The sequence below is a fragment of the Thalassotalea euphylliae genome (genome assembly GCF_003390335.1).
Classification (GTDB): Bacteria; Pseudomonadota; Gammaproteobacteria; order Enterobacterales; family Alteromonadaceae; genus Thalassotalea_F; species Thalassotalea_F euphylliae_B.
The window spans coordinates 3,632,443-3,747,785 of sequence record NZ_QUOU01000001.1 but is presented as its reverse complement, the minus strand read 5'-3'; the positions used below and the strand labels follow the sequence as shown (position 1 = coordinate 3,747,785).

At 45.3% G+C, this 115,343-nt stretch carries 87 protein-coding genes (2 of these 87 only partly in view); 48 read left to right on the top strand and 39 right to left on the bottom strand.

Annotated features, from left to right (window positions below; translation table 11 throughout):
• The 7 genes from ovoA to DXX93_RS16395 all read left to right on the top strand — a co-directional run.
• Positions 1-307: the final stretch of a 5-histidylcysteine sulfoxide synthase gene (ovoA, locus tag DXX93_RS16425; RefSeq protein ID WP_116010011.1), read on the top strand. It extends 1,829 nt beyond the left edge of the window; only the last 307 of its 2,136 coding nucleotides appear in the window; the start codon falls outside the window, past its left edge; it ends in the stop codon at positions 305-307.
• Positions 308-513: 206 nt separating this feature from the next.
• Positions 514-1,695, top strand: a complete 1,182-nt coding sequence (locus tag DXX93_RS16420; RefSeq protein WP_116009053.1) for a pyridoxal phosphate-dependent aminotransferase — start codon at positions 514-516, stop codon at positions 1,693-1,695.
• A gap of 212 nt (positions 1,696-1,907) precedes the next feature.
• Positions 1,908-2,489: a hypothetical protein gene (locus DXX93_RS16415; RefSeq protein WP_147302706.1), complete on the top strand. Its 582-nt coding sequence runs from the start codon at positions 1,908-1,910 to the stop codon at positions 2,487-2,489.
• Positions 2,486-3,553: a hypothetical protein gene (locus DXX93_RS16410; RefSeq protein ID WP_116009051.1), complete on the top strand. Its 1,068-nt coding sequence runs from the start codon at positions 2,486-2,488 to the stop codon at positions 3,551-3,553. The genes DXX93_RS16415 and DXX93_RS16410 overlap by 4 nt, the downstream gene beginning before the upstream one ends.
• 225 nt (positions 3,554-3,778) lie before the next feature.
• Positions 3,779-6,022 carry a carbohydrate binding family 9 domain-containing protein gene (locus DXX93_RS16405; RefSeq protein WP_116009050.1) on the top strand — a complete coding sequence of 748 codons (2,244 nt, stop codon included), beginning with the start codon at positions 3,779-3,781 and terminating at the stop codon, positions 6,020-6,022.
• Between the two features lie 224 nt (positions 6,023-6,246).
• A complete protein-coding gene (locus DXX93_RS16400; protein ID WP_116009049.1) occupies positions 6,247-8,268 on the top strand; it encodes a TonB-dependent receptor in 2,022 nt (673 codons plus the stop codon).
• A gap of 250 nt (positions 8,269-8,518) precedes the next feature.
• Positions 8,519-9,145: a hypothetical protein gene (locus DXX93_RS16395; RefSeq protein WP_116009048.1), complete on the top strand. Its 627-nt coding sequence runs from the start codon at positions 8,519-8,521 to the stop codon at positions 9,143-9,145.
• Between the two features lie 117 nt (positions 9,146-9,262).
• Here the strand turns inward: DXX93_RS16395 and DXX93_RS16390 are convergent, their stop codons facing one another.
• Positions 9,263-11,206 carry a glycoside hydrolase family 13 protein gene (locus DXX93_RS16390; protein ID WP_116009047.1) on the bottom strand — a complete coding sequence of 648 codons (1,944 nt, stop codon included), beginning with the start codon at positions 11,204-11,206 and terminating at the stop codon, positions 9,263-9,265.
• 12 nt (positions 11,207-11,218) lie between these two features.
• On the bottom strand, positions 11,219-14,128 hold the full coding sequence (gene pulA, locus DXX93_RS16385) for a pullulanase-type alpha-1,6-glucosidase (protein WP_116009046.1): 2,910 nt from the start codon (positions 14,126-14,128) through the stop codon (positions 11,219-11,221).
• Between the two features lie 543 nt (positions 14,129-14,671).
• Here pulA and DXX93_RS16375 point away from each other — a divergent pair.
• The 6 genes from DXX93_RS16375 to DXX93_RS16350 all read left to right on the top strand — a co-directional run bounded on the left by DXX93_RS16375 (position 14,672) and on the right by DXX93_RS16350 (position 25,551).
• A complete protein-coding gene (locus tag DXX93_RS16375; RefSeq protein ID WP_116009044.1) occupies positions 14,672-17,110 on the top strand; it encodes a TIM-barrel domain-containing protein in 2,439 nt (812 codons plus the stop codon).
• A 607-nt stretch (positions 17,111-17,717) separates the two neighbouring features.
• Positions 17,718-20,501: a TonB-dependent receptor gene (locus tag DXX93_RS16370; RefSeq protein WP_116009043.1), complete on the top strand. Its 2,784-nt coding sequence runs from the start codon at positions 17,718-17,720 to the stop codon at positions 20,499-20,501.
• A 225-nt stretch (positions 20,502-20,726) separates the two neighbouring features.
• Positions 20,727-22,280, top strand: a complete 1,554-nt coding sequence (locus DXX93_RS16365) for a tryptophan halogenase family protein (RefSeq protein WP_116009042.1) — start codon at positions 20,727-20,729, stop codon at positions 22,278-22,280.
• Positions 22,281-22,354: 74 nt separating this feature from the next.
• Positions 22,355-23,860, top strand: coding sequence for a tryptophan halogenase family protein (locus DXX93_RS16360; RefSeq protein WP_116009041.1), 1,506 nt, complete (start codon positions 22,355-22,357; stop codon positions 23,858-23,860).
• A gap of 188 nt (positions 23,861-24,048) precedes the next feature.
• Positions 24,049-25,017, top strand: a complete 969-nt coding sequence (locus DXX93_RS16355; RefSeq protein WP_116006822.1) for an IS30 family transposase — start codon at positions 24,049-24,051, stop codon at positions 25,015-25,017.
• A gap of 27 nt (positions 25,018-25,044) precedes the next feature.
• Positions 25,045-25,551, top strand: a complete 507-nt coding sequence (locus tag DXX93_RS16350; protein WP_181902239.1) for an outer membrane beta-barrel protein — start codon at positions 25,045-25,047, stop codon at positions 25,549-25,551.
• Positions 25,552-25,623: 72 nt separating this feature from the next.
• Here the strand turns inward: DXX93_RS16350 and DXX93_RS16345 are convergent, their stop codons facing one another.
• Positions 25,624-27,417, bottom strand: coding sequence for an alpha-amylase family glycosyl hydrolase (locus DXX93_RS16345; RefSeq protein WP_258872694.1), 1,794 nt, complete (start codon positions 27,415-27,417; stop codon positions 25,624-25,626).
• A gap of 259 nt (positions 27,418-27,676) precedes the next feature.
• Here DXX93_RS16345 and DXX93_RS16340 point away from each other — a divergent pair, with 259 nt between their 5' ends.
• From DXX93_RS16340 to DXX93_RS16325, 3 genes are all read left to right on the top strand, one after another.
• Complete coding sequence (locus tag DXX93_RS16340) at positions 27,677-29,311, top strand: alpha-glucosidase family protein (protein WP_116009039.1); 1,635 nt, start codon at positions 27,677-27,679, stop codon at positions 29,309-29,311.
• 894 nt (positions 29,312-30,205) lie between these two features.
• Entirely contained in the window at positions 30,206-32,815 is a 2,610-nt protein-coding gene (locus tag DXX93_RS16330) for a TonB-dependent receptor plug domain-containing protein (protein ID WP_116009037.1), read from the top strand.
• A gap of 355 nt (positions 32,816-33,170) precedes the next feature.
• Positions 33,171-34,139: an alpha/beta hydrolase gene (locus DXX93_RS16325; protein WP_116009036.1), complete on the top strand. Its 969-nt coding sequence runs from the start codon at positions 33,171-33,173 to the stop codon at positions 34,137-34,139.
• Between the two features lie 109 nt (positions 34,140-34,248).
• Here the strand turns inward: DXX93_RS16325 and DXX93_RS16320 are convergent, their stop codons facing one another.
• Positions 34,249-35,505: a multifunctional CCA addition/repair protein gene (locus DXX93_RS16320; protein WP_116009035.1), complete on the bottom strand. Its 1,257-nt coding sequence runs from the start codon at positions 35,503-35,505 to the stop codon at positions 34,249-34,251.
• 136 nt (positions 35,506-35,641) lie between these two features.
• Here DXX93_RS16320 and DXX93_RS16315 point away from each other — a divergent pair, with 136 nt between their 5' ends.
• Complete coding sequence (locus DXX93_RS16315; protein ID WP_116009034.1) at positions 35,642-37,399, top strand: AAA family ATPase; 1,758 nt, start codon at positions 35,642-35,644, stop codon at positions 37,397-37,399.
• 10 nt (positions 37,400-37,409) lie between these two features.
• Here DXX93_RS16315 and DXX93_RS16310 read toward each other — a convergent pair whose 3' ends face one another.
• Genes DXX93_RS16310 through leuA form a run of 5 tightly spaced genes read right to left on the bottom strand, consistent with a single transcriptional unit; the run spans position 37,410 to position 43,447 of the window.
• A complete protein-coding gene (locus DXX93_RS16310) occupies positions 37,410-38,654 on the bottom strand; it encodes an HD-GYP domain-containing protein (RefSeq protein ID WP_116009033.1) in 1,245 nt (414 codons plus the stop codon).
• A 41-nt stretch (positions 38,655-38,695) separates the two neighbouring features.
• Positions 38,696-39,292, bottom strand: a complete 597-nt coding sequence (gene leuD / locus DXX93_RS16305; RefSeq protein WP_116009032.1) for a 3-isopropylmalate dehydratase small subunit — start codon at positions 39,290-39,292, stop codon at positions 38,696-38,698.
• Between the two features lie 10 nt (positions 39,293-39,302).
• Positions 39,303-40,742, bottom strand: coding sequence for a 3-isopropylmalate dehydratase large subunit (gene leuC, locus DXX93_RS16300; RefSeq protein ID WP_220347577.1), 1,440 nt, complete (start codon positions 40,740-40,742; stop codon positions 39,303-39,305).
• Between the two features lie 10 nt (positions 40,743-40,752).
• Positions 40,753-41,844 carry a 3-isopropylmalate dehydrogenase gene (gene leuB, locus DXX93_RS16295; RefSeq protein ID WP_116009031.1) on the bottom strand — a complete coding sequence of 364 codons (1,092 nt, stop codon included), beginning with the start codon at positions 41,842-41,844 and terminating at the stop codon, positions 40,753-40,755.
• Between the two features lie 31 nt (positions 41,845-41,875).
• Positions 41,876-43,447, bottom strand: a complete 1,572-nt coding sequence (gene leuA, locus DXX93_RS16290; protein WP_116009030.1) for a 2-isopropylmalate synthase — start codon at positions 43,445-43,447, stop codon at positions 41,876-41,878.
• Positions 43,448-44,007: 560 nt separating this feature from the next.
• Here leuA and DXX93_RS16285 point away from each other — a divergent pair.
• Positions 44,008-45,048 (top strand): CDP-glycerol glycerophosphotransferase family protein, encoded by a 1,041-nt coding sequence (locus DXX93_RS16285; protein ID WP_116010008.1) that lies wholly within the window; start codon positions 44,008-44,010, stop codon positions 45,046-45,048.
• 18 nt (positions 45,049-45,066) lie between these two features.
• Here the strand turns inward: DXX93_RS16285 and DXX93_RS16280 are convergent, their stop codons facing one another.
• The 4 genes from DXX93_RS16280 to DXX93_RS16265 form a co-directional block, all read right to left on the bottom strand.
• On the bottom strand, positions 45,067-46,602 hold the full coding sequence (locus tag DXX93_RS16280; RefSeq protein ID WP_116009029.1) for a capsule assembly Wzi family protein: 1,536 nt from the start codon (positions 46,600-46,602) through the stop codon (positions 45,067-45,069).
• A 6-nt stretch (positions 46,603-46,608) separates the two neighbouring features.
• Positions 46,609-47,028: an adenylyltransferase/cytidyltransferase family protein gene (locus tag DXX93_RS16275; protein ID WP_116009028.1), complete on the bottom strand. Its 420-nt coding sequence runs from the start codon at positions 47,026-47,028 to the stop codon at positions 46,609-46,611.
• A gap of 55 nt (positions 47,029-47,083) precedes the next feature.
• On the bottom strand, positions 47,084-48,145 hold the full coding sequence (locus tag DXX93_RS16270; protein ID WP_116009027.1) for a CDP-glycerol glycerophosphotransferase family protein: 1,062 nt from the start codon (positions 48,143-48,145) through the stop codon (positions 47,084-47,086).
• A gap of 273 nt (positions 48,146-48,418) precedes the next feature.
• Positions 48,419-49,018 (bottom strand): TIGR04211 family SH3 domain-containing protein, encoded by a 600-nt coding sequence (locus DXX93_RS16265; RefSeq protein WP_116009026.1) that lies wholly within the window; start codon positions 49,016-49,018, stop codon positions 48,419-48,421.
• Positions 49,019-49,283: 265 nt separating this feature from the next.
• On the opposite strand from DXX93_RS16265, the gene DXX93_RS16260 reads away from it, so the two are divergent.
• Positions 49,284-50,807 carry a CYTH domain-containing protein gene (locus tag DXX93_RS16260; RefSeq protein ID WP_116009025.1) on the top strand — a complete coding sequence of 508 codons (1,524 nt, stop codon included), beginning with the start codon at positions 49,284-49,286 and terminating at the stop codon, positions 50,805-50,807.
• A 234-nt stretch (positions 50,808-51,041) separates the two neighbouring features.
• Positions 51,042-52,076, top strand: coding sequence for a L,D-transpeptidase family protein (locus tag DXX93_RS16255; protein WP_116009024.1), 1,035 nt, complete (start codon positions 51,042-51,044; stop codon positions 52,074-52,076).
• 345 nt (positions 52,077-52,421) lie between these two features.
• Here the strand turns inward: DXX93_RS16255 and DXX93_RS16250 are convergent, their stop codons facing one another.
• The 8 genes from DXX93_RS16250 to DXX93_RS16215 form a co-directional block, all read right to left on the bottom strand.
• Complete coding sequence (locus DXX93_RS16250) at positions 52,422-52,892, bottom strand: ion channel (RefSeq protein WP_116009023.1); 471 nt, start codon at positions 52,890-52,892, stop codon at positions 52,422-52,424.
• 12 nt (positions 52,893-52,904) lie between these two features.
• Positions 52,905-53,231 carry a hypothetical protein gene (locus DXX93_RS16245; protein ID WP_116009022.1) on the bottom strand — a complete coding sequence of 109 codons (327 nt, stop codon included), beginning with the start codon at positions 53,229-53,231 and terminating at the stop codon, positions 52,905-52,907.
• A 2-nt stretch (positions 53,232-53,233) separates the two neighbouring features.
• Positions 53,234-53,872 carry an immune inhibitor A domain-containing protein gene (locus DXX93_RS16240; RefSeq protein ID WP_116009021.1) on the bottom strand — a complete coding sequence of 213 codons (639 nt, stop codon included), beginning with the start codon at positions 53,870-53,872 and terminating at the stop codon, positions 53,234-53,236.
• Positions 53,873-53,975: 103 nt separating this feature from the next.
• Positions 53,976-54,671, bottom strand: coding sequence for a PspA/IM30 family protein (locus DXX93_RS16235; RefSeq protein ID WP_116009020.1), 696 nt, complete (start codon positions 54,669-54,671; stop codon positions 53,976-53,978).
• Positions 54,672-54,696: 25 nt separating this feature from the next.
• Positions 54,697-55,110: a YjfI family protein gene (locus DXX93_RS16230; protein ID WP_116009019.1), complete on the bottom strand. Its 414-nt coding sequence runs from the start codon at positions 55,108-55,110 to the stop codon at positions 54,697-54,699.
• A 211-nt stretch (positions 55,111-55,321) separates the two neighbouring features.
• Positions 55,322-57,016 (bottom strand): polyamine aminopropyltransferase, encoded by a 1,695-nt coding sequence (locus DXX93_RS16225; protein WP_116009018.1) that lies wholly within the window; start codon positions 57,014-57,016, stop codon positions 55,322-55,324.
• Positions 57,017-57,094: 78 nt separating this feature from the next.
• Complete coding sequence (locus DXX93_RS16220) at positions 57,095-58,000, bottom strand: DUF350 domain-containing protein (protein WP_116009017.1); 906 nt, start codon at positions 57,998-58,000, stop codon at positions 57,095-57,097.
• A 17-nt stretch (positions 58,001-58,017) separates the two neighbouring features.
• Entirely contained in the window at positions 58,018-59,073 is a 1,056-nt protein-coding gene (locus DXX93_RS16215) for a hypothetical protein (RefSeq protein WP_258872692.1), read from the bottom strand.
• Between the two features lie 185 nt (positions 59,074-59,258).
• Between DXX93_RS16215 and glnE the strand changes: the two genes are divergently transcribed.
• Positions 59,259-62,144, top strand: a complete 2,886-nt coding sequence (glnE, locus tag DXX93_RS16210; protein WP_116009016.1) for a bifunctional [glutamate--ammonia ligase]-adenylyl-L-tyrosine phosphorylase/[glutamate--ammonia-ligase] adenylyltransferase — start codon at positions 59,259-59,261, stop codon at positions 62,142-62,144.
• A 109-nt stretch (positions 62,145-62,253) separates the two neighbouring features.
• On the opposite strand, the gene DXX93_RS16205 is transcribed toward glnE, so the two are convergent.
• On the bottom strand, positions 62,254-62,991 hold the full coding sequence (locus DXX93_RS16205) for a TcpQ domain-containing protein (protein WP_116009015.1): 738 nt from the start codon (positions 62,989-62,991) through the stop codon (positions 62,254-62,256).
• Positions 62,992-63,076: 85 nt separating this feature from the next.
• A complete protein-coding gene (lpxL, locus tag DXX93_RS16200) occupies positions 63,077-64,021 on the bottom strand; it encodes an LpxL/LpxP family Kdo(2)-lipid IV(A) lauroyl/palmitoleoyl acyltransferase (RefSeq protein ID WP_116009014.1) in 945 nt (314 codons plus the stop codon).
• A 47-nt stretch (positions 64,022-64,068) separates the two neighbouring features.
• Here lpxL and hldE point away from each other — a divergent pair, with 47 nt between their 5' ends.
• Complete coding sequence (hldE, locus tag DXX93_RS16195) at positions 64,069-65,496, top strand: bifunctional D-glycero-beta-D-manno-heptose-7-phosphate kinase/D-glycero-beta-D-manno-heptose 1-phosphate adenylyltransferase HldE (protein WP_116009013.1); 1,428 nt, start codon at positions 64,069-64,071, stop codon at positions 65,494-65,496.
• A 74-nt stretch (positions 65,497-65,570) separates the two neighbouring features.
• On the opposite strand, the gene tolC is transcribed toward hldE, so the two are convergent.
• A complete protein-coding gene (tolC, locus tag DXX93_RS16190; protein ID WP_116009012.1) occupies positions 65,571-66,947 on the bottom strand; it encodes an outer membrane channel protein TolC in 1,377 nt (458 codons plus the stop codon).
• A gap of 155 nt (positions 66,948-67,102) precedes the next feature.
• Between tolC and DXX93_RS16185 the strand changes: the two genes are divergently transcribed.
• The 9 genes from DXX93_RS16185 to DXX93_RS16145 all read left to right on the top strand — a co-directional run bounded on the left by DXX93_RS16185 (position 67,103) and on the right by DXX93_RS16145 (position 77,212).
• Positions 67,103-67,750: an NUDIX domain-containing protein gene (locus DXX93_RS16185; RefSeq protein ID WP_258872691.1), complete on the top strand. Its 648-nt coding sequence runs from the start codon at positions 67,103-67,105 to the stop codon at positions 67,748-67,750.
• A complete protein-coding gene (locus DXX93_RS16180) occupies positions 67,737-68,219 on the top strand; it encodes a DUF1249 domain-containing protein (protein WP_116009011.1) in 483 nt (160 codons plus the stop codon). Before DXX93_RS16185 ends, DXX93_RS16180 begins: the two co-directional genes overlap by 14 nt.
• A gap of 79 nt (positions 68,220-68,298) precedes the next feature.
• Positions 68,299-69,084, top strand: a complete 786-nt coding sequence (locus DXX93_RS16175) for a metallophosphoesterase (RefSeq protein WP_116009010.1) — start codon at positions 68,299-68,301, stop codon at positions 69,082-69,084.
• Positions 69,085-69,138: 54 nt separating this feature from the next.
• Positions 69,139-69,735, top strand: coding sequence for a YqiA/YcfP family alpha/beta fold hydrolase (locus tag DXX93_RS16170; protein ID WP_258872690.1), 597 nt, complete (start codon positions 69,139-69,141; stop codon positions 69,733-69,735).
• 39 nt (positions 69,736-69,774) lie between these two features.
• On the top strand, positions 69,775-71,661 hold the full coding sequence (gene parE / locus DXX93_RS16165) for a DNA topoisomerase IV subunit B (RefSeq protein ID WP_116009009.1): 1,887 nt from the start codon (positions 69,775-69,777) through the stop codon (positions 71,659-71,661).
• Positions 71,662-72,232: 571 nt separating this feature from the next.
• Positions 72,233-72,796 (top strand): cytochrome b, encoded by a 564-nt coding sequence (locus DXX93_RS16160; RefSeq protein ID WP_309545401.1) that lies wholly within the window; start codon positions 72,233-72,235, stop codon positions 72,794-72,796.
• Between the two features lie 179 nt (positions 72,797-72,975).
• Positions 72,976-74,487, top strand: coding sequence for a glutamate synthase-related protein (locus DXX93_RS16155; RefSeq protein WP_116009007.1), 1,512 nt, complete (start codon positions 72,976-72,978; stop codon positions 74,485-74,487).
• Between the two features lie 229 nt (positions 74,488-74,716).
• Positions 74,717-75,928 carry a hypothetical protein gene (locus DXX93_RS16150; protein WP_116009006.1) on the top strand — a complete coding sequence of 404 codons (1,212 nt, stop codon included), beginning with the start codon at positions 74,717-74,719 and terminating at the stop codon, positions 75,926-75,928.
• Positions 75,929-76,030: 102 nt separating this feature from the next.
• Positions 76,031-77,212 (top strand): hypothetical protein, encoded by a 1,182-nt coding sequence (locus DXX93_RS16145; RefSeq protein ID WP_116009005.1) that lies wholly within the window; start codon positions 76,031-76,033, stop codon positions 77,210-77,212.
• A gap of 106 nt (positions 77,213-77,318) precedes the next feature.
• Here the strand turns inward: DXX93_RS16145 and DXX93_RS16140 are convergent, their stop codons facing one another.
• The 5 genes from DXX93_RS16140 to DXX93_RS16115 all read right to left on the bottom strand — a co-directional run bounded on the left by DXX93_RS16140 (position 77,319) and on the right by DXX93_RS16115 (position 82,926).
• Positions 77,319-78,224, bottom strand: a complete 906-nt coding sequence (locus DXX93_RS16140; protein ID WP_258872689.1) for a LysR family transcriptional regulator — start codon at positions 78,222-78,224, stop codon at positions 77,319-77,321.
• 296 nt (positions 78,225-78,520) lie between these two features.
• Positions 78,521-79,237, bottom strand: coding sequence for a ZIP family metal transporter (locus tag DXX93_RS16130; RefSeq protein WP_116009002.1), 717 nt, complete (start codon positions 79,235-79,237; stop codon positions 78,521-78,523).
• A gap of 393 nt (positions 79,238-79,630) precedes the next feature.
• The gene (locus DXX93_RS16125; RefSeq protein WP_116009001.1) at positions 79,631-80,035 is read right to left on the bottom strand and encodes a phosphate ABC transporter substrate-binding protein; all 405 of its coding nucleotides are present in this window, start codon (positions 80,033-80,035) and stop codon (positions 79,631-79,633) included.
• 9 nt (positions 80,036-80,044) lie between these two features.
• Positions 80,045-81,235, bottom strand: a complete 1,191-nt coding sequence (locus DXX93_RS16120; RefSeq protein WP_116009000.1) for a porin — start codon at positions 81,233-81,235, stop codon at positions 80,045-80,047.
• Positions 81,236-81,306: 71 nt separating this feature from the next.
• Positions 81,307-82,926 (bottom strand): methyl-accepting chemotaxis protein, encoded by a 1,620-nt coding sequence (locus DXX93_RS16115; protein WP_116008999.1) that lies wholly within the window; start codon positions 82,924-82,926, stop codon positions 81,307-81,309.
• A 478-nt stretch (positions 82,927-83,404) separates the two neighbouring features.
• On the opposite strand from DXX93_RS16115, the gene acs reads away from it, so the two are divergent.
• From acs to DXX93_RS16080, 7 genes are all read left to right on the top strand, one after another.
• A complete protein-coding gene (gene acs, locus DXX93_RS16110; RefSeq protein WP_116008998.1) occupies positions 83,405-85,360 on the top strand; it encodes an acetate--CoA ligase in 1,956 nt (651 codons plus the stop codon).
• Between the two features lie 217 nt (positions 85,361-85,577).
• Entirely contained in the window at positions 85,578-86,033 is a 456-nt protein-coding gene (gene nrdR, locus DXX93_RS16105; RefSeq protein WP_116008997.1) for a transcriptional regulator NrdR, read from the top strand.
• A gap of 39 nt (positions 86,034-86,072) precedes the next feature.
• Positions 86,073-86,456, top strand: a complete 384-nt coding sequence (locus DXX93_RS16100) for a hypothetical protein (RefSeq protein WP_116008996.1) — start codon at positions 86,073-86,075, stop codon at positions 86,454-86,456.
• Between the two features lie 45 nt (positions 86,457-86,501).
• The gene (gene ribD, locus DXX93_RS16095; protein ID WP_116010004.1) at positions 86,502-87,608 is read left to right on the top strand and encodes a bifunctional diaminohydroxyphosphoribosylaminopyrimidine deaminase/5-amino-6-(5-phosphoribosylamino)uracil reductase RibD; all 1,107 of its coding nucleotides are present in this window, start codon (positions 86,502-86,504) and stop codon (positions 87,606-87,608) included.
• A 52-nt stretch (positions 87,609-87,660) separates the two neighbouring features.
• Positions 87,661-88,317, top strand: coding sequence for a riboflavin synthase (locus DXX93_RS16090; protein WP_116008995.1), 657 nt, complete (start codon positions 87,661-87,663; stop codon positions 88,315-88,317).
• Positions 88,318-88,344: 27 nt separating this feature from the next.
• The gene (ribBA, locus tag DXX93_RS16085; protein WP_116008994.1) at positions 88,345-89,454 is read left to right on the top strand and encodes a bifunctional 3,4-dihydroxy-2-butanone-4-phosphate synthase/GTP cyclohydrolase II; all 1,110 of its coding nucleotides are present in this window, start codon (positions 88,345-88,347) and stop codon (positions 89,452-89,454) included.
• A 280-nt stretch (positions 89,455-89,734) separates the two neighbouring features.
• Positions 89,735-91,768, top strand: coding sequence for a methyl-accepting chemotaxis protein (locus DXX93_RS16080; RefSeq protein WP_116008993.1), 2,034 nt, complete (start codon positions 89,735-89,737; stop codon positions 91,766-91,768).
• A gap of 179 nt (positions 91,769-91,947) precedes the next feature.
• On the opposite strand, the gene dxs is transcribed toward DXX93_RS16080, so the two are convergent.
• The 3 genes from dxs to DXX93_RS16065 are packed head-to-tail and all read right to left on the bottom strand — an operon-like array spanning position 91,948 to position 94,970.
• Positions 91,948-93,810, bottom strand: coding sequence for a 1-deoxy-D-xylulose-5-phosphate synthase (gene dxs, locus DXX93_RS16075; protein WP_116008992.1), 1,863 nt, complete (start codon positions 93,808-93,810; stop codon positions 91,948-91,950).
• Positions 93,811-93,824: 14 nt separating this feature from the next.
• Positions 93,825-94,721 (bottom strand): (2E,6E)-farnesyl diphosphate synthase, encoded by an 897-nt coding sequence (gene ispA, locus DXX93_RS16070; RefSeq protein WP_116008991.1) that lies wholly within the window; start codon positions 94,719-94,721, stop codon positions 93,825-93,827.
• A 9-nt stretch (positions 94,722-94,730) separates the two neighbouring features.
• The gene (locus tag DXX93_RS16065) at positions 94,731-94,970 is read right to left on the bottom strand and encodes an exodeoxyribonuclease VII small subunit (RefSeq protein WP_116008990.1); all 240 of its coding nucleotides are present in this window, start codon (positions 94,968-94,970) and stop codon (positions 94,731-94,733) included.
• 377 nt (positions 94,971-95,347) lie between these two features.
• Between DXX93_RS16065 and pomA the strand changes: the two genes are divergently transcribed.
• From pomA to thiI, 4 genes are all read left to right on the top strand, one after another.
• Positions 95,348-96,112 carry a flagellar motor protein PomA gene (gene pomA, locus DXX93_RS16060; RefSeq protein ID WP_116008989.1) on the top strand — a complete coding sequence of 255 codons (765 nt, stop codon included), beginning with the start codon at positions 95,348-95,350 and terminating at the stop codon, positions 96,110-96,112.
• 11 nt (positions 96,113-96,123) lie between these two features.
• Positions 96,124-97,083, top strand: a complete 960-nt coding sequence (locus DXX93_RS16055; RefSeq protein ID WP_116008988.1) for a flagellar motor protein MotB — start codon at positions 96,124-96,126, stop codon at positions 97,081-97,083.
• Positions 97,084-97,295: 212 nt separating this feature from the next.
• Positions 97,296-97,886 (top strand): cytochrome b, encoded by a 591-nt coding sequence (locus tag DXX93_RS16050; RefSeq protein WP_116008987.1) that lies wholly within the window; start codon positions 97,296-97,298, stop codon positions 97,884-97,886.
• 148 nt (positions 97,887-98,034) lie between these two features.
• Positions 98,035-99,489 (top strand): tRNA uracil 4-sulfurtransferase ThiI, encoded by a 1,455-nt coding sequence (gene thiI / locus DXX93_RS16045; RefSeq protein WP_116008986.1) that lies wholly within the window; start codon positions 98,035-98,037, stop codon positions 99,487-99,489.
• A 162-nt stretch (positions 99,490-99,651) separates the two neighbouring features.
• Here thiI and DXX93_RS16040 read toward each other — a convergent pair whose 3' ends face one another.
• A complete protein-coding gene (locus tag DXX93_RS16040) occupies positions 99,652-100,590 on the bottom strand; it encodes a ketopantoate reductase family protein (protein ID WP_116008985.1) in 939 nt (312 codons plus the stop codon).
• The gene (locus DXX93_RS16035) at positions 100,587-100,967 is read right to left on the bottom strand and encodes a VanZ family protein (RefSeq protein WP_116008984.1); all 381 of its coding nucleotides are present in this window, start codon (positions 100,965-100,967) and stop codon (positions 100,587-100,589) included. The genes DXX93_RS16040 and DXX93_RS16035 overlap by 4 nt, the downstream gene beginning before the upstream one ends.
• A gap of 153 nt (positions 100,968-101,120) precedes the next feature.
• On the opposite strand from DXX93_RS16035, the gene DXX93_RS16030 reads away from it, so the two are divergent.
• Complete coding sequence (locus DXX93_RS16030; protein WP_116008983.1) at positions 101,121-101,603, top strand: YajQ family cyclic di-GMP-binding protein; 483 nt, start codon at positions 101,121-101,123, stop codon at positions 101,601-101,603.
• 414 nt (positions 101,604-102,017) lie between these two features.
• On the top strand, positions 102,018-103,367 hold the full coding sequence (locus tag DXX93_RS16025) for a sodium-dependent transporter (protein WP_116008982.1): 1,350 nt from the start codon (positions 102,018-102,020) through the stop codon (positions 103,365-103,367).
• 152 nt (positions 103,368-103,519) lie between these two features.
• On the opposite strand, the gene DXX93_RS16020 is transcribed toward DXX93_RS16025, so the two are convergent.
• A complete protein-coding gene (locus DXX93_RS16020; RefSeq protein ID WP_258872687.1) occupies positions 103,520-104,266 on the bottom strand; it encodes a TIGR01621 family pseudouridine synthase in 747 nt (248 codons plus the stop codon).
• Positions 104,266-105,624: a Na+/H+ antiporter NhaC family protein gene (locus DXX93_RS16015; protein ID WP_116008981.1), complete on the bottom strand. Its 1,359-nt coding sequence runs from the start codon at positions 105,622-105,624 to the stop codon at positions 104,266-104,268. Before DXX93_RS16015 ends, DXX93_RS16020 begins: the two co-directional genes overlap by 1 nt.
• A gap of 190 nt (positions 105,625-105,814) precedes the next feature.
• Between DXX93_RS16015 and gshA the strand changes: the two genes are divergently transcribed.
• The 3 genes from gshA (at position 105,815) to DXX93_RS16000 (ending at position 110,856) form a co-directional block, all read left to right on the top strand.
• Positions 105,815-107,392 (top strand): glutamate--cysteine ligase, encoded by a 1,578-nt coding sequence (gene gshA, locus DXX93_RS16010; protein WP_116008980.1) that lies wholly within the window; start codon positions 105,815-105,817, stop codon positions 107,390-107,392.
• A 1,051-nt stretch (positions 107,393-108,443) separates the two neighbouring features.
• Complete coding sequence (locus DXX93_RS16005) at positions 108,444-109,064, top strand: transglycosylase SLT domain-containing protein (protein WP_116008979.1); 621 nt, start codon at positions 108,444-108,446, stop codon at positions 109,062-109,064.
• 157 nt (positions 109,065-109,221) lie between these two features.
• The gene (locus DXX93_RS16000; protein WP_116008978.1) at positions 109,222-110,856 is read left to right on the top strand and encodes a DEAD/DEAH box helicase; all 1,635 of its coding nucleotides are present in this window, start codon (positions 109,222-109,224) and stop codon (positions 110,854-110,856) included.
• Positions 110,857-110,994: 138 nt separating this feature from the next.
• On the opposite strand, the gene cobA is transcribed toward DXX93_RS16000, so the two are convergent.
• Positions 110,995-111,801, bottom strand: coding sequence for a uroporphyrinogen-III C-methyltransferase (cobA, locus tag DXX93_RS15995; RefSeq protein ID WP_116008977.1), 807 nt, complete (start codon positions 111,799-111,801; stop codon positions 110,995-110,997).
• Between the two features lie 350 nt (positions 111,802-112,151).
• Between cobA and DXX93_RS15990 the strand changes: the two genes are divergently transcribed.
• A complete protein-coding gene (locus DXX93_RS15990; protein WP_116008976.1) occupies positions 112,152-113,582 on the top strand; it encodes a M20/M25/M40 family metallo-hydrolase in 1,431 nt (476 codons plus the stop codon).
• 132 nt (positions 113,583-113,714) lie between these two features.
• Here the strand turns inward: DXX93_RS15990 and suhB are convergent, their stop codons facing one another.
• Both suhB and DXX93_RS15980 read right to left on the bottom strand, forming a co-directional pair.
• Positions 113,715-114,518: an inositol-1-monophosphatase gene (gene suhB / locus DXX93_RS15985; RefSeq protein WP_116008975.1), complete on the bottom strand. Its 804-nt coding sequence runs from the start codon at positions 114,516-114,518 to the stop codon at positions 113,715-113,717.
• Between the two features lie 163 nt (positions 114,519-114,681).
• Positions 114,682-115,343, bottom strand: partial view of an HDOD domain-containing protein gene (locus DXX93_RS15980; protein WP_116008974.1) — the 3' portion only. It continues 181 nt past the right edge of the window; 662 of the gene's 843 nt are visible here — the last part of the coding sequence; the start codon falls outside the window, past its right edge; the stop codon is at positions 114,682-114,684.

Here is a 115,343-nt window from a genome sequence, read left to right as displayed (position 1 = left end):
GGTACTGGAGCAGTGCTATGATCCTAAGCAGTTTTTAAAGCAAGTGGCTAATCGCTTAAATCAAGGTGCCTTACTGATTATTGCCTCTGACTATCAATTTAATAGTGACGTTGCCGCGAAAGAAAAGTGGCTAGGGGGGATCAAAGTCAACGGCGAAAACTTGGTGGGCTTTGAAGGCGTGCAGCAAACCTTAGGCGAGCGTTTTGAGTTACTTGATCAAACCGATTTACATCAAGTGATCAAAATTGCACAACGCATAAGTGCGGTTAGCCAAAAGCACATCACCTTATGGCGCTATAACGGCTAAGCTTGCGAAAAGGTATTGAGTGATGGAGGCGTATCCCTCCATCATTCTTTGCTTAACATGATTATTAGCTTTTCGCTCAGAGTCTTTAGCATTTACTTTTTACCACTGTTTTAAGTTAAAAGTAGTACTACAAGCAAGGTTAAAAATAAGGCTAACAGTGAGCTATGCTCTTTTCGCTTTCTTGACACCCTTTTCGGATTTTTACTATGCCAAGTGCCTCCTCGTTACCTCCTCACATCGCTTACACTCGCGCATTAGCTGGTGATATTCGATTTAATCTTAGCCACTCTTGCGGACAGGCTTGCTCGCTCGCAGAATTAACCGCGATGGATAAACATGGTTATCTCAAATCATTTGCTGACCAACCACTAGATTATGCCAGTGTGCAAGGGCTGCCGCTGTTACGTGCGAAAATTGCGAGTTTTCATCAATCCATCAATGAGAGTGCACAGCCGTCTTCTACAAAACAGCTGAATACGCTATCAAAAGAGAGTGTTGTTACCTTTTCGGGGGCACAAGAGGCGTTGATGGGTATTTATCAAAGCTTGATTCGCCCGGGTGACGAAGTCGTTGTTTTTACGCCTAATTATCCTTCTTTAACGGCTATGGTAGCGCCACTGGGGGGCAAGCTAATTGAAATACCTATCACCTCAGACAAGCAAATCGGTGGTTGGCAGTTTGATATTGAGCAGCTCGCAGCGAACGTTAACGAACGCACTCGGCTGGTGGTGATCAATGCGCCACACAACCCAACGGGGGCAACACTATCCCAAGCACAGCGCCGTGAAGTGCTAGCAATTGTCAAAGCTTGTGGCTGCTATCTACTGAGCGACGATGTTACGCAGCCATTGATTTATGACTCTGCCCTTGCACATCAGTATCTGGACTACGACAAAGCGATATCAGTATCTGTAATGTCAAAAAGTTTTGGCCTGGGTGGGGTTCGAATTGGTTGGGCAGTAACGCGCAATCACCAATTGTTAGAACGACTAATGGCTTTTAAAGCCAGCCATAGTATTTGTACGTCTCGGTTTGATGAACAACTGGCTATAATCGCGCTAGAAAATCATCAGCTAATTGTTGAAAACACAATAGCCATTGCCAAACAAAACATTACTCGCTTTGCGCAGTGCGTTGACATGTTTCCTGACTTATTTGAATGGCATCCACCAAGCGCAGGTTTGTTAACGCTTGTTAAAGTTAATACGAGTCAACCAATAGCACAGTGGTGCAAAAATATTGCCGAACACACTGGCATCTTGTTGCTACCTAGCGAATTATTTGGGTTAAATGGGCCTTATTTTCGCTTGGGGTTGGGTCAGGAAAATTTTGGTGCAGCCCTTAGTACATTAGAAAGTTTTTTAGCCAGTAGCTGTAAAGTAAAATAGAAATAAACTCGGCAGTCACTCGTATTGCTTGCGACATACTCGCCAGCATAATTTACAACGTTAGGTATGGCGAATTTTGCTTAGTGAATAAATCGCTGAGCAAAAAGTAGTTTTTAAAGCGGTATTTTTTATGCTTGAAGCTTTACCTCAAAGGACTAGCAGGGAAGTGGGAAGCTGTTGCTAGCCGCTTAACTTGGCGAAGGAGTGTCGTCATGTCTTGGAAACTAACGTTCAATATATGCTCAGTGTGTTTGATGTTAAGTCATCAACTGAGCGCAGCTATTATCCCTTCTGGAGATTTTTCATTAGATCCTTTACTGATTGGCGTCAACGGCAACAATGGCAGTGTTACCCTTGATGGTGGCAGCATTATATCGTCAGGTTTTGACGGTGCTATAGGAGAGGGCCTTGGCGGCAATGGGCAAGCATTCATTACTGGTACTGGAACGCAAGTGAATATTGGCGGCTCGCCTGGCTCTGTGCTGCGAATTGGCGCTAATCAAGCAACAGGTGTGGTTGACCTACAAGATAATGCTCAATTAAATGTGCGCGCATTTGTCGGTGCTGGCTTTAGTAGCGGCCGGGTAGGAATTGGGAATGGTGGTGATGGCTCAGTCACAATTGCTAGTGGTGCTTCGTTATTGGTGGAAGACAGTGTTAATACCGATGAAAGTAACAAATTTGGTTTTGACCCAACCACCAATAGCGCAATTGGTGCAGAAGGCATAGCGGTTGGAGCTGCTGGTGCAAGTGCTAATGGCGTCGGTCAGTTGACCGTACTGGTAGCAAGGTGACGGTAAGCGGTAATGGTGCGTTTATTAATGTTGGTGAATCCGCCACATTTTTTACCGACCAAGTTAACACGGCGAGTGGCCAGTTAGATATTTTTAATGGTGCAAGTGTTGAAGTTAATGGCAATAATTTAACGGGATCGCTAGGCATAGGAAAGGGAACCGGAAATGGCATTTTAAACCTAGATGGCGCAGGCTCTAGATTAACTGTGCTTGGTGATGCCGGTGCGGCCTTGTGGTTGGGAGATGATAGCTTTGCCAATTCGGGTGGTGGCAGCGCAACTATGTTTGCTAGCAATAATGCAGTTATTGATGTGACTAATGGCAGCGGTTTAGGGATCTTTTCAGTGGGCTCTCGTTTTGTCGACGCTGAGGCATATTTCAGCACAGGCGCATCACTGAGTAGTGATTTGATATGGGTCTCTATTGGCGAGGGTGAAACGTCAGGAAAATTAAAGGTTGCCTCTGGCGCGAGTGTTCAAGCCAATTCAATAATTGTCGGCTCTGATGGCTTGTTAACAGGCTCTGGTACTGTTATTGGCAATGTGCAACTGATTAATGGCGGTATGATAAACCCCGGCAATACACCGGGTACGTTAACAATTGATGGTGATCTTGATGCAAAAGACGGTGAGCTAATATTTGAAATTGCTAGCCTAACGGATTATGACCGTATCGTCATGACGGGCATTGCTGATCTAATCTCAGCGAATATCCAATTGCTTTTTACTGATGTTTTTTTACCTACGACGCTTGATAACTTTGAGCTAATTTCTGCGGGCAGTTTAATTGGTCTAGATCAAGCGAACTTTTCTGTCGCGGGGTTAGCGCCAGATTTTTTGTTTGATGTTACATTTAGCAATGGCATGTTGAGCCTAACGGCATTATCCGATGGCAGAGCCATCAATGAACCACCTGTTATTTGGTTGTTATTTGCTGTTTGGGCTGCTTGCGCGAGTCTGCGCCTAACGAAAACTCAAACTACAAGTAAGAACATTCAATTGTATTTACTGAGCAGGCTGCAAAATATTTTTCAGCAGTTATCAGTGTTCCGCATTGCAGCGTAACGATTTTATATAGATGGTGTTGGCTTAATAGATGTTATGCCGTAAGCCAACTTAATCTATTGTATAAAAGCAAACTCGTAATCAATCCCTCATGAAAATGAAGCTAATTATTAACATAAATTGTTACATTTGGCGCTCGGCCAACATTCCCCTTCATCGGCTAAACCATTAGAATATCAATAAGAAAGCACCGAATGGACTTCGTGCTAATAATAAAGATAAAACATGCCTGTTAAAAAATTACTTGCCACGAGCGCTATGCTGTTACTAACGCATAGCGTTTTTGCTGTGCATGCGCAGCCAAGAGAAAACTACCAACTACCAAACTTTTCAGCATCCATTAACCTTGATGGCACCCTTGATGAAGCCATTTGGCAAAGTGCTTTAAAGATAGATTTAGCTTATGAAAATCGGCCTGCTGAAGGTGACGCAGCGCCAGTAAAAACGCAAATGCTGCTGTTTGAGAATGGCCAAGCTTTACATGTTGCGTTCAAGGCTTATGATCCAGACCCCAAAAACATTCGCGCGGTATTACGCGATCGCGACAGCCTTTGGCGTGATGATCACGTCGGTATTGTGATTGATACCTTTGATGATGAACGCTCTGGCTACGAGTTTTACGTTAACCCGCTGGGCATTCAAGCTGATCTTCGAATGGATGATAGCAACGGCTGGGATGACGATGATTCATGGGACGCCATCTGGGATAGTGCCGGACAAGTCACTGAGTTTGGTTATGTGGTGGAAATGGTCATTCCCTTTAATGCACTGCGTTTTCCTGAGCGAGATGGTCGCTTAACATGGAATATTGCCGGTCGCCGTATTTATCCTCGCGATGTGCGCTATCACCTTGAGAGCTTTAAATACGATCGCAACTTGAAGTGTAATCTCTGTCAGTTTGATCAATTTACGGGGTTTGAATCGGTCAAAGCCGGTAACAATTTTCAATTAACGCCAACGCTAACTGTGTCAAGGTTTGACGAAAAACCAGATGTTCCCGGTGACTGGCAAGAGGGGGACATTGACCTTGAGCCAGGTTTAGATGTTCGTTGGGGGATCACTCAAGACATGGTGCTTAACGCCACCATTAACCCGGACTTTTCACAAGTGGAAGCTGATTCGAGTCAGCTTGATGTCAACAATACCTTTTCTCTGTTTTTTCCAGAAAAGCGGCCATTTTTCCTCGATGGTGCCTCCTACTTTGATGTGGCCGAGTTCAATTTTGTTCATACGCGCAATATCGTTGAGCCTGACTATGGTGTCAAACTCACGGGAAAAACCGATAACCACAGCTACGGCGTACTGGTTGCCAATGATAAACACACGAATTTTTTAATCCCCGGTGCACTTGGCTCTGATATTGCCGAGTTGACGCAAGAATCTGATGTTGCATTAGCGCGCTACAAAGTTGATATCGGCAATCGTCACAATGTCGGTGTGTTAATGACAAACCGCAGCGGTGATGAGTACCGCAATACCTTGGCATCCATTGACGGTAACTATTGGTTTTCTGACACCGACAGTTTACGGGTCAATTTGGCCTACGCTGACACGCAAAACCCTGACAGTGTGCAAAATGACTTTGAACTGGATAAAGAGCAAAAAGATCACGCATACAGCATACGCTATGGCCGCAATACGCGTGACTATAACCTGCGCGCTTCGTATCGCAATGTCGGGGAAGATTTCCGCTCCGATTTAGGCTTTATCTCGAAAGTGGATTTTGAGCGCGCTGTGCTTGGCGGTCGTTACACTTGGTATGGTGAGAAAGACAATTGGCTCCATCGTTGGGGCGTGTTTGGTGACTGGGATGCCACGTACGATCAAGCGGGCAATTTACTTGAGCGAGAATATGAAATTCACGGTAACTTGCAAGGGCAATCGCAGTTTTATACTGACTTTGGCGTTGTAACTCGCGAACGACTATTTGACGACCAGTATTTTGATGAAACGCAATTTGTCATGTATGCCGAGCTAACACCCATTGCAGGCTTAGAATTGGCGAGTTTTATTCGCATTGGCGATCAAGTGGATTTTGCCAACACTCAGTTAGGTGAAGCCATTGTAGTAGAGCCACGTATCTTGTGGGATGTTAACCAACATTTAAAGCTTGATATCGCTTATAACTTTTTTGAGTTAGATGTTGATGAAGGTCGATTGTTTACCGCGAATCAAATGGACTTTCGGGTAAATTACCAATTTGATTTGCGCAGTATCATCAAACTTGTCGTGCAATACACAGATATCGACCGCAATGTCGAACGATATCAATACGACGACCTTGACGACAGGCCAGAAGCTACCGAGCGATTCTTTTCGACACAATTGATTTACTCGTACAAGATTAACCCGCAAACTCTGTTTTTTATCGGTTATTCTGATGGCGGCTTTCAAGACGATTCACTGGAAAATTTAGAGCGTAATCAGCGTAGTGTCTTTACCAAATTTAGTTATGCGTGGCAGCTTTAAGCGCCGCGCATAACTAAACTAAGTGCACATGCTAAATAGCCCTGATTCATTAAATATTATTGTGCTTAGCCGATAAAAGTTTACAGCTATCCCGTTTTTAATCGGACTATTTAGGCGCTATTTTAGGCGCTAGCATCGACTTTGTCTTAAATCTCGCTACACTCTCAAGCCGAGTATCACTTTCACGTGTCTTGTTTTTATTGTCATGTTGTCACTGAGTAATTATGAAGTTTTCTCAAGTTGCTAAACTTTCATCTGTTTATGCCATTGTCGCGATGAGCTTTGGCGGCATTGGTTTGGCCAATGCTGAAACCTTCGCAGCTGATGCTTTAGGGACGGATGCCTCAAGTAATGGGCAAAGTTATTTGCCGTATCACACCATTGAGGTCATGCAAGTGAGTGGCTCGCGCGACCACCTGCGTTCCAGCCAACTTGTTAGTCACTCAATGTCGAGCATCGATTTAGTCGATAATGCGATTGCTAAGCCGACCATAGCCGATTGGTTAGTCGACGTGCCAAGTGTCAGCTTGAACGGCCAAGGTGGCCTATTGCAAAGCTACAGTATTCGCGGTTTTAGCCGCGCGCGAATTCGCACCCAAGTTGACGGTATTCCGATTATTACCGACCGAAGAGCGGGCAATTCCGCCTCTTTTATCAATAGTGAATTGCTTGCTCGCATTGACGTTCAGCAAGGCCCTAGCGCAACCTTGTATGGCTCTGAGGCGATGGGCGGAGTCATTAATCTGGTCACGGCGGAATTAGGCACAAAACAGCTTAGCGTGAGTAGCCAAACAGACGATCAGGCGACGAATGCCGCACTGCTCTGGGGGGCAGAGCAGTGGCAATCAGGTATTGCTTATCGCCGGGCGAACCAATCAACGGCAGCGGATGATACGCCATTAGACACTGACTTTACGCAACTCTCCGCGCTGCTTAAATTTACTGAACAATGGCAAGGGTTATCGCTAGCGGGCTCTAGTATTATTTCCCATGGCACTGACATTGGTAAGTCTTCGCGCCAATTCCCACTAGAACGTATTGTTGAATACCCTAATGACAACCATTGGCTGTCAAAGCTGTCAGTGCGCAAAGCACAAGACTGGTTTGTGCAGTTATATCAGCACTATCAAAACTGGGACACAGATACGTTGCGCGTGAATCGCAGACGAAATTTAACGCAATACCAAAGCCATACACTGGGCGCATTAGCTTTGGCGAGTGTAGCCGGACTTGGCGGCCAAGGACGCTTTGGCGCTGAATGGTTGGCAAGGCGTGGCGTCAGTATTGACGAGTCTGAGTTCTCACTCGAAGGGCGGCAAAATTTCAGCCAACCTTTGGTTGATGGTAAACAAGATAATATGGCTGTGTTTACCGACTGGCACTGGCAGTGGCAAAACTGGCAACTGGGTCTTGGCGCGCGATTTGATCACGTTAAACAAACCCAAAGGTTAACATCGCAAAGTCGAGACGATCAGCAAATCAGCACAAGTGCTTTGCTCGCTTACCAAATAAATTCTCAACAAAAATTGAGTGCCGAATTTGCCACTGGCTTTCGATTTCCAACCCTTGCTGAACTTTATTTTGCCGGTGAAACCCCTCGTGGTACGACATTAGGGAACCCTGAACTCGCACCAGAGCAGAGCAAGGGCGTGCAAGTCAGCTGGCAGTATCAACTCGGTAAGTCATGGCAATTTGATGTTGTTGGCTATTACTATGAGTTAGATGATTACATCGAGCGCTTTACCAAAGTTGATGCTACTGACGAAAGCACGACTACTTTTCGAACCTTCCGCACTTTCCGCACTTTTCGCAATTTAGGCCGTGCCTCAATTGAGGGAGTTGAAGCAAGTATTCATTGGCAGCCACATGAAAGGCTTAGTATGAAATGGCTTGGCCACTTTCAGCAAGGTGAAGAGAAGCAAGGTGAAGTCCAACAAGGGCAAACACTCGCCGACTTAGCACCTGCTAAATTAAGCTGGCAGACCTTATGGCAATGGCGTGGCTTTGAATTTACCAACCAGCTTACCTGGCTAAAGAATCAGTCTGAGGTGGGCAGTGGTGAAACGGTCAGGCCGCATCGTTTGCTATGGCAAGGCAGCGTAAGCAAAGCTTTGTCGACGCAGCTTTCACTTAATTTCTACGGCACTAACTTATTGAATGAAAATGGCTTTACCAGTGCCGATGAAGACGCACCGCGCTATCAAGGGAGCGTGTTGGGGATTAAACTCAGCTATTTATTCGAGTAATGGCTTTACCTATTTGAGCCATCTATTCGAGTCATCTATTCGAGTCATGGCGTTTCGACTGAATCACACATCAAGACTCTGCCAGACAGTAATTTAGTTAACAAAAATGTCACATCTTTGCTGTAAAAGTATACGATCTTGTTGATCTCTCGCTATTTTCTCTTATCATTAATGTTACTGGTGCAAAAACCAGCGCTTATCTAGCTGATTTCCATTGTTTTTAAAATAACGATAAGAAAAGGATGTAAACATGCCGTGGAAGCTGTTTGTGCTAATTGGCGCAATGCTGTTTGCGATGCCACTTGCTGTTAATGCAAGTGATTTTGTCGAAGGCAGGCATTATCGCGTCCTTGACCTACCGAAAAGTAAGCAACAAGAAGTTCGAGAGTACTTTTCTTTTTATTGTAAGCAGTGCTATAGCCAACAAGCCTTTATGCAGGACTTGCTTGCTCGTTTGCCGCGCCGCGCCAACCATATCAAAAATCACGTCGCCGGCCAGCCTAACCGCGCAATAGCAGTAGAAAATTTATTGACCACTGCGGTACTTATTGCAGATAAAATGCGTATGCGAGATCAGGTTGTTGATGCAATCTTTAAGCACATTCACGAGAACAACCAAGATTTTGAATCGGTGGAAGACGTTCGTAACCTGTTTATTTCAGTTGGTGGTAATGAATTTATGTTCGATAGCAGCATAGGGAGCTACAGTATCGAAATGCAGCTTGCTGAAATGCAAAAATCGGCCAAGGCATTAAAAGCGCAAGGTGAAGCCAATATCCCTAACTTAATTATTAATGGTCGCTATAAGCCACTGGCCAGTCACATTACCAATATTGATGAATACAAGCGCTTGATATATTTCTTGTTGAGGAAATAGTCAGCCGAGCGCAATCAAGCGCTACTGGTGACTCACATTAAGCCTGCTAATGCGGGCTTTTTAATGGCTGACTAATATCGATTGAATACCTGAGCAATACGACTCTTATCTAAAGCTTTAGCGCACTTGGAAAATTGTCGCAGTTTTAGCTGGCATCACCATATTGGCTTGAATGGCGATAGGTTTATTGTTCAATAACGGAATTAAGGTTTTTGCGTTGCCTAGCAGTTCACGGTATTTTGCCATGGTCAGTGAGACCTCATTGTTATTTTTATTAATAACAACCATGTATTTATTGAATTTATCGTACCTGAAGTACACATAAACGCCGTTTTCTGGCGCAAAGTGGCGCAGTTCACCGTGGTGGATCGTCGGTGTTGCTTTACGCCAATTTAATAGCTTACGCATGAACTCCTGCGCACTTTTCTGTTGAGCAGTTAAGCCTTTGCCAGTAAAGCCGTTGACGGCATCACCTTGCCAGCCACCGGGAAAGTCGGTGCGAATAATGCCGTGATCTGTCGTACCTGGGTTGCTCATCAAAATCTCCGTACCATAAAAAACTTGTGGGATACCACGCGTCGTCATCAAGTAGGTCATGGCGATTTTAAACAGCGCGTAATCTTCGTTTAGCTGCGTAAAAATGCGGCTCATATCGTGATTATCAGGAAATATCACCAAGTTTTCGGGCGCGGCGTATAAAAAGTCGTTAGCGAGTACTTGGTAAAGCTGGTTTAACCCCGTATTCCAACTTTCTTTGTTGGTCAGCGCTTTAACCAGCAAGTCTTGCATCGGGAAGTCCATCACGCTCGGCAAATACGAGTCATAACCATCGTGCGTTTTTGCGCCCTGTTGCCAGTAAGCCACAATGGCCGGATTCGTTGACCACTCTTCACCGACAATATTGATATTGGGGTATTCATCGGTAATGCGTTTTGTCCATTGCGTTAAAAACGCTTTGTCGGGGTAAGAGTAGGTATCAACGCGAATACCCGACAAGTTGGCGTATTCAATCCACCACAAGGTATTTTGAATCAGGTAGTTGGCCAAGTAGGGATTACGTTGGTTGAGATCTGGCATGGTTGGCACGAACCAGCCGTCACTAAATAGTGCTTTATCAGCAGCAACAGCGTAAGGATCGTGCAGTGCTTCACGCTTGTGATTGGTGCCGACATACGGCTTGCCTTGATAGTTGTACCAATCTTGGGTTGGTAAATCCTCGTGCCACCAATGACCAGAGCCCGCGTGATTCAGTACAACGTCAATAATTACACCAATACCGCGTTTTTGCGCTTGGGATGCGAGTTTTTTATATAAGGCGTTATTGCCCAAACGGGCATCTATTTGGTAAAAGTCAGTGGCGGAATAGCCGTGATAAGAATATTCCGGCTGGTTGTTTTCTACGACCGGGTTTAACCAAATCTGGGTATAGCCCATGTCTTCAATGTAATTTAAGTGATTGATAATTCCCTGTAGGTCACCGCCATGGCGACCTCCGGCGGCGCTGCGTTTTTTCCTTTCAAGCAGCTGTGGCACTTGGTCATTACGCACGTTGCCATTGGCGAATCGGTCAGGGGTGACCAGATAAATAACGTCTTTGGCGCTAAAGCTGACATCCGCTGCCGACACTTTATTGCGCGCTTTCAGCTGATAAGGCTGGCTCAGCACAAGCTTGTCATTTTGCAGAAACTCGATATTAAAGCGATGTGGCTTTGTGCCATCGCGAATAATAATATCCACGAATAAGTAGTTAGGGTTGCTGACCTTGTGGATCTCTTTAATCACCACCTTGTCAGATTTTATTTGCGGGGTAAGGTCACTAATATTGTCGCCGTGCACCAATAATTGCAGTGCGGGATTGTTCATACCAACCCACCATGAGCTAGGCTCTAGATGCTTGATTTGATAATCACTGGCGGTCGCGGCAGCGGAAAAAACTAACGATGCAGCGACAAGGTGGCTAATGATGCGACGGGGGGTAAAGCTGCTGTTCGCTAAGCCAACGGGCTTGCTACTGATACTTTTTCTGATCTTTCTGTTGATTGAAAATAGTGTGTTCTTCATTCGCTATGACTCTTAAAGGTGGCTTGCTGATGCAGCTGATGAGCTCTTCGGCTGCACAAAAATCGCCGTGGTAAAGGCGGGTACGGTAATCACACCCGACTGATTTTGGCTTGTTTTTACTAAGTTATCTGCACCGTTTTGCTGGCGCGGGTGCAGTACTAATGTTGCTGCGTTGCTCACTTTTTCACTAAGCGTAAAAGACTGAGTAGTGGGTGCAGCGTTAAATAACACAACAAGCTGCTGGTAGTTATCAGCGACAGTTCGTCCTTGGTGATTGTCGATGTGCATGACAATGAGCCCTTGTTGCTGGTTGGCCCCGGTATTTAAAAAGCTTAGCTTGTCGATAATGTCTTGCTTGTTGGTTAAGCGCAGTAAACGGGTGCTTGCGCGCACCGCTAAGAAATCAGCAAATACTTGGCTGGCTAACTCAATATCGCCGCCACTTGGTTTGTCTCTGCCTTGGTTGGCATCTAACAGCCTAGCAATTAGTGGCCAGTTCGCTTGGTCTTTTTCTACTGGCGGTAAGCCAATGGAATAAAAGTTTTGTTGTTTTGAAAAATCAACGCGGTTGAACCAGTCACTGTAATCATAACTGTCACGCAGGTATGACTTAGAACGCAGCAGTTCAGATCCCATATGAATAAATGGAATACCTTGCGCTAACAGCGCATACGAGAGGCTTTGATTGTGTAAACGCACTCGCTCAGCCGTGGTTAAATCAAACGCGTTGCGGTATTGGTTATTATCCCACAAGGTTTGATTGTCGTGTTTGGAGACATAATTGATGGTGTCTGCTGGGTCTTGGGCATAGCCTGTTGGCGCGCCGCCATAGGGAATATCTTTGCCTGTCACATTTTTGCCATCGTGATTCGTGATGGGGTAGTCGGCGAGGTTACCGGTTAAGCCAACGCGCAGTTGATCCATTAACAAGTGGTAGTCAGGGGCAAGCTTGGCTTTGGTATCTGTATCTGAATTAAGCTCATTTGGCCTTACCATCAGGCCATTGCCAATCCCTTGGTTGCGCCTGATATCGTCACCTTGAATGTTAAAGCCAGCGCCGCGCACGGCATCGCGTAATCGGTCGCTAAAAGTGCCAATTTCACTACCACCAAGCTCTAGTTGTGAGGCTTGCACAAATTGACGGTTGTTTGCCACTTCACCAAAATTCCAGCCCTCACCATAAAAGTAAGTATCAGGGTCAACCGCTCGCACTGCTTCGCGTGCCGCTAACATTAAGTCTTTGGGTTGGTGGCCCATTAAATCAAAACGAAAGCCATCTATTTTGTAGTCGCGCGCCCACACAAGGAGTGAATCCGTCATTAACTTTGCCATCATCACGCGCTCTGTTGCAGTATTATCGCAACAGGTTGACTGCTCGATTTGCCCGGTAAGCGGGTGCAGGCGCTGGTAATAATTCGGGACAATTTTATCCAGTACCGCAGTACGCTCTAGGCGTGCTTTGTGGGTATGGTTATAGACAACATCCATTACCACCCTAAAGCCTAAATGGTGCAGGTGCTGCACCATTTCACGAAATTCGACGATACGGCTGATACCATCAGGGTTTATGGCATAGCTCCCCTCTGGCACTGTGTAGTGGAAAGGATCATAACCCCAGTTGTACTTATCAAAGGTTTTCAGCTCAGTGACAAGGGCTTGTGCGTCACCGCCGCGCTCGTCAAATTGCGCAAGTATTTGCTCAAGTGTGCGATCGTTAGCAAAGTTTTGGCTGCACAAGCTGATATTAGGCTGCGCGCTACATATTTCACCAACACTCGAGTGCAAATCAAATGCTTCGCCTCGTGCTTCATTAACTGTACCTATGTCAAAGGCAGGTAATAAGTGAACGTGATTAAGTCCTGCCGCTTTTAGGGTGTTGAGATGATTCATACCATCTGAATTTTGCTCGGTAAAAGCCTTGTATTTACCGCGATAAGCCGGATTTGACAGATTTGCTTCGTTGGCACTGAAGTCGCGGATGTGCATTTCATATAACACCGCATCTTCAGGCGCTGTTAATTGGGGTTGCTGCTGCTTGTCCCAGTTTAAGGGTTTAGTGGCTGCGCTGTTAAGGTCAACGATTTGGCTGTATTCACTATTGGTTGAGAGGCTAAGCGAGTAGGGATCTGTTGTGACAATTTGCTCAACGATGCCAGTCGCTGGATGGTATACGCTGATTTGGTACTGATAAAATAGCCCTGCACTGCTGGCCGGCAGGTTGGCTTGCCATGTTCCTGTGTGCTTATCTAGGCTCATCGCCATTTTGGCCGTCTGCGCAGGCGATTTGTCTTGCTTGTATAGCAGCAGGCTCACCGATTGTGCAGTGGGGGCCCAGAGTTTGACACTGATACCGTCACTCTTGATCACCGCTCCCAGATCACTCACTTCATCTGCGTCATTTGCCCCTTGGGTATAAAGCGCGTCAATCACTGCACTGGTTTGTACGTATGTTACGGCTTGTTGCGCACTCGCATTGTTGGCTGATGCTTCATATACGTAGAGCGGCTGCTTTAACCAAGTTTTCGCAGTGTCAGAATCAAGATTCACTTTGAACGCTGGAAACGCCGACAAATGCGGAAATTTAGCGGCGAGTTGCGCGGGTAATTCGATTGCTGCAAGCGCCGTACTTAACTGCTTTTCCCCTAGTGCGCCTGTTTGTGGGTGTATTGGCCGCGTAGCTAATCGATAGCGTTTATTTGAATCAGCATTGGCAAGTACTAACACGTCCTTGCTGAGCCAGTGGGCACTGGCGTTAGCAGTTTGTTGATAGAGGCTAATTGCTTGATTTGTCGTAATTTGGCTAGTTGACGGCTTAGTTGTTGGCTGGCAGCCAGCACTAAGCACAAGTGTCGGTAATAAAATCGCTGGTATTAACTGTTTAGTCGCCAGCGGATTTGATTTTGTCGTGTGTGCGTTATCCATAGAAGATCCCAAAAATTCCCCGATTTATCCTTCACTCGTACTCGTTGTATTCATCCACAACTTTTGTTGTTGAGATAAGGCATGGGCGAATGAACTAATGAGTAAAGTGCTATGTTGTCTTATTGTTTTGCCTAGTTGTTAGATAGTGGTTTTAGGCAAGGTGTTCGGCTTTGATATTCGAAATAGGTCTAGTGGCTTTTATGGTAAAAGGTCTGGCCAGCAAAGACATCATTTGCATACGTATTCAGTCGCTTAACCGCCGGTTAAGTGACAATTACATCTGCAAAATAATTACAATGGTGAAACAACAACAAGCGAAATTTGTTGACATTAAAGCGTTTGCAATGGACGTCTAGCATGCGCCATTTACAAGCTCGCAAATGCAATTGTTTACGCAACAATAAGTGGCGCGGCAACAAGTGATAAAAAACCAGTAAAACGTTAAGCCGCTTGCTTCAAAGAAAAGCCTTTGTGGATGAAACGCAGAGGCTAGCGATCAAATTCAGTAGGCGCTAACAAATAAATAACCCGGGGGAATCAGCAATGCGTTACCTAGTAGCAAGCTTGCTCATCTTATCAAGCAGTCCGTTTTTTGCATCAGCAGTTTATGCTAATCAGAAATATGTTAAGCACAAAGTTGAAGCGCACAGTATTGAGGTCGTCGGTGAAAGCACAAGGTTTACGCTCAAAGCGTATAATACCAATACACTTGAAGCCGTGTTTACCAGTGAACATCACTCATTATTGCCATCTTATGCCATTGCCTCGCAAGCGCAACCTGCCGCGATCAAAGTGTCAGAGACGCCAAACAGTTTGCAAATTGCTAATGGTGATATAACCGCGATAGTTGATAAATCATCACTGGCGATTCGCTATGAAAAGCAGGGTAAGTTGTTACTCACGCAAACGGATTTTACCGATGAACAGTCAGAGCTTTCATTTAGCTTCACAATTAGCGATGAAGAAAAGTTGTTAGGTGGTGGTCAGCGCGTTTTAGGCATGGATCGCAGAGGCCACAAGCTGCCACTGTACAACAAAGCGCATTATGGCTACACCACAGAATCAAGCCAAATGTATTATAGTTTGCCGGCCATTTTATCGTCGAACAAATACATGTTGCTATTTGATAACTCTGCGTCAGGAAGCTTGGACTTAGACAGCACAAAAACCAACACGGTAACGCTTTCTGCGGTTGGCGGTCGGGCGAGTTATATCGTCGTTGCTGACGACACCTATCCAGCACTGGTGAAAAACTATGTTGAGCTAACGGGCAAGCAACCGATGCCGCCGCGTTGGGCGCTTGGCAATTACGCGTCGCGTTTTGGCTATCACACCGAGCAAGAAGTTTATGATGTTGTGGAGCGCTTTAAACAAGAAGATATGCCGCTTGATGCACTGGTCTTAGATTTATACTGGTTTGGTAAAGACATCAAAGGTCATATGGGCAACCTAGCTTGGGATCGCGACGCTTTTCCGACGCCGAAAAAGATGATCGCCGAGTTGCAGGATAGTGGCGTCAATACAGTCGTTATCACTGAGCCTTTTATTCTATCTACCTCAAACCGTTGGCAAGAAGCTGTTGATAACAAAGCACTCGCACTTGATGCGGCTGGAGAGCCTTACCGTTTTGATTTTTATTTTGGTAACACTGGGCTAGTGGATGTGTTTAACGAGCAGGGGACTCAGTGGTTTAATCAAGCCTACACACGTTTAGCTGAGCAAGGTGTCACTGGCTGGTGGGGTGATCTCGGCGAGCCGGAAGTGCACCCAGACGATATATTGCATACCTTGCCAGATGGCACACAAGTACGTGGCAATGTGGTGCATAATGCGTATGGCCATAAATGGGCAGAAATGGTTTATCAACAAAGCCTTGAGCTGCAGCCTAACCAGCGCCCAATGGTGATGATGCGCTCAGGTTTTCTTGGCAGTCAGCGCTATGGGATGATTCCGTGGACGGGAGATGTCAGCCGTTCATGGGGCGGTTTAAAGCCACAAGTCGAGTTAAGCTTACAGATGAGTTTATTCGGCCTAGCTTATACCCATTCTGATCTTGGCGGCTTTGCTGGTGGTGAAGTGTTCGACGCTGAAATGTATACCCGCTGGCTGCAATATGGTGTGTTCCAGCCAGTTTACCGCCCCCACGCGCAAGAACACATTGCGCCAGAGCCAGTATTTCACGATCAACAAACCAAAGAGATTGTCCGTGAGTTTATCAAGCTCAGATATCGCTTAATGCCTTACATTTACACCTTGGCGTATGAAAATAGCACTACAGGTATGCCATTAATGCGTCCGTTAATGTTTGAAAATGAACAAGACTTGTCACTGATCAACGAGGCGAATACGTATTTGTGGGGCGATGCGTTTTTGGTAACCCCAGTGACCGAAGCGGGGGCTAAACAAGTTGATGTTAATTTCCCTAGTGGCGTTTGGTTTGACTATTTCACGGGCAAACAAGTGAATGGCGGTCAAAAGCGTGCTTACCCCGTGCAACTAGCGACACTGCCTGTGTTTGTGCGTGCGGGCAGCTTTGTACCGTCAACAAGCAATATTAAAAACACTAAGGCATACGATCCAAACCATTTGGTATTGAATTTTTACTATCACGAAAGTGTCGAGCAAAGTGAAGGACAACTGTATCAAGATGATGGTATCAGCCCCGATAGTTTAGCCCAGAAGGCTTATCAACTGTGGCAGTTTGAGGCAGACAATAAAGGTAATGAGCTATCAATTGGCTTTGTACAAGCAGGAAATGGTTTTACTGGTTTAGACAAGCACCAAGGAGCAGAATTCGTGATTCATCACTGGACTCATGGCTCCAGTGCGGTGCTTTATGATGGCAAGCCTTTACCTATATTAAAGACCGAGCGCGCCTACACTTTGGCAAGCATGGGGGCGTTCTGGGATGAGCAGTCTAACACCATAAAAGTGAAATTAACGTTAGCTGATGCTCGCCATAAGTTAGTGGTTCAAAAGTGATGACTCAAATTAATCGGCGAGTAAATCAGTTAAATCGCCAATCGATTAAGTAAGCCGTTCGCAAAGTAAAACAGCCAATTTAGATAATTGGCTGAATACGCCTTCAATGTCTATTGTGACAAAACAGCTAGTTTGCATACGTATTCAACTAACTGCGATGTGATGCCTAGTTTATTGTTTACCAGTTTTACTAATGCTCAACATCACACCTGAACCATAATTGTGTTTTGTATGCTGTTAATGCTTGCGCAATCCGCCTATATCCCTTTAAAAACAGTTCTTTTCGACAAAAACATGCAGCTTAGATGAAACAAGCTAATTGCTATTTGTATGATAAATGACGTCATTTCCAAGCATTACCAACTAAATTTGAAAGCGCTTACACATCGATTTTGCTGGGCTTGTTGGAGCTTACGTGCGAGATGAATACGTATGCAAAATATGTTTTTAGGTAAGGGTGCAAATTACTATTAGCATATCTATCTGTAACCAACACTTACCGCAGTAAAGAGGCCAGATAGAAAAATCAATTATTAACAAAAAGTCATTCATCAGCTGGATGCTGAAAACAATTAAAACAACAAGGATGAACGGGGGAGAAACCTACATGTTAAAATTCAAACCAAGCAAAGTCACACTTGCCATGGTTTCTGGTGGCCTAATGGCAACCAGCTTACCAGCACTTGCACAAAACGCTGATGAACAAGCGGCAGAGCAAGAAGTTGAAATTATTGAAGTACGTGGTATCCGTGGCTCATTACAACGCGCACAAGCGATTAAAATGAGCGAAACTTCGATTGTTGAAGTACTTTCCGCGGAAGATATTGGTAAATTACCAGATACTTCAATTGCAGAATCTTTATCGCGTTTGCCGGGCGTTACTGGCGAGCGTCGCAACGGCCGTACCAGTGGTTTGTCAGTACGTGGTTTCAATGAAAACTTCGTTGCTACTTCCCTGAATGGCCGTGAACTATTAGGTATGGGTGATAACCGTGGTGTTGAGTTTGACTTATACCCAACTGAAATTGTCTCAAACATTGTCGTTTACAAGTCACCTGAAGCGGGTTTGTTAAACCAAGGTATTGGTGGCACGATTGACTTACAAACCGTTAGCCCGCTAAACACGACAGAGCGCACCTTAGCGTTTAACGCGTCATATGAAGAAAATGGCGACGAAGCCGCTAACCCTGACTTTGACAACAACGGCCATCGCTTATCGTTCAACTATGTTGATAAGTTTATGGATGACACCTTAGGTTTAGCACTTGTTATCGCATCACAAGAAACGCCACGTCAGGAAGAGCAATTCCGCGCGTGGGGTGACGGCGACTACGCCATTGACCCAGACGGCAACTTTATTATTGGTGGTCACGACTCTTTCGTTCGTTCAGCCATGTTAGAGCGTGATTCAATAGCGGCTGTTGTTGAATATGCACCAAGTGATGATTTAACAATTCAATTTGATGCTCTTTACATTGATTTTGAAGAAAACGATGTTAAACGCGGCTTGGAAGAAGGTTTAATTTGGGGCGGTGTTAACTATACCTCAACCAATATCGAAGACGGCTTCGTGACCTCAGGTTTTTACGATGGCTTTAACTCGGTTATTCGCAACGATGGTTTAAGCCAAGAAGCAGAGCTAACCACGTTTGGCTTAAACATTGAGTATGCGATTAACGACGATTGGACGTTAATCGCAGATTTCTCAACGGGTAAAGTTGAGAAAGACATTATTGACGTGGAAAGTTATTCAGGTGTTGGCCGTGCCGGTACCGATGGTCGCCCAACGCCAGCGCGCTCGTGGCAACAAACCTCGTCAGGTATTTTCTTTAGCCCACATCCCACACTACCTGACTTGGATTACACGGATGAAAACCTTATTCGTTTAGCTGGCCCGCAAGCATGGGGAGCGCCGGTTATTGGTGCTACCGCACAAGACGGCTTTATTAACCGTCCAACGTTCGAAGAAGACTTAGACGCTGTGCGTTTCGAAGTGAATGGGGTGCTTGAGTACGGTATTGTTTCTGGCTTAACTGCTGGTGTCGCGTATGCTGATCGTAGAAAAGAAAAAATTAATGAAGGTGATTATTTAACGGCACCGACTTTCCCTAGTGACGGCCCAATCCCAGACGTACTTGGTGTGGCAGATCTAAGCTTCCTTGGTTTAGGGGGCGTGCTAGCATACGACAGTGTTGGCTTATACCGCAGCGGCTATTACACAGAAACACCAGCATCATTGGTACAAACAGATCGCTTGGGTGATACCTACACAGTGAACGAAGAGCAAACGACTGTTTACGTGAAACTAGACTTAGACGCTGAATTTGGTGGCGTTTATATGACGGGTAACTTTGGGTTGCAATACGTCGATGTTGACCAAGAATCGTTTGGTTTCTCAACAGTTGAAAATTTGCAAGGTTTTGTCGAAGCAACACCTGTAAGCGGTGGTGATTCCTATGGTGATTTATTACCAACGCTTAACTTGAGTTTTGAAGTCGCTGAGAACCAATTTGTTCGCACCGCAATGTCAAAAGTCATAACTCGACCTCGTATCGATGATATGCGCCCGAATGCACGCGCTACTTTTGCATACAATGACACTCAAATTAGTAATCCAAACCCATCTAATGGTCCTTGGAGTGGTGGCTCTGGTAACCCGCTGTTAAAACCGTACGAAGCGAACCAGTTCGATTTGTCTTACGAAAACTACTACACTGACGATGGTTACTTTGCGGCAACTTTTTTCTATAAAGACATAAAAAACTGGCACCGTAGTACGTCAATTCTAACTGACTTTACACCAGTATATATTCCTTCACTTCACCAAGCGTCTAATGGTGATGCACCAGCTACGCTAAATGGCTTTGTTGATGCTAATATTGATGGTTTTGAAGGCTTTGTCCGTGGCTACGAATTCCAAGCGAGCTTACCATTGCGTATAGTTACAGACGCGCTTGATGGCTTTGGTATTGTCGCCAGTGCTACCTACTTGGATGGTCAGTTAGAAGAAAATATTGAAGCAGAGATCCCGGCTGGTCGAATTCCTGGTTTATCTGAAGAATCATACTCATTCACAGCCTACTACGAAAACAACGGTTGGGAAGTGCGTATCTCAGGGACTAAACGAGATGATTATGTATCCGAAACCCGAGGTACTAGCTTAGCACTGGCCGAAGTTCCAAGACTAGGCATTGAGCTTTGGGATGCGCAAATTGGTTACGACTTTGATGCCTCAGGCATTGAGTCATTAAAAGGTTTACGTATTACCTTACAAGGCCAAAACTTAACTGATGAAGACGATACAGAAGTAAATGGTGACGATGCAAGGCTAATCGTTCGCAACCAGTCATTCGGTCGTAACTTTATCTTAGGCTTAAACTACCGTTTCTAAGTTGATACGGTAAACCTAGCGAATAAAAACCTGCTAAATTCCTCTTTAGCAGGTTTTTTTGTTTTTTATGCTGATATAACTCGCATTATTTATTTCAGTTGGTATTTATTTAATTGCTACTTATCTTAATTAGTATTCCGCTAATTTTGGGTACACTGATAACAATGACAAACGGCTAAGACAACAAATAACGACAATTGGCATCGACAATTTACAACAAAGCATATGACTAATAATACAAACTCACATCAAGTCCCTGTCTCACATGAAACTAATGTGGCCGACAATCAGCAAATCCGTAAAGTGGTGATTCTCGGTGGTGGCACGGCGGGCTGGATATCTGCCGCCTTGCTGAAAAAGCTACTCGGTGAAGCAGTAGCGATTGAATTAGTAGAATCTCAAGAGATAGGTACAGTTGGAGTTGGTGAAGCCACCATTCCGCCGATCCAAGTGCTCAACACTGTACTTGGTATCAATGAAGCCGAGTTTTTACGTGAAACCAAGGCTACCATCAAATTAGCGATTCGCTTTGAGAACTGGAAACAGCAAGGGCATCAGTATTATCACTCGTTTGGCGCGATTGGCAAAAGCATGGCGTTTTGTCACTTTCATCACTTGCTAAAACGCGCTGGCGGTTTAGAGGATGAGTCTCAGCTTTGGCAATATGATTTAAACTACTTGTGCGCTGAGGCAGGCAAGTTCGCCAAAATCAAAACGAAAGATCCGATAATCGATATGCCATATGCGTATCACTTTGATGCGGGATTATATGCAAAGTACCTGAGAAAATTCAGTGAAAAGCTTGGTGTTGTGCGCACTGAGGGGCTAGTTGAACGCGTCAACCAGTGCGCCGATTCTGGCAATATCAAAGAATTAATACTGAAAAGCGGTCAAGTGGTTGCAGGTGATTTATTTATTGACTGCTCTGGCTTCAAAGGGCTGCTAATTCAACAAACATTGCGCACAGGGTACGAAGACTGGAGCCAATGGCTGCAATGTGACAGTGCACTGGCTGTGCCGTCTGAACGTCATGAAAAAACAGCGCCTTATACCCGCTCAATTGCCCACAGTGCTGGCTGGCAATGGCGTATTCCATTGCAGCATCGCAACGGTAATGGTTTGGTTTATTCAAGTAGGCATTACTCCGAGCAAGAAGCCAGCGATATTTTGCTCAGTCACTTAGACACTAAGCCACTGGCAGACCCTAAGCCAATTCGCTTTCAGACTGGGCGCCGCTACCAGCAATGGCATAAAAACGTGATTGCCGTTGGCCTTTCTAGCGGTTTTTTAGAGCCATTAGAGTCTACTAGCATTCATTTGATCCAATCCGCCGTTGTGCGCTTGGTTCATTTATTTCCGCATTGTGGAATTACTGCGGATGTGGTGGATGAATACAACAAACAATCGAAAGTTGAGTTCGAGCAAATACGCGACTTTTTAATTTTGCACTACCATGTCACTGAGCGTACCGATAGCCAATTCTGGCGCGATATGCGGGCCATGGATATACCTGATAGCTTACGCCATAAAATTGCACTGTTTAAAGAGAATGGCCGACTGTTTCGCGATCAAAACGATTTGTTCCTCGAAAATTCTTGGCTACAAGTGATGGTGGGGCAGGGGATTTTACCTAAAGATTATCACCCTATGGCAAACAGTATGTCGCTTGATTATATCGAGGAAACGCTGAAAAAGATTAAAGCCATTAAAGCTGATCCTGTTAGTAAGCTGCCCTCACATGATGAGTTCTTAGCCCACTACTGTCAGTTAAAAAAATAGCTGTCGGTTGGGAAAGTCGATGTTAATCAGGGCAATAATTGCCAGTTTAGAAATTAGCTAGGATCATACATTTAATGGACAAGCCATTTCACATTGTCATTCTAGGAGGCGGTACCGCTGGCTGGATGGCCGCAAACTTATTTGCCAAGCGCTGGGGAAACAAGGTGAAACTGACCTTAGTGGAATCCCCTGATGTGGGCATTATTGGTGTGGGTGAGGGCTCTACGCCTAGCTTGAAACGCTTTTTTGACATCTTAGGTATTGAAGAAAGCCAGTGGATGCCCCGTTGTCAGGCAACGTATAAGCTCAATATCCGTTTTAATGATTGGTCACCAGCATCTGGCATTCAAAGTTATAGTCATCCATTTCCGGCGCAGGTAGACACCTTTACCAAGCGCGCCTTTATGGTAAACGCGCAAACTCGCCGTATGGGGCTAGCTACCCATACTCAACCAGAAGATTTTTTGCTTAACGGGGTGCTTGCTGGCCAAGGTAAAGGCCCTAAGGTTGGTGCTCATTTCCCTTTTACACAGGAATACGGCTATCACTTTAACTCGGCGCTGCTCGGTGAATTTTTGGCGGAATTTGCCGAGCAGCAAGGGGTTAGTTACCGTCAAGTACACATTGCGCAGGTAAACCGTGCTGAAAACGGTGATATTTCGACCTTGGTTACCGATAACGGTGAACCATTGAGTGCTGATTTTTTTGTTGATTGCACTGGTTTTGCTGGGCTGTTGATGGATAAAACACTGGGTGTTGCGTTCACCCCATACAAAGAGAATCTGTTTAACGATTCAGCTGTAGTGCTACAAACGCCATATTCGCCAGAGCAGGCAAGTCGAATTCCCGTTGAAACAGAGTCTACCGCGCTATCCGCTGGCTGGTGCTGGAAAATCCCCCTAACTGAACGCTTTGGTAACGGTTACGTTTATAGCCAAGATTTTATTAATAAGGAGCAAGCGGAGCAGGAATTTAGACAGCACTTAGGTGTACTTGATGACAGCGCTCAAGTGCGCCATTTAACCATGAAAGTAGGGCGCTTGAATGAACACTGGTCGCATAATTGCCTCGCACTTGGCTTATCACAAGGTTTTATCGAGCCACTTGAAGCGACGGCCTTGCATTTAGTGCAGGTGAGCATTGAGCTATTTATTCAGCAATTAGAAGCGGGGCAGTTTAGTGCCAAGCATCGGGCGAAATACAACGAACTTGTTAGCGAGCGTTTTGAGCGAGTGCGCGATTATATCGTTGCCCACTATAAGCTGAATACTCGAAATGACAGCGATTATTGGCGTGCTAACCGCGACAATATGGCGCTTTCAGATTCGCTCAAAGAAATACTGCACGTGTGGTATAGCCGGGGCGACCTTGCTAAAGAAATTGCGCGACAAGATATCAGTAGTCATTTTGACGAAATCTCTTGGCACTGTTTACTTGCCGGTTATGGTGCTTTCCCGCCGTTACACCCAAACCAGCCGGGCAAAGGGGACTTATATCAGGAAAAAGGTATAAAAGAATTTTTGGCGGGATGTGCGTTAAATTTTAGTGCGCACCACAATAATTTAGCTGATTTAGTTTAAGGCGGTGTAATCATATAAAACCATTGCAGGCGCCAACAAGTTGTGAAAAACTAACCAAGTTACAATTGCTTGTAATCTTTATTAAAAGGAATTAATTATGTCTTAGATTCGCATAATAAGTGCAATTTCTCAGGTTAGGTGGCCAGCTGTTATAGTTCGGCTACTTTCTCGCCAAAGGAAATAGCCTTATGAACTACAAACAGCTGACACAAGCTGAACGATACCAGATTTACGCTTTGTTAAAAGCAAAACATAGTCAAAAAGAGATAGCTGAAATTTTAGAGCGCAGTCCGTCATCCATTTCACGCGAGATACGACGCAATAAAGGATTGAGGGGCTATCGACCAAAACAAGCTCACCAATTGGCTAAACAAAGACGTCAATCGGCTACTAAGTCAGTCAAAATCACAGAGCAGGTCCAAGGTTGGATTAAGTGGTTGCTTGAGCAAGACTTTAGCCCAGAGCAAATTACTGGACGGATTAAATTAGAAGAAAAGCTTTCCCTGCACCATGAGAGTATTTACCGCTATATTTATCAGGATAAAGCCCAAGGTGGTCAACTGTATAAATCTCTCACCAGAGCAGGTAAAAAATACCAAAAACGCTATGGCCGCTATAGTAAGCGTGGCCAACTTGTGAACCGTGTCGGTATTGATGAACGCCCAGCGGTAGTTGACACAAAATCTCGTCTTGGTGATTGGGAAGGTGATACTGTTATAGGAAAAGGGCGCCAACACGCCTTTGTCACACTGGTTGAGCGAAAGACACTTTATACCGTTGTTAGGCGTATTGAGAGCAAACATGCTGATATTACAGCAGACGCTATCATTGATAGTGTTATGCCACTCAAAGAAAAGGTACTGACGATTACCTTCGATAATGGTAAAGAATTTGCTCAACATGAGCGAATTGCTCAAGCGCTAGAAGCGGATGTGTACTTCGCCCACCCTTACGCTTCGTGGGAGCGAGGTATCAATGAGAATACTAACGGTTTACTGCGACGTTACTTTCCCAAAGGCACAGACTTTATGGCGCTTAGTGAAGAAGAAATTCAGGCGGCAGTTGATAAGCTCAATCACCGCCCAAGAAAGACAAGAGGTTATAAAACACCTTATGAATTATTTACCGGTCAGCCAGAGAAATTAGTGGCTGCATAAACGATTGCACTTATTAGTTGAATTCAAGTGTTGAAAAAAGCTGGATTTGCGCTTTTAGCGCTCGCCTTCCCTCTAACTGCCGCTGCGCAATGGTCAATTGGTACTGGTTATGCAAACCTATCTTCTGACGATGATGGCCTAGACGTGTCATTAAGTGCTGTTTACGGCTCCGTAAGTTATTACCATAAAATTGAAAATACTCAGTGGACAGTGACACCAGAATTACGTTTCGGAATTGGTTTAAACGATGATGAAGTGTTTGATGTCGACTTTGAAATTGATCGTTTTGTGGCCTTATCGGTGAAGGGGCAATATCAGGCGGCAGACAACTTTTACCTATTTGTTATGCCAAGTTATGCTGATGTCAAAATTGAAGCATCGTTTCGCGGCTCGTCAGCAAGTGATTCAGAGTCTGAATTAGGATATGGTGTTGGCGCTGGCTTTAATATTACGGAGCAGTCTTTGCTTGAATTTTCATTTGAGCAGTATGACGATACAGACTTATTAACGGCCAGTATACATATGAAGTTTTAGACTGGTTGCGTGAAGGTTAAAAAAGACAGGACGCTTACGCGTCCTGTTTTGTTTGAATTTAGCATTCAAACACTAATTGCCAAGTTGATAAATCACCACACTCAGTGGTGCCATGGTTAGATTGAATTGATTACCTTGAGCACTGTGTTTAGCGGGCGCAGATTGATAAACTAACTTATCAGCATTCGTTGACAACAGCATATTCGCCGAGCTTTGGTGGTTCGCAGTATTAAACGCGATAAGGTATTGCTCACCCGATGGCAATGTGCGCGTAACGGCAAAAATTTCCGCTTTATCATTGCTATACACAACGTGCTGTTGCCCGTATCGCAATACTGGGTGTGCTTGATAAACTTCCGCCATCTCTTTAAGCGCTAAATACAAAGGATGCGCTTGGTCAAAATTGTCGTCAGCCGTTGTTTTATCTGTACCGAGTAAGTCATCATCATTGTAACTGGCGACTTGTGAAGGCATCATATCTTGGCGTGAGTCGTGATTACCGCCATCACCGACAAAGCCCTGCTCACTGCCGTAATAAGTCACGGGAATGCCACGCAAAAAGTACATCATTTGGTGAGCTTGCGTTAAGCGCGCAACTTTTTCTGTCTCACTGTAGTTGTGATCACTTTCTGCTAAGTACCACGCAAACCGGCCAAAGTCATGATTGCCAACAAAATTCAGCAGTTGGTTTTCGTCGCTATCGTGGTCGCGGTACTTGCTGTCTTGCGCGAATAAATTTGCCAATTCACGCGTACCTTTTTGGTCAACAAGTACATTTCGCACCGCAAAAGCAAAACCAAAGTCGAGTACTGACGGTACTTTGCCTTCTGTGGTGAATCGGCTCAGTACCTCTGGGTTGCCATCAAAGACTTCACCAAACATAAAGAATTTCGGTAACCCTTGCGCTTTCGCATGCTCGACTAGCGCTGGTGAGAATGCCTGCCAAAATTCGATATTAACGTGCTTAACGGTATCGATACGAAAACCATCGGGCTTGAATTCGGTGATGATATCTTTGAATACTTCTGTTAACCCAGCCACTACCTCTGGATCATCAGTATTAATATCGTCTAAGCCAAAGAAGTCGCCATAAATTGAGTTTTCACCTTCAAACGTTGAATCCCCTTGGTTGTGATAATACTTGGTCTCGTTAAGCCACTCGGGAACTTTAAGGTTCTCCATACCTGCGGGTACAAACGGCGTGTATTTGTCGCCTGCGGCAACTTGTGCCAGCGATTTATACTGGCACTGTTGTTCGCCATCAGAAAAGGCAACTTCGCCTTCACCATGGCATTCTTTATAGCGGATCACATCAGCCGTGTGGTTGGTAATAATATCGAAGAATACTTTGATGTTTTCATTGTGCGCCGTATCAATAAACTGTTTTAGATCGGCATTAGTGCCTAAGTGTGGGTCTATTTCCGTGAAGTCGAGTACCCAATATCCGTGGTAGCCAGAAACATCCCCTTGCACGGCTTGGTTTCGTAAAATCGGGGTTAGCCAAATGGCGGTAATGCCCATCTCTTTCAGGTAAGGGATTTTCGCCGTTAGCCCTTTAATATCTCCGCCGTGGTAATAACTTTTGCTGCTTTTATCAAAGCCACCTTGCGAAATGGCAATGGTTTCTGAGCCATTGTCATTACTGGTGTCGCCATTGTGAAAACGATCTGGCATGACAAAGTAAAAAACATCGTCTTGGATATCGCGGTTTAGATAGTGCGGCAGTGTCGAAGTGTTTTCTTGCTCGACAATCGCTGTGTTGTTATCGCTTTCGTTCGAGTTATTTGAATCGTTACAGGCGGACAGTGCTAGCGTTACGCTCAAGGCCAAGCTTGAGAGGACGAGAGGCTTGTTAAGTTTCATCATAGTGGCGTCGATTAGTTGTTATTTATTTTGTATTTTAGCGTCAAATTATCGCGTCATTACCTGTTTGGAAACACACTACATACGTATGCAAAGCTTATTGTATTAGCGATGCGGTTGCATACGTATGCAGGGCGTTCACATAGCAGGCCAGATACCAGATACTGAGCAGCATCAATAACTAACGATTGTTCATCGTGAGCACAGAAGATTGGGGGAAGCAGTACTTCTTAACTCGCGAGTGAAACAACATGGAATTCTCATGCAGCAACAACCTTGGTGGCGCGGTGCCGTTATCTATCAAATTTATCCTCGCAGTTTTATGGATGCCAATAATGACGGCATCGGTGATTTACAAGGTGTCATTGCAAAGCTGCCTTACATTAAAAGCCTAGGCGTTGACGCCATCTGGATTTCGCCGTTTTTCAAATCACCAATGAAAGACTTTGGTTACGATATTAGTGACTATCGCGATATCGATCCTATGTTCGGCACCATGGCAGACTTTGATGAGCTAATGGCTGATGCCAAAGCGAAAGACATTAAAGTGATTATCGACCAAGTGCTAAGCCACACGTCAGACCAACACCCTTGGTTCTTGGAAAGCCGCGAAAGTCGCGATAACCCAAAAGCTGACTGGTATGTATGGGCAGATGCCAATCAAGACGGCTCACCGCCGAACAACTGGTTATCGATTTTCGGTGGCGTGGCATGGCAATGGGAGCCAAGACGCCAGCAATATTATTTGCATAACTTCTTAACAGAGCAGCCAGATCTGAACTTCCATAACCCAGAAGTGCGTAAGCACGTATTGGAAAATGTTGAATTTTGGCTGAAAAAAGGCGTCGATGGCTTCCGCTTAGATGCCATCAACTTTTGCTTCCATGACAAATTACTGCGTGATAACCCAGCTAAACCGATAGCAGAGCGCAAAGGCCGTGGTTTTAGTGAAGACAACCCATATGCCTTCCAATATCATTACTACAACAACACTCAGCCAGAGAATGTCGAATTTATGGAAGAAATTCGCGCCTTAATGGATCAGTACCCCGGTGTTGTGACCTTGGGCGAAATTTCATCGGAAGACTCACTGCAGACGATGGCCGAATACACTGAGGGTAACAAACGCCTGCACATGGCGTATAGTTTTGAATTGCTCACGGAAGATTGTGCACCGACCTATATTCGCGACACGATTGAAGAGTTAGAAAACAACATGGCAGACGGTTGGCCGTGTTGGGCGGTTGGCAACCACGATGTACAGCGAGTAGCAACACGTTGGAATAAAGAAGACAAGCGCAATGTCAATCCCGCACAGGTTAAAATGTTTAATGCTATGTTGGCCTCGCTGCGTGGCAGTGTTTGCAGTTATCAAGGTGAAGAGCTTGGTTTGGTGGAAGCTGAGCTAAGCTTCGAGCAGCTGCAAGACCCCTATGGCATTACGTTTTGGCCAAACTTCAAGGGCCGCGACGGGTGTCGTACACCTATGCCTTGGCAACAAGGCGAAATTAACGGTGGCTTCTCGGCGGCTAAGCAACCTTGGCTACCGGTTGTAGAAAGCCAGTTAGCAAGCGCGGTTGATGCACAGCAAGGCGTTGAAAATTCAATGTTAACTCATTACCAACAGTTTATGGCGTGGCGCAAACAGCAACCTGAGCTATTGTACGGTGATATTGAGTTTATCCAAGCCGATGCACAATTGCTGGCGTTTATACGTGAATATGAGGGGCAAAAAGTGCTCGCTATTTTCAACTTTAGCAATGAAACGGTCAGTTTCTCGCACCAATCGCTACAGCCACTTGCATCGATGACAGGGCATGGGTTTGCACAAGCTAATGTAGACAATGAACAGGTGACATTAGCCGGTTTTGGCGCGGCGTTTTATCGCCAAGGTTAATACTGGTTGCAATTAACAGTTACCTTAATCGCAGGACGCAAACACAAACCTCAAGCACTAAACTCCAGCACATAACTCAAGCATAAAAAAAGAGAGCCAGTAGACACTGGCTCTCTTTTTTCATCCATTGGCAAGGGCGTAAGCTCTTGTGAGGTCTGATAAAATTATCATTCCTAGATAACGCCTTTTACTTCTTGTTTCAACGTTAACCGTCTCGTCGCCAGCTTTTTTCGTCGCCATTATACTATTCAGCGGGATAACGTCCGCAGCATCTAAACTCTTATTTTCTATTCCATTTATATCGTTATTTGCCGTATAAAAAGCGAGCGAACAGTCTGCGGTAATTTCGTCCGTTTAACCTTAGTTTTTAAGTGGTAACGTCATTGCTGCTATCGCGCTATAACGCTAAGTTTGAGAAATGTAATCAAAAATTCACATTGTAAATTCAATGTTAGCATTTTTATGCGCTCAGTTTTTACGCTAATGAGTTGCTTGAATTGTGAGCGATTCGCTCAACGAATAGTAAGAAATTAAAAATTTTTTATCGTTAATAACTATTACGAAAATATTCGCATAGAAAATGTTCACTGTATGCCATGTAGACAGCGTGGTTTCTAGGTTTGAGCGTTTTAGCTGAGCTGGGTAAGTATTCAATTGTTTCGTAGAACTAGTTAGAAAACTGGTGATTCCTTGCATAATTCCTCGCTTTTCACAACCGAGCCTCTTGTAAAGCCCTATTAGCTGTTTTATAAATAATTGAACTTAGTCGTTTTGTGTTGCTGCGTATAATCGCCAAACATGCACTGAGCGAAAAAATAATAAGTACGCAAAGACGTACCAAACATAACAATAACTAGTTAAAAAATATAACCATAAATTTGGGAAGGAAATAACATGTCTACTACATTCCGTGCTGGCGCATTAGCCCTAGCTGTGGGCGCTGCGCTGGGGACTACCCCGGCCTACGCTTTCGACGATGATGCTGCTGTTGAAGAAGTTGAAAAAATCGTTGTTGTTGGTTCACGTGCAGCGCCGCGTTCAATTGCCGACTCCGCTGTACCTGTGGATATCGTTGGTGGTGATGAACTAGGTAAATCCGCTTCAAGCGATATGCTCGACCAATTAGTGAGCTCTGTACCGTCATTTAACGTGCGTGCACAGCCTATTTCAGATGCGGCAACGCTCATTCGCCCGGTTAACTTACGCGGCTTATCTTCAGATTCAACCCTTGTGCTTGTTAATGGTAAACGCCGCCATCGCGCGTCAGTTATCGCGTTCCAAGGTGGTGGTGTTAACGATGGTGCCCAAGGTCCTGATATTTCAGTTATCCCGTCAGTTGCGTTAAAACAAGTTGAAGTATTACGTGACGGTGCGGCGGCGCAATACGGGTCAGATGCTATCGCGGGTGTAATGAACTTCGTATTAAAAGACGATGCCGACGGTGGTTCACTATCAATTAAACGCGGTGAATTTTACGAAGGTGACGGGGCAACGACAACGGTAGACGGTAACATTGGTTTACCATTCACCGACGATGGCTCTGTTAACTTGAGCTTCCAGTACAAGCAAGCTGATGCGACCAGCCGCTCGGTGCAGCGTGCTGATGCACAAGGTTTATTTGATGCGGGCAACTCGGCCATTCAAAACCCTGCACAAATTTGGGGTAACCCTGAAATTGACGACGACATTACTTTGTTTGGTAACGTAAAACTTGATTTGGGCGATGATAAAGAATTTTACTTATTTGGTAACTACGCAGAGCGTGACGTTACTGGCGGTTTCTACTACCGTAACCCACACAATCGCAGTAATGTTTACTCTATTGACGGCGGTCAAACCCTCCTGGTGGGTGATGTTGCACAAGCAACGCAAGGTGCAGAGCGCACCTGTGCTGTAGTACCTGCAAACGTGCCAAATGTACTGAATACGCAAGCCTACCTAGACATGGTAGCTGATCCTAACTGTTTCTCAATGAACCAGATTTTCCCTGGTGGTTACACACCGCAATTCGGCGGCAACATCACAGATACATCGTTAACCGCAGGTGTTAAAGGTGATATTCAATCGGGTATCTTGGAAGATTGGTTCTTTGATTTAAGTGGCTCCGTTGGCCGCAACGAATCAGATTTCTTCTTGAAAAATACCCTGAACCCGTCACTTGGCTTATCAACGCCAGTTGATTTTGATACGGGTAAATATATTCAGTTAGAAAAAACCTTTAACTTTGATTTAGTAAAAGGTGTAGATATTGGTTTGGAAGAGCCGTTAAACGTGGCTACGGGTATTGAATTCCGCGAAGAAAGCTTTGAAATTATCGCCGGTGAAGAAGCATCTTGGATCGCTGGCCCATATGCAGATCAAGGCTTCAATATCGGTTCTCATGGCTTTGCTGGCTTCTCGCCAGACGCGGCAGGTAGAAATGACCGCCGTAACTGGGCTGCCTATGTGGACTTAGAAGCCTACTTAACTGAAGACTTTATGGTAGGTGGTGCACTACGTTGGGAAGACTTCACCACGTTTGGTAGCACAACGAACTACAAGCTAACAGCACAGTACTCGTTAACCGAAGAAGTGTCACTTCGTGCATCAACAAGCACAGGTTTTAGAGCGCCAACTGTGGGTCAAGCAAACGTAGTAAACACGGCGACGTCATTGGTTAATGGTGAGCTAATCCAAAGCTTTACGGCGCCACCAACTGATCCGCTAGCGGCATTCTACGGTGGTACAGAACTTCAACCAGAAGAATCTGAATCGTATGCAGCTGGTCTTGTTTACTCATCAGGTGACTTCTTCTTAACAATTGATGTTTACAACATTGAAGTGGAAGATCGCATCGCACAATCAAGCCAAATTAGTGTTCGTCCACAAGACTATGATGAGTTACGCGCACTAGGCGTGCAAAACCCTGAGTTAATTTCAGCGGTAACGTACTTCGCTAATAACTTCGATACAACCACACGTGGTGTCGATATTGTAGCCAACTACTCGATGTCGTTAATGGGCGGCGATACCCAGTTCTCACTTGCCTATAACTTCAACGAGACGGAAGTTGATAGCCGAGACCCAATTATCGACCCTATTTCAGGTAACCCAGTGTTAGACGATAACGGTGAGCTGCAATTCGTAACGACAGACGGTAAAGTGCGTCGTTTAGAAGAGGGCATGCCAGACCACCGCGCAACTTTCACAGTTAGCCAAACTTGGGATGAGGTTGCAGCTTTTGTTCGCTTGAACTACTTTGGTGAATACTACGCTGTGCACGCAGATGATACATCTGAGCAATTCTCAGAAACAGCCGATGCAGCAGTAACAGTTGATCTAGAAGCTAGCTACTTTATCAACGATATGTTTACGGTATCAATTGGTGCAAGTAACATCTTTGATCAAGAAGCAGAAGAGCTGCAAAACGGTGTACCTGAAATCTTAGGTGGGCAGTACTACGAAAGTGGTCCATTCGACTACAACGGTGGTTTCTACTACGCGAAGTTAACGTATAACTTCTAATCGCGTAGCCATACCATAAGCCCCTGTGATACGGGGTACCGCACTGAAAAAGTCCTGAGCGCAGTTTGCACTCAGGACTTTTTGTTTTTTCCTTCGGTTAATGCCGACAGTTTCCGATGAGTACTTGAGAATAAATTTGGATTTTCTTGAGGTGATTGGTTCGCACGTAGAGTCTAGCGTTACATACAAAAACAGCCCTCATGCACTAAGTAAATCATCAAAACTCTGCTAATTTTTGAGTGTGGCTGGTTGATAGTGGCGTGTTAATAGTGGCTTGGTGATTCGCAAACGCGCTAAGTCATGCGCTTGAATAAGCTTGCCACCTGATGTGAACAAGTTTAAATAAGGAGATTTTATGTTATTCGTCACTAACAGAATCCCCAACGAGGGCTACCAGACCAAGATAGGTCGAGAATTGACGTTCGATTTGCAAAATACAACACCGTCAAAGCATTTGTTTTTTTGTAAGCGTTCGCCAGATAACAAGAAATATTTTGAAGAGGGGAGTGCCAGCTTTTTTACTCAACTCAAGGCATTATCAGAAAAAACACAAGTGCTGCTTTATATTCACGGCTTTAACAACACCGATGAAGCTGATATTTTCCCAAATGCATTGGCACTGGAAGAGCAGATAAATCAATACGCTAACCAAGAATTAGTCAAAGTCGTCCCTATTATTTGGCCTTGTGATGACGATTCTGCACTGGCGTTTATCGATGATTACTGGGATGACCAACATGCGGCAGACGCCAGCGGTAAGTTGTTTTATCGGTTGTTTGGTAAGTTTGTCAGCTGGCAAAAACAACTGGTGCAACAAGGTGATGAATGCCATAAACGGATCAATGTTTTGGCGCATTCAATGGGCAATCGCGTCTTGATGAATACGCTGTACGAGTGGGCAAAAGCACAGGGCGATGTGCCACAGCTCTTTCGCAATGCCTTTCTTATTGCCGCAGACATTGAAAATGAAGCCTTGGAAAAAGGCGAGAAAGGGCAGCATATTGTTGATTCAGCGCGTAATGTGGTGATCTACTATGCCAATGACGACCTTGCCATGCCGGCAAGTAAAGTGGCTAACCTAAAAAACAAAACCCTGTCTCGACGGCTGGGCATGACAGGTGCCGAAAATCTCAATAAACTGCCCAAGAAGGTCTATCAAGTGGACTGCGATAACTTTAATAACACCATTGATAAACCTAAAGGTCATACTTACTTTCTCCACCGAGGCTCAAAACAAACCCCAGTGATCAAGCATATGGCCGAGGCGATAAAAACGGCTCGAGTCCATCCCAGTGAGCGAGAATACGAACTGCCATACCCATAACAACGGGTTAAAGTCGCTTGGTTAATACCGTTTAGTTAATACCGCTTAGTTAACAGCGACTTGTATGATTGGGTTAGTTACCAAGCGTTCATCTGTGCTCGACCACGGCCTACTCAGGGCAGATATAATCGGCTTTGTATTGGCTAATACTCAATAATTTGGCTTTATTCATCGCCTCTTTGATCGCTTTACCCTGTAGCCCTTGCGCGACAAAAGGCTTGGCGCTTACTTGTCGACACAGATTGGCTAACTCGGTTAAGTAAGCTGCTTGCGGGTAGTCGTTGTGTTCTGCGCCCAATCGCCCAAGGCTATCGGCTTGGCAGACTAAGAGAATGTCATTGAATAACTCAGGCTTGCGCTGGTATTCACATTGCTCGAGGATACGCAGCACTGTGCTTGGTTTTAGCTCGAAAGCGCGATGCACATTGAGGTGAAATTGCGACACTTTCACGGCGAGCAGTTTGTAGTCGTTAGGAACTTTTAAACGCGCTGCGACTTGTTCGATAACGGCAACGCCCGCTTGTTCATGGCCATAGTGCTTTGGCCATTTCTCTGCTGGCGTTAGCCCTTTCCCCAAGTCATGACAAAGCGCGGCAAATCGCACTTTGGGGTCGTTTGATAGCTTGACCGCTTGTTGAAGCACGAGCAAGGTGTGAATGCCGGAGCAAATTTCTGGGTGGTGCTGTGCTGGATTGGGGATCCCCCAGAGTTTATCTAGCTCAGGCCATAGTGCTTTTAGCGCGCCACATGCTCTTAACGCGTCAATAAAAACTTCGGGGTTAGGCTCAGCAAGCGCGCGGTCGATTTCTTTCCAAACACGCTCTGCTGATAATGCGACTAATTCACCTGATGCTGCTATTTCCGACATCAACGCTAAGGTATCAGCGGCGATGGTAAAACCGTACTGGTGATAACGGGCGGCAAAGCGAGCGACGCGCAACACGCGCAGTGGATCTTCACTAAACGCCGGGGAGACATGGCGCAAGATGCGATCAGCCAAGTCTTGCTGGCCTCCATACGGGTCAATAATTTCACCATTGGGCGCCATCGCCATGGCGTTAACGGTGAGATCGCGTCGGATCAAGTCTTGCTCTAGCGTTACATCCGGTTCGGCATAGCAAACAAAGCCCGTATAACCTTGCCCTTGCTTGCGTTCAGTGCGCGCTAGGGCATATTCGTCTTTCGTTTCTGGGTGCAAGAATACTGGAAAATCTTTACCCACTTGTTGGAAGCCTAAATTCAGCATTTGTTGTTGTGTTGCGCCAACGACCATGTAATCTCGCTCGACGATGTCACGCTCGAGCAGTTGATCGCGCACTGCGCCGCCGACTAAAAAGACATTTAAGTCTGCTAGTTGTTTTGCCATAAGCTGTTTGAATACAATGATTTTACTTAAATTACCACGCCATCTTATCACGGATCAGACTGAGGCTTGTATGCCCTTTGACTTATGCCAGATGAGCAGGTAGTTTGAGCGGGTAACTCATCAATTTACGCTTTTCATGTATACAAGTTTTTTCGGCCTTAATGATATTCCGTTTTCCATTGCCCCAAATCCTGACTATTTGTTCTTGGGGGATCGCCATAAAGAAGCACTGGCGCATTTGAGCTATGGGCTCGGTGATACTGGCGGTTTTGTTTTACTAACGGGCGAGGTTGGCACAGGTAAAACGACGATTAGCCGCCGCCTGCTAGAACAACTGCCAGAAAATACCCAAGTGGCGTTTATTTTAAACCCGACACTGTCTTGTGTAGAGCTGTTGGCAACCATTTGTGATGAATTAAACGTTCGCTATAAAAAGACCGGCATTACGTTGAAGTATTTAACGGACAAAATTCAACAAAAGTTGCTGAGCAATCAGGAAGCGGGCATTAATACCTTGCTGATCATTGATGAGGCACAGCACCTCCAGCCAGAAGTCTTAGAGCAACTGCGACTATTAACTAACTTAGAGACCAATACCAAAAAGTTGCTGCAAGTGGTGCTTATTGGCCAGCCAGAGCTGCAACAGCTGTTGCAGCGCCGCGATTTGCGCCAGTTAGCGCAGCGCATTACAGCACGTTATCACTTGCTGCCACTAACGCGCAAAGAAGTGGCGCTATACATTAAACATCGACTAACGGTGGCTGATTGCCATCGGCAGTTGTTTAAACCCAGTGCTATCGCACTGATCCACAAAATTTCTAAAGGTATTCCCAGGCTCATTAACTTGCTTTGTGATCGCGCGCTGGCAACGGCGTACGGCAACAATGATTCTGTGGTAAATCGCAAAACCGTGTTAACCGCATCAGAGCAAGCACTGGGCAGCGAGTTTCATTTAACACCTTGGTGGCAAAAAAAATCGCTTATTGGCCTGAGTATTGCCGCTAACTTAGCTATTGTGGTTGCGGGAGCTTATTGGTTTGGCGGCTATTATCAGCGTCACACAACGGAGGTCGTGCTCGCTGCGCCGGAGCAAAGTCAAACAGGGCAAATTCACACTGAGCAAAGTCACTTAGCTAAAGACAGCAAAGCTCAAGACAAGTTAGAGCAAGCTAGCTTAGGTCACAATAATTTAGGCCAAAATAGCTTAGGCCAAAATAACTTGGGCGAAGCTAATTTAGCACAAGCCAACTCATCACAAAGTAACAATTTACAAGCTGAACTAGACGTATCGTCAGCGCCAACAGCCAACCAAGTCGCTGAGCCAATGACTGAACCAAACATTAACTCAAGCACTAACGTAAGCACTGCAGCGCAACCTTCTCCTATTGAGCAAGCGTCGCTGACCACGCAAGCAAATACAGACAACGAAGGAGTTAGGCAGCCAGAGAGTTCCGGCAATGCAGCGCAGTCGGCAGCCAATTCACCGACACAGCAAGCACCGAAGAACGCACCGGCGCCCAACCTTGATTTTGATTTAAGCCAACTAGAGGGCGTATCGCCAGAGCTACTGGCAAAACTGCAAGAAGCGGTTGATGATACCAATGCTGCTGGTGAAGAACTGGGCGGCTATGAGAAAGACCCAGCATCAACACAACAACCGGTTCCTTCGTTGTTAGATATGCCAAGCCATATTCAAAACCAAGTGCCAGCACTGGCTTTTGAGGTTCATATTTTTGCAACGGATGGCAATGGTTGGGTTAGGGTCAACGGCCGTGAGCGTTATGAAGGCGATGTGGTCGCAGGTCGCGTGGTATTGGCAAAAATTAACCAAGAAGACGTTGTACTTGAGTTAGATGGCCAGCAGTTTTCGCTACCGGCCTTGAGCACTTGGTAGATGGTAAATATTAGCTTTCGAAAGCGGTTTTAAAGAAGCTTAACAGGTTGATATTAAACTCTTCAGGTCGAATGCATTTATCAATTTGATCGCGATACTTAGACTTGCTCAAATCAATATCTTCAATCGGAATCGTTTGATTTAAACGGGTGTTGTAAAACACTTTAACCACTGGGTGGGTGGGCTTGTCTCTGTTTAGCTCGGCAATTAAGCCTATTTTACCGCTGTTGAGCTGTACCAGCGTGCCAACGGGGTACACACCCAAGCACTGGATAAATTTTTCCACTAGCTCTTCGTCGTAACCGGTCGCAGACTCTTTAATCAAGGTTTTAAACGCGGTAACAGGGTGAACTGCTTTTTTGTAGCTGCGATCTGATGTCATCGCGTCGTAGCTATCGACAATCGCCATCATGCGCCCGTATTTACTGATATCATCATCTTTGAATTGCTTAGGGTAGCCACTGCCGTCTAAACGCTCGTGGTGCTCGCGTACACAGGTCATCGCAATATGTGAAATATGTGGCGTGTCTTCAAGAATTTTAGCGCCCAAAGCGACATGCGTTTGCACGATTTTCTGCTCTTTTTCGGTGAGCGAGCCTGGTTTATCGAGAATGTCATCAGGAATAAAGACTTTGCCGACATCGTGTAAGAACGCGCCTAAGGCAAGTTGCTCGATAATGTCGCGTTCAAGTTTTAAATGTTTGGCAAAAATTGACATTAAAATCGAGCAGTTAAGTGAATGCTCCATCAAATAATTGCTTTTTGAACGAAGGCGTGACAAGCAGGCGAGGGCATCTTGATTGCGAAAGATCGAATCGACCATAGCATCAGTTGTTTCTCGCACTTCTTCGGCGTTGAGCTCTCTGTCGGCTTTAACCGTGCCGAGAATTTTTTGTTGAAGATCTTTTGCGTTGCTATACAAAGATTGAGCATTTTTCAGCTCATCTTCAAGTGAAACACCGTGTGGTCTACCTACTTTGTTGAGCTTAGTGAGCGGACTTGAGCTAATATTTGGCATCACTTTATCGATGTGCTCAGCGGCTTTTTGTTTGGCAGGGTCGACAATCAGCTTTTTGATCCCCGCAGCTTTTAACTGCATGATTTTAGTCGCACTGAGTACGTAGCCTTCAGACTTTAAGATAAAGCCTTTGTCTTGAAAGGAAATGGATTTGACATACATACCCGGCTTGAGCTGGTCTATGTCTATCTCTGAATACTTATTTGCGTGATCCTTGGGGAATAATTCACTTGGCATCTGATACTCTTAACTGCGCATAGATGCCAAGTGTTGAGAAGTTACTGCCAGCTCGCTAGCCGTTCTTCGTAGTTTTCAATGGCATCAATTTTTTTCAATGTCCAACCAACACTGTCAACGCCGTTTTCCAAACAGTACTGATGGAATTTATCTAAGCTGAAAGTGTAGCAGGTATCGTCAAGCGAAACTTTATTATTAACGAGATCAACCGTCAATGATTTTGTCTTGTCGTTACACGCTTGAAATAACTCATTAATTTCATCATTGCTTAACTTCACTGGCACGATGCCAATATTTATACAGTTGGCGTAGAAAATATCGGCAAAGCTCGGTGCGATGATCACTTTGAAGCCATATTCTTGCAGCGCCCAAGGGGCATGCTCACGACTTGAGCCGCAACCGAAGTTTTCACGCGCTAGCAGAATGCTCGCGCCCTGATATTGCTCGGCATTGAGAATAAAGTCAGGGTTGGGCTGTGTGCCTTCGGCGTCAAGGTAGCGCCAGTCGTGAAAAGCGTGCTGGCCAAAGCCTACGCGCTCCGTTTTTTGCAAAAATTGCTTAGGAATAATTTGGTCTGTGTCGACGTTAGCAACATCTAATGGGACAACTAAACCGGTGTGGCTTGAAAACTTTTCCATGATACTGCTCCTAGTGTTGCTTGCCAGCTTGATTGCTTGCGTTCGCCGCTAAGTCGACAAAGTGACCTTCGATTGCTGCTGCTGCTGCCATTTCTGGGCTGACCAAGTGAGTGCGACTGCCACGGCCTTGGCGACCTTCAAAGTTGCGGTTAGAAGTGGATGCGCAGCGATCACCTGCCGCGAGTTTATCGTCGTTCATACCTAAACACATGGAACAACCGGGTAAACGCCACTCAAAGCCTGCTTCGGTAAAGACTTTGGCTAACCCTTCTTGCTCGGCCTGCTCACGCACTCGGTACGAGCCGGGTACGACAATCGCGTCAACCGTTTTGGCAACTTTGTGACCTTTCGCGCTGTACTCTTTGACGATACTCGCCGCTGCTCGCAAATCTTCAATGCGCGAATTTGTGCACGAGCCGATAAACACTTTGTTCACTTCAATATCGGTAATTTTAGTACCTGCTTCTAGCCCCATGTAGGCTAGTGCTTTCGCGCATGAGTCTTGTTCAACCGGGTCGCTGAAATCTTGTGGCGATGGCACTGTGCTGTCAACCGAAGTCACATGGCCCGGTGTCGTGCCCCAAGTGACTTGTGCCTTGATTTCGCTACCTTCTAACACTAACTCTGTATCAAACTTGGCATCGTCATCGGTTTTTAGGGTTTGCCAGCTAGTCACAGCGGCATCCCAATCGTCTAACTTGGGAGCGTACTCTTTGTGCTGTAAGTAATCGAACGTCGTTTGATCTGGGGCAACTAAGCCAGCTTTCGCACCAAACTCAATACTCATGTTACAAATGGTCATGCGCTCTTCCATTGATAGTGCGCGAATAGCTTCGCCACAGTATTCAACGACATAACCTGTCGCGCCAGCGCTGCCTGTTTTCCCAATGATGGCTAAGATGATGTCTTTGGCGCTAATGCCCGGTGCTACTTGGCCACGGACTTCGATTTTCATGGTTTTAGCTTTGGTTTGGCGCAAGGTTTGCGTTGCCAGTACATGCTCAACCTCAGAGGTACCAATACCAAATGCTAATGCGCCGAACGCACCATGAGTCGCGGTATGCGAGTCACCGCAAACAATCACTTGCCCGGGCTGGGTAATGCCTAATTCTGGCCCCATGACGTGCACAATACCTTGGTTTTTGTGACCCATACCAAATAGCTTGATGCCAAACTCATCACAGTTCTTTTCCAGCGTACGCAGTTGGTTTGCTGCGCCTTCTCCTGCTGCGTCAATCGCTACCGAGCGAGTAGAAATGTTGTGATCCATGGTTGCAATGGTTTTGTCTGGTCGACGCACTGGGCGATCGTGAAACTTTAAGTTCGCAAATGCCTGCGGTGAGGTGACTTCGTGAATCAAGTGACGATCAACATACAGCAAGGGGGTTTCACCTGGGGTGTCATCAACCACATGACGTTGCCATAATTTCTCGTATAAAGTAGTAGCCATGGTCAGTTTCCTATTGTGCTGCTTGAATTGCTTGGCAAATAAAGTCGCCAACTTCAGCCGTGCGTTTTGCTGAGTGCTTTTGCTCTGCGGGGAGTAAATCGGCCGTTAATACGCCTTCATCTAAGGCTTTCGCCACCGCCGCTTCAATCGCACCTGCCGCCGCAGCTTGGTTTAACGAGTAACGCAACATTAATGCCGCCGACAGAATTTGGGCAATGGGGTTGGCAATGCCTTGGCCTGCAATATCTGGCGCACTGCCGCCCGCTGGCTCATACATACCAAAGCCTGATGAATTCAAACTCGCAGATGGCAACATCCCCATAGAACCTGTGATCATTGCACAAATATCAGACAAGATATCGCCGAATAGGTTCGGACATAACATCACATCAAACTGATTGGGATCGCGCACGAGCTGCATTGCGGCGTTATCTACGTATAAATGCTCTAACGCGACATCAGGGTAGTCTTGCGCTACTTCATTAACCACTTCGCGCCACAAAATACTGGTCGCTAAGACGTTGGCCTTATCGACCGAGGTGACTTTGTTATTACGTTTTTGCGCCGCTTGAAACGCTAAATGAGCAATACGGCGAATCTCTCGGCGTGAATAAATCATGGTATCGAACCCCGACTCCTTTTCACCTTCGCCGTTGCGACCTTTTGGCTGGCCAAAATAAATGTCACCGGTTAGCTCGCGCATCACTAACACATCAAAGCCTGATGACGCGATATCGCTACGCAGCGTTGAAAGGCTGGCTAATGCGGGTTGCAATGTTGCTGGGCGCATATTGCAGAACAGTTCGAAGTGGCCGCGTAAGCCCAATAATGCACAGCGCTCAGGCTGCTCTGTGGGTGGTAAGTTTTCCCACTTAGGGCCACCGACCGAGCCAAATAAAATCGCATCAGCTTGCTCACAACCTTTTACCGTGGCTGCTGGCAAGGCTTCACCGTGATTGTCGATAGCACAGCCACCGACATCATAGTCTTGGGTAGCTAACGGGAAATTAAATTTATCCGCAACGGCAGCAAGCACTTTTTTTGCTTCCTGCATTACTTCTGGGCCAATGCCGTCGCCGGCTAAAATTGCAATGGTAGACATGTTACTTCCTAACTCTTTTAACTTTATAAATTTATTTGTTTTCGCTCGCTGCAGCTTCTTGATTGGCTTTTTGCGCGCGGATAGATTGAATTTGTTGAGCGCGATGAATCGCGTTTAAGGCTGACACTAATGCTTGCCCTGAGGCTTCGATAACGTCGGTATCAATACCGTAACCGTGAAAGTTTCGTGCCTGCCAGTTAACTACTAAGTTGGCAACGCCAAGGCCATCTTCGCCAGCGCCTTTATTTGAAATTTTGTAGTCGGCAACTTCAATCTCAACATCAATACATTTTTTGATGGCTTGGTACAGGGCATCAACAGGGCCGTTACCCGTCGCCGATTCAGTAAACACTTGATCACCAATCGCCAGTTGCACACCCGCGGTGGCAAATTGACCGCTACCCGCTTGTACATTTAAACTTTCAACGCGGTAGTGCTCTTTGTCATCTTGCTGTTGAATATTAAACAACAAGGCTTCTAAGTCATCGTCAAATACTTGGCCTTTCTTATCGGCCAGCTTTAAGAAATCTTGGTATAAAGTGTCTAAATCAAAATCATCCGCTTGGTAACCTAAGCTCTCCATGCGGTGCTTAATCACGTGGCGGCCACTACGCGAGGTTAAGTTTAATTTCGTTTTGGCAATACCGACGCTTTCAGGTGTCATGATTTCGTAAGTGTTCGAGGCTTTTAGCATGCCGTCTTGGTGAATGCCCGACGAATGACTAAAGGCGTTGCTGCCGACAATGGCTTTGTTCGGTTGCACAGGCATGTTGCACAAGTGGCTAACCAGCTTAGAGGTTTTGGCAATTTCTTGGTGGTTGATATTGGAATGCACACCTAATAAATCGGCACGGGTTTTCATGATCATCGCCACTTCTTCCAACGAACAGTTACCGGCACGCTCGCCAATGCCGTTAATGGTACATTCGATTTGACGAGCACCTGCTTGCACCGCCGCCATTGAGTTGGCAACAGCTAACCCTAAGTCGTTGTGACAATGCACAGAAATACGCGCTTGGTCGATATTCGGCACGCGATTAAACAAGGTTTCGACAATACCGCCAAATTCATGCGGTAGGGTATAGCCAACGGTATCCGGGATATTGATGGTGCTTGCGCCAGCTTTAATGGCTTGCTCTACCATGCGGCATAAATTATCAATTGGTGTTCGGCCCGCGTCTTCGCACGAAAATTCGACATCATCAGTAAACTTACGGGCAAATTTCACTGCATGAATCGCCATGGCTTCAACATCTGCGAAATCTTTACGCAACTTTTGTTGTACGTGCACATCGGAGGTTGAAATAAAGGTGTGAATGCGAAATTGATCAGCAATACTCAACGCATCGGCACACGCTTGGATATCAGCCTCAACTGCGCGCGACAAACCACAGACAATTGAGTTTTTAACGGTTTTGGCAATCTGCTGAACGGAATTGAAATCACCTGGTGAAGAAACAGGGAAACCAGCTTCGATAATATCAACACCTAAACGTTCGATTGCTTGGGCAATTTGTAGTTTTTCATGAACGGATAAACTAGCTGTTAACGCTTGTTCGCCATCGCGTAGTGTGGTGTCAAAAATGATTACTCTGTTATCCATCATTCTTTCCTCTATTCCTTAATCGGCCTTGTCTGGTTAGTTGCTTGAAGTTCAACGCATTGTGCTTGTCGCCGGGCATAAAAAAACCCGCGGTTGTTAGCGCGGGTCTTCTGTATTCTTTACTTTCGTTTATTTCTTTAAGTAACAACAGCCTATCCGCGCGCAGTAAAGGCGAGGAGGAGTTTAATAATGGTCATGGTTGTGTTGTTACTAGGCATTGTCTTTTCTAACTGAACTTTCTGTACTTTTTAAATTTAAACGCTATTTCTGAACAAGCTTTCGAAAATAAGCTTGATAAATATTTATGTTTTTTGCATTTTGATGCGTATATCGCCGTTAATCGCTGCATCAAAATTCAGTGCTGATATTAGTAACGTATAAGCAGGGCCTAGGTCAATAATTAATTTCACTCAATTTAGAATTTTTTCCACAGTTATTTTGAGTGCAAATATATTACAATGCGCACCATTGGTTGCTATGCGCTAACAGGGGCGCTTAATGCTCATTTTATGTCTATAGAAACTCTTGAAGAAAAAACTGCGGTAAGCTCGCCAGATATGATGTTAGATCGCCCTAAAAAGTACTTGCTACACATTGCCCAGAATTATTCATTTGCTATTTTAAGGCCGTTGCAGGCGGCCATACGCGCACGAGGCCATGAGGTTAAGTGGTTTGTCTATGGCAGTGCCGTTAATCTCAGTTATTTCGAAGCCAATGAGCAGCGGTTGCCAACAGTTGAAGCGGTGATTGCCTATCAACCTGACGCTGTTTTTGTTCCTGGGAATTTGGTGCCTGATTTCTTTCCCGGCTTAAAGGTTCAAGTTTTTCATGGGTTTGATGCGGGTAAATTCTCTGATCGCAAAGGCCATTACGCGATTCGTGGCCTATTTGATATGTATTGCACCCAAGGGCCAAATACCACCGAGAAATTTCAAATACTCGCCGATAAACACAAGCATTTTAGTGTTGCAGAAACGGGGTGGTCAGCGATTGATTCACTCTATGATTACACACCTGTCGAACATGACAAGCCCGTTATTTTATTGTGCTCGACCTTCTCCCGTAAGATGACTTGTGCACCGCATTTGTTTGAGCAAGTGAAAAAGCTTAGTGCAACAGGGCGTTGGCAGTGGTTAGTGCAATTTCACCCTAAAATGGATCAAGAAACGGTAGCGCTATACAAGGGGATTCAAAGTGAGCATTTGACCTTTGTTGAAACTGATAACGTGCTGCCGTTGTTGCAAAAAGCAGATGTTATGGTGTGTGACACTTCCTCAGTATTAATCATGTTTCTACTGCTCGGTAAACCTGTCGTGACGTTTAAAAATGCACGCCCTCGCGATTATCTAATCGATTTTGATAACCCGACTGAACTTGAACAACACATCGAAACAGCATTAACGCAACCTCAGAGTCTAATGGCAAAAATAGCGCAATATCAGCGAGAAACGCATCCCTATCAAGATGGGAAATCGTCAGAGCGGGTATTGGCAGCAGTGGATGAGCGCTTGGCTGGTAGGCATCAACCAGCCAAGCAAAAACCCTTAAACTTAGTGCGTAAATTTAAAATGAGAAAGAAACTAAAGCACTGGAAGCTTTAGTTTTTTGAATCGCAAATATTACAGCATAAATTCAATATTGAGCGATAGATTGGCGTTAGTATCATCCTCAATATCGTTTTCAAAGCTCGATTGGCTGATGTCAGCGTCCAACGTAAAGCGCCAATTTTGATAGCTGTACTGCACTTTGCCTGAAAGCATCATTAAATCTTCCGCAATTGGGGTGAGTGTATTACCAATCAACGGATTGTTAGGTGCCTTGTCATTGTTGTCTTGGTTCAGCTCCAAAAAGCGCAACTTAACTTGATAAGCTAAGTTATTTTCGACTTGTGAGATGGCGCCAAAGACAATACTCGTCGCATCGTTTTCGTATAAATTACCCAGTACTCGTCCTTTGTAGCGCACACCCGTTTCATATATGTGGTGTTCGTAATAACAATCACCAATCGCTGAGGTGCCATCGCCGTTTCGGCCGTCACGACATTTGGCATAGGTGTCTGTCCACTCGGCAAATAAACGCCAGTTTCTACCGAATACAGTGGTACGCGTATCAAGCCCGGCTTGGTAGCGCTCTTCCCCTAAAATACTCAAGCCACCTTTGCTATCACCGTCTTCTGCGAAAGCGGTAAAATACAGCGCCAACGGGTGATTGAATAGTTTGGTGGAGTAGCGAATATCATAACCCGCAAGTTGGTTACCCGGCTCTTCACCTGCCGCACATTCTTCAACAGAAGGGCCGACACCGCCACAATTGTCACGACCGGCTAGCACATCGACAAAGGTATCAAAGCCGCTTGGGCGTCCGTCACCTGCCCATTGAGCTAAGCGAGAAATACCTACTTCCCAATTTTGGGCTGGGCGAAAGTTTAATCTGAACCCCCAAAGCAGGGCATCATCCACTACTCGATCGTCATCCATCAGGCCCATAAAGGTAGTCACCGTCCATGGGATTTGATGTTCGGTAAATGGCACTGTCACAGGCTCTGCCGATAATCTGGACAGGGAAACCGCAGGTAACGGGCGGGCGTTGCTCGACAAGCTCAAACTCGTATCCCAACCTGGCCCCCACCAGCGGTTTTGCATGCCAGCACTAAGCACCCAATTGCCAACAAAGGCTGCAGCATAACTGCCATCATAGGTAACTTTATCATCGTCACTTGGCGATGAGGTGTACTTTGGCGCAAAATTAAAGGCAAAATGATCCGTCATAAATGAGGTGTGGATCTGAATCGTGTTTTTATCTCGGTACTTATCGCCAAAGCTCGTAAATCTGGCATCTTTGCTCGCGATGTTCAGCTCTACTCGCTTGGTATTTTTCTTGGCAAGCTTGAGCTGATGGTTCACGTAGGTAAACGCCGATAAGGTGTGCTCATCCATTAAGTGAATTGGTGCTTGCTCAAGGTCTCGAGCAATATCTCGCCACATCAGTGGAAACGTGGTGGTCGGTGTCGTTACCAAGTTAACGTCGGCAAGGTGTTCAATACTTTCTCGTAAAAATGCGTCGTTTGTGTCAACCCAAGGACCGGCAAAAACAGGAAAGCTGCTAGCTGCAAGCAAATACAGTGCTCGACTTTTGATAGATGAGAAAAAATGCATAGGATATTATTTAACTAAATCGCCCAAGGCTTCGCGTAAAATGGTACTCGATGTATGTGTGGTATAAGGAAAGTACATGATTTCAACGCCTACTTTGTTGAATTCTTGCTCTATTTGCAACCATTTTTCTGTGCCTTTCCAGTCATCACCGACAAACATCATGTCAAACTTTAAGTTGTTCCAAGCGGCCATTTTATCGTAGCTAGTTTGCGGCACAACTTCATCAACAAACTTTATCGCCTCTACAATCTCCATGCGCTCGCTAAACGGAATAATAGGTTGCTTGTTCTTGGCTTGTAGCGAGAGTTCATCGCTAGTGACGCCCACAATAAGGTAATCACATTCTAAACTTGCGCGCTTTAACACATTGAGGTGGCCGATATGGAACATATCAAACACGCCAGTGGTGTAACCAATCTTCTTCATGAAATCTCTTTATTGGTGAGTAACGATCAAACTGTGGAGCAGTTTACCATAGCGCTTAGTGGCTGAGTAGGTAGTCGGCAATGCGCGAACTCGCTTGCCCGTCGAGCTTGCCCGCGAGTTTCTCACTCAATGCTAACCTGATGTGTTCAAGTTGCTTGGGCTGGGAAACATGGCTATCAACCAAGCTTTTAACAGCTTTGTAGGAGTTGGCGTGAGCGGCAATGTTGGTGTATTCGCCGTAGTCTTCATCCATGCGGCGTTTGAAGCGATAGCTAAATACACCTCGGTAGCCCCAGCGCAATTTCAAAAAATCACACCAAATCACCGGTTTATTTAATGCTGCAAACTCAAATAATGCTGACGAAGCATCACTGATTAAAATATCTGCGCTGCTTAAAAACGGGGTCAGGCAATAGTCAGAGACTTGAGCGAGATAAACATTGTCAAATTTAGCCCAATGGTTGAGTCGCTTTAAGTGTTTTTTGTATCTGGGCTTGCTGACCGAAAAATAGTGAGGTTTGATTAAAATATTGTAGTCGGCGAACGATGCCGGCCAATTTTTGGGAAAACGCTCTAAGCTGCTGGGATAAAAGGTTGGTGCGTAGGCGATAGTTGGTTTGCTGGGATCTAAGCCAAGACTCGTTAAGTCAAAACCGACCCCTTCGTTATTGATGATTGGATCCAGTTTGGCAAAGCCAACATCAACAAAGGTGTCGTTCGGGTACATCTCTTTAAAGCGCTGAGTGCGATAGGCACCCTCGACAAAGCGCACGGTTGTCGGTGTATCAGATTTTTTATAGTAACTGGATTTAGGGCCAATACCATGGCCTAGTTGTACTGATTTACTGACGCTATGGACCTTGTCTAAATGGTGGTAGGCATTGGCGAACACCACCCAGTCAGCTTGTTTTTTTAGATAAAGTTGCGCTGATTGGCTGGCAGTACTCACCCAGTTCGCGCGCAGCTCTTCCGCGGCGATAATACCTCCGATAATTTGGTCATGAGCACTGTGATAGAAGACAAATTCTATGTCACAGCCTCGCTTGCTTAGCTCTTTAGCAACAGGCAAGTATTGTGGTAAATAATAAAGGTGAAGAACATCAAAAATTATGTGCATTAATGCGGTTTCCGGTTTACAGCTAAAGACCACCACTAGCAGGTTCAAAAGCGTATATCATCGCTAACCTGATGAAGTGCTATTGGGCTAAATGACCAAAAAAATCTAGAGAAGTTCACAAAAGTCAGTAGCGAACTTACAAAAAAAGCCTCACTTTGAGGCTTTGGTTTAGTGTCGCTAAGCTAGGGCACCTTGGTCGCGATAAACTTAGTCACGACAAACTCAGTGAGCACAACCTAGTATAAGATAACAAACGGCGACGAGAGCCTATGCCTATTTCCAACTATCCATGGACGACTTTTTGCGGCCAAAGAGTTGCGGGATAAACAAGCCGACTAATAAGCCGAGGCCAGCAACAATTCCACCGTTAAAAAACCATTCTTTCATGACATCGAAATCCTGCGTTTCCAGCTTTGACTGTGCACTGGCTAGTTCGCTTTCCAGCGTTGCAATTTTGTTGGTCAACTCGGTATTTTCTGATTGAATGGCAGAGAGTTGCTTTTTGTTGCTGGCAATTTGCGCTTTAAGCTGTGATTCTTGCTCGCTGGTCGAGGCAAGTTGGCCATTGAGCTCAGCTACCACGTGTCGCAAGCCAGGTTTGGTTGACACGTATTTGTCTTCAACCCATGCCGTGCGATCTTTTTCGTCAATGATTTGGGTGTAACCACTGTTCTTTTCACCGGTTAACTTAACTTGTGATCCCGCATTAATACTGCCGACAATTCGGTAGTTATTGCCTGCGCCAGAGTGCATGTAAATGAATAGTTCATCTGAAATAAAACCGTCCTGATACTCAGTGTTAGCTTGCTGAGCAGCACTTGTTAAAGACACTGCAAATAAGGCTGCACCCGCTAATTTAAGTAATTTCCCCATGCGATACCGATTGAAATACTGTGATAAAGATGGAGACGATATTAGGGCTTTGTGAACAAGAGCGCAAGCCAGAGCTTTGGAAAATAAAGAATAAGCGATAATCGCTTTAAAATAACGCCAAATATGGTTGTTTCACAGGCAAAAGCACCTGGAGTGTCGAGAAAAGGCTTGCTTGTTAAGTGGCGGTTTTGTAATCTATTTCTCTGGTTTTTCACAAGGACATCCACGTAAGCTTGCGAATAGCTAGGAGTCCATTAACTGTTACATGTCCACAGAAATTGAGCTTAAATACCTGATTGATGGCGGCGATGTCGTTAGTCAATTTACACAACTCCTCAACCAACGCCAATATACCTACACCCAGGCTGCACGCCAACTTAGCAACACTTACTTTGACACCAGTGATCGTATGCTTCGCCAGTATGACTTTGGCCTACGAGTGCGCAAAGCCGACGATTACACCGAGCAAACGATTAAAACGGCAGGTATTGTCGTCGGTGGATTGCACCAACGGCCAGAATACAATGTAGCGATTGACGATAGTACGCCTGAACTAGCGTTGTTTCCTGCGGATATTTGGCCGACAACCACTGATGTTGAACAGCTTCAAGCAAACTTGCAGGCGATCTTTTCAACGAACTTTTATCGCACTACGTGGCAAGTGAATGTGGGAGACTCGGTTGTTGAAGTGGCTTTTGATCAAGGCATTATCGAATCAAAAGGCCATTCAAAAGGCCAATCGAAAGGGCAAATATTGCCGATCAATGAAATTGAATTAGAGCTTGTCAGTGGCGAGCGCCAAGCTATTTTTACGCTGGCAAAAGAGCTTTGCCAGGCATTTACCGTGACGCCGGGAAGACAAAGTAAAGCCGCACGTGGTTATCTACTATGGCAAGGGGCAATTCATCGCTCAACGACTGATGAAATCAGTTTTCAGGTGCCATTAAACCCTGAGCTATCGGTTGAAAAGGCGATGGTATTGGGCTTTGAGCATGGTCTCAGTTGTTTACAACAAGCTATTGGTCAATCACTCGCCGCAGCTGAATTGACGCATGTTAAGCAGGTATTTGAGGCGTTGAGCTTTATTCAACAAGGGCTTTATTTACACCAAAACTTAATTGCGTCAACGACCTTTAACTTGCTTGAAAGCTTGTTGAAAGAGTCGCTAGAAAGTTTAAGCTGGTTAGAAACGGCTATTCATATTAACGACCTAACGTTGAAGTCGGGCAATTACCGCAAGAAGCTTGAATACAGTAACCAGCTGGTGTCTACCCTAAAAATTGAACGCAGCCAGTTTCCAAGTGAAGAAGTGATTCAACACGAGCTGATGTCAGCTAAGTTTAATTTGCTGCAACTTCACTTGTTGCAATTTATTCTCGATCCTGTGGTGAAGCCCGTTGAGAAAACGCGTTCGCTAACTGAACACGCGAAAACTAAGTTGAGCAACAACTTAACGGCCATTAAAGAGATTTGCGGTAATAAAATGCAACTCAGTGCGCAGGAATATTTAGTGATTCAACAGCATTTGTTTTCCAGTTTGCATACTGGCAGCTGGTTTGGCGCCTTGTATGAGCAAAGCAGCCGCACTGAATATCGCCGTACTTGGTTGGATGTATTTCACGGTATTGAAGAGCTGGCGACACTCAACTTATTGCAACAGCAATTAAATGCGATTGAGCAAAGCTCACAAAAGCTCAACCGCTGGTTAAACACCAAAGTCGATAACCTGCTGCAAGTGATTAATCAGTCATATCAAGCAGCAGTTAAAGTAGAGCCGTACTGGCTGTAAGGGTGTATCAAATTCAATGCGAGAGGGGTTGCACAATCGCTGGTAGCTTAAACGGCAATAACTGAAACGATGAATAAGCACTGGCGATAAAGCCGCTGTGGTGATGAATAAACTTGTCGCGATGGGGTTATTCATCACTTAGCCGTTGTTATTTCAAGCTAGGTTAAGCTACGCAGTATTAGGCGAATCAAAAGTCAGTGATAAGGACGTTAGCATGCACGTTAGAGGTATTAAATGGTGGTAAAACCTTTACTTATTCTCACGTTATTGTGCTCGGCTGGCTTTAGTGCGGTTCATACTGCTGTAGTGGCCAAGTCTTATTCTTTACCCCCTTCAAATCAGCGATTGATTGGTGAGCCGACCCAACATCAAGTCGTCAGTGGTGATTACTTTCAACGTTTAGCTGAGCAATATAATGTTGGTTTTCTCGCATTGATTGCCGCCAACCCGGGGGTAGATCCATTTTTAACTTATCAAAAGCCTTCAGGTAATGAGGTATACGCCTCGCTCAAGGTACAAGCCAAGGAACTAGATAAGGCAGTAAATAGCGAAGTTGATGGTAATATAAAAACTGAGCACTCAAGGATTCATATTCCCACGCAATTGTTGTTGCCATTTGTTGAGCGCAAAGGCGTGGTGATCAACTTGCCGGAGCTTAGGTTGTACTATTTTCAACCTGAGCAAAATAAGGTTCATGTCTTTCCGGTGGGCATAGGCCGAAAAGGGCTCGCTATGCTAAACCTGACGAGCTATATCGGCGAGAAACGCAAAGCGCCCATTTGGCGACCGAGCGAGGAAATGAAAGCGCGTTACCTTGCAGAAAAAGGCGCTGTCTTAGCGGATGAAATTCCACCTGGCCCAACCAATCCATTCGGTAAATACGCACTGAGGTTAGCGACCAGTGAATACCTTATTCACGGCACTAACCAACGCTTTGGTATCGGCACGCGTGCTGGTTACGGATGTATTCGTATGTACGACGATGACATTAAGTGGCTTTACGACAATGTAGCGCTCAATACACCGGTAAAAATCATCGACCAACCAGTAAAAATGTCCTATGAAAAGCCAGGCTTAAAGCTTTTTGAGGTGCACCAGCCGTTAACGTCGAGTAACAGTACTAAGCAGTTAGAAAGTGGCTGGCAAACACTTACCAAGTTTATTGGCGCCGGCCAAGCAGATAGGTACCGCAGCGACTATGATGCAGCAACTGGGTTAGTGGTACGTGTGGAAAAAGTGACGTCGGCAACCACACAGGTTGCCGAGTAGTTAGTAACCTCAGGTTTAAAGAAAGATTAGTGAATGAATTAATATATTCATGCATTTAAAGCTAACTTCTCGCGAGAAAGTTTTTTGATATCGAGACAAGGTTGCGCGTCAATAGCTGGTACCGCCAGATAACGCCAACAAGCTTGTTAGGCCAGCGATAAGTGTCAGTGTTTTTACAAGCTTCCCTTTTCCAGTTTTTGTTTTTTATTGCTATTGCTTCACTAAGTTTTATGCCAGCTTGGCATAGCCAATGTCGCTCACCAAGTTGTAGCCGTTGGCGAGTTAGCGAGCTTATGAGTCATTTCAAATGGCTAAGTGGGGGAGTAGCTTGTTAGCGTGCCGTTTTTATTTGGCGTTTTGGTTCGCCAATAGTTGATCAATTTTTTGCTCTAATTGATTCACTTTGGCGAGTATCTCTTGGTTTTGCTTTCTTAGCTCACGATTCTTGATATTGGTGTCGGAAAAGCCAAAGGCCTTTTGTACAAATACACCACCAAGCAAGCCAAGAATACCCACCCCTAAGACAAACATTGAGAATACCATAATGCGGCCAAGCACAGTCACTGGTAATTCCCCGCCAAATCCTATGGTCGAAGAAGCCATTAACATCAACCAAACGGCATCGTGATAATCACTAATCGTGGCATTTTCTTGCCCAAACTCCGCTTGATAAGTGATGTAACCAAAACAAAGTGTGAGCGAGATAAAAAGGGCAATGGCGAATAAGCTAATAATGCCGAGGTTATAGTTTTTTACACCGTATTCGTCGATGTGGTAAAAACCAGACTTTTCGATAATGGATTTAAAGACAATCATGATATGGCGTGTTTAATCTTGTTGATTTTTAACATGTAAGACCAAATCATCCATCAATTTTCGCTTGATTTCCAGTTGTTGATCGGCGGTTAATCCATATTTTTCAGCTAATAGCTCATAATCTGCTGGTGATAGGCTAACCGTTAACCTTGGCCGTTTAGGCCGTTTGCTGGTGGGTAAACCGAGAATGGTACGGATTTGATCAGAGGGGCTTAAACCAGCATCAAGCGCTTCGCGGCGAATGGCGAGCTGAAATTGCTCATCCATATCAAATGCCACTTGCACCGCTTTCATGGCTTTTACCGATGATTCCCATTTTTCGGGTAATTTGCGCGACATGGCTAGCTCCCCGGGTACATATCTACGATGTCAGTGACCGGGCGAAACAAGGTAAGAAAGACATCCGTATCGCCGTCTTGCCATACCTCAATATCAATACCCTTGTCTTCATCTTGGTTGTATAAGGTATAAAGCTCAAACTGCTCACCGCTATCGCTGCCTTCATACTGGCTTAGATTGCTCACGCGATTGTCTTTGCGGTGAAAATAACCCACTTGTGCAAAGGCTTGTTGCTGATAATGGCTATCGCTCCAGTCTTGGGTATGTGTTGAGTCTGATTGACGAGAAAGCTGAGCATGACCGGGCTCGTCAAATACGGTCGAAAACTCCTCTAAATCAAACAAGGTTTCAACATCAGCATCCGCTATTTTAAGGGAAAATTTGAGGTAGGTTTTGTCGTCGGCTTCAAGCGACAAATAAAGTTCGATATCGCTCTGGCCAGTTAACACCCACTCAGTCTGCGTGCGGTGTTCAAACTCGTAACAGTTGATTGCGGTTACTTGAAATTGCTGGTCGCGTAGCAGGCTAGGTAAGCCAAAACTGTCAGACATGGCAATCATGTCGTTAAGCTGTAAATCTTTAGCTTGCGTGACTGCGCGTTGTTTTTCTTCGTTGCCAAATAGCTTTTTGATAAAACTCATAAAATATCCTTTAAGCAAGTGCCACAAACAAGAAAACTCAGCCTAACAAGTCGCAGGGGGGAACGACGAGGTAGACTGAGTTGGTTGGGTAACTCTTATTTAATTAGCTTTTGTTTTGCTTCGCTTTAATGCGATCTAATACTGAGCTTGCGTTGTTATCTGCAGCGCCAATACCCGCAGCTTTTAACTGTGCTTCTAATGAGCCGTCACCCGTTTCTGCTTCAAGTGCTTCAGCGGCTTTCATTTTGTCGTCGAACTGCTGTTGCTTAGCTTTGATGCGCTCTAGCGAGTCTTTGGCATTTAACAACTTAGAGTTGCTTGACGAAAAGTTATCCGTGATTGCTGATGTCGCTTTTTGCACGCTCTCTGTGGTTTTAACCATCGACAGTTGACGCTTGTGCTCTTGAATTTGGCGTTCGCTCTTGCGCACTAGCTCTTTTAAGCGGTTTGCGTTGGTTTCAAAACTCGTTAACGCTTGCTGCTGTGAGCCTAGCTCAGTTTCTAAGCTTGCGATTTTTTCAGCAACCGCTAGTGCCAGTGACTCATCACCTTTTTCCAGTGCTTGTGCGGCATAGCCTTCGTGCTCAGTAATTTCGCGGTTTAGGCGCTCTACTTCACGGCTCGCTGCCATTTGCTGTGCCATCACATTGGTTAAATCGCGTTTTGCTTTGGTTAGGTGATGCTCGGCATCGCGAATTTCTTGTTCAAAAATGCGGGTGCCATTGGCATCAACAATTGCTTCACCCACTTCCGTAGCACCACCACGGATCGCTGTCATAATTTTCTTAAAAATACTCATAAATTGCTCCTCAATGATGGTTTATTTAAACTAGGTAATCGCTCATATCGTCGATAATTTCGATCGCGTTGTTACTTAACACTGCTAACTCGTGCTCAATATCGGCAAACGTCGAGCTAATTGAAAGGGCGCCGAAAATAACGTACTTGTCGCCAATTTTCGAGAAAGACGACAATGGCATAGGAATACTCATCTCTAACATTGCAGTGTGCATGTCAGCGATTTTATCTTGTTTAACTTCGTCGCTACCCCAAAGGTAGGTAATACACAGAATCTGGTCGTCAGTGACTGAGACAAAAATCGGGAGTTCTTCACGCCCTTCAACAGTAATTTGCAGTACATCAACATCACCCGAAATTGGCTGGCAATCAAAAACCATCCCGGTTTCAGAGTTATCTGCTAGCGCATTTAAGTGATCAGCTATCTTATGTATATTCATGTTTTTCCTCATGTTAACTAAGTAGCAAAGTGGCGATATCGACACTAATTGCTAAGTGACATAATATGTCATTGGTTGTTAATGTAGCACTCAGACATAATATGTCAAGCGGCTACAGCGAAGTTTTTACTTTTTGTTACTTTTTCGCGCTTTGTCTGCGACAAAACCGCTTACTCTAATACTGCGCTTTACTTGTTGGCCCAGCTTATTGCTATTGCGTAATTCCCTGCTGATCACGCCATGCTTGCTGGTGTAGCTGGTATATGGTGTGACTGCCTAAATAATTAATGCCATATTGCGCTTGCTCATCATAAAATCCTTGCGGGAAATGAAATGATGAGAGCATGAGTTCAAGCGTTAGCCAGCTGTGTTCAACGGGTAAATCCGTCAGTTGAGCAAGCCGTTGTGATGGCGATAAGCCTGTTTTCGCAGCAATACTCCAACCCCATTCACCAAAGCTGGGTACGTTGTCGTGGTATTGCTCAACATGGGCAAAGTTTGCGGCTTTTAACGTATTGCCTATCGCGATAAACGAAGCTTTAGCATGATAAGGGCTGGTTGACTGTACCCCAATAACGCCATCGCTTGATAGTAGCTGGTTAAGCCGAGCGTAAAAGTTAACCGAGTAAAGCTTGTTGAGATCTGGGTGACTGGGATCAGGTAAGTCGACCAAAATCGCATCAAAGTGCTGGCGATTAGCAATGAGCTGATCGATGGCAATAAAGGCGTCAGCGGCCATCACGGTTACTTTATCATCGGTTAAACTGTGTTGATTAAGCGCACTAATTTTTCTGGCCAGTGGTGCTGGCAGGTGCTTGCTCGGCTCAGCAAAAATATCCAGTAACTGCTCGTCCAAGTCGATCAGGGTGATGTGATTGGCGCCCCAGTTAAGTACATCACGAAGCGCTAAACCGTCACCACCACCAATGATTAACACTTTGTCTGTGCGCGCGCTACTCGCTAGCACAGGGTAGACCAAGTAGCCGTGATAAATATCTTCGTCAATCGAGGAAAATTGCAAACGACCATTGAGGTAGAAACTGATCACAGAATCATTCCCCAGCCCCATGTTGCGCTCGGTAAAAGTTAACTGTTGATAGCGAGTTTTATCGGTGTAAACCACTTTGTCGAGGTATAACAGGTTATTCATTTGGTTCAGCCAGCCATTGCCGAACTGGTAGACAATCATCATCACGACAGCCAACAGCACATGCAGGCTAACTAACACTTTACGCCATTTGAGTTGATGCCAAAAACGGGTGATAAATACGGTGCCTGCTAACAAGTTTAACGCCGCGGTTAGTGCACCAGCTTTACTGATATCAATTGCCAGTAAAAAGATCACCCAGATTGCCGCACCAATACCGGCACCAATGTAATCGGCACCATAAATTGTGCCAAGGTTGTGCTGTAAGTGCTTTTGATGCACATGCTCGCGAATTTTGGCGATTAACGGAATTTCCATGCCGATAAAAAAGCCAAGCAACACACCAAATATGTAGGGCAGCTTTAGCGCTAGCCAGCTGAGTGATTTAAACAATCCGCCTCTTGGCATCGCATCTGGCGGTAGTAAGAAGGTATCGGCGATAAGTTGTGGCAATAATTGAGTGACGGCAATGGCACCACCGATCAATAAAATCGCACTGCAGCCGAGTAGGGCAATAATGGCTTCGAGCCAAACAAAGCCATTAAATGGACATTTGATTTTTCGCGCGGCGAAGGCACCTAAGCCCATAGAAACAATCATCAAGCCAATCATGGTATAGATGGTACTTTCCATCACACCTAGCACGCGGCCTGCATAATGAGACAGCAGATATTCGTAGATCAACCCACAGCCAGCGAGCACTGCCATGGTTAGGATAAGGATGGTGTCGTCAAGCAATAGACGACGAGCATTATTCATGTGATAAACCGTGAGTTGTTGACGGCATAATGACTTATACCGTCATAACAAGCGTTAACAGATATGTGTGAAACAGCGTTAGGCCATTAGGCCTGTTAAAATCATCGCGATCGAAATACTGATCGCCATTTCAATCGCGGCAACACCGATATTGTGTTGCTGATCCACTTCTTCAACTAAGTTAATGCCCCAAAGGATGAGTTTTTTGGCAAGGTACGTCAGCAGGGCGACGAGTATGGTCATCACGATCCCGAACGCTAACCAGCCCAATAAATTAACCACTAATGTGTCCGGGCTGTAACTAAAGAAGTAGCTCGCTGCCGTGACTGCCAGTGCGGTGCTGATCACTTGCCCAGCATAGCGAATAGCCAGCGCGACTTGACCGTTGGCGAAAGCTTGCTGCATCGAATCGCCTTGATTATTTTTCGCGTACTGGCGTTCCTTAATACGCGTTGCAATAACCAGCATGGCTTGTGAGACCGCAAAACCGCTTAAAATCGCAATTAACGTGTTTACGTCTAAGCCGTAAACCCAGATTAATACAGCTTTAATGATAATGGCCGTGGCAATGGCGCCAGCGGCATCAACTATGCCCACAGTAACGTTTGCCGCCTTAATTTGCTCGGTTTTGTCGATTTGGTTTAAGGCAAATTTATCGTGTACTAATCGCCCCACTTTAATCAGCAGCAAGCCAAGAATACCGTATGAGGCCATGCCGATAATTTCCATGGTCAAGCTTTCAGCAGCTTCACCGGTAATCGCCCCTGACAACACAATGCCGAGCGCAGCAATGGAACCTGCGACACTAATGCCAAAGGCAAAGTTATCTTGCTTGGCTAGCTCGTCAGTGGTGTTCACTTTTGCGGTCACGCCTGAAACAAAACGCATGGCGCTTAGCAGGGCAATGGCAATGGCGAGATCAACGGCGAGAAAAGTCATTAAATTCGAATTTAACGCAGTAATTTCTAATAAGTTGCTTAACATTTTTATTCTCCTAATCCTTATTTACCGCGACGAAATCCGCGTGAGGTACTACTGCTGCTGTTTCTGAAACTGGCATTGCTTTTACTGTATTTACTTTTCGAGGCACTGCTTGATGTCTTCGCAAATTTGCTTTTATTCGCGGCATTTGAAGAGAATCGACTGGCGCTTGCTTGCGCTGTTTTACTTTGACTGGAAACCCCCGATGCGCCGCTGCGATTTTTGCCATAAGCGCTGGTAAAGCGCTGGCCGCGACTTTCAAACGACTTACGCGTGCGAGTTTCCAGCTGTGTTTGTTTGCGCAATTGTGTTGGCGAACTGTAGCGCGTGCGGCCGTAATCGTGATAGTAGCTGTAATTACGCGATTTTCCCCAGTTGCTGTAATACACCTTGCCACGGCGCTTACGGCCAAAGCCATCAATATCAAGCACATCGTCTAGCAGGCGATAAACACCGTACCACGCCCAAAACGACATGCCGTTGCTGTCGGTTTGCCATTGGCCGTAGGCGGGGTTGCCAATCAGCTGTTCACCAACGCCAAAGTCTTGTGCATTGTTGGCTGCCATACTTTGATTCTTCGACATCGCATTAACGCGTGGTAATTCGCCGTCTGACATATCAGCGAGTACATTGAGTGGGTCACTGAGGGCGTCTGAAAAAAGTACAGGGTCGGCAGCTTGGTAAATATTGAGCAGTTCCTCAAACCGTGCCTGTTTGCTGGCAAACATTTGTGGTTGGTTTTTTACTAAGTCTATCCGCTCAAGCAGCGCGACATACAGCGGCCCCTGTGTGGTCGCGTCTTTGCGAAATTCATCGGCAATGGTTGCCAGCTGAGGCGATTTCTGCGCCACTTGTGCTGCGTATTGTTTGATAAATTTCGCGTTGCGAATTTGGCCTTCATCGAGCATTTGGCCAAGTTGCTGAACGCGCTGCTCGGTCAATGGAATTTGTGCATCAATTTGCTCTTGTACAGGGTCGCCACAGGCGCTCAAGAGCAAGGCTAATGCTAATATTAGGGTTTTGGTGATTTGCATTTGTGCCATCTCATCCTTAAAAATGCTATGGTTATCATTCATTAATAACATTCGTGACATAATATGTCTATTGAAACTCTGGCTGAGACACAGTTTGCAACAGTTTTGTGATCAACATTAAGTTTATGCCGAATTTGCATCACGAGTATTACATCCATGTCATGCTAAACGTTATTCTATATTGATTAAACCATTATCTGCTTGCCACATCGTCGAGAAGGGAAAGTATGCCAAACCTGTCGATTCCAACTGACCCGTTATTCCAACACTCTGCTTCGCTTAGCCAATTGGCCGAACATCGAGCGCAGCAGCTTATTGAGAATCATAAAAACGCTATTGATGGGCTAGATGGCCAAGCGTTTGAGGCACTGGTTAACGCAGTGTGTTTAAGTGACTTTGTTTACCGCGTATTTGAGCAACAACCAGCAGCGATTGCACAGATATTTAGTGATGACAAACTCAGTATCACTGAGCTGCCTAATTATCTGGCTGAACTGACAAGCTTACTTGCATCCGTTGACAATGAAGAGGCGATGCACCGGACGCTGCGACAATATCGCCAACGAGTGATGGCGCACATCGCAGCTGCTGATATGGTCGGGCAAGTAGCACTGGAAGTGTCACTTAGCCGGCTGACAGCATTGGCTGATGCGCTAATTCTTGCGGCGTTAAATTGGTTAACGGATTTTTGCCAAACCCGCTGGGGCATACCACACAGTGATGATGGTCAGGTGCAGCAGTTGATTGTTTACGGGATGGGAAAACTCGGCGGTGGTGAGCTGAATTTTTCGTCGGATATCGATCTTATTTTTGTTTATCCACAAACGGGTGAAACTCGAGGGGCGCGTAAATCGCTCGATAACCACACGTTTTTTACTCGCTTAGGGCAAAAGTTGATTACCGCCCTAAATCAGCAAACAGCCGACGGCTTTGTTTACCGTGTGGATATGCGCTTGCGACCATTTGGTGAAAGTGGTCCCTTAGTGCTGAGCTTTGCGGCGCTAGAAGATTACTACCAGGAGCAAGGGCGCGATTGGGAGCGCTATGCCATGCTCAAAGCAAGGCCAATTGGTGATAGCCCTTACCACGTGCAGCTAAGCAATTTACTTCGGCCTTTTGTATATCGCCGTTACATTGACTTTAGCGTCATTGAAAGCCTGCGCAAAATGAAGTTGATGATCAGCCAAGAAGTTAGGCGTAAGCAGTTGACGCATAACATTAAGCTGGGCGCGGGTGGCATTCGCGAAGTAGAGTTTATTGTGCAGGTTTTTCAGTTGATCCGCGGCGGTCGTATCAAAGCCCTACAGCAACGCAATCTGCTGACGGCTCTCCCTCTGTTGGTTGAAAATGAGGTGATGCCAGCACAGAGTGCCCAAGTGTTGGCGGCGGCCTATTGCTTTTTAAGGCGCGTGGAGAATGTGCTGCAAGCGATTGATGATCAGCAAACGCAGACATTACCCGATGATGAGCTTAACCAAGCGCGCTTGATACAAGTACTCGGCTTTGTGGATTGGCTAGTATTTATGGCGGCACTGACAGCGCATCTAGAGGTCGTGCACGAGGAGTTCAACCACCTAATTGGTGAAGCAACACCGAACCATGAAGATGTTGACGCAGACTGGCAAACCTTGTGGTTAGACAATTGGTCTGACGATAGCCATTTTAGTTGGCAGCAGGACATTGCCACTAACTGGCAACAAGCCACGACATGGCAGGGGTTGTACAATTTCAAACAAGAGCTGGAAAAGCACCCCATAGGGCAACGGGGGCGACAGGTACTCGACAGGTTAATGCCGCGCGTGCTATCGCACATTCACACTAGTAGCGGTGGCGAATACGTGTTAGCTCGGGTATTGCAGGTAGTGCAAAAAATCGCGAGCCGCACGGTTTACCTGGAATTACTTTTCGAGAACGATGGTGCGCTGCGTCACTTGATTAGCTTGTGCGAGCAGAGCCATTGGATAAGTGAATACATTGCCAAATTCCCGATTTTACTCGATGAATTGATCGATCCTAAATTGCTGCACAATCCGCCGCCGTTGTCTGGTTATGCCAGTGAATTGCAGCAAACCATGTTGCGCATTCCAGAAGAAGATGTCGAAACTCAGATGAACGGGCTTCGTCATTTCAAACAAGCTCAGCAGCTGCGTATTGCGGCGGCAGATATCAGTGGTGTGCTGCCCTTGATGAAAGTCAGTGATCACTTAACCGCTTTAGCAGAAACCATCATTGCAGAAGTTATACAGCAGGCATGGCACCAATTAGTGACGCGCTTTGGGCAACCAAGATCAACCCTAGGCACAGATCACAAAGGCTTAGGTGTGATTGGTTATGGAAAAATGGGCGGGATAGAGCTTGGCTATGGCTCTGATCTCGATCTCGTTTTTGTCCATGATTGTCCCCTCAATGATGTTACCGATGGCGCGCGTGAAATTGCTGCTAGCCAGTTTTATGTCAAGCTGGCGCAAAAGGTGATGCATATTTTCAATACGCGTATGAGCAGTGGTATTTTGTATGAGCTAGATATGCGTTTACGTCCGTCAGGTAATTCTGGCGTATTAGTCATCCATGTTGACTCTTTTGCCCAATACCAGCAAAACGAAGCGTGGACATGGGAGCATCAGGCGCTGGTTCGAGCTCGGCCAGTGTTTGGTCATCAACACATTGTGGAGCGTTTTGCTGCGATTAGAAAGCAAGTGTTAACCAGCAACAGAAACCGTGACGAACTAAAATCCCAAGTCGTAGCGATGCGAGAGAAAATGCGCGCTCATATAGATACGTCATCGACGCAGTGCATTGATATTAAACACGGTGTTGGTGGTTTGGTGGATATTGAGTTTTTAACCCAGTTCTTGGTATTAAATTACAGCCAGCAGTTTCCGCTATTGGCTCAATATTCGGATAATATTCGAATTATTAACGATCTTGCACAAGTTGAGATATTAACGGCTCAGGAGGCTGATCAGTTAACAGAAAGCTACTGCTCGCTTCGCAATGCGAGTCATCGCGCTGTGCTACAAGATGATAAAGGGTTGTTAACCCAGTCGCAGTTTGAACAAATGTCAGGCTCTGTTGCCACTATTTGGCAGCGTATTTTGGGGAATCCTGCATAGTACTGTTGGCTTGGGGTTTAGGCACTGGGCTTTGAAACAGCCAAAACGCTAGTGAATTTAAATTAGTGGAAGTGTCCAAATTTCATAGTGAAGGGTTACTAGTAAAGAGCTAATAGTAACTGCGATTGTTACTAAATTGATTTTGTGACGTCAGCAAGCGGCATTTTTTGGCTAAATACGCTTGCGGCCCTGTTTGAAAAACAATGGTGCGTTGTTGATAACAAAAGTATACGTCAACGCCTTCTGGAAAGTGGCCACTGATCGCGTTGCCAACCTGATACGCCGTTGCCAGAATTTCTTTATTAATGCGAAATGGGTCTTTGATGATTAAGTCGCGATTTAAACGCCACATCACCTCAAGGCCATCTTGCTCGGCATATTCGACGAGCTTTTGAAACAAGGTTGAGCCAGTGCGAAATGGGCGAGACTCTGTAGAGCCTTGCCAGTCTTTTTTGAGGGGTCTAGTGATCACTGTTTTTGCTTCAAGGATTTTCTCTAAATCACCTCGAGGCTCAGGTAAGTAAACGACATTATTTCTAATTTTGGGGCCGTCGCCTTTTTCATCTGGCCCTTGAATACTGGCGTAAAAATTAGACAAACCTTCAGCCGCTTTGTTTTTTGACTTGGTTAACGGTTTTTTAGATTGTTGAGGTGGATCAGTGAGTTGTGAAGTCGTGGCTGTTGCTGGTGCGGCCGTTGCAGTTTGCTCGGCAGGACCCGCTTGCTCGGTATCTGACTCCGAATGCTCTTCAACAAGCGAGGCAATAAGCTCATGGTTAGCCAACAAGTAGTAAGCTAAGCCCGAGAGCAAAACGGCAAAAACACCATTGCGGATCCAAAAATTCATTGATTATTCATTCATATATCAAGCAAGCCTCAATATAACCATACTGAAAAATCGAAATTTATACAATTTTCTCGCTTTTTGAGCGCTAATAAAGTGGCGCCGAGTTTTCGTCTGGTCTTGTTTTAAAGCGTCTGTGCAGCCACATATATTGCTCAGGTTTATAGCTGATCGCTTGTTCTAATTCGCGATTGATACGCGAGACATCGGCGACGTCGTCTTGGCTGGGAAAATTGCTTAGCGCTGGGCTAATTTCAATGGTATAGCCGGAGCCGTCATCGTTGCGCGTTGGAATTACCATATGTGTTTGCACATTTTTTTGTCGTGCAAAAATGAGTGTGCCAGTGGTGGTAGCAGCATCGGGAACACTAAAGAAGGGCACAAACAAGCTGCGGTTTTTTCCGTAGTCTTGATCGGGCAGATAGACACAAGTCTCACCCTCGTGCAACGCGCCAATTAGCCCTTTGATATCGCGTTTACCTAGCATATATTTATTGGCTCGACCGCGGCCGCGGTGCTGAAAGAATTCCATTAAGGCATTGTTGTGAGCACGGTAAAAAACCACCATCGGATGCGTGTAGCCAACGCCGCGACAGCAAATTTCAACGCTGAGGTAGTGCATGGCAAGTAGTAATACGCCGTGTCCCTCTTGTTGCGCTTTAGCCAAATGCTCTAAGCCGACAACTTTGACTTTGCGCTTTGCGCGCCAATCTGGCCACCACCAACCCATACCGGTTTCGAGTAGGGCAATGCCGGTGTTTTCAAAATTCTTTTTTAATATAACTTGGCGTTCGCTCTCAGGCATTTCTGGGAAGCACAATTCAAGGTTTCGCTCGGCAACATGCTTGCGCTTGCCGCCTATTTTATAGAGTAATCCGCCAATTTGTTTACCTAGCCCAAGTTGCCATTTATACGGGAGCCAAGAAATTGAATACATTACCATTACGCCTAGCCAAGTGAGCCAATATTTGGGGAGAAAAAATGACAATTTGAAGTTTGGCTGTAATAATTTATTTTTGCTCACGTGATACATTCTAGACATGGTAAACTACTGGCATTATACATATTTTGGAAGTTAGGATGAAACTAGATATTCCTTCCTTTAACCAAGCGCGCGTGCTTGTCGCAGGCGATGTCATGCTAGATAGATACTGGCAAGGAGCAACTCAGCGTATCTCCCCAGAAGCGCCAGTACCAGTTGTTAAAATTAATCAACATGAAGACCGCCCGGGCGGCGCCGCGAACGTGGCGCTGAACATTGCATCACTGGGCGGGGCGGTTACCTTAGCTGGTATTACTGGTCAAGATGAAGCCTCTCAAGCACTCACCACGCAATTATCCGCAGTTAAGGTTGAGTGCGCATTCGCTGAGCAAAATTTAGCGCCAACAATTACTAAGCTACGTGTGTTAAGTCGCAGCCAGCAGCTGATTCGATTGGACTTTGAAGAATCAATGGCGGAATTAGATAAAAGTGCGATGCATCAGCTGGTCGAAAGTAAGTTAGCCGATCACGATGTGCTTTTACTGTCTGATTATGACAAAGGTACCTTGTCGGATGTGCAATCACTTATCCAAGCGGCCAGAGCGAAGAGCATTCCAGTGTTGGTTGACCCTAAAGGGGATGACTTTAGCAAATATCGCGGTGCAACTTTATTGACCCCCAATATGGCGGAATTTGAAGGCATTGTCGGCCCTTGTAAGACGGAACGCGACATTGTCGAGCGAGGCCAACAGCTATTGCTTGAGTTAGATATTCAAGCGTTACTTGTAACGCGCAGTGAAAAGGGCATGACCCTGTTGCGCAGAGACTGCGAAGAATTTCATTTACCGACCCTAGCAAGAGAAGTTTATGACGTTACTGGTGCAGGCGATACGGTAATTGCGACCTTAGCACTTGCTATTGCTAGCCAAGCTCAGCTAACACAAGCGGCGGCGCTGGCAAACTTAGCGGCAGGTATTGTCGTTGGTAAGCTTGGCACTTCAACCGTTAGTGAAGCTGAGCTGCTGAACGAAATGCACACCGGACAAGAAAGCGGTTTTGGTGTCGTGACCGAAGAGCAACTGGCGATTGCGGTGAAAGCGGCTAAAGCACGCGGTGAAAAAATTATTATGACCAATGGCTGTTTTGATATTTTACACGCTGGCCATGTTTCATACCTGACTAGTGCCAAAGAGTTGGGGACGCGCTTAATTGTCGCAGTGAATAGTGATGCCTCAGTCACGGCGTTAAAAGGCGAGGGTCGCCCGGTCAATCAAAGTGATCGCCGTATGGCGGTGTTGGCAGGTTTAGGCGCTGTTGATTGGGTTGTTGAATTTGGCGAAGACACACCGCAGCGCTTGATTGCCAATATTCTGCCTGACGTGCTGGTGAAAGGTGGTGATTACAAGGTTGAAGATATTGCCGGTGGTGCGGAAGTGATTGCTAATGGCGGTGAGGTAAAAGTACTTAATTTTGAGCAAGGGATTTCCACCACAGAGATAATCAATACGATTCGGTTAGAAGACTAATCCCGTAAATATCTTTAGAAATTAAAAAGGCAGCCTAGGCTGCCTTTTTACTATTTATCATCAAGTAGCTCGCTTTATTTTGCTGCTTCTGCGGCTAAACCTGCATTGATATCTTGTAAATCTTTACCCGTTAACGTACCAGCGGCGCGTTTCAACCCGAGAATTGAATTGATGTATAGGTAACGCGTGCTTGAGAGGTTACGCTTGGCATCGTACAAGTTGCGCGTACTGTTTAACACGTCAACAATCGTACGTGTACCCACTTCAAAGCCCGCTTCCGTTGCTTCTAGTGCTTTTTCGGCACTTAATACTGACTGCTCTAACGCTTTAATCGCTGAAACGCCAGCGATCACTGTGTTGTAAGCATTACGTGTTTTGCGCACTGTGTCACGGTAAGCAAATTGCAAATCTTGGCTCGCTGCCACATAGCTATGCTGTGCTTGACGAACGGCACTTGAAGTTGCTCCGCCTGAGTAAATTGGCACCGTTAAGGTAATGCCAATTGACTTGGTATCTAAGTCAGGATCTTCAATTTCAGGAATATTCGGCAAGCGGAAGGTATCTTCCGAGTTTGAAAAGCGTCCTGATAAATCCAAGGTAGGGTAGTGACCAGCACGGGCAATATTGATGTTTTCTTTGGCAATATCAACCGATACTTTTTGTGAAATAATGTCTAAGCTTTTCGCTTCCGCGGTTTGTTGCCACTCGTTAGCGCTATCTGGCATCGGGCGAGATGCTGAGAAACGATCTGTGTTAAGCACGAAAATATCGCGCGGGTAAACATTAGTTAAGACGCGAATGGCTTCTTCAGCATTGTAAATGTCGTTTTGTGCACGAATAACCTGCGTTACTGAGTCATCAAACTGCGCTTGCGCTTCGTGCACGTCAGTAATGGCTGTTAAGCCAACAGAAAAGCGTTGTTTGGTTTGTTCCAGTTGGCGCTCAATCGCCACTTTTTGGGCTTCAGCAAATTCTAAGGTGTCTTTCGCACTTAATAAGTTAAAGTAGGCTTCACTCACGCGGATAATCAGGTCTTGCTGAGCTATTTGATACGCCAGATCTGCTTGATGCGCTGATTTTTCGGCATTGTCTAAGCGCAACCAGGTATCGTGGTGATACAACTGCATGCTGAGGCTAGCACCATAGCTCACATTATCGTTTTCAGCAGTGTAAACGGCGCCATCAGGAATACCAAAACCATTGTTTTGACGGGCAATATTGTCTACGTCAGTTTCAGTGTATGAACCAGTTGCGCTGATTTGAGGTAGTAATACCGCACGGGCTTGTTCAATTCCTTCCTTTGAAGCTTCAAATTGCGCTGCTGCTTTAAGCAGTACCGGGTCGTTGGTTAGCGCTTGTTGGTAGACTTGCATTAAGTCATCAGCAACTGCTGATGTCGTGCTCACTGCAAGTGACATCCCTACAATTAGGGAGGTAAGTGTTTTTTTCATGGGCAAGCAATTCCTTAGTGTGCGAGGTTACGCTTATTCTTTTAAGCCAGCTATGGTACTAGGCTTATATAACTAACTGAAACAAATAAGTGTTTACCAGTGTTATGCTTCTGTAACAAAATATTATTAAACAGTGGAATGATAGGATATTTCGCGTGAAAGTTAAAAACAATATTCACCAGTTTGATCGAGGCGATGCAACCGTTCACGAGCGTCACTGCCGTTATCAAGGCTTTTTTCGCATAGACGAATATTTAGTGAGTCATCAACTATTTAACGGTGGCCAGAGCAAAGTGTTGTCGCGTGAGGTTTTTGAACGCGGTGATGCCGTAGCCGTTATTCCGTTTGATCCTAACACGCGTTCGATCGTCGTTGTTGAACAGTTTCGCATGGGGGCATTGCGCTCGGGGGGCAATCCGTGGTTAGTTGAGTTTATTGCTGGCATGTTTGGCGAAGGTGAAGCGCCACAAGACGTTGCAGTGCGCGAAGCACAAGAAGAGGCGAATTTGGCGCTAGATGCACAGCAATTGGTACATTTAACGAATTACTACTCATCACCGGGCGGTACTTCGGAGCGCATTCACTTGTATGCCGCGCCATTAGATTGCAATGACGTAGGCGGCGTTTATGGCCTTGACGACGAGGGCGAGGACATAAAAGTCCATGTCTTGCCGTTAACGGATGCGCTAGCCATGGTAAATGATGGTACAATTAACAATGCGATGACCATCATTGGTATTCAGTGGCTGGCATTAAACGCGCAACAGCTTATTGAACACTGGAACACAAATGGCCTTAACTAACACTTCACCTAAACCTGCTTATCGCCCAAGCCTCCCCAGTTTGATGGAGCTTTGTGCGGTTAACTATATGCTGGCGTTAAAGCTGTTGGCAAATAAAGAAGAAGTGGGTGAAGTGCGTGAATTTTTTATTGCGGATAAGTTACATTACGCCATCACAGTCAAAGAAGTGACCAAGTACACTTCACTGATCACCGTTGAGCAAGTTCAGCAATTTGATTTTGCAGGACTAGATAACCTGCTTGCGCCGAAAATGATGATTCGCTTATACCACGATGCACAAGCCGCAGAGGTTATCAGTAGCCAAGCCATTCGCAATATTAAACCCAAATATCATTACCCAAATGATTTAATGCTACTGCCAGACGAAAAGCTGCAAGTGAACGCCTTTTTAAAAGAATGGCTGCAAGTTTGTCTGATGCATGGCCAAGTAGCTATTACTGAAAGCAAACCACAGTCACGAAAAGCCTAGCTTGTTAACGCTTCAATATAAAACCGAATCTTAATTTAAGGGTAAACCTAGCGCTTTAGCGGCCTTGTAAGTGACACTGATGACTTCAAATAAGACGATTACCATTGCACAGTTTAGCGATAGCCACCTCTTTGCGGATAAGCTGGGGGCGCATCACGGGGCGAATGTTTATCAAAATCTGCGCACTGTGTGCCATGATATTGCCGATAACAGTGCGGTTGATGTGGCGGTATTTACCGGTGACTTAACGCAAGATCACACCCTTGATTCTTATCAGCGATTTAAAGAAGTTGTTGGCGATATTCTCGGTGATAAAACGGTCTACTTTCTGGCGGGTAATCACGACGACATGGCCATACTTGACGATGTGCTCTGTAACGCCCCGTTTGCTCAAACTAAACGGTTTTCACGCAGCAACTGGCAGTTTCATTTGCTTGATTCAACATCAGACACTCCCGCTGGCTACGTCGATATTGCCGCATTGAAAGAGCAGGTGCATTGTGCCAATCAGCATCACTATCAAGACCACCATCAACCCCCATTTCAGTTTTGCTTTATGCATCATCATCCCATTGATGTCGGCTATTTTATTGATCGCCATGGACTCACCAATCAAGATGAGTTTTGGCAGCAAATAAATAGCTGGCATGCGCTTAAAGGAATCGCCTGCGGGCACGTGCATCGCGATATCGACTTTCCTGTAAGCGCGCCAAAACACAGGGTACCAGTGTATACATGCCCAGCCACGTCAATTAAGTTTGCACGTGACCAAGAGCACTTAGTCGCAGAAAGTGGGCAACCCGGTTATCGGTTGTTTGACTTTCACGCTAATGGCGAGATAACGTCACAAGTGATTTATTTGTAAAGCGTTAGTGTGTAACGCTTTAATTGACAACTTTACTAAGCTGAACCTATTTTTATGTCGCAAGTTATGCCTCAAGCAATTTTATACATTCACGGCTTTAATTCTTCGCCAACATCAATGAAAGCGGAGTTGACCAAGCGTTACTTAGCCGAGCATTTTCCTGAGGTAGAGTTTTACTGCCCACAAATTATCAGTTCGCCGAATGCAGCGATTGCCCAGTTAGAATCGATCATCAGCAGCCGGCCTAACGTGCTGTGGCACTTTGTTGGCTCTTCACTTGGCGGTTATTTTGCGACGTATTTAGCGGAAAAATATCAAGTAAAAGCGGTATTGGTTAATCCGGCAATTACCCCTTACTTACTGCTCGCTGATTACATTGGCTGGCAGACAAATCCGTATACCCAAGAGCGTTATCAAGTGTTGCCAGAGCACATGACCGAGTTAAAAGCCTTAGAGCGCCAAAAAATCACTGAAAATCTGTATCAAGTGATGGTACAAACAGGGGATGAAGTGTTAGATTATCAGCTTGCCGTGGATAAATTCCCAAACAGCCAGTTAATTGTGCAACAAGGCGGCGATCACAGCTTTATTGACTTTGCTGATATGCTGCCGACAATCACTGACTTCCTAGCGTTAGCTAACGCCAAATAACGACACAAACTAAAATAACTACGACGAATAGAATACCCGATGAGCGACCAATATAATTCCGAATCCATTGAAGTGTTAAGCGGCCTTGAGCCAGTTCGCCGCCGCCCAGGCATGTATACCGATACCGATCGCCCCAACCATTTGGGACAAGAAGTTATCGATAACTCGGTGGATGAGGCACTGGCAGGGTTTGCCCAAAACATCACGGTTATTTTAGATAAAGATCAGTCTTTAGAGGTCATTGATGATGGCCGTGGTATGCCAACAGATATTCACCCTGAGGAAGGCGTTTCGGGGGTCGAGCTAATTTTCTGTAAGCTACATGCGGGGGGCAAATTCTCCAATAAAAACTACCAGTTTTCAGGTGGTTTACACGGTGTTGGTATTTCCGTTGTGAATGCCTTATCAAGCCGTGTTGAAGTCACCGTTAAGCGCGACAGTAAAGTGTTCGAAATGGCGTTTGAACACGGGGAAAAGGTGCAAGAGCTAACCGAAACGGGCACTGTTGGTCGTCGTAATACGGGCTCGCGCGTTAAGTTCTGGCCAGATGCGAGTTACTTCGACTCGTTTAAATTCTCCACCACCAAACTCAAACGCTTACTGAAAGCCAAAGCGGTATTGTGCCCCGGGCTAACGATTAAATTTCACGATAAAAACGATGGTGAAAAACACGTTTGGTGCTATGAAGATGGGTTAAGTGACTACATCAAAGAAAGTGTTGGCGAAAGCATCAGCTTACCGGAAGAGCCGTTTATTGGTAGCTTTAACTCGCAGCACGAAGCGGCAGACTGGGCAGTAACTTGGTTACCGGAGGGCGGTGAGACCGTCTCTGAAAGTTATGTGAACTTAATTCCCACCATTCAAGGTGGTACGCACGTTAACGGCTTGCGCCAAGGCTTGCTGGAGTCAATGCGTGAGTTTTGTGAATTCCGCAACTTAGTACCGCGAGGCGTAAAACTCACGCCAGATGATATTTGGGATAAATGTAGCTTTATTCTGTCGGTTAAAATGCAAGACCCACAATTTGCCGGGCAAACAAAAGAGCGCTTGTCTTCGCGCCAATGTGCGGCATTTGTCACTGGGGTCGTTAAAGACGCTTTCAGTTTATGGCTTAACGAGCACACAGAAATCGCCGAAGCCTTAGCAGAGTTTTGTATTTCCAATGCGCAACGTCGCCTAAAAGCCAGTAAAAAGGTGGTGCGCAAAAAAGTCACCCAAGGGCCTGCTCTACCGGGCAAGCTGACCGATTGCGGTAGCCAAGACCCAGAAAAAACCGAATTGTTTTTGGTTGAGGGTGACTCGGCGGGCGGCAGTGCCAAACAAGCGCGTGATCGTGAATTCCAAGCGGTGATGCCATTGCGCGGTAAGATCCTGAATACTTGGGAAGTCGAGTCGGGCCAAATTCTTGCCTCACAAGAAGTTCACGATATTTCCGTGGCACTGGGCATTGACCCTGATAGCGAAGATTTATCGGCACTGCGTTACGGCAAAATTTGTATTCTTGCCGATGCTGACTCCGATGGGCTTCACATTGCCACCTTACTGTGTGCCTTGTTTACCCAACACTTCCTGCCCTTAGTACGTGCTGGTCATGTGTATGTTGCTATGCCACCACTTTATCGCATCGACATTGGCAAAGAAGTTTACTACGCACTTGATGAAGCCGAAAAAGAAGGTGTACTGGATCGCATCGAGGCGGAGAAAAAACGCGGTAAAGTTAACGTACAGCGGTTCAAAGGCTTGGGTGAAATGAACCCAATGCAGCTGCGCGAAACCACCATGGATCCAAATACGCGCCGTTTAGTTCAGCTGACGGTAGATGAGCACGATGAAACCATGGAAACCATGGACATGCTGCTCTCGAAAAAGCGCTCAGGGGATCGCAAAGACTGGCTGCAAACCAAAGGCGATATGGTGCAGCTTTAATTTTGGGGCGATAATATTTAACTCTGAATCTTTAGACCTTAGCTGACACATTTTGCCTTGGTAGTGTGTTAGTTGAGGTTTTAGATGAATAGAAAAAACAACAAGAAAAAACTCAAATAGTTAGTCGAAAACTTAAATTACTAGCACATGCCAAGAGTTTTCAACAACAGTTTATGCATCTAGTACGCACAGCATATCTTGGTCATATCAGCACGCTAGTCTAGCCCTGTGTTCTAATCTTCTACTCAAAACAACATCTTCAATCCGCTTTTTGAATCCTATGGCGCCTTACTTTTTGATAGCCCCATAGGCCTGATGATTAAGCCATTCCTCAGTCAATGTATTTGTGCGTGGCCATGCACTTTAAAATTCATTCCTTCCTCTTTTAACGTTGATAATTTATGAGCAAAGCGAAGCAAATCGCTTTGGTTGAACCTTGTACAGATTGTCGTGAGTAATTCCACGGGATTGTCTTTCTCCAGGAAACACTGTGTTGCACCAAACTCTCTAGATGTATCAAACAATAAAGATAAAACTTGCCTCAATTAACTAGAAATGCTCGGCAGGGGGAATGATGGGCAAGTTTTCAAACAACAAATCAAAATATGGTTCAGTTTCAATGTTTATACATTGGTTGATGGTGCTTATGTTATTTACGCTAGTGATAGTTGGCACCTTTATGGTGGGGTTAGAGCGTGAGGACCCGCTGAAAAATACGCTGTATTTTTTGCATAAATCGTCAGGCGCGCTATTTTTACAGCTCGCCTTGATAAGGATTGTCTGGCGCTTTTATTCTCGACCACCACAACTACCAGAGCAGCTCGCGACTTGGGAAAAAGTATTATCTAAACTCGTAACGGCTAGTTTGTATGCGTTGCTGATATTGATCCCAGTCAGTGGTATCGCGTTATCTAATGCTTTTGGTTCACCTGCAAGCTTCTTTGGGGTATTCGAATTCCCGTTACTCTTTGAGAGCGATCTCGGCAAAGTGGAAGATCTAAAACTGCTGCATATGAGTTTGGTTTACTTAACATTATTTGTTGTTTTCCTTCATATCGCGGGAGCGATAAAACACAGATATTTTGATAAAGAAGGTGCTGATGTCCTAAGTCGCATGCTTCCGAGTCGAGATTAACCTGCTATCGTTATTAGAGCTTTGGTCGATCAAATTGACCTCGGCGATCAAGCCCACAAAGCGAAGATGATGACCAAGCTTTGCTGCGTGCGTGGGATTTCTGAAAACACTCCTAATTGTGATGGCTCTCATCAAGTGACAGTCATCACGTTTAAACCGATAAATTTAGAGGATGAGTGATGGATATCTGGCAACCAACGCCCTTTGCTATTGATGTGAAGGCCGGAGACACCAAAGCATTCTGTCTGTGTGGGCTATCGAAAAACGGCCCGTTTTGTGATGGTTCACATAAAACAACGAATATCAGCCCGAAAGTAGTGACATTTGACGAAGATAAAACGGTATATGCCTGTGGCTGTAAGCAATCAAAAAATCGGCCATATTGTGATGGTTCTCATAAAAACCTAAAGCAAGAAAACAGTGTTCAAGTAGTCGAGACTCCAAGGGGGTCAACTCAAAGTACAGAGCCAATTGAGCCCTATGTAGAATTTATTCAACATTTAGCTAAGCATGGATTGAATAAATATGGACACCATGGACCAATGGACGCTATGGGAGTGCCGAGAAAGGATTTACCGAGTTGGGATGAAATACAATTTGTGACAGCCCAGCTCGCTAAAAGCCCATTGCTTGATGATGTAGAAGTTAGTTCAAAAGTTACTATCGGTCCTAATGCTAACAAGCCATTGGAGTTAGCTATTCCGTTGTTTGTCTCAGATATGAGCTTTGGCGCATTATCAGAGGAAGCTAAGTTAGCACTTGCTAAGGGAGCTGAAATAGCTGGAACGGGAGTTTGTAGTGGCGAAGGCGGTATGTTGCCTGAAGAGCAAGGTGCAAATTCAAGATATTTTTACGAGTTAGCATCAGCACAATTTGGCTATTCACTTGATAAAGTGGCTCGTTGCCAAGCATTCCATTTTAAAGGGGGACAAGCAGCTAAAACTGGAACTGGTGGCCACCTGCCAGGTAATAAAGTAACCCAAAAAATTGCCGAGGTAAGAGGGTTGGCACAGGGGCAAGATGCAGTCTCTCCGGCAACGTTTCCAAACTTTAGCCTTGATGATTATCAGCGTATTGCTCAAGAAGTACGAGAAGCAACTGGTGGTATCCCCATTGGCTTCAAACTCTCAGCTCAACACATTGAAGCAGACATCGACGCAGCGCTCGACATAGGCGTAGATTACATCATCTTAGATGGCAGAGGCGGTGGAACTGGCGCCGCTCCACTCATTTTTAGAGACAATATTTCTGTACCTACCATCCCTGCTTTGGCAAGAGCAAGAAGGCATTTAACGAAGCTCGGCAGAAATGATATTACGCTAATCATAACTGGTGGGTTAAGAACACCTGCAGACTTTGCAAAGGCATTGGCTTTAGGTGCTGATGCAATTGCAGTTTCAAATTCTGCGATGCAAGCGATTGGCTGTATTGGTATGCGAGCGTGCAATACAAACACTTGCCCAGTTGGGGTCGCGACACAAGACCCAGAGTTAAGGAAGCGTTTAAAGGTTGATTCAGCCGCACAAGGTTTAGGTAACTTCTTTGGCGCATCTACCGAATTAATGAAGATCTTAGCCAGAGCTTGCGGCCACCAATCACTTAATGATTTTTCAACGTCTGATTTGACAACTTGGAGTTGGCAGATGCATAAACTGAGTCGTATTCATTTTGGCGGAGATTCCCCTGTTTGATGTTGTTTTGTCGCGAGTATTGATACTTAGTAGGAAACAGTGAGTTGCATAGCAGCTCGTATAAGTTGGTTTCTTGAGTTGCTAGAGTTTAACCGATGCTATTTAGCTAGCTAACATTTTTCGCAGACATTTTTTCGCAAACATTGTTTAGTAGTGATTGTTTAGCTGGTATTTAGCTGATGCTCAAAATGAATGAGTTAAAAAAACGGACAACATCTAGGAGGAATCCATGAAATACCATCTTTTTGTGCTAATGCTCGCACTGTTTGTTGCTGGTGGACATCAACTTAGTCATGCCAAAGGTACAGGGGATCTCAAGCTGCTTTCTGCTGGTGCGTTAGCGTTCGGCGACGATAATGTCTTATTTGTAGGGGATTCAAAAGGCGCCGCGGTTCACGCATTTCAACTTGGTGAAAACGATATTACCAGACAAGTCGATGTCGACTACGGTATCGGTGCAAACTTTGAAGGCCGCGCATTAATTCCGCATGTAGATAAAAAATTAGCGGCGTTTCTCAATACACAAGCCGAGCACATTAGCATTAATGATCTGATCGTACACCCTTCATCCGGCCAAATCTTCATGTCCGTTAGTCGTGGGCGAGGGCCTAATGCACAGCCAGTGATCGTCAAAGTTAATCAAAATCACTTTGAGCTGCTGGAACTCGACGCTATCCCGCACACCAGTTTGGCGGTTGAAAACCCACCCAATGAAAAGGCTAAACTGCAATTTGGTCAATTGCAGCGCACCCTAACCATCACCGACATTAGTTACTGGAAAGGTGAAATTTTTGTTGCTGGTATATCAAATGAAGAGTTTTCGTCAACTTTGCGCCGCGCGAAATACCCGTTTACCGAGCGATTCGCCAATACCCGTGTTGAGATTTGGCATGCCGTTCACGCCCAATTTGAAAATCGGGCGCCAATTATGAGCCAGTTAATTCGTGAAATTGATGGCAAAGACTACTTAATCGCGTCATACACCTGTACACCACTGGTGCGAATACCGTTGGAAGACATTAAACCGAATGCCAAGATCCGTGGCGCAATGATCGGTGAACTTGGCTACGGCAGTACGCCGCTAGATATGATCACATTTAACCATGCATTTGATAAACAGGATTACTTACTCGTAACACATAATCAGCGCAACGGTACACGTATCGCACTAAAAGATATTGCTAAAGCGGAGTTGATGCCCGTTAATTCACCCAGTAATTACGGACCTGCGGGCATTAAGCAGGTTTCAGTGCCCGTGACTGGCATGATGCAAACGGCAAAACTCAATGACAGCTGGGCTATTGTTCTGCGTAAACACCCCGAAGAATTGGCGCGGCTTGACTTACGCTCCATGCCATTACCGCTTTATTTTGATCGACCAGAGCATATCGTCGAAATGAATTGGCCGCTATACAAACGAGAGAAAAAAGCAAAACACTAGGGGATAGCGGCGATGGCAAGTTTACCGTTGACTAATAGCGTGTGATACATGGTATTTAGCAATGTACTTAGCAATATATTTAGCATTGCACTTAGCTGTCTAATGGGCTTCGCTTTCATCGTTTTTATCAGCTTTATTATCCCTGTGCAGGCAAAGCAGGCAAAGCAGGCAAAGCAGGCGTTGCAAATCAGTGTTCAAACGGATCCTGCCAAGCCTGCATTTGGACAGGTCGAGGTGCTTGGTATCGATAATGAGTTATTATCTGCGATGAAGCAAAGCGCATTCGACAACGCTAGTTGGCAAGATAAGGTGACTATCCATATAAGCTCTAGCCTTGAGCCGATAGAAGCAGCATCTTTACCCGGTGTTGCTGGCCACTACGGAGTTGTCGATAATCGCGTGCGTTTTACGCCGCGTTTTGCTCCCATGTTAGGCTTGGTTTATCACATTCAAGTGCGGCTTTCAGGTTACTTGCCCCTCGAAAAGACAGTACAGTTGGGTACTCTAGTATCCGCGCATAACGAATTAACGCTCGTCTCGTCAATCTATCCGTCTAGTAACACCATTCCTGAAAATACATTACGTTTCTATGTCCACTTTTCTCGGCCTATGCAGCGTGGACAAGTCTTAGAAAAGATCCGTTTACTCGATGAACAAGGTCAAGTCGTTAATCAGGCATTTATGCTTGGTCCCATGGGAGAACTTTGGGATCGGGAGCAGCGTCGATTGACCTTACTGCTCGATCCTGGTCGCATTAAGCAAGGAGTCAGACCAAACCGAGCGCTAGGCTTAGCTCTTGAGTCTGGTAAGCAACGAACATTAGTCATTGATGCCGACTTTAAAGATGCGAATGGTCGACGATTGAATAAAGAATTTCGTCAAGCATATTTTATCGGTAATGCTATTCGACAGGCGATTGCGCCCGCTCAATGGCAAATCAATTCGCCAAGAGCGGGAACTCAAGAGCCACTACATGTTCAATTTGAACGATCGCTGGATCAAGCGATGCTATCCCACGCTGTCAGGATTCTGGGCAGTGATGGCAATCCTATCATTGGTCATATTCAGTTGACGGCTAATGAAAGCCTTTGGTCATTTACCCCTGAGCGCCCTTGGGCTCCTTCATTGCATTACCTCAGCGTGGCACCCGAATTAGAAGATGTTGCTGGCAACAACCTGCTAGGCCCATTAGATGTGAAACTGACGACTCCTATAGTAGGTTCAACTTTGCAAGCAATTTCAAACCCTATCGAAATAGCTTTTCAACCGCGAACAGTTCACTGACGGGCAATCCATCAACGAATAACTCACTAACAGATACTGTTAAATATTGGCGCATTGCCATCCTTATGGTGTGTTAGTTTAGGTTTCGCGATACAGAGATAAAGCGCTATTCGTACAGGTAGTTTTCAAAGTGAAGCGCCATGTAATCGAGTAACAACCTAAGTCTTCTGGTTGGGGTTTTATTAAAAGGGTAAAGTGCCGTCACCCTTGTTGGCTCGTGATACTGGGTTAATACGGGCTTCAATCTGCCTTGCTTAATATAGGCGTTGTATAGATAGTCTGGTCCAAAACACAAGCCATGACCGCACAGAGCCGCCGCTAAAATGATATTGCCATCATTACAGGTGAGGTTGCCAGTGACTTGAACGGTTACCTTTTCACCATTCTCCATAAAGAATGGCCAGCTATTAGATAGTCTAGAGTCACCATAATGTATACAGTTGTGACTAGCCAAATCCTTAGGCGTCAGAGGTTCGCCATGTTTCACTAAATAGTCGGGTGATGCCACAACGATGAATTTACTTGCAGCTAGTGTCAGGCTCTTTAGGTTTGAATCTTCAAGCTTGCCAACGCGAATGGCTAAATCGATATGCTGGCTATACAGATCTTCAATTTTGCCACTGGAGATTATATCGAGTTCGATAGCCGGGTATTGACGTTGAAACGCCATAAATAGATGACCAAATCCCGAAATCAATAGGCTTTGTGGTGCCGTAAGCCGTATCGCTCCTTTCGGGTTTGACTGACTTTCAAGCGCCTCTGCTGTTGCTTTTTCAACTTGAGAAATAATCGCGTGGCAATGTTCGTAAAATCGTTGTCCTTCCTCTGTTAGGCTAAGCTTTCTGGTTGTTCGGTAAAGGAGTTTTACACCTAATTCAGATTCTAATTGACTCACTTGCTTACTGACAAATGACTTCGACAGGTTTAGCTTTTCTGCGGCCTCCGTAAAGCTACCCGTGTCTACCACAATCGAGAATGTTTCAATTAGCGTTAAAATTTTCATATTAGTCATTAATAGGAAACAATTGCTTGAATATTAGCTGGTATTCAATAAATTAAAAATCACTGGAGTGTAAATAGCTAGCGTTGAATGCTTAGGCTAGATTCAATGTTTGATGAGCGGCGCTCACTGCGTAGTTGAGGTTTCCATTTATATAAATACAGCTACTTACCACTCTCACTGTGTTTAAAATATCAACAAAGCGATAGGCTAACTGCTCAAAGAACTTAGTGAAAAGAAAAGCCCACACCTTATGGTGCGCGCTTTTTGTTTTTTCGTTTTGCTCCTCGATAGCGACAAAGCGAGGGTTAATGCCCCAAGAGTTGTTGACCATAAAGAGTTAAACAAAAACCAATTACCGCACCAAGTGGTGGTGCCCAGTGTTTCTCTAGGCGCGATTGCGGGGCAATGTCTTGGAAGATTAAATACAAGATCCCACCAGCAGCAAACAGCATCATAACACCAAGCAAGCTCTGGTAGCTCGATAGCCAATAAAAACCCGCCAAGCCAGCCGCAGGGCCAACCAAAACAAGAATCAGCATATAGCTAAAAATTCTGCTGTTCTTGACTTTATTAGCTTGTAATTCTTTATAGCTATTAAAGCCTTCGGGTAAGTTTTGTAAGCCTATTAACACAGCGAGTAGCAATGCGGTTGGGGACTGCGTCGCAACCAAGCCACCTAAAGCAATGGCTTCGGGAATATAATCGAGAATCATGCCCATTAGCTGGGGGTTTTCTCGTCGCTTTAATCCCAAGTAACGCTCTAGTAAGAAAAAGCATATACCACCAGCCAAAATAATAGCGACAGTCAATGAGTTAGGCTCAATATAGTTGCTGCCTTCAGGAATCAGTACGAGTGTTGTCGCTCCGAGTAAAATACCGCCACCAAAAGCGATAACAAAATGGCGAAATTCTTGTTCAAGCCATTGGTTTTGAATATTTTCGTGACTGGCGAAAAAGGCGCCGAGTGGAATACATAAGCCCGCTAAGGTAGTGAGAAGAATTATGGTCAGTGCGTCACTCATAAATCACCAGATAACAATAAGATAAAATGGGGTTTATGCAATAGTACAAATCCGCATATAAAAAGTCTTATAGAAAAGTGTTATCACTTGTGCCTTGTCTCTAGGAAAGTGACCAAAACCGAACAGGCCGAATACTCAATTTTCACTGTATTCGGCAGTGTAGTAGAGCGATAAAAGTGTGGTTTAGTGTATTTAACCTCAGCTCTGGATAACTAATGTGCTTCTCGCGGCTATTTTTACTGCTACCAGCGTTAAATTTACTTGCAATAGACTAGCTATTGACGCGCAAATTTGCCTTGATATCAGCAAAAATTTCTCGCTAGAAGATAACGATGAACATAAGCATATGAATTGATTTGTTATTCACTATTTCTTATCCAAACCTGAGGTTATTTAGAACTGCCCAACTGATTTAACACTATCGTTAACAGCCCCATCACTAACATAGCCGATTAAGTTTGGGTTTTTACTAATAAGTTCAACGATTTCGGCTTCAGAATCAACACTTCTGGGGGCTTGGCCTTTACCTGTGAAGACCAATTTTGACCAGTAAGCTTTAAATTGGCTTTCTGATTTTCCGACCACGGCTTTGAGAAAATCTCCTCTGAGTTGACCAGATTTAAGATCAATGGGAATCGCTTCATCGCCATTAGGGAACTTCTTAGTTTTGCCTAAGAATATTTTTTTGACCGCTTTTTTATCTAAGGCGTCTGCATTGGAAGGGTGAACAATAACAGTCACTGCCTGGCTGCTAAAGGCCACTAAACATGAAGACAATAATAATGTTAACTTTTTCATAATGAGCTCCTAGAAAACAACGTCAATGCCCGCTGACATGATAGAGTAATCACCTATATCAGGGCGCGTATGGTCTCCGCTAATATAATCGACCTTGAATGCCGCATTTGGATGAAAATCATATCGAAGTGTAATGCCAACCGCGTCAAATTCTGGCTGCCCTAATGTTTCGATAAACGTTTGCCCCGTTGCCAGTAAAATTGGCGACTGCACCCCAGATAGTCCCTCACTGTAGTCAATTTCCTGTGTTTGCTCTTCTGCGTGCACGGTAATGACGAACTGGTCGAAGCGATAACCAAGTGCGACGTACCAGCCTTCGTTTGTTGAGTCAGAAGATTCTTCAACACCGTAACTAACATATTCCGCATCAAGCAATATATTATTGTAGTCGATGCCAAAACCAGTGAACCAGTAAAGGCCGTCTTTTTCGTGCCAGCCTAAGCCGTTAATAAAGTTATTAACATCACTTGCGGTTGCACCCTGCGCAACGGCTAAGTCGATACCCGGTTGAACGCTTGCCAGCACCACAGATTGGTCAAACTGCTCTGCTTGAATTTCCGCAGTGAATACCCCAGCAAATACTTTCCACCAGTCGCTAGATAAGGTGAGGTTAATTGAGAGTATTTGATCAAGTGCTAAGGGCACTTCACCGCCAATGGCTGATAAAAACAAGCCGCCATCCCAGTTACCAAATGATAATTTGGTATCCAAGGTATAATCACCATCCGCAAGTGAAAACTGGCTGTTGAGGGAAATGCCTTCCATTGTGGAAAATTCAAAATCAGAATAAACCGCCGTTGGCAGGCGTGAAAAATTATGGGCGTAGCCCACTTTTTCATATTCGGATTGATGAAAGATAGGATTCGCGAGTCTGCCAATGTGTACTTGGTGTATATCGTCAATTTGATAACTAAGATATGCCCACCTTGCCTCGACATCAAAGTCATCCCGACCTTCGGCAAAAAGTTGTACTGTCGCCGAGAGCCCTTCGCCGAGTTCACCTCGTGCTTGCAACGCAAACAACGACTCGCCTTTAAAAGTGACCTCACCTTCATCAAGGTAGGTGAAGGGGGGAGTACCCTCGTCAGAGTCAGAATAGCTGGCACGAACCGAGCCAAAACCGTTGAACTCTAGTTGAGCAAACACTTGAGGCGCGCACAATATTGTGGCAATAGCGGTTGCGAGATATTGTTTCTTCATTATGAGAGACCCTCTGTGGAACAATTTAGTCGTCAAGGCTGAGTAGCTTTTCGTTGAATAAATTATCTTTGTTAAACCTTAAAGCCTTTGGCAATAATTTCTAAGTTGTGTGCCAAGCCTGCTAATTCGCTACTCACTGACGCTAATTCTTGCGAAGCACTATGCGTTTGATTGGTGCTTTGGCTAATATCGTCAACATGCGAAACAATTTGACCTGCGGCTTGTGATTGCGAGTCAGTGGCGTGCGCGATATTGCTGGTCATTTCACTGATCTGCGAAACCGATGTGGTAATTTCTGCCAGCGAAGTGCCCGCTATCGTCACTTGTTCAACACTGTTTTCCGCCAAGGTTCGACCATTGCTCATTGCACCTACGGCTTTGCGAGCCGCTTGTTGCAGTTTTTCAATGGTGGTTTGAATCTCCACCGTCGAATCTTGCGTTCTCGAAGCCAAGGTCCTCACTTCGTCAGCGACAACGGCGAAGCCACGCCCTTGCTCGCCAGCTCGCGCGGCTTCAATTGCGGCGTTAAGTGCCAATAAATTAGTTTGTTCGGCAATGCCTCTGATCACATCAAGTACAACGCCCACTTGGTTGGCATCATTATCTAGGTGGTCAATAACTTGGGATGACTCTTCAACGGTTTTCGCCAGTTGGTGAATTGTTTCAACCGTTTTAGCAACAACATCTGCACCTTCGGTGGAGATCGTACGGGTTTGTGTTGCGGTATCGGCTGCTAATGCGGCGCTATCCGCAACGCTTTTGACACTGTGATTTAAATCATCGACAGCGGCTTTCGTATTGTGCGCGCCATCTTGTTGAAGTTGAGTAATGGTATTTGTTTGCTCTGCATTAGCGCTGACCGAGTTTGCCATCTGTGAAAGTGGTAAGGCGATTTCAACCACTTGTTTAATCGTGGTTTGAAGTTTTTCAATGAACATATTGAAACGATTCACTAGCTCACCAATTTCATCGTTGCTTTTTGAGTTAAGGCGAACCGTGAGATCCCCTTCACCTTCTGCGATGTCCTGCAAAGAATTGACCACGCTCGACAAAGATGATCTGATGCCTGAAATAATGGGTATGGCGGCGCCAAACAACAAAATGATCGTCACAATACCGACAATAAAGCCGATATTAACTAAGGTTTCAGCTGAGCTGTTAGCATCGGTTATTGCCTGCTCAAATTCCTGCACTCGCGTTTTATTAAAGTTGACTAGCCCACTTTTAGCCTGCTCAAAGGCGGCGTTCATGGCTTTACCCATTTCCGGCAATTTTTCAAAATCTAAGGTGTCGTTGATCATGCCGCTGCTCAAGTTTCGCGCTTGTTGGTAGTAGCTAGTAAAGTCACTTAACAGGCTTTGCTGGTCAGCAATAAATTGTTGGTCAGTTGCGCCTATTTGGGTGATAGATTCGATGATTTTTTCTGATAACTCGTCTGCCGACGTTATGCCGTCTTCATCTCCTGTGGTCACCGCTGCATTGAGAATTTCTGATAGACGAACAATATCGACGGCAGCCGCTTCAGATAATTGAACGACAGGAAATTGAACATCCTTAACGCGGGAAAGCTGTTCAACATTGGTTGTGGCATTAAAAATGGAGAGGGCGAGGTAAATGGTAAAACTGATCGTGCCTATTACGGGTATCAAATAAATTTTTTGAGCAATAGAAAGTCGAGAAAGAAAATTCATGCTGCGCCCTCTGTTTTTAGCTAACTAAACTGTAGAACATAAAATTTAATTTTGGGAACTTTTGGCCTGTGATTTGCCTTTTATATGCCCTTTATTTGCTAATGTTTTCACAAACATACTTATAGCCTTCTCGCTGAGTTGATGTGCCCATTGTCAACTGCATGACCGTGATGATGAAGAGCTGTTTAAGCGCTGAGTTTTTATCGAATCAATGATTGCTCGTTGAATTTGTCGATAGTTTGTACAACTATAGTGGAGCTAGTTAGTATTTGCTGTCTCGTTATTTGTTGGTGACACCCAAGTTAGCTTGTTGGTGACATCCAAGTTAGCGCGAGAGGAAATATTGAAGCGGCTAGCTAAAACACAACGAAATTAAAACACAACGAAATATTCAACAGACGTATACAGAGCGCTGCGATTTTATGCACCTCAAACAAACACGCGCTTTGATAAAAAAACAATAACGTAAGGTCACGCTATGAAGGAACTTTTAAGCCGTTATCCAGTATCGGCACAGGCCAAGCACATTACCCATCTCGATAGCGCAGCATATGATGCCATGTACCAGCAATCGATTGATCAGCCAGACGTATTTTGGGCGGAGCAAGCGGATAAATTTATTGACTGGTACAGCCCTTGGGAACAAGTGTCTTCGGTGGATTTCGACAAAGCTGAAATCAGTTGGTTTAAAGGGGCAACACTGAACGTTAGCTACAATTGTATTGATCGCCATCTGGCCAGCAAAGCCAACCAAACCGCCATTATTTTCGAAGGTGATGAACCTACAGATGACTTTAACGTTAGCTATCAAGAATTGCACGACAATGTCTGCCGACTAGCTAATTTACTCAAAGATCGCGGCGTTAAAAAAGGCGATAGAGTGTGTATTTATATGCCGATGATCCCCGAAGTGGGATACGCCATGTTGGCATGTGCGCGCATTGGTGCTGTGCATTCCGTGGTGTTTGGCGGCTTTTCAACGGAATCTATTAAAGCGCGCGTACTTGATGCAGATTGCCAAGTGGTGATCACGGCTGATGAAGGGGTGCGCGGCGGCAAAAAAATTCCACTAAAAGCTAATGTTGATGCGGCACTAGTCGATTGCCCTAATGTCCATTCTGTAATTATGGTGCAGCGCACCGCAGCCGAGGTGGATTGGCAACCAGAGCGCGATGTCAATTATCAAGCCGTGATAGGTAACTATCCTGCCAGTTGCGAACCGGAAGTGATGGACGCGGAAGATCCGCTATTTATCCTGTACACCTCAGGCTCTACTGGTAAACCGAAAGGTGTGTTGCACACCTGTGGTGGTTATATCTTGTATGCTGCGATGACGCACAAGTACGTGTTTGATTATCAAGAAGGTGAAATCTATTGGTGTACTGCCGATGCTGGCTGGATCACGGGACATTCTTACATTTTTTATGGGCCACTGGCGAATGGGGCAACGACATTAGTCTTTGAGGGCGTGCCAACCTACCCAGATGCCAGCCGATGCTGGCAAGTGTGTGAAAAGCATCAGGTCAATATCTTCTATACTGCACCAACGGCAATTCGCGCCTTGATGGGGCTAGGGGATGAATTAGTTGAAAAACACGATCGCTCAAGTATTCGACTACTAGGTACGGTAGGTGAGCCAATCAACCCGGAAGCTTGGCATTGGTATTATGAAGTCGTGGGTGAGAGCCGTTGTTCAATCGTCGATACCTGGTGGCAAACGGAAACTGGCGGCGTGTTAATTACTTCGCCACCTGGTGCCGTTGATATGAAGCCCGGCGCCGCTGGCCGCCCATTCTTTGGTGTTAAGCCCGCGATTGTCAGTAAAGAAGGTGAGGTTTTAGCAGGTGAAGCCCGAGGTCGGCTAGTGATGACTGGCAGTTGGCCAGGTCAAATGCGCACGGTTTATGGCGATCAGCAACGCTTCTTCGATACCTACTTTAGCCAGTACCTAGGCAATTACTTCACTGGTGACGGCGCCAAGCGTGATGCCGATGGTTTTTACTGGATAACAGGTCGCATTGATGATGTGCTCAATGTCTCTGGTCATCGATTGGGAACGGCTGAAATTGAAAGTGCCTTAGTGCTGCACCCAGCAGTTGCCGAAGCGGCAGTGGTGGGTTATCCGCATGAAATCAAAGGGCAGGGCATCTATTGCTACGTTACTTTGATGTCTGGCGCCAATACTGACGACAGCTCTGGCGAAACGCTTATCGAAAACCTGCAAGCATTAGTTGCCAAAGAGTTAGGACGCTTTGCTAAACCTGATTATATTCAGTATGCGCCGGGCTTACCTAAAACTCGCTCAGGGAAAATTATGCGCCGTATTTTGCGAAAAATTGCTGAAAACGAGTTAGAAAATTTAGGCGATACGTCGACACTGGCAGACCCAAGTGTGGTTGAAGACTTGATCAACAACCGTATCGTTCACGGTTAACAGAGCTGTTTGCGCGTTAGTTGCCTTAACTGAGGCACTAAGGCACTAAGGCGCAAAAAAATTCGCCGCTAGCGATAATTCAATGATCGTTAATGGCGCTCAAGGGGCGTAAACCTGCTTTATTGTCCTTATCGTATCTACTCCATCACAAAGCTTTCGCTTAACTGTTTGTTTTCGATTAAAATGCTCATCAATTTATAACCTTGTGAGCGTATTCATGTATTGTCCTTTTTGCACCGCTACCGATACTAAAGTGATAGATTCACGACTAGTGGCTGATGGCCATCAAATCAGGCGTCGGCGCGAGTGTAACGAATGCCATGAGCGCTTTACGACCTTTGAAACCGCTGAACTTGTCATGCCGCGTATTATTAAACGCGATGGCTCACGCGAACCATTCAACGAAGACAAAATGCGCAGTGGCTTACAGCGGGCACTGGAAAAGCGCCCCGTCAGTATTGAAAAAATCGAACTGTCAGTAAATAAAGTCAAATCACAGTTGCGCGCGACCGGTGAACGTGAGCTAGGCTCTGAAATGTTGGGTAATTTGATTATGGAGCAGTTAAAAGAGTTAGATAAAGTTGCTTACATTCGCTTTGCCTCGGTTTACCGCTCATTTGAGGATATTCGCGAGTTTGGTGAAGAAATTGCGCGACTGGGTGACGAGAAATAGCCGCTTTATAGGGAAGACTTTGAAAATAGGAAAAGACCAATGGCATGGCTAGCGGATTCAAGCCAGTCTGATAAGTTGATACTCGTTCTTGCCGTTACCAATTTGTTGTTGGGCCTCTATCACTGGCGTAAAGGTCACTGGGGCGCTGATTACCTGTTAGCGCGAGATCAGCAATTTTTATTAATTAAGCCAAAAGGGCTGGGTGTTGTCGGGAAAAAGCCCGTGCATAAGATTGATATTACGCGTCTGGCAAAAATTCAGGTAGCGGGAAAGGTTGTCAGCTTTTTCTATCAAAGTGGCCATGCGATAGATGTATTCTTATCTCGCCAACGGCTGGCAAGCTTTGTTCTTGAAGTGGTTACGTTAGTGCCAACTGTTGAGCTTGTTAAACTCGAACACCCGCCAAAAGGTGAGTCAATTTAAGAGATGTGAAGTTTGACGACATTTAGTTTACACGATCATAAATTTATGGCACTCGCCATTCAACTGGCTAAGCAAGGTCATTTCACCACCTCACCGAACCCTCGTGTCGGTTGTGTGATTGTTAACAACGGTGAAATTGTTGGTACTGGCTTTCATAAAAAAGCAGGTACGCCGCACGCCGAAGTTTACGCACTGCGCGAAGCGGGTGACAAAGCCCGTGGCGCAACGGCATATGTGACCTTAGAGCCATGTTCACACTTCGGGCGCACGCCGCCTTGCGCGCAGGCGCTAATTGATCATGGCCTGGCGAAAGTGATTGCTGCCAATGTTGACCCTAACCCGCAAGTTGCAGGCCGAGGTTTGAAAATGCTCGCGGAAGCGGGCATTGATGCTGCTTATGGCTTGCTTGCCGACGAAGCGGAGCAGCTCAATCAAGGCTTTTTGAAGTTAATGCGCACCCAAATGCCTTATGTGCGTTGTAAGCTAGCGGCCAGCCTAGATGGGCAAACCGCAATGGCATCGGGTGAAAGCCAATGGATCACCTCGCCTGAAGCAAGGCGCGATGTGCAGCGCTTACGCGCACAAAGTTGTGCTGTTTTGACGGGCGCTGATTCTGTGCTGATGGACGGCGCGAAAATGACAGTGCGCCATCAAGAGCTTGGCTCACTGGCAAATAGCTACCCAGCGGAAAGTTTACGCCAACCTGTGCGTGTGGTGATTGACGGCCAGCAGCGTTTAACCCCTGACCTCCCGATGTTTCAACCATTACATGCGAAATTACCTCATCCGATAATTTTACTGCGCACTAAGGTTGAAAATGAGCAAACATGGCCTCATTTTGTCAGCCAAGTAGCAATAGCAACCGACAATGGCAAAATCAACTTAGCAGCGGCGCTATCTTATTTAGGATCACTGGGGCTAAATGATATTTTATTAGAGTCTGGTGAGCGCCTAGCTGGTGCGTTTATCGAGCAAGATTTGGTTGATGAACTTATTTTATATCAAGCACCTAAGTTGATGGGCGCAGGTGGCAAAGGGCTTTGTGCTATGCCCAGCATCACAACGCTTGGTCAAGCAAAAACGCTAACGATTAACGATGTCACTATGGTCGGTGCTGATATGAAAATTACCGCGCAGTTTGCAGGCAAGTAACGGCCACGCCAAAATGGCAACTGGGTAATAAGCGAAAGACAAGAGAATAGATATGTTTACGGGAATTATTGAAGCAGTTGGCACCATTGCCGCGATTCAAATGAACCAACGAGGGGCGGCGATCACTGTCAATGTTGGCAAGTTAGACATGGCTGATGTCAAATTAGGTGACTCAATTGCCACCAATGGCATTTGTTTAACGGTCGTGCACTATAGCGAGCGCAGCTTTACGGCAGATGTGTCGAATGAAACACTAACGCGCACGGGCTTTGCGAACTACCAAGTAGGACAAAAGGTGAACTTGGAAAAGGCGATGCTACCGACCACGCGCTTTGGTGGTCATATGGTTTCTGGCCATGTCGATGCCGTTGCTGAAATCACGTCGATTACACAATCGGGCAACAGCTGGGATTATTGGATCGCGATGGACGCAGAAATTGCCCCATACATCGCGGAAAAGGGCTCCATCACTATTGATGGCGTGAGCCTAACAGTGAACAGTTTAACCAGCGATCAGTTCCGTTTAACCATAGTGCCACATACCGCACAAGAGACCATTATTGCCGATTATCAAGTCGGTACTAAGCTCAATATTGAAGTTGATGTGGTTGCTCGTTATATCGAGCGCTTGTTAACCACCTCACATCAACCCACTGATTCGTCGGGTGTTAGTCAAGACTTACTAGCACGCAGCGGCTTTATCAAATAACCCAAGGCTAAGTAACAAGAGGCAGTTATGCAATTAAATACGCCACAAGAAATTATTGATGACATCAAGTTAGGCAAAATGGTGATCTTGATGGACGATGAAGATCGCGAAAACGAAGGTGACTTCATCATGGCTGCCGAATTGGTCACGCCAGAAGCGATCAACTTTATGGCGACTCATGGCCGTGGGTTGATTTGTTTGCCGATGTCAGCCGAGCGTTGTCAAAAGCTTAAATTACCTTTGATGGTTGAAAAGAACGATGCGCAGTTCACCACCAACTTCACGGTTTCAATTGAAGCGGCAGAAGGCGTCACAACGGGGATTTCAGCCGCTGACCGCGCGACGACGATCCTTGCTGCGGTAGCCAAAGATGCCGATGAGAACGCTATTGTGCAGCCGGGGCATATTTTCCCGTTAATTGCCAAAGATGGCGGTGTGCTTAACCGTGCCGGTCACACTGAGGCGGGCGTTGATTTAGCGCGTTTAGCAGGGTTAGAGCCAGCAGCCGTCATTGTTGAAATCTTAAATGAAGACGGCACCATGGCACGCCGTCCTGACTTAGAGAAAATTGCTGAAAAACACGGTATCAAAATGGGCACGATTGCCGATTTAATTGAATACCGCAACGCAAACGAAACCACTATCGAGCGCATTTCACAATGTAAATTACCTACGGCGTTTGGTGATTTCGATTTAACCGTATTTAAAGATACGATTGACGGCCAAACACACTTTGCGCTCGCAAAAGGTGAAATTAATGCGCAAGAGCCAACGCTTGTGCGTGTTCATTTGGAAAACACGTTCCGCGATTTATTGTTTAGCCAACGGGACAGCATCAACAAATGGCCGATTGGTAAAGCACTAGAGCGCATTGCGGCAGAAGGCGGTGTACTTGTGTTGTTAGGTAAACACGAGTCGCCAGAAAGCTTGATTGCACAAGTTGAAAAGTACGCTAAGTTAGATGCAGGCGAAACCATTAAAGAAGTTAAACGCCATATTGGTTCACGTAACGTTGGTGTTGGCTCGCAAATTTTAGCTAACTTAGGCGTTAGTAAAATGCGTTTATTGAGCTCTCAAACAAAATATCACTCACTATCGGGCTTTGGCTTAGAAGTGGTTGAGTATCTTGCAGAGTAAGTAAAAAAATCTTCACTAAGTAAAAAGCTACTGATGTCAGTAGCTTTTTTTATACCTGCACGTTTTTGCCATAAAGGTATAACACAATCCCTAACAAAATAATGACTCTACTTAGGTCAAAAAACTTTCATTTTACCTTTTCATTTACCTATGTCGCTGTTTTAATAACCAGGTCTGATAAAAAATAAGCTAATAAATTCAGCTATATAATAATGTAATTTGAATTGTAGTAATTCAGCAAAAAAAATAATAAATACAGATATTACAAGTAGGTGTTCATATGAATGTAAAGGTTGCCCATAAGATCATTCTTGGCTTTGTTGTCATACTTTTACTGCTCATCTTTGCCAGTGTTAGCTCCATTGGTATCCTCGCCGATATCGAGCAGGCGACTAAGGAAGTTGACAGTATTGCGATCCCCGTGCAAAAACAAAGTACGGGGCTGCAAATTGGCTTGCTAAAACAAGCTAAACAAGCCTCTCAAATTACCAGCGTGGGGAGCGAGCAGCAGCTCTCAATCCTTAGAGCAGATTTTGCCAATCAAGGCGTTAGGCTGAGTGAAGCGCAACAAAATCTCGGTCAGCTTTCATTACCCAGTATGCTCGCTGAGCAGTTACGCGTGGTTGAGCAAGAGCAGTCATTATTCGCACAAACTGTCGCTAATATGTTTAGCTTTCAGTCCAAAGCCCTTGCCTTAGCACAATCACTGAAAAGCGTTGAACAACAGGTTGCCGCTAATCTTAACGAAGCGGGCGCTTTACTCGTTGATTTAACCTATTTAGAAGATGATAAAGAACAAGCTATTGTCGATCGTATTATTGGCTCTGCTGGGCAAATAGAAGGCTATGTGATCAACCTTGCCGATGCGGCCAATAGTGTACTTGGCATCACTGACGTGGAAGAACTCAATCAAAGCCAAGAGTTGATTGAGCAATCGTTACTGCATATTGAAGACTTGCTCGGTTACTTAGTTAGGCAAGGTGAGGTCTACGACACACAAGGGCTTATTGAACAATTTGTCAGTGAGTTTGAACAAGCAAATGATAAGCTCACCAATGAACATAGTCTGTTTATCATCAAGCGCGAACAATTGGAAAACCACGCGAACCTAGCACAGGCTGCCACTCGTTCTGAGCAGCAGATTGAGCAAGCGTTAGCGACTATCGATAACTTACTTGAACAAGTTGATGCTAACTTAGCGAATTTACAGCAAAATGTTTTTGCTGGTGTTGATAATGGCCAAGCGCTGACATTAATTATTTTGGCGGTCATTATGCTGGTGAGTATCACGGTTGCAATATTAACGATTCGTGCGATGATCAAGCCGCTTTTTCGTATCAACGAAGTGTTGCACCGCATTGCACAGGGGGATCTGACGAAGCAGCTAGAGGTGGTTAGTGAGGATGAATATGGTCAGCTATCGAAAAATGTCAACGCTGTGGTATCGCATTTAAAAACCTTAATTGATGATATCGGGCAAAATGCTAATGCGTTGGCGCAAGCCGCTAATCGCTCACAAACTGAATTACAGTTGGTGGCAAGATCACTGGATTCGCAGCAAAGCACGGTTGATGAAGTAAACCATAATACCTTGTCGCTGAGCGAACATGCTGATCAAGTATTAGCTAAGTCTACCGATGCTGAAAATCAGATGACAGAGGCTTTAAATCGCAGTAACGAGCTTGAACAGCGAGCCAATAGCACGGCGAGTAAGATTAACGATTTGACTATGCTACTGCAAAACACTGCTGGTAAAGTGAGTTTATTGAATCAAGAAGCGACTAATATCAGCAGTATTTTAGAGACGATTCAAAGTATTGCGGATCAAACAAATTTATTGGCACTTAATGCCGCAATTGAAGCTGCGCGTGCGGGTGAGGCTGGCCGTGGCTTCTCAGTTGTAGCCGATGAGGTGCGCATGCTTGCCAGTCGAACACAAGAATCTACGTCTGAAATTAATGCCATGATAGGTGCGCTACAATCGCAAACCAGTGATGTGGTCAGTGAGATTGAGCAAGGGAAAAACAACGCCACCCGTTGCCAAACGGACACTGAACTACTGCTGGAAACATTGACGACGATCAGCCAAGCAATTTCACAAATGCACTCCATGAGTATTGATATTTCACGTGCGGCGCAGCAGCAAAACAATCTCAGTAGTGATATCAATGACAGTATTTCGCAAGTGGCGTTAGTGAGCCAGCAAAGTAGTGAAAAATCGACAACAACGCTAGGTTACAGTGAAGAGGTGGCAAAACTCGCCCAGTCGCTTGAAAGCGCGGTTGATGCCTTTAACGTCAGCGCTGGCAATTGAGCCAATAACGGCTTTAGTTAAAACTGACCGTTTCAAGGTCAAAGTTTTTAAGGTAAAGCTCTGCGTTCCCAAAATAAAAAAGCCGCAAGAGCGGCTTTTTTTAGGTTTAAATGCAGTGTTTAGCTCAAGTGCGCTAAGTTAGGCACATTAAGTTGCTCGTGCTTAAAATAGTGCGGCAATTAGCGGATAAACGCGTTAACTTTATCGATGATACCCTGACAGTCTAAGCCCAACTCTTGGTGAATTTCTGCTTGTGTTCCATGTTTAATAAAAACATCCGGTAAACCAATGTTGAGTACTTTTATTGCTCTTCCTTGGCTTAATAAATACTCATTCACCGCAGAGCCTGCCCCACCCGCAATGGCGTTACCTTCAATGGTGACAATCACATCGTGACTGTTGGCGAGTTCGTCAATAAGTGCCTCATCCATGGGTTTAACAAATCGCATATCTGCTAAGCTGGCATCAAGTGCCTCAGCTGCTTGTTTCGCTTCGCCTAAAATAGTGCCGAAGTTGAGCATGGCAATTTTGGCGCCTTGGCGCTGCAATACACCTTTACCAATGGCGATGGTTTCATCAAGTGAAGGTAACTCAGCACCTGTGCCGCTGCCACGCGGATAACGCACGGCTGCTGGGCCATTGTGTAAGTGGCCTGTGGTGAGCATTAACTGACACTCGCGTTCATCTGATGGCGTCATAATCACCATGTTTGGAATGCAGCGCATAAAGCTTAAATCAAACGCCCCTTGATGGGTTGGACCATCGGCACCGACAATACCTGCGCGGTCAATGGCAAACAACACCGGTAGGTTTTGAATGGCAACATCGTGAATCAGCTGATCGTAGCCACGTTGTAAAAAGCTTGAGTAAATGGCGACAATGGCATTTTGGCCACCAATCGCCAAACCCGCAGCATAAGTGACGGCGTGCTGCTCAGCTATTGCGACATCAAAATACTGATCAGGGAAGCGCTGGCTAAATTCAACCATACCTGAGCCTTCGCGCATTGCTGGGGTGATTGCCATCAATTTGCTATCGCGCTCAGCCATGCCACATAGCCAATCACCAAAAATTTTTGAATAGGTTGGCAAGCTTGGTTTACTTTTCGGTAAAGACGTATCGGCAGGGTTAAACTTAGGCACTGCGTGATACTTAATCGGGTCTTGCTCGGCGGCGTGATATCCCTTACCTTTTTTGGTCGCGATATGAAGAATTTGCGGGCCTTTGAGATTGCGCATATTGCGAATCGTGTCAACAAGGCCATTAACATCGTGGCCGTCGATAGGGCCAATGTAATTAAAGCCTAATTCTTCAAAGAAGGTACTGGGAACAACCATGCCTTTAATGTGTTCTTCGGCGCGGCTGGCCAGTTCTTTAATCGGTGGAATGTTATTGAGTAAGCGTTTACTACCTTCTCTAAAACCAGCAAATAAGCTGCCTGACAGCATTTTAGCTAAATGATTGTTAAGGGCGCCGACATTTTCCGAAATTGACATCTCATTGTCATTTAAGATGACTAACATATCTTTGTTAATATCACCGCCGTGGTTTAGCGCTTCAAATGCCATACCAGCTGTCATTGCGCCATCACCAATAACGGCAACAACTTTGCGATTTTTGCCTTCTTGTTCGGCGGCAACGGCTAAGCCGAGCGCTGCCGAAATAGATGTACTGGAATGACCCACACTTAATACGTCGTACTCGCTTTCTTCGCGCCACGGGAACGGGTGTAAGCCATCTTTTTGGCGAATTGTGTGCAATTGATCGCGACGTCCCGTGAGAATTTTGTGCGGGTATGCTTGGTGGCCAACATCCCAAATTAGGTGATCAAATGGTGTGCGGTAAACATAGTGCAGGGCAACCGTCAGTTCGATAGTGCCTAAGCCAGAAGCAAAGTGGCCACTGCTTTTACTGACGGAATTTAATAAATAGCTTCGTAACTCATCACTGACGCGCGTTAACTGATCTTGGCTCAGTAAACGCAAATCGTCAGGGGTATTGATCGTTGATAGTAAAGGATAATCGGCTAGATTAATGGTCATAGTCTTATTAGTAATTAATGAGTACGGCGAACGATAAAGGTCGCAAATTGCGCTAAATTGTCGGTATTGTAGGGCAAACGGGCTAAAGCTTGAAGCGATTCTTGGTAAAGGTGGTCGGCTTTTTGTTGGGCGCCAGACAATCCCAACAGTGCAGGGTAAGTCGATTTATTGGCTTCGATATCCGAGCCTTTAGGCTTGCCTAGCTGCTCTTGGGTTGAAGTGATATCGATAATGTCATCTTGCACTTGGTAGGCAAGACCGATAAGTTCAGCAAAAGTTGCCAGTGATATTTTCTGCTCTTCGGTGACCTTGGGTGCACACTCAGCGGCCATAGTGACCGACGCTTTAAGTAAAGCACCGGTTTTTAGTTGGTGAATGGTTTCCAGTTGCGCGAGTGTGATCTGCGTGTCCGTTGCACTTAAATCTAAGGCTTGCCCACCACACATGCCTTGGTAACCCGCCGCGGCAACCAGTTGTTTTAACAGCATTGGCATTTTTTGCGTACCAAACGCTGAGAATGTGTGATTGGCAAGGAAATCAAAAGCCAGTGTTTGCAAACTATCGCCCGCCAATATCGCTGTCGCTTCGTCAAAGGCTTTGTGACAGGTCGGTTGTCCGCGTCGTAAGTCATCGTCATCCATCGCCGGTAAATCATCATGTAATAATGAATACGCATGAATGCACTCTAAGGCACAAGCGACACCGTCTAAATCGTTAATTTCTGCGCCTAACGCAAGTCCTGTCGTGTAAACCAGGTATGGGCGCATACGCTTACCGCCAATAAGCAGGCCATAGCGCATTGCTTCCAGAAGTTTGGTGTCATTGACGGCTAGGGCGTCTAGCTTATCGGCAAGCAGTTGGTTAACTCGCGTTTGGTAGTTGCTAAGCTCAGGTAAGGTTGGGATCGACATTAACTATGTTTACTCGTCTTGTTCAAAGTCAGCGAGCGTACCTTGACCGTTTTGGTTATTGAGAATCTGCACTTTTTGCTCAGCCGTTTTTAATTTTTGCTGGCTCAACTGGCTCAGCTTTAAGCCACGCTCGAATACTGCCATTGACTCTTCTAGGCTAAGCTCACCTTGCTCTAATTGCTGAACAATGCCGTCAAGCTCACCTAATGCCTCTTCAAATGAGAGGTTTTCCAGTTTTTTCTTTGCCATTTCTTTGCCGTTTCTTCGCTATTTCTCTGCTATTTCCGCGCCATTTCTGGCGCGCAGCTAAGACTGTTTGCTTTGACTAACTAATCTGCTTGTTTGCAGTTTTTTGGGCGAAGTAACTGCTAACGAAAATCAGTTTATCATTGCACCCAAGTAATATGGCGCAAAGGTACATGAGCATCGACTCAAGGTCAATCAAAGGCGCATACTTGCTTACTTATCGGCACTATTGCCAAGCTGAATCAAAAACTAGTTAAGTTATTGACCTGATGGACGATACTATCTGTGTAACAGGCTGTATTACAGGTCGCGATTCCGTTATCGATAATGTATTATCAGCAGAGTTTTGCTCGTTAAAGACACACATTTAGGAGGCATTGGTGGATTTAGCTACGCTAATTGGGATGTTAGGCGCGATTGGTTTCATCGTGATGGCGATGATATTGGGTGGCGACATTTCAATGTTTGTCGATACCCAGTCAATTCTTATCGTATTCTGTGGTTCAATCTTCGTGGTACTGTCGAACTACAACCTTGGCCAGTTTTTTACTATCGGTAAAATCATCGGCAAGGCTTTTATGTTCAAGTTGGAAAAGCCCGAGGAATTGATTGAAAAGTCAGTCGAAATGGCTGATGCCGCACGAAAAGGCGGCTTTTTAGCGCTAGAAGAAGCCGAAATCTCCAATGCTTTTATGCAAAAAGGCGTTGATATGCTGGTCGATGGTCACGATGCGGATGTCGTACGTGGCACCTTACAAAAGGATATCGCCCTAACCACAGAGCGCCATGAAACCGGTGTTGGCATGCTAGGGGCGCTTGCCGAAGTTGCCCCAGCGATGGGGATGATTGGTACCCTGATTGGTCTAGTTGCCATGTTATCCAACATGGATGACCCAAAAGCCATCGGTCCTGCAATGGCGGTAGCGCTCTTAACGACTTTGTACGGTGCTTTCTTAGCGAACGTAATTGCCATTCCTATTTCCAATAAACTGTCGCTGAGAATGGCGGAAGAAAAGCTTAATCAAGAGCTAATTCTAGATGCGGTTTTGGGTATTCAAGACGGTCAAAACCCGCGTGTTATCGAAGGTCTGCTGAAAAACTATTTGGCAGAGAGTAAGCGAAAAATAGACACCACTGAAGAGTAGCGAGGTTAGCCATGTCATCTCCACCTCCTGAGTGTAAATGCCCCCCCGCAGGTTTACCTGCGTGGATGGGGACGTTCGCGGATTTGATGTCTCTGCTGATGTGCTTTTTCGTATTGCTACTGAGCTTCTCGGAAATGGACGTGCTCAAATTCAAACAAATTGCCGGTTCAATGAAGTTTGCCTTTGGTGTGCAAAATAAAATTGAAGTTAAAGATATTCCCAAAGGCACCAGTATTATTGCCCAGGAATTTCGCCCCGGTAAGCCAGAGCCTACCCCAATTGAAGTGATTCAACAGCAAACCATGGAAATGACCCAGCAAATGCTGGAGTTCCAAGCTGGGGATGAAACATCTGCCGGTGGTCGCCAAGAGCAACGGGGGACAGAGCGCGGTGGTCAATCGCAAAGCACCGACACGCAAATGTCGCAACAGCAAATTGAACAAGCCCAGCAGCAATTAGAACAAGCGCAGCAAGAGCAAGTGAATGAGCTTGTGAAAAAAATTGCGGAGCAGTTAGAGCAACAAATTCAAGATGGCGCAATTGAGCTGGAATCACTTGGTCAGCAAATTACCATTCGCATTCGTGAAAACGGTTCGTTCCCTTCGGGGTCGGCATTTCTACAGCCGAAATTTAAGCCAATTATTCAAGAGATCGGTAGTTTACTGAATACGGTACCGGGTGAAATTATGATTTCGGGAAATACCGACAACCAGGGTATAGACTCTGAGCTTTATCGCTCGAATTGGGATTTATCTAGCCAACGCGCTGTCGCCATTGCCCATGAGATGGTGAAAGTACCGGGCTTTGACCCAACCAGATTGTTGGTTGTTGGTCATGCGGACACTCGCCCACTTGTACCAAATACCAATGCCTTGAATCGTCGCCGTAACCGCCGTGTTGAAATATCGATTAATCAAGGTAAAGCAAAAGTGACTGAGCCTATCTCAATTAGCGAAACGAGCGGTAATTAACGTTTTAGTTGATCGCATTAACCATAAAAATGGCCGAGTACAGTAATGTCTCGGCCATTTTTGATGCTGTGTTATCTTTGTCGTGTGTTACGTGAGTGTTAGGTGCATAGCTACTCGATGTAAAGAAGCGTAAATTTTCTACAAGGGTAGGCTGATAGTTAGATAAGCTAAACTTTTTAAAGAGTAAGCTTATTGAGGGGGCGGCAACTAAGATGAATTTAAAAAACTCACCGATGCATTATGGTTTTATTGCTAAGTGCTTCCACTGGGGAACGGCGCTGTTGTTTTTAGCGGCTTACGTTAGTGTTTATTACCGACAGTGGTTTACGGAGGCTAAAACCCCTGAAAATTGGACGGCGTTGCAGCTGCATTTGTCGATTGGTGTGTCACTTGGCGTCATAGTCGTACTGCGTGTTATATGGCGAAAAATGAATGAGACCCCGCAACCAGAGCCCGGCACGAAATTAGAACATTTAGCCGCCCATATGGGGCATTATGCCTTGTATGGTGTGATGATTATTATGCCGTTAACGGGATACTTAGGGACAGGCGTTAACACTGAATTTTTCTTTTTATTCGATGTCCCCAAATTTGAAGATACCTGGCTGTTCACCGTTGTCGTGCAAGATTTTATGGGCTTATCCTTTAAAACGTTTGAAGCTCCCATTGATTTTATTCACAAAGATATTTTCGGTGCTTGGTTAGTATGGCTATTAATTTTAGGTCACGTATTGGCGGCGCTTTATCATCATTTTGGCAAAGGCGATCGCACCATTAAGAAAATGACCACGGGTAAGCCATAGGCTTTAGTTACTCAGTTAATACTCCCTCACTTCTTGGTAGAGCTTATTTCGATGCTTTGCCAGACCTTATCTTAGAAAGTTTGGCAGCGCGCATTTTTTGAGAAATAGTGTATAATGCGCGCCACTTTATCCAGCGCCGGGGGAATCAATGAAATTCATCGTTAAATTGCAGGCTGAAATAGCCGTTAAAAGTCGTTCTGTTCGTAAACGTTTTAGTAAGCTGCTTGAGTCAAATATCAAGAATGTACTTCGACGTATTGACGAGCAAGTGACCACGCAACTTAACTGGGATAGCATTGAAATCAATACCAAAAACGACACGTCAGAGAACCGCGCGGCGCTAGTTGAAACCCTCAAGTGCATTCCGGGTGTCGCCTCGTTTTTAGAAGTGCAACAAAGTGAATTTGCTGATTTACACGACATTTACGAGAAAACCTTAGCAGTGCACGCCAGTACTATTGAAAATAAAACTTTTTGTGTACGGGTTAAGCGCAGTGGTGAGCACGAATTCAATTCGATCAAAGCGGAGCAGTACATTGGTGGCGGTTTAAACCAAGCGGTTGAATCGGCCAAGGTGAAATTGAAAAAACCGGATGTCACCATTCGCCTTGAAATCAACAAAAACAAACTGTTTATCGTGACAGAGCTGCACAAAGGTCTAGGCGGTTTCCCAATTGCTACCCAAGAAGATGTGTTATCACTGATGTCAGGTGGCTTTGACTCGGGTGTGTCTAGCTATCAGATGATCAAAAAAGGCTCACGTACCCATTTCTGTTTCTTCAACTTAGGTGGCAGTGCCCACGAAGTTGGCGTAAAACAAGTGAGCCATTTCTTGTGGAATAAATTTGGTGCCTCGCATCGCGTCAAGTTTATTGCTGTTGATTTCGATCCGGTAGTCACTGAAATATTAGAAAAAATCGATAACGGTCATATGGGCGTAGTGCTCAAGCGTATGATGATGCGCGCAGGCGCTAAAGTTGCTAAAAAGCTAGGTATTCAAGCATTAGTGACAGGTGAAGCGCTAGGCCAAGTGTCGAGCCAAACACTAACGAATTTGAATGTTATTGATCGCGTTACTGAAACCTTAATTCTACGCCCACTTGCTGCTTACGATAAGCAAGATATTATTGATATCGCGCGCGATATCGGTACGGAAGATTTCGCTAAAACGATTCCAGAGTACTGTGGCGTTATCTCGAAAAAGCCAACGGTTAAAGCGGTGCTCGCAAAAGTGGAAGAAGAAGAAAGCAAGTTCGACTTGAGCATTATTGAGCAAGTGATTGAAAATGCGCGTGTCTTCGATATTCGCGATATTGGTCAAGAAACGGAAAAAGAAGTGCACGCGGTAAAAGAGCTAGCTGAGGTTGGCGAAAATACCGTGATTTTGGATATCCGCAGCCCAGAAGAAGAAGACGATAGCCCGCTAGAGCTTGATGACATTGAAGTGAAACATATTCCTTTCTTTAAGCTTGGTACGCAGTTTGGTGACTTAGATCAGTCAAAAGAATACTTGCTGTACTGTGATCGCGGCGTAATGAGTAAGTTGCAAGCGCTTTATCTACACGATAATGGCTTTAGCAATGTGCATGTTTACCGCCCTTAATGGATTGCTTTATTCGCTAATTTCAGGGGGAGTTTACTCGTAACCCCAGTCTTTACGGACATAGCGACAAAGAAAAACCGCCGTTAGCGCATGTTAACGGCGGTTTTTATTACTTTACTTTTAACAGTTCACATTTATCCTTCACGTTGAACACTTCACTCATTAAAGCGCGTTTCGCGCTGACAAGTTCGCTACTTTTGCCACTAACGCTTCGTTAATTGGCACTTTAATCCCAGCCTGCGCTGCCAACTGGCAAATATAGCCATTGATGGCATGAATTTCTGTGGCGCGATTGGCGCGAACATCGGCTAATGTTGACGACACATTTTTCGCTGTCGCAGCGGCAACACGTAATGCCTGCTCGGTAATGACTTGAGCTGTTAGCTCTATTCCTTGGCTTGTTGCAACTTGCGCTACTTCATTGGCAATGGCCGATATTTGCGGTAAGTAATCAGCTTGGGTGAGTTTACCATTGCGCACATCGTTCAGTGCGGTTAACGGGTTTATCACGCAGTTTATTGCCAATTTTTGCCACTGCTTGGTGTTAATATCGGTTTGCCAATGTGCATTGGGCAGTGCTTGTTTAATACCGGCAAACCAATGAGGTGGACTCATTTGCGTGTGATCGTGGCGGCCAATATCGAAGCGGCCTAAGCCAGTATGAATGCTATGAGATTGGCTTGGGCGAAAAGCACCGTGGGTTGTTAAGCAGGTAAAAATAGCGTGTGTTGATTTGATCTCAGTCGACAAAGCTTCAACAACGCCCATGCCATTGTGTACCAGCAAAATATCGGTTGTCGGCGCTATGTGAGCCGCAAGGCTGTTAACCAGTGATGCTGCATCGTAAGACTTTAAGCAGACAACGAGCAAGTCGGCTTGAGCTAAGCTTTCGTCACTTGCTACATGACAAGTGTATTGATAACTCAGCCCTTGAATATTGCTAAAACACAGCTGTTTGGTTTGTTCGTGGCGAGTTTTGGTCAGTAGTGATAAGTGAATAGCCCTCGCTTGGCGTAAATGCCAACACCATAACGAGCCAATAGCCCCTTGGCCTGCAACAACTATGTTTAAGTGCTCAGCGCGCGTAGCTTTCGTACTCATCGTTGAACTTGGCTTTCAGTGTGCGTTTTACCCAGCTTGAAGCCGTAAACTAGCCATAGCCATTTCAATAACATAAACAACAAGATACCAATGCTATCGCCGACAAAGTCCTTCACCTCGCCATTTCTAAAACCCAAGTAATGCTGTGCAACTTCACTCACCGCCGCGTAGCTGATCAAGGCAATCACGAGGGGCCAACTAGGCAATTTAAAAACGCTGCTTAGCACCCAAGTCAGGATGAAAAAGCCAATGACGTGGCCGACGGTGTCGATTTGCGTATTACTGACGATGATATCTCTAAGGGCTGGTGAGAAAGTTAACGCAATGCCGGTGAGCACCAGCAACAGAATAAAAAGGATGTGATGAAGGTTTTTCAAACTCAGCTACTCAGACTCAAATTTAAACGCAAACAAGGCTTTTGGAGCAAAACCGCATCATATCACGGCCATGACAAGAAAAAACGCCTGAGTTTGTTAGAAATTCTTGGCTAGTTTGATAAACTGGCGAAAAATTTTAGCCAAGGGCACGTTATGCCGTCATTTGATATTGTTTCAGAAATTAATTTAGAAGAAGTGCGCAATGCCACTGAAAACTCAACGCGTGAACTCAGCACGCGATTTGATTTTCGCGGTGTTGAAGCCAGCTTTGAGTGGAAATCACCTGCTGTTTCCGTGAAAGCGGAAGGTGATTTTCAGGTGAAGCAAATGGTCGATATTTTGCGTAACCAATTAGTGAAAAGGCAGATTGACCCAAGAGCGATGCAGATTTCTGATCCTGAGTTCTCAGGCAAAAACTGCACACAGCGCGTGACCTTCCAAGAAGGTATTGAAAAAGATGTTGCTAAAAAAGTGGTAAAACTTATCAAAGATAGCAAAATCAAAGTGCAAGCGGCCATTCAAGGCGAGCAAGTACGTGTAACCGGCAAAAAACGCGACGATCTACAAGCGGTGATGCAGCTAGTACGTGAAGCTGAGTTAGACCAACCATTCCAATTTAACAATTTCCGCGATTAGTATTGTAATGGATAAAAACGAGCCTAGCGCTCGTTTTTTGTCGATGGCATGGTGCTAGGTTAGGCTGTAGTTTTGAAATTTGGGCGTTGACCGTTGTGCCGCTCAACAATAAGCGTTAATAAGAATTAGCCGCTATATAGCGAAACTATTTTAACACTAAACACTAACCTTACCCTGAGCGCTGGCGCTAATATCAGCGCTAGATTCAACGCCAAACTCAGCACTGATGAAGGCAGTAAACGATATGAAGTCTTCTGCCCGTAAAGAAATTGATTGATCTTTGTGCACATAATTGTGCACAGTCTGTTTAGGCTGTTAGTTAACTTTATTTTTATACTCGCTTGTTTTTACTTGCTAGTTTTACGTAAATTAAGTGGCTAACAACGTAAATATAATAATAAAAGTAGATAGTTTATGGCTGTTTCAAGAGGCGAGTTTAGCTCGCGAATCGGTTTTATCATGGCGGCCGCAGGCTCTGCGGTAGGTCTTGGTAATGTCTGGGGGTTTCCAACCCAAACCGCCACTAATGGTGGTGCAGCGTTTGTACTGGTGTACTTAGTGCTGGCATTTTGTTTAGCTTATCCGGCCTTTATGGCGGAAATACTGATTGGCCGTTATGGCCAAGCCAATGCGGTGACGAGCTTGCAAAAAATGTCCACCAACCTCTGGCAAAAGCGCTTTGCCTTTATTGTCGGCTTCGGCGGTATTATTTGTGCGTCACTGATTTTGAGCTTCTACGGCATTCTCGCTGGCTGGATGATGTCTTTTGCCGTTGAATCTGCGGCGCAGATCGCGGGCTTACAGTCCGTCGCGAGCTGGGTGGTCGGTGATTCTGTGGCGCGCAACGTCTTTTTCACCACGTTATTTATGTTTTTAACCGTGTTTATTATCCGCCGTGGTGTTGAGCAAGGGATCGAAAAGTGGTCAAAGCGATTAATGCCGATGATGATCGGCTTGCTGATTTTGCTTATCGGCTATGTCATGACACTCGATGGTGCGATGCAAGGGCTAGACGCTTATCTCAACCCGGATATTAGCCGTGTATTAGAGCCTAACTTATTGGTAAGTGCATTAGGCCAAGCCTTCTTCTCGTTATCACTGGGAACTTCGGTCATGGTGATTTACGGCTCTTACATCGCCAAAAAAGAGAATATGGTGACCATCGGCGCGCAAGTGACCTTAATTGATGTTTCTATTGCATTCCTTGCTGGTTTACTCATTATTCCGGCGATGTATGTTGCGCAAGCGCAAGGGGTCCAAATTTTTGCTGATGATGGCAGTTTAATCGCGGGGCCAACATTAGTCTTTACTGTCCTACCTAGCCTATTCGACGGCATGGGCAGTTTGGGCTTATTTATCGGTTTAGCCTTCTTCGTGTTAATGTCGATAGCCGCCCTTACTTCCTCTATTTCAATGCTTGAAGGCCCTGTTTCATATGCCGTAGAGCGTCATAATATGGCACGCAAGAAAGCGACGACACTGATCGGCATGGTGATTTTACTGATCAGTTTCGGCATTATCTCCAACCTAGGTGTTATGCTAGATTTCGTTGCAACCTTGTCAACGGAGTACGGTCAACCAATTATTGCCATGTTGTGTTGTGTATTTGTCGGTTGGGTATGGCAGCGCAGCTCACTGTTGGCAGAAATAAAGCAAGGTAACGAGACTGTTGAAGATGGCCTGTTTTGGAAGGTATGGCCTTGGTATACCAAGTTTGTCTGCCCCGTTGCTATTGGCGCTGTATTTATTCATAGCGTGTTGTAGCGAGGGAGCAACAGCTCATCAATAAAAAATGGCAGTCAACTGACTGCCATTTTTTATGCGTGATTGTTTTTGTTTCTCTATTTTCTTTTTTCTTGAAAAATAAGAACAACAATAAGGGCGCACTTCATCGCCTAAGCTACTGCTGTCACTGCTTAATTGATAACGGGCCAAGCCTGCTGCCACGGTGGCGAGATGCTTTCAAGCCATGCCTGACATGCTGGTGAGGAAAAATGCGCTCCGACGGCCGGGGCTTGAAGGTAATGACAGACTTTATCTTGATAGCAAAAGCGCAAGCCATAAGCGTGCAGATAGCCTCTGTCAGTATTGAATTTCTCCGATTCACCGCCGTATAAACTGTCGCCTAAAATTGGCGCACCAATGCTGCTTAATGCGACCCTTAGCTGATGCGTTTTACCACTGTGTGGTTTAAGTAAATAGGCGCGCAAACCGGGTACAATGCTTTGGCTTAAAAACTGGGTAATGGCCGGGTTGTCCATAGTACGCATGAGCTTCCACATTCCACGGCGGCTTTTGGCCATATCGCCTTTGATCAAGCCTTGTTTTTTCTTGGGCTTTTTATCACTAAGGGCAATGTAGTACTTTTCAACCTGATGTGTGCGAAACAGCTGCTCAAACAAGCGCGCTGCCGCTTGGCTTTTGGCAAAAATCACAAGCCCTGAGGTGAGTTTATCAAGGCGATGAACGGGATAAAGCTCTGCTAAACCTAGGTGACTTTTTACCTGTGAAAACAAGCCAGAGCCAGTGTCGCCTTCATCGTGAAAATTGACATTGGGGGCTTTGTTAACCAGCACAAAGTCGGGCTGGTTATCAACCAGAGTAAAGGCGCTAGTCTTTACAAACTTAGTCTCTACAAACTTAGTCTCTGCAATATTAGCCACTAAAAGCTTAGCCCGATCAGTATATAGATGATGATAGTGAGCATAGCGCCAAATAACGCATATGGCAGCTGTGTTTTTACGTGCTCATAGTGATCGCAGCCGCTGGCAATAGAGGCAACAACGGTCGTGTCTGAAATCGGTGAGGAGTGATCGCCAAAAATACCACCACCTAATACGGCCGCAACCAGGAATGAGACGGGCAATCCGGTTTGCATCGCAATAGGCACAGCGATTGGGATCAAAATAGCAAACGTGCCCCACGAAGTGCCCGTGGCAAATGCCATCACCGCAGCGACTAAAAATATGATCGGCGCAATTAAAAATAGCGGCACTTCAACTTGCATTAATTCACTCACATAAGTGCCAGTACCTAATGCTTTGATCACATCACCAAAAGCGAATGACAGCACTAAAATCATGACCACAGGTGCCATATACCAAAGCCCTTGAACAAATATCTTAGCCATGGTTTGGGCGCTCAGCAGTCGGTAGTAACTGATCATAGCGATGACCAGTGCACAGCTACTGACAATTGCCCAAAACACAGAAAATGAGCCTGAGCCTCGACGCATATCGCCATCACCAGTAATAAACAACAAAGTTAAGGTAATCGCTAACAGGGCAACGAGTGGCACCCACATCACACGCGCAGGGCCGACTTTGGTGATGCTCGCGTCATTTTGTGTATCAACTAGGCTACTCGCACTTGCCAGTGGGCCAAAGGCTTTGCCTGAATAAGCGGTGTAGTAAGCAAGGGCAACGGCAATAATGGCGTAAAAGTTATAGCCTATGGTGCCGATGAGGACACTAACCGGGTCGTCAAAACTAAAACCATCAAGCAAGCCAAGCACATAAGCTCCCCAGCCATTGATAAGAAAAAGAATACTGATGGGAGCACAGGTTGAATCGAGTAAATAGGCGAGACGCGCACGGCTGAGCTTGTGGCGGTCAAACAATTGTTGGCTTGCCATACCCGCGGTAAACATACTGAGGTTAGTGTCAGTGAATATACTCGAACCGATCAGGGTTGGTAACATACTGGCTTGGCGTTTCGTTTTGACCAGCTTTAATTTCGCTAAATGCTCGATAAAGCCATTAACAGCGCCGGCTTCACTGAGCAGTTTTACCATAGCGCCAATTAATAAACTGAAACAAATAATATAAACATTACCCGTTGAGGAAAACACCTCGATAAAGCCTGAAAATGCACCGCTCGCTCCTGACACTGGTTGCCAATTCGCGACCATTAAATGACTAAGCAGCACACCGACAAGGAGTGCCATCAAGGCATTACGTCGCCAAACGGCAATTAAAATAGCGACAAAAGGAGGGAGTAAGCTAAGAGCTGAATCGTGCATAAAATGTTCTTTAAATTGGGCTGTTTATACGAAATATTAATAATAGGCGCTATTTTCGCACCCATTGGCACTGGGCGCACCTTTTTATTTTGTAACTTTTGGTAAAGTTTGTTCGCTAGCATATTGAATTATCATCAATTACCCTTACATTCTAATCAATTCGAATTATACGCTATGCGGCGGAGCCATTTTGTCCTCATCTCTAAATCAATATTTACAAGCCCTGAGTGCTGATGAACACCTATCAGCGGTCGCCGGAATTAAGCGTGGCGTTGAGCGCGAAGCGTTGAGGGTTGTTAGTGAAGGTAGGCTGTCTGAACACCCGCATCGAGAGAGCTTAGGCTCGGCACTAACACATCCTTACATCACCACTGACTACTCTGAAACCTTACTAGAGTTTATTACCCCAGTGAGTGGTTCTGCCGAGCAAACGATTGCGCAGCTCGAAGATGTGCAAAAGTACGCCTACGAAAATATCGACGGTGAATTGCTATGGCCCTTGAGTATGCCTTGCTTTGTCGATGATGATGACCAAATACCGCTCGCACAATACGGCAGCTCTAATATAGGTAAAATGAAAACGGTATACCGCCAAGGCTTAAAGAACCGCTATGGCAGTATGATGCAGGTAATCGCTGGCATTCATTTTAACTTCTCGTTTTCGGAAGATTTTTGGCGTGCTATCCAACAAATAGACGGTGACGACAGAGATTTACAAACCTTTATCTCTGAGCGCTACTTCGCGTTGATCCGCAATTACAAACGCTTGTGTTGGCTTATTCCTTATTTGTTTGGTAGCTCTCCTGTGTTATGTAGCTCTTTCCTGCAAAACAAGCCGCACCAATTGCCATTTAAACGCTCAAAAACAGGCTATTTATACTTAGAGCATGCAACTTCACTGCGCATGAGTGATCTCGGTTATACCAACAGTGCGCAGTCAGCGTTAAACATCTGTTATAACAACTTAGACAGCTATGTTAGTGGCGTAAAAGAAGCGATTTCATTAGCGTCAGACGATTTCGATAAAATTGGTGTCAAAGTTGATGGGCAATACCGCCAGCTCAATAGCAATGTGTTGCAAATTGAAAATGAGCTATACGCGCCGATTCGCCCCAAGCGGGTTGCCAAGTCGGGTGAGAAGCCATCGGAAGCATTAAAGCGCCGTGGCGTTGAATATATTGAAGTACGTGCACTTGATGTAAATCCATTCTCTGCCACGGGTATTAGCCTTGAGCAAATGTACTTCCTTGATGTGTTTTTAACTTACTGTGCATTGGCGCCAAGCCCTGAAATGACGGCTGAGCTACAAAAACGCTATGAACACAATATGGATCGAGTCGTGCTGCGCGGTCGCGAGCCAGAATTAACACTTAACGACGATAACCAATGCAAAACGATCCCTCAGTGGGGGAGCGAATTGTTTGAAGAGTTTATGCAAGTAGCGAAGCTACTCGATAAAGCATATGGCAGTGAGCACTATCAACAAGTGACCAGTGCTGAGTTTGCTAAGGTAAAAGACGCTGACCTAACGCCATCGGCCAAGTTAGTTGATTTAGTCGTTAATCACGAAGCAAAATACACTGCTTTGGCACTTGGTAAAGCTGGCGAGTATCGTGAGCAGCAATTAGCAAAAGATTATCAAACTTATAACAAGGCTATGTTAACCGAGGCGGCAAAACAATCGCATATCGAGCAAAAAGCTATTGAAGATAGCGACACACTAGATTTTGATAGTTTTTTAGCCGACTACTTTGCTAGTGAAAACTAGCCTAGCTGTTTATCCTATATCTTAGCTATTGATGGCTTCTCACGGTGAGAGAAGCCAAATCACTCAAAGAATCAAAATAGCTGTGCTAAACATCAGACAATACATCAGATAAAACACCAGACAAAAAAAAGCGCGTTAGGGCAACGCGCTACTAAAATATGAAAGCAGTCCAGGGAGGTTTTGCTCTCAAACACTTCGACTCGTATGGTACTAAATAGTTCAATAAATACGCGATTTATTTTCGGCTATTTTGCTAAATTCACCACTTCTTTAACGACACCCTTGGCAAACACCTGTTCCTATTAAGTTTTATTGTTCACGCGCATGCGCGAACAAATTTTCGATGTCGCAAAATTCAGACAAAAAAAATGCGTTTACTGCTGCTAACCAGTTAAACGCATCAAATCTCATGAAACACTAAGGGAAAATAAGTCTCTCAAGTAATAGGACTAGGCATCTGTGAAAAAGTTCAAAAAAGATTTATTTTTGTTCGATAGCAAAGCGCTAATGGTTTTGGCTCGATAGCTCAAGACTGTGGGCACGATAGCTCAAGGCTTTGTCGAGTTACCTTAGCAAAGCGCTATGAGCCATGTTTCTGGTCAAAATAAAGTGCAAAAAAAACGCGTTTACACTGTTATCAGGTAAACGCGCTCAAAAACATAAAAACACTAAGGGAGTAATTCTCTCACTTGATATGAGTCGAGTCGGCGATAAAAGTTCAAATTTAATTAAAAAAAATTAAACAGTAGATAGTAGAGAACAAAATCGCGACTATTTTTAGCTGAAAAAATTTAGCTGAAGAAATTGAACTGAATAAATTGAGTCTAAGAAGCGCTAAATTGAAGGCATTAATCGCTATATTTTAAGCAAAAAAAAGCGCTATCCTTAAAAAGTATAGCGCAATGAATATCCAAAAGGGGAATATAACAAAAGTCTCTCGTTTAGTAAGAGTTGTCTAAAAACAAAAAGTTCCAACAAAGTTAAGATTTTTTTTAATTGCTCTGGCATCATAACTCCACCAACTTGCTTACTTTTTCAATTTAGTTGTTTTATGCGCAAAACTAAGCTGTTTTTTATTAGCCTATTCAGCACACTGTTACTGGCGGGCTGTGCAACACCGCCCCCCAAGAATCCTGAAAATATCTGTGAAATCTTTCGAGAGCACCGTGATTGGTATTTTGCTGCCAAAGACGCGCGTGAACGTTGGGGCGTGCCGATCCACGTACCAATGGCAATGATGTATCAAGAAAGCTCATTCAGGCACGACGCATTACCACCACGTGACTATTTACTTGGTTTTATTCCTTGGGGAAGAGTAAGCAGTGCTTATGGTTATTCGCAAGCGAAGACGATGACTTGGGGTGACTACATTCGCGAAACGGACAATTCAGGCGCCGATCGTGATGATTTTGATGATGCTATCGACTTTATGGGCTGGTTTATTTTCAAAACCCAGAAAATCAACAAAGTGTCGAAATGGGATGCCTACAATCAGTACCTCAACTACCACGAAGGTTGGGGCGGGTTCAAACGCAAAACCTATAAGAAAAAGCCTTGGCTAGTGAAAGTGTCGCGTAAAGTTGATAATCGCGCGCGCCGCTATTCCAGCCAACTAAAAAGCTGTGAGGAAGAGTTAGACCACGGCTGGTTATGGCGACTGTTTTTTGGTTAAACCGTCACTAATAGCTAGCTGACCTCAATAGCTAATAGACAAACAATTTTTAACGTTTAATTAATAAGCGTGGCCGTCACGAATATGATAGACTGCCGCGCTTTTTTATTATCTGCTGTCGAACCCACAAGGGCGGTGGCTTGCGTTAAGGAATTTTATGTCGTTTTCAGCATTAGGCTTATTGCCAGAATTACTCAAGGCGGTAACCGAGCAAGGTTATCAAACGCCGTCACCCATTCAAGCGAAAGCGATCCCTGCAATTCTTACTGGCCGCGATATTATGGCGGCGGCGCAAACAGGCACTGGCAAAACAGCGGGCTTTACCTTACCCATTCTGCATCAGCTAGCAAGCAAAAAGTCACGCTCATCGGCGAACCAAGTAAAAGTCTTGGTGTTAACACCGACGCGCGAATTAGCGGCACAAGTCGCAGATAATGTTTCGCGCTACAGCCAGCATTTAACTATTCGTAGTGATGTCGTCTTTGGCGGTGTCAAAATTAACCCTCAAATGATGCGACTGCGCGCTGGGGTTGAGGTCCTAACAGCCACTCCTGGGCGATTGCTGGACTTATATCAGCAAAACGCCGTGAAGTTTGACGAGCTTGAAGCTGTCGTGCTCGACGAGGCCGATCGCATGCTGGATATGGGCTTTATTCGCGATATCAAAAAAATATTGGCACTGCTGCCTAAGCAGCGTCAAAGCTTATTGTTTTCGGCAACGTTTTCGCCAGAAATACGAGAGCTTGCGAAAACATTGGTAAAACAGCCGATCGAAATTTCTGTTGCGCAGGAAAATACCACAGCGGCCACTATTGAACACTGGTTAGTCGCGGTTGATAAGAAAAAGAAACCAGCATTACTCGATAAGCTCATTACCGAGCACAAGTGGTCGCAAGTATTGGTTTTTACGCGTACTAAACATGGTGCCAATCGATTAACACGTTATCTTGACGGCCAAGGTCATAAAGCGTTGGCTATTCATGGCAACAAAAGCCAAGGTGCGAGAACCAAAGCGCTTGCCCAATTTAAAGACAAAACAATACAAGTGTTAGTTGCCACGGATATCGCCGCGCGTGGTATTGATATTAGCCAACTGCCAGTGGTGGTGAATTTTGAACTACCCAATGTGCAAGAAGACTATGTTCATCGCATTGGTCGAACAGGCCGAGCGGGCGTTGACGGTGAGGCCATTTCGCTCGTTGCTGCTGACGAATACAAACAGCTAGTCGATATTGAGCATGTGATTCAGCAACATATTCCACGTAAGGAAATTGAAGGCTTTACAGCGGCTAACCCACTTGACGCCTCTCGCCCAATTAGGCCATTAAAGAAAAAGAAACCCAAGAAGCCTAAAAAGACTAATGTGGTGAAAAACGAAGCGCAAGCCGGACAAACTGATCAAGCTAAGCAAGCTGTGCAAGCCAAAAAAGTTGAGCAAACTGGCAAAGCTCGCCCTCACGAGCAAAAGCAGGATAGTAAGGCGCGCAAAAAGCCTCGTAGGCACCCTAATCACGCTAAAGCTGGCAATGCTGTGCAAGCTGGTCAGTCAAGCAGTACCCAGTCAAGCAGTACTCAATCAAACAGTGCTCAGTCAAACAATAAGCAATCAAAAAATAACAGATCAGAAAACGCTAAGGCTGGTAAAAGCCATCGCAATCAAGGCAGTAGCAAACAAGGGCGTGGTAGGCAAGGTAATAAGCAAGGCAGCAAACCCAGTACCAGAACAAATACTGGTAAGCCAAATGGGAATAACCCTAAGCCACGCCGAGCTAAAAAAGATTCGGCTAATTAGCTTATCTTAATTTCTGTAACTAAAAGAGCGACATCAGTCGCTCTTTTTACGTTGAAATCATTTATTTGAGTAAGTGGGGGCTTACTTTGGTTTTATCTCTGCCTACTTAAGTGGTTAGCGCTGACTAGCTCTCGTTTGCTAACCTTGAAGGCTAGGGGTTAAGTAGCCTAAATTAGCAAGTTGCGCGTGTTCAAAGGTATTAACGACATCACCAATAATAATCAGTGAAGGCGGCTTAATGTTGTGCTCAGTAACTAAGCTTTCTATGTTCGCGAGCGTGCCTTTAACAAGCTTTTGTGCCTGAGTGGTACCGCGCTCAATCAGCGCAACAGGAGTAGTTAACGGTCGGCCGGCTTTTTCTAACTGCTTAACAATTGTACCTAGGGTTTTAACGCCCATATAAAAGACGATGGTTTGCTGTTTATCTTGCAATGATGACCAAGGTAAATCCAGGCTGCCGTCGCTTTGCACATGACCCGTAATTAAAGTACAGGCCCTTGATACTTGGCGGTGTGTCAGTGGAATGCCTGCATAAGCTGCACACGAAGACGCTGCGGTCATACCGGGTACAATATGGCATGCAACGCCTTGACTGAGCGCGTATTGCGCTTCCTCGCCCCCGCGACCAAAGACCAATGGGTCGCCGCCTTTTAACCGCACCACACGCTTGCCAAGCTTTGCTTGTTCAACAATGATTTCGTTAATTCGCTCTTGCGGTACTTTGTGATCAGCTTGCTTCTTACCAACGTAAATTTTTTCACAACCTTGCGGCAGTAGCGCCATGATTTCATCACTTACAAGGCGATCGTAAATTGCGACATCTGCTTGGGTAATAAAGCGATAAGCCTGTAAGGTTAATAAATCAGGGTCGCCAGGCCCTGCGCCGACGAGCGCTGCTTCACCTGCAACAAATGTTTGCTTATTGGGATTGAAGTTTTTAGGCATAACGAATTAACCGACCTATTGCTGATACGACTGATACAGTTTGATCTGCATTTTATCACTTCTTATAACGTTATCTATATTTTAAATTGGCTTTATATATCAAAATGCGATATGAGAATGGCCAGTCAGGCGTTTATCTCAGTATAGCGGCCGCTAGTCTTATTGAGCTGGTCGAGGGGGGTGTAAGTGGTTAGTTTGTTAAGTGAGCAAATAGTCGCTGAGGTTTTGGGTTTAGGTTTAGCTCTGGCTTGGGCTTATGACTTTTTAATTCCTGCCTACGAAAGCCATAGCAAACCATTTCAACCTTATTTCATCACATATAACAAACTATAAATAAAAGAGAAATCACTATGTTTCCCCAACCTGTTAAAAGCAACTCATACGGCAGATTTTACCGTGTATTGGTGCATTCAACTTTGCTGGCAGCTTCAGTATCAGCATTCGCGGTTACTGCTGCCGATATCGGTAAAGTACCGCCGAGCGAACAGCCGGTGCTACGCGATATTCAAAAACAAATTAATGCTCAACGTCTCAGGCAGGATGTCACTAAACTGGTCAGCTTTGGGACTCGTCATACGCTAGCTGAAACCGCTTCAGAGACGCGTGGCATAGGTGCTGCGCGGCGTTGGATCAAAGCAGAGTTTGAGAGAATCTCTACTGAATGCGGTGGCTGCTTGGAAGTCATGTATCAAAAAAGGACATTTTCTGGCGAAAAACGCATTCCTAATCCCACCGAAGTTGTTAACGTGATTGCCATTCAGCGAGGGATAACAGATCCAAATCGCTATATTGTCATGAGTGGCGATATTGACTCACGCGTTAGCGACCCACTTGATTTTAGCAGTGATTCGCCCGGCGCAAACGACAATGCGACAGGTGTTGCGGGGGCGATCGAAGCTGCGCGAGTGCTTTCACAACACAAGTTTGATGGCACCATTGTGTATGCCGCGCTTTCGGGTGAAGAGCAAGGCTTATTCGGCGGCAAAATTATGGCGGATATTGCCAAACAAGAAAATTGGCGCGTAGAAGCCGTGATTAATAATGACATGATTGGCAATATTGCAGGTATCAATGGCGTGATTAACAACACAACCGCCAGAGTGTTCTCAGAAGGTGTACGTTATGTTGAGACACCAGAAGAGGCAAGACTTCGTCGTTTTACTGGGGGGGAAGTCGATTCGCCATCAAGAAATGTGGCACGTTATATCGACAAGGTGGCTGATGATTACATTCCAAATTTAGATGTGATGATGGTCTATCGCCTTGATCGCTTCGGCCGTGGCGGTCATCATCGACCGTTCAATGAAGTCGGGTTTCCTGCGGTTCGTATCATGGAAACCAATGAGCACTATGATCGTCAGCACCAAGACTTACGCACCGAAAATGGCCGTGAGTACGGTGATGTATTAGCAGGCGTTGATTTTGATTTTAATGCCAAGCTCACTTCACTTAACGCGGTAACACTTGCAGCAATGGCATGGGCGCCAGCACCACCAGCTAATGTGAAAATTCAAGGCGCTGTTCAGCCGTCAACCACGCTCAGTTGGGAAAAGCCAACGGGGAAAATGGCTGAGAATCTTGCGGGTTACCGTATTCATTGGCGCTTAACCACTGAACCAAGATGGACGAAAAGCCAATATGTCGGCGATGTCAGTGAATTTACGTTAGAGAATATTGTGATTGATAACTACTTTTTTGGTGTCAGCAGTGTTGCCAAAGACGGCTTTGAATCGCCTGTGGTATTTCCAGGGCCAGCGGGTTCGTTTGGTGGTTATGAATAAATAAGTTGGTTGGCTATGTTCAATTGAATGAGTTCAATTGCATTAGTTTGATATAAATAAAGCCGCTTATCTCTCGATAAGCGGCTTTACTTTATTCGACTATAAAGTCTTGCTTATTGTTTAAGCTTTCGTCTATTTGCTCAGGCTGTCGCCTAGGAAAGGACGAATATCTTTTAAAATCTCACGCAGTACTTTAGTGCTACCAGCAACGATATTGCCTGATTTTGCGTGGTTGTTACCGCCAACAAAGTCACTCACTAGGCCACCAGCTTCAACAACTAATAATTCACCGGCTGCTGTGTCCCATGGCTTTAAGCCAATTTCGAAGTAGCCATCAACACGGCCAGCAGCAACATAAGCTAAGTCAAGCGCAGCAGAGCCTGCGCGGCGCATGTCAGCAGTTTTACTGAACATAGCTTTGAACATGTTGAGGTAAGCGTCAGTGTGTTGCTTTTTCTTGAATGGGAAACCCGTCGCAACCACAGCACCGTTTAGCTCTTTCGCGTTTGAGACGCGAATACGGAAACCGTTTAATTGCGCACCTTTACCACGGCTAGCAGTAAACAGTTCACCGCGAATAGGGTCGAAAATAACTGCCTGATCTAATTTGCCTTTTACTTTAAGGGCAATAGAGACAGCGAAATGAGGAATGCCTTTTACAAAGTTAGTGGTGCCATCAAGTGGATCGATAACCCATTGGTAGTCGGTGTCGTCACCTTCTAAAATGCCGTGCTCTTCACCAACAATACTGTGCTTAGGGTAAGCTTTGCGAATGGTATCAATAATGACTTGCTCAGCTTGCTTATCAATATTGGTGACTAAATCATTAGTCCCTTTTGATTCAACTTCCACTTTGTCTAATTGCTCGAATGCGCGAGCGATAACATTTCCGGCTGAGCGTGCAGCACGAACAGCGATATTTAGCATTGGATGCATAGGGCTACCTATTTAAAATTGTAAAACAGCATGTCAAAGAACAGGGTTGACGAACGCACTCGTCGTCAAAGCGGCGCGCATTCTAGCAGTTAAGTGTAGTAAATACTACTAGTACGCGCTCAATAATTGCTCGAAAATTGTTAATCACTTATCAAGGGTAATGTTATTGTTCGTGATAAAGCTCGCTGTAATCGTCCATCAAGTCGCGGTAGTCTTCTTCTGATAAACCCAGTATTGATAACACATTGTCGCCAAACGTTGACCAGTCAGGTGAGTTACCGTGTCGCTTGATATTCTCGGTTAGGTTTTCTGCGGCTTTTAATACGCAAAATGCTAGCTCACCTTTGCCACAAGTCGGTGAGCCAATAAATGAAGCATCGTGATGGCGCATAATTATTTGGCATATGTCTTTAGGTAAATGCCAAGAGGAGGCAACAAAATAGCCTAGTGTTGCGTGATTTGTTTGGTATGCCTTTTCTTCATACGCAATTGAGTTTTCGTGTGCTTGATTGGCATTGATCAGCAGGTCTTTATAATCATCGTATTTCATTGCCAACATTGGAATGCCGCAATCGTGAAACAAGCCGATGGTAAATAGCATATCAACGGGGATTTCGTTCTTAACGCGATTGCCAATAAACTGCATCGCGTTAGCAGTGTCGATGGCATCATCCCAGAATCGCTCAAGCGAAATACACGCCTTACCTGAGAACGACTTTTTAAGGAGTAAAGCCGTAACAAGTGCTTTAATCGTGGTTAAGCCAAGCATCATTGCCGCTTGTTTTATCTCCGAAATACGTCGATTCATGCCGTAAAACGGCGAGT

Bases quoted from the DNA above. Each gene is read 5' to 3' on its own strand.
- DXX93_RS16420 (WP_116009053.1), top strand. From the start codon at position 514: ATGCCAAGTGCCTCCTCGTTACCTCCTCACATCGCTTACACTCGCGCA.
- DXX93_RS16415 (WP_147302706.1), top strand. From the start codon at position 1,908: ATGTCTTGGAAACTAACGTTCAATATATGCTCAGTGTGTTTGATGTTA.
- DXX93_RS16405 (WP_116009050.1), top strand. From the start codon at position 3,779: ATGCCTGTTAAAAAATTACTTGCCACGAGCGCTATGCTGTTACTAACG.
- DXX93_RS16400 (WP_116009049.1), top strand. From the start codon at position 6,247: ATGAAGTTTTCTCAAGTTGCTAAACTTTCATCTGTTTATGCCATTGTC.
- DXX93_RS16395 (WP_116009048.1), top strand. From the start codon at position 8,519: ATGCCGTGGAAGCTGTTTGTGCTAATTGGCGCAATGCTGTTTGCGATG.
- DXX93_RS16390 (WP_116009047.1), bottom strand. From the start codon at position 11,206: ATGAAGAACACACTATTTTCAATCAACAGAAAGATCAGAAAAAGTATC.
- pulA (WP_116009046.1), bottom strand. From the start codon at position 14,128: ATGGATAACGCACACACGACAAAATCAAATCCGCTGGCGACTAAACAG.
- DXX93_RS16375 (WP_116009044.1), top strand. From the start codon at position 14,672: ATGCGTTACCTAGTAGCAAGCTTGCTCATCTTATCAAGCAGTCCGTTT.
- DXX93_RS16370 (WP_116009043.1), top strand. From the start codon at position 17,718: ATGTTAAAATTCAAACCAAGCAAAGTCACACTTGCCATGGTTTCTGGT.
- DXX93_RS16365 (WP_116009042.1), top strand. From the start codon at position 20,727: ATGACTAATAATACAAACTCACATCAAGTCCCTGTCTCACATGAAACT.
- DXX93_RS16360 (WP_116009041.1), top strand. From the start codon at position 22,355: ATGGACAAGCCATTTCACATTGTCATTCTAGGAGGCGGTACCGCTGGC.
- DXX93_RS16355 (WP_116006822.1), top strand. From the start codon at position 24,049: ATGAACTACAAACAGCTGACACAAGCTGAACGATACCAGATTTACGCT.
- DXX93_RS16345 (WP_258872694.1), bottom strand. From the start codon at position 27,417: ATGATGAAACTTAACAAGCCTCTCGTCCTCTCAAGCTTGGCCTTGAGC.
- DXX93_RS16340 (WP_116009039.1), top strand. From the start codon at position 27,677: ATGCAGCAACAACCTTGGTGGCGCGGTGCCGTTATCTATCAAATTTAT.
- DXX93_RS16330 (WP_116009037.1), top strand. From the start codon at position 30,206: ATGTCTACTACATTCCGTGCTGGCGCATTAGCCCTAGCTGTGGGCGCT.
- DXX93_RS16325 (WP_116009036.1), top strand. From the start codon at position 33,171: ATGTTATTCGTCACTAACAGAATCCCCAACGAGGGCTACCAGACCAAG.
- DXX93_RS16320 (WP_116009035.1), bottom strand. From the start codon at position 35,505: ATGGCAAAACAACTAGCAGACTTAAATGTCTTTTTAGTCGGCGGCGCA.
- DXX93_RS16315 (WP_116009034.1), top strand. From the start codon at position 35,642: ATGTATACAAGTTTTTTCGGCCTTAATGATATTCCGTTTTCCATTGCC.
- DXX93_RS16310 (WP_116009033.1), bottom strand. From the start codon at position 38,654: ATGCCAAGTGAATTATTCCCCAAGGATCACGCAAATAAGTATTCAGAG.
- leuD (WP_116009032.1), bottom strand. From the start codon at position 39,292: ATGGAAAAGTTTTCAAGCCACACCGGTTTAGTTGTCCCATTAGATGTT.
- leuC (WP_220347577.1), bottom strand. From the start codon at position 40,742: ATGGCTACTACTTTATACGAGAAATTATGGCAACGTCATGTGGTTGAT.
- leuB (WP_116009031.1), bottom strand. From the start codon at position 41,844: ATGTCTACCATTGCAATTTTAGCCGGCGACGGCATTGGCCCAGAAGTA.
- leuA (WP_116009030.1), bottom strand. From the start codon at position 43,447: ATGGATAACAGAGTAATCATTTTTGACACCACACTACGCGATGGCGAA.
- DXX93_RS16285 (WP_116010008.1), top strand. From the start codon at position 44,008: ATGTTAGATCGCCCTAAAAAGTACTTGCTACACATTGCCCAGAATTAT.
- DXX93_RS16280 (WP_116009029.1), bottom strand. From the start codon at position 46,602: ATGCATTTTTTCTCATCTATCAAAAGTCGAGCACTGTATTTGCTTGCA.
- DXX93_RS16275 (WP_116009028.1), bottom strand. From the start codon at position 47,028: ATGAAGAAGATTGGTTACACCACTGGCGTGTTTGATATGTTCCATATC.
- DXX93_RS16270 (WP_116009027.1), bottom strand. From the start codon at position 48,145: ATGCACATAATTTTTGATGTTCTTCACCTTTATTATTTACCACAATAC.
- DXX93_RS16265 (WP_116009026.1), bottom strand. From the start codon at position 49,018: ATGGGGAAATTACTTAAATTAGCGGGTGCAGCCTTATTTGCAGTGTCT.
- DXX93_RS16260 (WP_116009025.1), top strand. From the start codon at position 49,284: ATGTCCACAGAAATTGAGCTTAAATACCTGATTGATGGCGGCGATGTC.
- DXX93_RS16255 (WP_116009024.1), top strand. From the start codon at position 51,042: ATGGTGGTAAAACCTTTACTTATTCTCACGTTATTGTGCTCGGCTGGC.
- DXX93_RS16250 (WP_116009023.1), bottom strand. From the start codon at position 52,892: ATGATTGTCTTTAAATCCATTATCGAAAAGTCTGGTTTTTACCACATC.
- DXX93_RS16245 (WP_116009022.1), bottom strand. From the start codon at position 53,231: ATGTCGCGCAAATTACCCGAAAAATGGGAATCATCGGTAAAAGCCATG.
- DXX93_RS16240 (WP_116009021.1), bottom strand. From the start codon at position 53,872: ATGAGTTTTATCAAAAAGCTATTTGGCAACGAAGAAAAACAACGCGCA.
- DXX93_RS16235 (WP_116009020.1), bottom strand. From the start codon at position 54,671: ATGAGTATTTTTAAGAAAATTATGACAGCGATCCGTGGTGGTGCTACG.
- DXX93_RS16230 (WP_116009019.1), bottom strand. From the start codon at position 55,110: ATGAATATACATAAGATAGCTGATCACTTAAATGCGCTAGCAGATAAC.
- DXX93_RS16225 (WP_116009018.1), bottom strand. From the start codon at position 57,016: ATGAATAATGCTCGTCGTCTATTGCTTGACGACACCATCCTTATCCTA.
- DXX93_RS16220 (WP_116009017.1), bottom strand. From the start codon at position 58,000: ATGTTAAGCAACTTATTAGAAATTACTGCGTTAAATTCGAATTTAATG.
- DXX93_RS16215 (WP_258872692.1), bottom strand. From the start codon at position 59,073: ATGAATGATAACCATAGCATTTTTAAGGATGAGATGGCACAAATGCAA.
- glnE (WP_116009016.1), top strand. From the start codon at position 59,259: ATGCCAAACCTGTCGATTCCAACTGACCCGTTATTCCAACACTCTGCT.
- DXX93_RS16205 (WP_116009015.1), bottom strand. From the start codon at position 62,991: ATGAATTTTTGGATCCGCAATGGTGTTTTTGCCGTTTTGCTCTCGGGC.
- lpxL (WP_116009014.1), bottom strand. From the start codon at position 64,021: ATGTATCACGTGAGCAAAAATAAATTATTACAGCCAAACTTCAAATTG.
- hldE (WP_116009013.1), top strand. From the start codon at position 64,069: ATGAAACTAGATATTCCTTCCTTTAACCAAGCGCGCGTGCTTGTCGCA.
- tolC (WP_116009012.1), bottom strand. From the start codon at position 66,947: ATGAAAAAAACACTTACCTCCCTAATTGTAGGGATGTCACTTGCAGTG.
- DXX93_RS16180 (WP_116009011.1), top strand. From the start codon at position 67,737: ATGGCCTTAACTAACACTTCACCTAAACCTGCTTATCGCCCAAGCCTC.
- DXX93_RS16175 (WP_116009010.1), top strand. From the start codon at position 68,299: ATGACTTCAAATAAGACGATTACCATTGCACAGTTTAGCGATAGCCAC.
- DXX93_RS16170 (WP_258872690.1), top strand. From the start codon at position 69,139: ATGTCGCAAGTTATGCCTCAAGCAATTTTATACATTCACGGCTTTAAT.
- parE (WP_116009009.1), top strand. From the start codon at position 69,775: ATGAGCGACCAATATAATTCCGAATCCATTGAAGTGTTAAGCGGCCTT.
- DXX93_RS16160 (WP_309545401.1), top strand. From the start codon at position 72,233: ATGATGGGCAAGTTTTCAAACAACAAATCAAAATATGGTTCAGTTTCA.
- DXX93_RS16155 (WP_116009007.1), top strand. From the start codon at position 72,976: ATGGATATCTGGCAACCAACGCCCTTTGCTATTGATGTGAAGGCCGGA.
- DXX93_RS16150 (WP_116009006.1), top strand. From the start codon at position 74,717: ATGAAATACCATCTTTTTGTGCTAATGCTCGCACTGTTTGTTGCTGGT.
- DXX93_RS16145 (WP_116009005.1), top strand. From the start codon at position 76,031: ATGGGCTTCGCTTTCATCGTTTTTATCAGCTTTATTATCCCTGTGCAG.
- DXX93_RS16140 (WP_258872689.1), bottom strand. From the start codon at position 78,224: ATGACTAATATGAAAATTTTAACGCTAATTGAAACATTCTCGATTGTG.
- DXX93_RS16130 (WP_116009002.1), bottom strand. From the start codon at position 79,237: ATGAGTGACGCACTGACCATAATTCTTCTCACTACCTTAGCGGGCTTA.
- DXX93_RS16125 (WP_116009001.1), bottom strand. From the start codon at position 80,035: ATGAAAAAGTTAACATTATTATTGTCTTCATGTTTAGTGGCCTTTAGC.
- DXX93_RS16120 (WP_116009000.1), bottom strand. From the start codon at position 81,235: ATGAAGAAACAATATCTCGCAACCGCTATTGCCACAATATTGTGCGCG.
- DXX93_RS16115 (WP_116008999.1), bottom strand. From the start codon at position 82,926: ATGAATTTTCTTTCTCGACTTTCTATTGCTCAAAAAATTTATTTGATA.
- acs (WP_116008998.1), top strand. From the start codon at position 83,405: ATGAAGGAACTTTTAAGCCGTTATCCAGTATCGGCACAGGCCAAGCAC.
- nrdR (WP_116008997.1), top strand. From the start codon at position 85,578: ATGTATTGTCCTTTTTGCACCGCTACCGATACTAAAGTGATAGATTCA.
- DXX93_RS16100 (WP_116008996.1), top strand. From the start codon at position 86,073: ATGGCATGGCTAGCGGATTCAAGCCAGTCTGATAAGTTGATACTCGTT.
- ribD (WP_116010004.1), top strand. From the start codon at position 86,502: ATGGCACTCGCCATTCAACTGGCTAAGCAAGGTCATTTCACCACCTCA.
- DXX93_RS16090 (WP_116008995.1), top strand. From the start codon at position 87,661: ATGTTTACGGGAATTATTGAAGCAGTTGGCACCATTGCCGCGATTCAA.
- ribBA (WP_116008994.1), top strand. From the start codon at position 88,345: ATGCAATTAAATACGCCACAAGAAATTATTGATGACATCAAGTTAGGC.
- DXX93_RS16080 (WP_116008993.1), top strand. From the start codon at position 89,735: ATGAATGTAAAGGTTGCCCATAAGATCATTCTTGGCTTTGTTGTCATA.
- dxs (WP_116008992.1), bottom strand. From the start codon at position 93,810: ATGACCATTAATCTAGCCGATTATCCTTTACTATCAACGATCAATACC.
- ispA (WP_116008991.1), bottom strand. From the start codon at position 94,721: ATGTCGATCCCAACCTTACCTGAGCTTAGCAACTACCAAACGCGAGTT.
- DXX93_RS16065 (WP_116008990.1), bottom strand. From the start codon at position 94,970: ATGGCAAAGAAAAAACTGGAAAACCTCTCATTTGAAGAGGCATTAGGT.
- DXX93_RS16055 (WP_116008988.1), top strand. From the start codon at position 96,124: ATGTCATCTCCACCTCCTGAGTGTAAATGCCCCCCCGCAGGTTTACCT.
- DXX93_RS16050 (WP_116008987.1), top strand. From the start codon at position 97,296: ATGAATTTAAAAAACTCACCGATGCATTATGGTTTTATTGCTAAGTGC.
- thiI (WP_116008986.1), top strand. From the start codon at position 98,035: ATGAAATTCATCGTTAAATTGCAGGCTGAAATAGCCGTTAAAAGTCGT.
- DXX93_RS16040 (WP_116008985.1), bottom strand. From the start codon at position 100,590: ATGAGTACGAAAGCTACGCGCGCTGAGCACTTAAACATAGTTGTTGCA.
- DXX93_RS16030 (WP_116008983.1), top strand. From the start codon at position 101,121: ATGCCGTCATTTGATATTGTTTCAGAAATTAATTTAGAAGAAGTGCGC.
- DXX93_RS16025 (WP_116008982.1), top strand. From the start codon at position 102,018: ATGGCTGTTTCAAGAGGCGAGTTTAGCTCGCGAATCGGTTTTATCATG.
- DXX93_RS16015 (WP_116008981.1), bottom strand. From the start codon at position 105,624: ATGCACGATTCAGCTCTTAGCTTACTCCCTCCTTTTGTCGCTATTTTA.
- DXX93_RS16005 (WP_116008979.1), top strand. From the start codon at position 108,444: ATGCGCAAAACTAAGCTGTTTTTTATTAGCCTATTCAGCACACTGTTA.
- DXX93_RS16000 (WP_116008978.1), top strand. From the start codon at position 109,222: ATGTCGTTTTCAGCATTAGGCTTATTGCCAGAATTACTCAAGGCGGTA.
- cobA (WP_116008977.1), bottom strand. From the start codon at position 111,801: ATGCCTAAAAACTTCAATCCCAATAAGCAAACATTTGTTGCAGGTGAA.
- DXX93_RS15990 (WP_116008976.1), top strand. From the start codon at position 112,152: ATGTTTCCCCAACCTGTTAAAAGCAACTCATACGGCAGATTTTACCGT.
- suhB (WP_116008975.1), bottom strand. From the start codon at position 114,518: ATGCATCCAATGCTAAATATCGCTGTTCGTGCTGCACGCTCAGCCGGA.